Source organism: Agrobacterium sp. 10T429 (assembly GCF_056393925.1).
This window is the reverse complement of record NZ_JBFTGV010000001.1, coordinates 685,308-794,426: the sequence shown is the minus strand read 5'-3', so window position 1 is coordinate 794,426 and position 109,119 is coordinate 685,308. Positions and strand designations below refer to the sequence as shown.

Here is a 109,119-nt window from a genome sequence, read left to right as displayed (position 1 = left end):
CAATGGACAGCGGATGGTACACGATGGCGCGCCGGACTGCGGCCACACCATAAGCGATGCCGTAGATCGCCAGCGCCGAGACCGCGATCAACCCGCCGATGAAACCGCCGCCCGGCTCGTTATGGCCGCGCAGCAATACAAAGATGGAAAACAGCACCATGAGGCTGGTGACTACGGGGGCGACGGTGCGCAGGATAAGCGTGTTCAAGCCCGCGCTCCCTTCTTCTTCGCTATTTTTGCTGGGCCCTTGATGGCAGCAGCCGGGCGGATGCGGATGAGCGCGAGAATGGCCAGGCCTGTTATCATCACCACCGCAATCTCGCCCAGCGTATCCGTGCCGCGGAAATCGACGATGATGACGTTCACCACATTCGCCCCGTGGGCGATGACCTTGGAATAGGTGTTGTAGAAATCGGTTAGGCGATTATCGAACGACGCCTCCGTCGCCCGCATCAGGAACAGGGCAAAGCCGGTTCCGCAGGCAATGGCGATGGTGCTGTCCAGAAGCTTCTGGCCAGGGCCGCGATGGTCTGACGGCGACAGGCGAAGCCTTGTCATCACCAGCGTCAGAATGACCACGGAAAGGGTTTCGACCATGAATTGCGTAAACGACAGATCGGGCGCGCCGAACAGCAGGAAGATGACCGCCACCGCAAACCCCTGAATGCCGAGCGCGATGATGGCCGTAAGCCGGCTGGACGCCGTGAGGACAGCGACAAGGCCCGCAACCGCGATGCCAATGAAGGTCAGCTCATGGATTTTCATGTCGTGCGGCCACGCCGGCATGGACGGCAGTTCGCCATAGAGAAACAGCGGCGCAAGCAGCACGACGGCAATGACGGCGAAAGTGGCGGTGACGTAAAATTCCAGCCTGCCGGGCTGGATAAGCCTGACAACGTGGAACGAGATTTTGACCAGCGTTTCGATGAAAAAATCGAAGCCCCTGTCCGGCCCTGCACCCAGCGCCTTGAAGGTGCGCACCATCAGGCCGCGAACGGCGGAAAGCTGCATATAGAGGACGATGCCGAGCGCGATCGTCAGCAGCGACAGGCCGAGCGGCACGCCGATATGGGGAATGAGCGAGATTTCCACCGGGCGCGCCTCACCCGCGATCGCGCTTGCCATCGGCGTCGAAATGTAAAAATGCGAAAGGCCAGCGAAGAGAGCGATGGTCAGCCCCTTTATCGCCAGCAGCGCCGGGCCGAGCCACAGCAGCAGTGGTCCCTCATGCGCGTGTTTCGGGGTTTTCACGGGCTTGCCGAGGAAAGGTTTCAGCGCCACGGCAAAAGCGACGGCAAACATCAGCGCATTGCCGAGAATGGCGATGCCGGTGAACAGCACGGCACGCGGATTGCCATGCGCCAGCGCATAATAAATCTCTTCCTTGGCGAGAAAGCCGAAAAAGGGCGGCAGGCCGGCCATGGAGATGGCCGCGGCAAGTGCTGCCGCGAAGGTGATCGGCATGGCTTTTCGCAAGCCGCCGAGCTTCGTCACATCGCGGGTTCCGGTCTCGTGGTCGATGATGCCGGCGACCATGAACAGTGCGCCCTTGAAAAGCGAATGCGCCACCAGATAAAGCACAGCCGCCTCAATCGCGTGGTCCGAGCCGAAGCCGGTCAGCATCACCAGCAGACCGAGCGAGGACATGGTGGTATAGGCCAGCATCAGCTTCAGGTCGGTCTGGCGCACGGCCAGCAGCGCGCCGGTCAGCATGGTCAACCCGCCGAAGAACGGCAGCAGGATCTGCCAGGCAGCGGTATCGCCGAGAACGGGGTTGAGGCGCATCAGAAGATAGACGCCGGCCTTCACCATGGTTGCCGAGTGCAGATAGGCCGAAACCGGTGTCGGTGCCTCCATCGCGTTGGGAAGCCAGAAATGGAACGGGAACTGCGCCGATTTGGTGAACGCGCCGCCGAGAACCAGCAGCAGCGCAGCCAGATAGAACGGGCTGTCGCGTAATATATCGCCGCCACGCACCAGCATGGACAATTGCGTCATGCCGCTCATGTCCCAGATGAAGATCAACCCGGCGAGCAGCAGCAGACCGCCGCCGCCCGTTACCACCAGCGCCTGCAAGGCGGCACGGCGTGCGGCCGGGCGCGCATGGTCGAATCCGATCAGCAGGAACGAGGTTATCGAGGTCAGTTCCCAATAAACGAATAGCATCAACAGGCTGTCCGAAACCACGACGCCCAGCATCGCGCCCATGAACAGAAGCAGGAAAGACAGGAAGCGGCCCTGCTGCGGATGCCCCTTCATGTAACCGCCGGCATAAAGCACGATCAGCAGACCGATACCGGTGATCAGAAGTGCAAAGGTCAGCGACAGGCCGTCGATGAACCACGAAAAGCTGAGGTTGAAACTTGGAACCCAGACGTAACCGCCCGTGACCACGCCGCCAGCCGCCACCTGCGGCAGCATCAGTGCGAAGTGGACAAAAGCCAGCGCGGGCGCGATCGCCAATATCCAGACGGCATTGTGACCTAATCTTTTCACCAGCATCGGTGCGGCAAGCGCTGCCAGAAACGGCAAAAACAGCGACAGGAATGTCAGCTGCGTGACATCTGATGTCATTCACATCTCCCAGGGCTTCCCCTACCCCTGTACGCCCATGAATGGCGTTCTTTTCAAATCGTATTTTTCAGTTAAGGCATAGACACCGCCATCTCAACCCAAATCGACTCTCATACCTGCCCATAACGTACTCGTTATGACAGCTGCCCTCTTTCAATCTGCAGCGCCGATGCCTATTTCTGGCAGGAACAGAAAGGATCATTCCATGAGCGATCTGACATCCCCGAAAGTGAACAAGAGCGATGCCGACTGGCGCGAGCAGCTGACGCCGGAGCAATACCGCATCCTGCGTGAACACGGCACCGAGCGCCCATTTACCGGTCCCTACTGGGACACGTTCCAGAAAGGCCTCTATCGCTGCGCCGCCTGCGACGAGCCGCTGTTCCTCTCCGATACCAAATTCGATGCAGGTTGCGGCTGGCCGAGCTATTTCGAACCGGTGAAACCGGGTGCGGTGACGGAACATCGCGATGCGACGCTTGGCATGGTGCGCACCGAAATCCGCTGCGCCAATTGCGGCGGCCACCTCGGCCACGTCTTCCCGGACGGCCCACCGCCCACCGGCCTGCGTTATTGCATCAACGGCCATTCGATGGTGTTCGAACCCATCTGATGAGAGACAGGTAACGGCCGGTTGCCTTCCGGCCGTTCTTGCGAAGAAAATGACCGTCTCGACAGCCGGACCGGAGAGTGAGATTATCGCGATCTCACTCCTTCCGGATCACCATCATGGCGCTCGAAACCATCCTCATATTCATTCCCGCCTGCTTTGCCCTGAACATGGCGTTCGGGCCCAACAATCTCCTGTCGATGACGGTTGGTGCGCGATACGGCATGGCAACGGCAGTGATGGCCGCGAGCGGCCGGCTGGTTGCGTTTGCGGGCATGATCGCGATCGCCGCTTTGGGCCTCGGCGCACTTTTGATGGCTTCCGAAATGATGTTTTCGCTGATCAAATGGATCGGCGTTCTCTACCTGCTGTGGATCGGCTTCAAGCTCATCCGCTCAAGGGCGGATGTCACCGCTCCCGATATCTCCTCGGACAACGGAAATATTCTCAAGACCTATCTGCGGCAGGAGTTTTTTGTCGCCTCCGGCAATCCGAAGGCCATCCTGATCTTCACGGCCTTTTTCCCGCAATTCATCCAGCAGGACGCCTATTGGCAGAGCTTCGCCACGCTCGGGGCAATTTTCCTGCTGCTCGAGGTGGTGGCGATCACCGTTTATGCCTTTGTCGGTTCGCGACTGTCCGGTCTTATGCGCAATGCGCGCGCCCTGAAGCGCGTCAACCGGATCAGCGGATCGATGATGATGGCTTTCGGCGTCATGCTGGCCTTCGCCCGGCGCCCCGCCTGAGAGAAATCCCGGCCCGCGTACTAGTTCAATTTAAGCTCCATGCAGGTCAGGTCCAGCCAGCGGCCAAACTTGGTGCCCACTTCCGAAAACCGGCCGGCAACGGTGAAACCGAGGCTTTCGTGCAGGCGGATGGAGGCGGCGTTTTCCGATTCGATCGCGGCGATCAGCACATGCACATCGTTGCCGGAGGCGTGGTCGATGAGCGCCTGCATCAGCCGCTTGCCGATGCCGTGGCCGCGCGCGTCCTTGTGGACATAAACCGAATGTTCGCGGGTGTGGCGATAGCCGTCGAAGGCGCGCCAGTCGCCATAGGAAGCGTAGCCTGCAACCTTGCCGTCAAGAATCGCGACGATCACAGGAAAGCCGCGTGACTTGCGGGCGGAAAACCATTCCTTGCGGTTTTCCAGATCGACCAGCACTTCGTTCCAGATCGCCGTCGTGTTCAGGACCGCGTCGTTGTAAATCTCCATGATGCCGGAAAGATCTTCCACGGTGGCATCGCGCAGTTCCAAACTCATTATCGTTCGCCCTCATTACTTGTCTGCATTGCGCCCCCAACGTTCCGGGGCACGACCTTCAGGCGAGCATTAGGCGATGACGCAGATGGCTGTCCAGTGCTCTCTAGCTCAGGAAGACATGGGAACGAGGCTGAAGGAAGTGACCACGGCAAAATAGTGGACAACGGCGGCGGCAACGACGAAACCGTGCCAAATGGCGTTCTGGAATCGCAGCTTTTCCCAGACATGGAAGACCACGCCGAGCGAATAGATGACACCGCCAGCGACAATCAGCCAGAGCGTGACGGGGGCCAGATGCGTCGAGAGTGGCTGCACCACCATGATGCCGCTCCAGCCCATGGCGAGATAAAGGCCTATGGCGACCCGGTCGTAACGGCCGGGAAACAGGCATTTGAGCAATATGCCGCAGATGGCGGCAAGCCAGATCAGCCCCAGCATGGTGGCAATCAGCGGCTCGTGGATACCGCGCATCAGGAACGGCGTGTAGGTGGCGGCGATCAGGATGAAAATCGCCGAGTGGTCCAGCCGGCGCAGGAACCATTTTACGTTGGAATGCGGCCAGATATTATAGGTGAAGGACACGGAAAGGCAGGCGACAAGGCCGAGTCCGTAAATCCAGGCGGCCGCGATGGCGCTGAGGCTGCCCCAGACGGTCGCGTAGAAAATCAGCGCCGTGGCGCCGACCAGCGCAAAAACGATACCCACGCCGTGGACGATACCATCGGCGACAATCTCGTGAAAATCATACTGGCGACCAAACCGCCACACGTTACTCATAGTCCATTCCCGTTTGCCTGCTTGTGGCCAAGCATGACGGCAATATTAGACAGGAACAAGACAGCAGGCGGTTAACGGCGATCAAATTGCGTTCCGGGCTGTTGCGAAAGGAGAGGTTGAGTAGTGGCCTCGCCGTTTCCCTCATTCCTGCGCTTGTCACAGGAATGAGGAGGGAAAAAGGAGCGCCCTCACAAGGCCGCAGCGCATTCCTGGCAGAACGGCGTATAGGGCACGGCTTTCAGGCGGTCTTCCGAAATTTTCTTGCCGCATTTGACGCAGGTGCCGTAGGTACCGTTCGCGATGCGGTCGAGTGCGGCGTCGATGGCGCGCAACTCGTCCTGGCCCACCTGCCCTATTTCATCCAGCACCTCGTCATTGCTGCGTTCAGCGGCGCGGTCGTCATCATCGGGGTTGCGCGGTTCTTCGAAATCCGCCTCGATTTTGTGCAGGCGGCTGTAAAGCTCGCGCTGGCGGTCGCGCAGGATTTTCTCGTAACTTTCGACATTCATGGTCTTCTCCTCCAGCCGGTGCGGGCGAAAATCGCCCGCTACCCCAAGATTTCAACTCACTTTACCTGTCAATCAGCACCGAGCACTTGGCATGGCGCACCACGCGGTCGGCGGTGGCGCCGATGAAATAATTGGTAAAGTCAGGCATATGCGATGCGATGATGATGAGATCGGCCTTGTGCTCTTCGGCAGCGGCTATGATTTCACGCGCCGGCGCGCCGCTTCTGATTTCGTGCTTGCCCTTGAAGCCGGCCTTCGCCTGAATATCCGCAAGTTTCGTCTTGGCATCCTTGATGGCATTTTCGATGAGGTCTACCGGCAGGTCGATCGCCATATAGCCGGGCAGTTCCTCAACCACATTGATGAGGACGATCTCGCCATCGACATCCAGCAGCGCCTTGGCCTTGGCGAGAATCTTCTCTCCCTTGTCGATGGCGCTGAGGTCTACCGGTACGATGATTTTCTTGTACATGGCTATCTCCTTTGGCGTAATCTGCCGTTCACGTGTCGGGCTCATATTTCCCTGCCGATGCGCTCTTCGCCTTGATTGAAGTCAAAGCCGCGTCGGAGCAGCAACAGGGCCATTGTCAACGAATAGTGGACGGTCAATCGCCAGATGGCGATCTTTGCTGAACGACAAAACCCGCCCATATTCACCACAAATGAACGCCGCAAAGCGGCGTCGGCTGATGCAGACGCGCAAATCCGCGTCGTCAGCACGCCGGATTCAATATGGAGATTATGATGAGTGAAATCAAACAATTCGCCCTGACGCGGCCGGCTTATGTCGGTCAGGCTCATCTTGTCGTTCACGATCTGTCGCGCATTTCGGAATTCTACCAGAAAATCATCGGCCTGTCCGTCATCGAAAAAAGCCCGAGCGGCGAGGTTCTTGGTGTCAACGGCCAGCCGCTGCTGACACTTTCCACCTCCAGCACGGTTGAACGCGCGCCGCGCAATGCCGCAGGCCTGTTCCACACCGCCTTCCTGATGCCACGCCGCGAGGATCTGGCCCATTGGCTGGCCCATGCCGCGCACAACAATATCCAGCTTCAGGGCGCATCCGACCATCTGGTGAGTGAAGCGATCTATCTGGCCGACCCCGAAGGCAACGGCATCGAGGTCTATCGCGACCGGTCGCCGTCGGAATGGACCTACCAGCAGGACGGCACGGTGGAGATGGCCACGCTCCGCCTCGACCTACAGGCGCTGTATGACAGTGCGCCGAAAACGGCGTTCGAGGGCGCCGCCGATGGAACGGCCATCGGCCACATGCATCTGCAGGTCGGCAATATTCCGCAGGCGGATGAGTTTTATCAGGATGTCCTAGGGTTGAAGATCATGGCGCGTTATCCGGGTGCCAGCTTCTTCGGCTCGGGCGCTTATCATCACCATGTGGCCGCCAATATCTGGAACAGCCGCGGCGCCACGGCCCGCAAGGACAACATGACGGGCCTTTCGGGCTACTCGCTGAAGTTCAACGACAGTGCGGCGCTCGATACTGCAATGGCCGCTCTCGACCGGCTGGAAATAGCTACGGAACGGCAGAGCGACGGTATTGTTCTCAAAGATCCGTGGGGCATAGGCCTGAAGCTTTCCGCGTAAAGACCACGGGGCGGCAGAAATTTTTGCCGCTCCGGAACCGCCTCATTTTTCGAACGTTTGATGTCTTATTGGGGGACAGTTCGATGAATGAGAATGCCAGGCCGGAAAAAACCGGCATATTGGGCAATATCGGGCGGCGCGCCTCAAACGCTCCGTCGACGAGGGCCGACCCTTTCGAGGGTCTGGCGTCCGGGTCGCACCGTGACGACGCGCGCAGCCAGCAACCGCTCGGCCGAGAAGCGCTCGATGTGGCCGTTGCATGGTCGGTTATCGGCATTTTTCTCGTCGTCATGATGGCGGTCATTCATGAATTGTCTCTGATCCTCATACCGGTGGTGCTGGCGATTGTCGTGGGCATGATCCTCGGCATCGCGGCGGAAAAGCTCAGTTCCTATGGCATTCCCGGTGCCGGTGTGGCGGTCATTCTCTCCGGACTTGTCGCGGCCGTCATGTTTTTCGTGATCAATTCGCTGATCGACCCTTTGTCGCAGCTCGCCTCCGAAGGACCAGCGCTGATCGAACGCAGTATGGACCGCTTCCTGCCCTATCTTCAAAGCATCCGATGGCTGCACATTTCGGCAGCGACCTTCAGCATGGGGTCGATTTCAATGGAGTCGCTGATTTCGCGCAGCGGCGAGATCATTTCCCTCCTCGGTTCCAACGTCACCCCCGCCGTCGTTCAGGGCATGATCTTCCTCGCCGCGCTTTTGATGTTCCTCTACAGCCGCCTGCGGCTGCGCAAGGCGATCATCATGGCCTTTCCGGCCCGGCACCAGCGGCTGAGGGCCATTCGGATCATCGCTTCGGTGGAAGAAGTGCTCGGCACCTATTTTGCCACGGCAGCGCTGATCTATGCGGCGCTGGGCGTGACGATGGTGGCGATCGCCTATTTCGGCGGGCTGGCCATGCCGCTTCTGTGGGGGCTCTTCGCCTTCCTCTCCAGCTTCGTGCCGTTTCTCGGCATAACCGCCATGACGGTGTCGCTGGCGGTGGCAGGCATCATCACGCATGACAACATGGTGCTGGCATTACTGCCATCCGCGATCTTCTTCACCATTCACCTGTTGATGGAAAACCTGGCCTTTCCGGCAGTGGTGGGCCGCAATATGGAGATCAACCCCTTCCTCGTCTTCGTGATGATCATCTTCTGGACGTGGATGTGGGGTGCTGCGGGCGCCATGCTGGCACTGCCGCTGTCGCTGATCGCCATGACAGTAACGCGCGAGCTGTTTCCTTCACGCCGCATCGTTCCAAACCTGCCGGCCTGATGGCCGGTCAGGAGGCGAGAGGGATGCGGAGCTTATCGGCCATGCGCCGCTCGTGCTCGATCAACCATTTCTTCCGCCACAGACCACCGCCATACCCGGTCAGGCTGCCATCTGCGCCCAGCACCCGGTGGCAGGGAACGACGATGGCAATCTGGTTGGCGCCATTGGCGCGGGCGACGGCACGCACGGCGGATGGCCGTTGCATCGACGTCGCAAGCGAAGAATAGCTGACGATCTCTCCCGCCGGTATCTCCCGCAATGCGTGCCAGACATCGCGCTCGAAGGGTGTGCCGTATCCGGCAAGCCGGGTTTCGAAGTTAGCCGAGTGCCCGGCGAAATAGGCCGCGAGTTCTGCTGCGATCTGGCCGGTGACCGGCGTCCTGCCCAGCACCATATCCGCGCCGGTGCGGGCCTTCAGCCGCTTCAATTCGGCCGGAAGCGCTGGACGGTCGGCAAATTCTAGAAGATGCAGGGCGTGATCATCGGCAACCACCAGCATCGGACCGATCGGCGTGTCGATCCAGTCGCCCTTCAGGAACCCCTTGCCCTTCATGGCGGCGGGAGAGGTGCCGAAGAACTGGTTGATGGCCGAGCGGAAACCGCTGCCGGATTCATATCCGGCATCGATCTGCGCGCCGATCACGGCTTCTCCTGATGCAAGGCTTGTCGCCGCATCTCCCAGCCGCCGCAACCTTGCGATTTCCAGAAAACTCATGCCGAAACGGCGTTTGAAGGTGCGGCGCACGGTGGAAGGGTCATGGCCAATCGCCACCACATCCTCCTCACGCCAGCGCCGCGCCGGTTCGCTTTCCAGCGCCGTCAGAAGGGTGGTGACGGTCTCATCCGCCGTGCCATAGGAAAGCATCGGCTTGCAGCGCTTGCAGGGGCGGAAGCCAGCTTCCAGACATTCGGCGATGGTTTCGCGAAACCGGCAGTTTTCGATCTTCGGCTTTCGCGCCGTACAGGTAAAGCGACAGAAAATCTTCGTCGAGGTCACGCACACATAGGCCACGCCCTCATAGGCGGGGTCCTTGTTCACAAGGGCAGAATATAGGGTTTCGGTGTCGGGGCGTTTGAACAGCATGGGAGGATGCTAGCGCAAATTTGCGCGGTATGCCGCCGAAAAACGGGCGTGGATGTGGGATGCTCATTTCCCTCGTTCCCGTGCTTGTTACAGGAATGAGGAGAGAGCCGCCGCGCTCAATTACCCGGCGGCGTAAACGACGGGTCGTCCAGCCTTGTGAACACAACGCCGCGCGCCTTCAGCGCCAGAAGGCCCCTCACCACGCCCTCACCCGCTTCGTGGGTAGGCTGGTTGATGTGGGAGATGATGACGTCGCCGTCCTTGGCCGAAGCGATGTGCTTTGCCGTGGCGGCCGCGCCCAGAAGCGAGCCGCCATCGCCATTGACGGAATAACCCGCCACCCGCATGCCGAGCCTGTTGATGGTGGCCATGGACGAGGCGGTATATTTCGCCGTCGCACCGCGAAACCATTGCGGTTGAAAACCGGTCATGGCGACAATTGCCTGCCTGCCGCCCTCGACCTCCTGCTCGACTGCCGCTTCCGAACCGGCAGCGGCAATGCCGTAGATGGCAACGGGCTTGTCCACCGCTGGCACATGGTTTTCGCCGTGGTTTTCAATCTCGAACAAATCCGGATGCGCCATCATTACGGCAAGCGCTTCGCTATTGTGCTTCAGCCAGCGGGCAGTGACGAAGATCGTCGCCGGTATCTTTTCCTGCACCAGCGTATCGAGAATGCGATGGTCGGTCTTGCCCATGCAGGCGTCCAGAGTCATCGCCACCCGCACCCTGCCGTCATGCCTCGGCGTCATTTTCAGCGTCGGCTCGACGAGACCCGTCCCCGCGAAGGCGGCAGTGGAGAGCGACAGGAAGAGAGCGGCAAAGGGCAGGCTACGCAGCATTTTTCAGTTTCCGAAGGGTAAGATGTGGCAATCCGCCTGCAAAACGCCCGAATTATGGCGCGGCTTCCAGCGTTGACAGAGCGTTCAGCACCTCTTCCACCCGCTGGCGCTCTGCGCTGGTCAGCGACAGGATTGGCCGGGGCGGCTCACATGCCGTTACCGACAAAGCATTGGCGGCGGCGTAGATCACGCGGATACTGCCGAATTCCTTGAAGAGCGCCCAGAGCGGCTGGAAGGCCAGATCGAGCCTGCGCGTCTCCTCCGCATCCCCGGCCTGAGCGGCGCGCATCAACCGCAATGCCGGAACCGGCAGCAGGCCCGCAACGACGCTGTACCAGGCATCGCCACCGGCAAGCGTTGCTTCCGCACATCCCCAGTCGCCGCTGTAACCGATGGCGAAATCATCCGTCAGTTTCGGCCGCAGCCGCGCAAGCTCTCCCGCATAATCGAAATCGGCCGGCAGCGGCATCTTTATGGCGCGGATATTCGGGATATAGGCGAGCCTGACCAGAAGCTCATCGCTGAAGGAGAATCGCGTCGTCGTCGGGTTGTTGTAGATGGCGAGCGGCAAATCGGTTGCGCCGGCGACGGCGGCGAAATGGTGATAGGCCTCTTCCTGAGTCAGCGGCGTATAGGAAACGGGTGCCAGAAGCAGCGCATCGGCACCGGCAGCTTCGGCATCCTTCGCCAGCGCCACGGCCTCATCGGTACGCAACGCGCCGACGCCTGCCATCAGCGTGCGCCTGCCCTTGAGGACGGCATGGGCTGCCTCGACCGCGCGCCGCCTCTCGGCACGCGACAGATACATATAGGTTCCGGTGCTGCCGAGAATACCGATGGAATCGACCTCCGCCGCATCCAGCCGCTCGACGAGGGCGGAAAAGGCTTGGCTATCCACCTGCCCGGCCTCGTCAGCGGGCGTGATCGGAAAAGCCGAAAGTCCCTTGAATTGCTTCGCCATGTTCTCGCCCCTCAATTCGATCGAAGGACAGCGTTACAGACCCATTGGCAGGGCGGCAAGAAAAGCGGGGTTTAAACCGGCGACCGCGGACGAAGAATTCTCCGATCAGTCATAAAGATACAACTTCTTCCACTGCTCTTCGGGAATCTTGTCGCCGACACGGTAATCGAAGGACTGGATGGAGAGGCTGTCGCTTTTCAGCTGGCACTTGTATTTGAGCTTGTACCATTCACCGGCGCTTCTGAAGACTGCACCCGACGCCTTGATTGAATTCTTGCCAACCTCGGGATCACCGAAGGTATAGGCAATGACCTTATCCGGCTTCATGCCCTTCTGCTCGGTCGCGATCCGCTCCATCGCCTCTATGTCGCAACGCTGCTCCAGACGCTCCTCGGGGGCGAGCACGTTCAGCTGCCGCATGACGTTGGCGTCTATTGCAAAAGCGGGTGTAGATGCCTGCAAGGCAAGGAAAAACGCAGAAAGAGCAGCGGGAAGAAACTTTCGCATGGGATCCTGTCAGTTTTCGTTTGTTCTTATTGATGCACGGCAGGCCGGTGGCAGGCGCGTATCATCGCTGATTTGCCGGATATTGCCAAAATGTGATCGAAAACTGACGAAATTGTGCCCGAACGCCATCAAGCCTGTGGAGATTTGAAACTTGATCGGCTGGGAGAAGAATATATCGGTTGGGATTCTTTTGAAGTGACCGTCCTAAAAATCTTGCCATCCCCCAAAATTTAAAGAATAACTTGAGAAAAAAATTGATTTTTCGAATAACTAAATTCCTATATTAATTTAAATTTCGGTAAATTATGAAAAATACAATTATTAATTTCACGATTATTGCCGCTTTGCTTTCCGGCTGTACCCAGACAGATAAAGAGAACGCTAAATCTCGGCTTTTAAGGACCGTTGCCAACGTCACTCTCGGTGCAGACCTCGCCACGCAGGTGTCGGCGGCAGATACTGAATACAAAGCACTTAATCTCAACAAGGCCTATATAAAGGCGATCGCGACAAGCTACCCCATTTCTCATCGACCGGCCGACAAGACATTCGGAAAACTGGGCGATTATGTTGTGGAGTTGAAGAACATTGAGCAAAATCCAGATATTGGCGACATAAATCAGGTTGGACTGACCAAGCAAGTCAATATGTACCTCAATGCCAAGCGGCTTTGCCCGGATCTACACGTTTTTGTAAAGCTATTTGATGACCCTGTTCCGCTCTACGATCCTGTAACAAAGCGGGCCGGTATATTGATAAAATGCGTGCCTTCCGGGCCGGCCAAGCCGGAGCATTGGCTAATGCGCATCGAGGTTCGAAGTTCGGAATATGGACCCAGGGTGGGTATTGGTTACATTGCGAGAGGGAAAGACTAACACGGCCATTCGTGATGAGCAGAACCCGAGACACCACAAGTACCAATCTGAGGTGAGGCGGGGCGCAAAAAAATGTTAGGGTCGTCGCCGACGAATCTTTCCTAGCGCCGTTCATCATACGAAAGCGAGTTTCCCTTGCCGATTTTCAAGAACCTGCCCGCCGCCCCGACCGCCGAAAAACGGCCCGTCCAGGATACGCATCACGGCATCACCCGCACCGATGACTACGCATGGTTCCGGGCCGATAACTGGCAGGCCATGTTCAAGGACCCTACCCTGCTCGACCCAGCCATCCGCGCCCATCTGGAGGCCGAGAACGCCTATATGGAAGCCGCAATGGGCGACACCAAGGCGCTTCAGGAAAAGCTGTTCGAGGAGATGAAAGGCCGTATCAAGCAGGACGATTCCTCTGTTCCGGTCAATGATGGGCCCTATGCCTATGGCACGCTGTTCGTGACCGGCGGCGAGCAGCCGCATTATTTCCGCACCCCGCGTGATGGCGGCGAAAAGCACGTGCTGCTTGATGGCGACAGGGAAGCTGAAGGCAAGGATTATTTCCGTCTTGCCGGCCTCGACCAGTCTTCCGATCACAGTCACGGCATCTGGGGTTATGACGACAAGGGTTCGGAATATTTCACGCTGCGCATCCGTAATCTCGAAACCGGTGAAGACCTTGCCGATGTCGTGGAAAATACCGGCGGCGGCGGGGCATGGGCGCCTGACGGCAAGAGCTTCTTCTATACGCTACAGGACGAAAACCACCGCCCCTCGAAGGTCTTCCACCACATCATCGGCGAGCCGCAGTCGGCCGACCGGCTGGTCTATGAGGAAAAGGACCCCGGCTTCTTCATGGGCGTTGGCGCGTCCGTGCTCGACGACTTCATCTTCATCGACATTCACGACCATGAGACCAGCGAGTACCGCATTCTTTCTACCAAGGACCTGATGGCCGAGCCTGTCGTGGTTGCGAAGCGCGAGGAAGGTATCGAATATTCGATGTGCGAAGGCGGCGATGTCTTCTACATCCTCACCAATGACGGCGATGCCAAGGATTTCCGCATCATGGAAGCGCCGGTTACCGCGCCGGGCAAGGAAAACTGGAAGGAGGTCGTGCCGCATGAGCCGGGTCGCCTCATTCTCTCCGTCGATGCCTATGCCCGCCATCTGATCTGGCTGGAGCGCCGCGACGGCCTGCCGCGCATCGTTATCCGCGATCGCCGCACGGGCGAGGAACATTCCATCGCCTTTGCCGAGGAAGCCTATTCGCTTGGCCTGCATGGCGCTGCAGAATACGACACCGATGTCATCCGCTTCTCCTACTCCTCGATGACGACGCCGAGCCAGTTGTTCGACTACAATATGGTGACGCGCGACCGCACGCTGCTGAAAACGCAGGAAGTGCCTTCCGGCCATAATCCCGACGACTACATTACCCGCCGCATCATGGCGCCTGCCCATGACGGCGAGTTGGTGCCGGTCTCGCTGCTTTACCGCAAGGATGTAGCGCTCGACGGTTCGGCCCCCTGCCTGCTTTATGGCTACGGCGCCTATGGCATCACCATTCCCGCTTCCTTCTCCACCACAACGCTGTCTTTGGCAGACCGTGGCTTCATCTATGCCATCGCCCACATTCGCGGCGGCAAGGACAAGGGTTTCGAGTGGTATGAAACCGGCAAGATGAAAGACAAAGAGAACACGTTTAAGGATTTCATCGCGGCTGCCGATCATCTGGTCAAGGAAGGCTTTACCTCCTACGATCGCATCATCGCGGAAGGCGGTTCGGCAGGGGGAATGCTGATGGGCGCCGTCGCCAACATGGCCCCGGAAAAATTTGCCGGCATCATCGCTGCGGTTCCCTTCGTGGACGTGCTGACGACCATGCTTGATGACACGCTGCCGCTAACCCCGCCGGAATGGCCGGAATGGGGCAATCCGCTGGAATCGGAAGAGGAATATCAGTGGATCGCCGCCTACAGCCCCTATGACAATGTCGGGGAAAAGCCCTATCCGCCGCTGCTTGCGCTTTCCGGCCTCACCGACCCGCGCGTGACCTATTGGGAACCGACCAAATGGGTGGCGAAACTGCGCGAAAAGACGACGGGGGAAGCCCCGATCCTGCTCAAGACCAACATGGCGGCTGGCCATGGAGGCAAGTCGGGCCGTTTCCAGCGGCTGGAAGAAATTGCCTTCGAATATGCCTTCGCACTGAAGGTCGCGGGCAAGGACACCGTTTGACACGCTGAATGCAGAAACGGGCGGCGATCCAATCGTCGCCCGATCTTATTTTGGACGAAAATACCTGCAAAAATCTCGTTATTGAATATTTTTTCCACAAATTATCATACGCATCTTTTATTTAAATAACATCTTTATMGACATTGAATTTTTATTTCCGGTTGCTGCAACTCATAATATATCTTCCGCAAACGCAAATAATTCCCATGTATTACGCCACCGGAAAAAATGTTCCGGAAATCGAACGCATGGCTGCGTTGCGCCATTTCGCATTGCAATATCACTTTTCGGCCGTATTATCCGGGCCGTTGACATATTCATGCGCCTTTTCGCCGCCTTTCTCGCGGCAACCCTGCAGCACGTCTTGCGGATAATCTTATCGCCGGATTTTTTCGGCTTTTTCATGCGCCATGTCAGTTCGCCCTTGGCAATCCGGGCTTTGCAGTGCTCCCGCTTTGCCAATTGAAAACACTGCATCAGACTTGGAGGTCTCCCATGAAGAAACTCCTGGCCTCGACCATTCTCGTAACGGGCTTTACCATCGCTGCCGGTGCAGCAAATTCCGCCAACGCCGCAGAAACATGCGGCAGCGTCACCATCGCCGAAATGAACTGGGCATCCGCCGGTGTTGCGGCTTACGTCGACAAGTTCATCATGGAAAACGGCTATGATTGCACGGTCAACGTCATCAGCGGCGACACCACTCCCACATTCACCTCCATGAATGAAAAGGGCCAGCCGGATATGGCGCCCGAAATGTGGGTGAATACCCTTGGCGCCCCCTATGAGGACGCCGTCAAGAAGGGCAACCTGATCCAGGAAAGCAAAATCCTGAGTGAAGGTGGCGTTGAAGGCTGGTGGATTCCCAAATATCTCGCCGACGAACACCCCGATATCAAGACAGTTGAAGACGCACTCAAGCATCCCGAGCTTTTCCCGGCGCCGGAAGACGCCAGCAAGGGTGCCGTGTTTGGCTGCCCGCCGGGCTGGGGCTGCCAGCCAACGACCGCCAACCTGTTCAAGGCACGCAAGGCCGACGAGAAGGGCTTCGCCCTGATCGATACCGGCTCCGCCGCGGGCCTCGATGGCTCGATCTCCAATGCCTATGAGAAAAAGCAGGGCTGGCTCGGCTATTACTGGTCCCCGACGGCCATTCTTGGCAAGTACGACATGGTGAAACTGGACGATGGCGTGGCACTCGACCGCGAGGCCTACGACAATTGCATCGCCAAGCCTGATTGCGCCGATCCCAAGCCAAACGCCTATCCGGTGGCAGAGGTATTCACTGTTGTCACCAAGGACTTCGCCGAGAAGGCCGGCCCTTCCATCGACTATATCCGCAAGCGGCAGTGGGACAACGAGACCGTCGCCAAGGTTCTGGCCTGGATGGATGAAAACCAGGGCACCAACGAAGACGGCGCGGAATATTTCCTCGAGAACAACGAGGATATCTGGACGAAGTGGGTTTCGCCCGAGGTGGCGGAGAAGATCAAGGCTTCGATGTAACGCATCCGCAGGAGGGAAAAGCTTGGGTTTGTATCCGTAGCTTACCCCCCCTCTGCCCTGCCGGGCATCTCCCCCTCAAGGGGGGAGATCGACCTGCGGCAAGGCCTCGCTCCACTCCAACCTAGCGGATGAAGCGATGTGGCGCGTCTTGCCGATCTCCCCCCTTGAGGGGGAGATGTCCGGCAGGACAGAGGGGGGTGCCCGCACGCTCCAGCGACTCCATTCTTCCTCCCATTCATCCAAACCAAAGGGAAAACAACAATAATGGCCCTCTGTAACTATCTGCCGGATATGCTGTGCAAGTTTCCGGCCATCGATAACGGCACGATGCGTGTGGCACGCAAGACCATCGATGACGGTTTTCGCGATATCGTGCGCAATTACGGCGATGCGATCGATGTGATCGTGCATCCGCTGCAGCTCTTTCTCAACTCCTCGGAGCGGCTGTTCATCCAGACCCCGTGGATCGTCACCATGCTGGTCATTCTGGCGATCGTGCATCTGGCCGGGCGCAGCTTCAAGATCACCGGTGGCACGGCCATCTCCCTGCTCATGATCGGCGCAGTCGGCCTCTGGCGCGACGCCATGACGACGCTTTCCATCGTCGCCATCGCCACGCTGATCGCCATCGTCATCGGCCTGCCGCTCGGCATTTTGATGGGACGCTCCGAACGGTTGCAGCGTATCATCAATCCCGTGCTCGACGTGATGCAGACCCTGCCAAGCTTCGTTTATCTCATCCCCGTGGTGGTGATTTTCGGCATCGGCAAGGTACCGGGCCTGATCGCAGTGGTGATCTACGCCATTCCGCCCGTCATCCGCCTGACCAGCCTCGGCATCCGCCTGGTAGACCGGGAAGTGCTGGAAGCCGCCGATGCCTTCGGCTCCTCCAACGGCCAGAAGCTGTTCAATGTGCAGCTGCCGCTGGCGTTGCCCACCATCATGACCGGCATCAACCAGACCATCATGATGGCGCTCGCCATGGTCGTCGTCGCCTCCATGGTCGGCGTCGGCGGTCTCGGCAAGAATGTGCTGCAGGCCATCAACAACCAGTTTTTCACGGTGGGCTTCCTGAACGGTTTCGCTCTGGTCGCCATCGCCATCATGTTCGACCGGGCAAGCCAGGCTTTCGGCAAGCGCCTGCAGAAATACCGCGAGGTCTCCCATGGCTAAAAGCATCGAAATCAGGAATCTTTACAAGATCTTCGGCAAGCATCCCGAGAAGTACCTCGAAGCGGTGCGATCAGGCATGGACAAGGTCGAGCTGAACGACAAACACAACCATGTGCTCGGTCTCAACAACATCAACATCACCATGCCGGGCGGCAAGATTACCGTGGTCATGGGGCTTTCCGGTTCCGGCAAGTCGACGCTGATCCGCCACATCAACCGGCTGATCGACCCGACCGCAGGTGAGGTTCTCTACGACGGCGAGGACATTTGCGGCATGAGCACTTCGGCGCTGCGGAAATTCCGCCGTCACAAAACGGCGATGGTGTTCCAGAAATTCGGCCTCCTGCCGCATCGTACCGTGCTGGAAAACAGCGTCTACGGCCTCGATATTCAGGGCATGCCACGCAAGGACAGCGAAGAGAAAGGCCGTTACTGGCTGGAGCGTGTCGGTCTTGCCGGCTATGAGGATTATTATCCGAACCAGCTTTCCGGCGGCATGCAGCAGCGTGTCGGCCTTGCCCGCGCGCTTGCCAACGATGCCGATATTCTCCTGATGGACGAGGCCTATTCGGCTCTCGATCCGCTGATCCGTGTCGATATGCAGACGATGCTGCTCGACCTTCAGCAGGAGCTGAAAAAGACTGTGGTGTTCATCACTCACGATCTGGATGAGGCTTTGCGGCTCGGCGACCACATTGCCATTCTGAAAGACGGCGAAGTGGTGCAGCAGGGCGACGGCCAGAGCATCATCCTTTCCCCTGCGGATGGTTACGTCACCGACTTCGTGCGCGACGTCAACCGCAGCCGCGTGCTTCAGGCGACCACCGTGATGGAACCGCTGACGGCGAAACCCGAGGGCATGTCGGTGCCGGAAAACGCGACACTGGAAACCATCGCCCGCGATATGTCGGAGGCGAACGAAACCAGCGCCCATGTGGTGGATGAAGACGGCAAGCCAGTCGGCGCCATCGGCCTCGACACGCTGGTGGCGGCGATGGTCACGCCGGCACCTCAGGAGACGGAGGCCGGGGTGGCAGTCGTGGAGGAAGCGGTAAAAATCCCGGAACCGGCGGCGCCTGTGGAAAAGGAAACCGCGTAATCCGGCACCAACAGGATTTGCCTTTCTTTCAGAGGATCGAAACAGCCCCAGCCCCGCTGCGCAAAAGACATCGTAGTTGCCTGGCCGCGTCCAAACTCTTTCGTCATACCGGCCTAGAGCTGGCATGACGGGAGTTGGGGTGTTTGGCGCCAGAGTTTGAGCGGCACAACAGGGTCGCCATGGCGAGCACGACGCGAAGTGTGGGCAAGGCCGGCAATGCCCGCCTTTCCATCCAACCATGCAAAAACGAAGCACCCCTTTGCCACGTGTCAAGCCGGGAACGACATTGCAATGCAGCAAGCGCAAGCTTCGGGCAAGCCGCCGCCGTTAACCATTTGTTAACTTTTGAACGCGGAATCACTGGCATGCAGATCGAAAGCAATATTGGCGGATACAATTATCAGGCTCGTGTCCGCGACATCGAAAAACCCGGCAGCGCGCAGAGCGCGCCCGAGGAACAGGCCGTTAAACGCGGCCCCGGCAACCCAACCGTTTCCAGCACCGTTCTTTCCCGTTCGCTGGCCAACGTGCTGTGGGCCGTCGGCAATGGCAGCGCGCCGGCCCACACGCAGGCTGCGACCTCCGCCGAGGACAAGGCAGAAGCGCAGGCCGAATGGGTGCGCAGCGCCTATTCCGAATACGAATAGTTGATTCCGATCAGGCCCTTGCCGGGCTGACCTCCACCGTTACATGTGAGAGTTCATGTATGGCTGCAAGCTTCTGCTTGTAGAAAGCCGGCGCCTTCGGCACCTGCGAGTGGATGGCGACAATGGCGGCGTGATGCCCCGGCCCCACCTGCCAGACGTGCAGGTCGGTGATGCGATCTTCTTCCGTTTCCACGCTTTCACGGATTTCCTGCGGCAAGTCCTCCGTCAGCGGAACCGCATCCACCAGCGTCGTTGCCGTGGAGCGAATGAGTCCCCATGACCAGCGGGCAATCACCACACCGCCGACAATACCCATCAACGGATCGAGGAAGGACCAGCCGTTCCACTTGCCGAGCAGCAGCGCGACAATGGCGAGAACGGAAGTCAGCGCATCGGCGAGTACATGCAGATAGGCTGCGCGCAGATTATTGTCCCTGCCGCCCTTCGCACCGTGCTCGCCGTGATGCGCGTGCGAGCCGTGATCGTGATGGGCGTGGCTGCCATGGCCGTGATGGGCATGCGAACCATGGCCATGGCCATGGCCGTGATCGTGGTCATCCTTCAACAGCACGGCGCTGACGAGATTGACGATAAGACCGATGACGGCGACGAGGATCGCCTGATTGAAGTCGATCTGAACAGGATTGAAAAGCCGCATCGCACTTTCGACGGCGATGAGCAGCGCCACAACCGCCAGCACGATGGCGCTGGCAAAACCGGCGAGATCACCGAACTTGCCGGTGCCGAAGGTGAAGCGCGGATTGCGCGCCTCACGCCGGGCATAGAGATAGGCCAGCGCCGAGATGAGCATTGCGCCCGCATGGGTGGACATGTGCCAGCCATCCGCCGTCAGCGCCATGGAACCGAACCAGTGGCCGGCGACGATCTCCGCCACCATCATGACTGTGGTCAGCGCAATCACCATCCACACGCGCTTTTCATTGCGCTCATGGTTCCGGCCTAGGAAAACATGGTCGTGGCCGGACGCTGCGGAAAATTCGGATGTCGTCGTCATGTCGCTAATCCTGTTCGATCCTGGAATATTCTGTTTCACGCATGTCTTTTCCCAAAGCCGCGGACACTTTTGGGAGAGAGGTTAGCGGATGTAGGTCTTCAGCACCTGGGCCAGCTCTTCCGCCGCGCGCGCCCGCTCGTCTTCATTTTCGGCGTGCACGACGTGCTCATGCAGATGTTCCTGCATCACCTCCCCCGTCAGGCCGGAAAGCGCACCGCGCACCGAGGCCAGCAATTGCAGCACCTCGCCGCAGGGCTTGGAATCGTCCAGGGCACGCTCCACCGCCTCCATCTGCCCCTTGAGGCGACGGATGCGAGCGAGAAGCTTCTCCTTGTTGCGGATCGTATGGGACATGAGTACCTCATATACTATAGGGGGGTATACTATATTGCGATGTTTTTTGGTTCAAGCCCTGCGCGACGCAATCTTCGCGAATGTTTCGACCCCTAAAAATACCCCATGAAACTTAGGGGACTCAGTCATGACGACTATCGCAGCAACAACCAGCAGCTATTACGCAACTCCAGTCCGGACCCTTGAGCCGACAAAGACCAGGGAAACAAATGCAACCACCGAGGCCCTGCTGGAACTGACACGGGCGGCACACCGCGCGATTTCCAGCGCCGAGAGCGTTGCCGTTTCCGCCGCACCTGCCGCCGCCAGCGTTTCCGCCGGCCTTGCCGCAGCACTTTGGAACCTGGACAGCGGCGCACAGGCCAGAACCGAACCGGCGGTAGATATCGCCGCATCAGCGCAGCCTGACGCCGCCTCCAGCATCGAGACAGAAGTTCTCAAAGCCCTGGCGCAGGCACTCGGCGTGGAGGCCGCCGCCTGACACCCATTGAACGGCAGGCTGAAAAGCTATATCTCTAGACACTAGAGCATCCGGTTCGTTCTTGTCCCGGCTGCTCTTGAGGATATGGAGAAGGCAATGCTGTCCATCGGTGAATTGTCCAAACGTACCGGCGTGAAGGTTCCGACGATCCGCTATTATGAGCAGATGGGCCTCATCCGCGAGGCAGATCGCTCGGAAGGCAACCAGCGCCGTTACGAAAAATCCGATCTCGAAAGGCTGGCTTTCATCCGCCATGCCCGCGATATCGGGCTCAATATCGACGCCATCAGAGAATTGATCGCGCTCAGCCAGCACCGGCAAATGCCGTGCGAGGGTGCGGACCGCATTGCCGCCGAACACCTCGCCCATGTGCGCGAAAAAATCACCAGCCTCAAAAAGCTCGAGCATGAGCTGGAACGTATCGTCTCCCATTGCCATGGTCATTCGATCGAGGATTGTTACGTCATCCGCGCACTTTCCGACCATGGCATGTGCGAAGGCGAGCATTGAGGCTGAAGAGCAGGCTTGACAGATTTCAGATTCGAGCGCATTGCATGGGACATGATCAACGAACGCGCACCCATCTCCTGCTCGTACTTTTGGGCCTACCTGTAAAGGGCGGCTCGACAGATCATTTTGTCAACAAGCCGCCGTCAGGCGGCTTTGTTGTTTTTCAAACGTCCTGACGGCACCGATAATACCGAAGGACCAGAAAAATGACCGAAGATAGTTCCCTTACACTGGAAAGACCGCCCGTCGTCATCATTCGTGGCGCACGCAAGACCGATTTGCCTGAGCTCAATGAGATGATCACCCTGCTTGCCAACTTTCATGGGGATGCGGCGGCGATTACGCCGGCGAAACTGGAACGCGACCTGTTCGGCCCGCTTCCCTGGGTGCATGGGCTGGTGGCGGAAGCCGACGGCGCATTGATCGGTTACGCCCTGATGCTGCCGCTCTACAGGGCGCAGGAAGGCCGCCGCGGGCTTGAGCTACACCATCTTTTCGTGCGTGACGGTCACCGCGGACATGGCACCGGCCAGCACCTGGTTTCCCGCGCCCGCGATATCGCCAAGCGCCTCGGTTGCGACTATCTTTCCGTCAGCGCCACGACCGGCAATGTCGCCGCGCATCGTTTCTACGAAAGCATGGATTTCGCGCCGCGCCCGGTCACCGGCATGCGCTACATGCAGTCTATCGCCTGATTGCAACCTTCGGAGACGGTCATGACACGGATTGCCATTGCGCTTGCGCAGGATTTTGCGGACTGGGAACCGGCGCTGCTTGCCGCCGCCGCGCGCGGCTATCTCGGCGTCGAGATCGTTTACGCAACCCCGGACGGCCGGCCCGTGGTTTCAATGGGCGGGCTCAACGTTACGCCCGACACATCCTATGATGCGCTTGATTCTGCTAACATCGATGCGCTCGTCATTCCCGGCGGCCTCAGCTGGGAAAAGGGAACGGCTGTCGATCTTGGCGGGCTGGTACAGCGGTTTCGCGAGAAGGGCCGGCTGGTTGCAGGCATCTGCGCGGCTGCCAGCGCGCTTGCAGGCACGGGCGCCCTTGATGACGTCGCCCATACCGGCAATTCGCTCGCCTCTCACAAGGCCTATCCGTCCTATCGCGGCGAAGCGCTCTATCGCGACCAGCCGAAGGCGGTCAGCGATGGCGGAATCGTAACCGCAGCCGGCAGTGCACCCGTCAGTTTCGCAGTGGAAATTCTGAAACACCTCGGCCTCTTTGGTCCGGAAGCCGAGGCGGAACTTGGAATTTTTGCGGCGGAGCACCGGTGAGGCTCACCTTGGTGTCGGGAGTTTTGCGGATCCTCCCACCTCATTCCTGTGCTTGTCACAGGAATGAGGTGGTGGGGAAGTTAAGCCGCGAGACCATCACAAATCACCCCCGATCAAGCACCCGGCAGACACGGGGCGCGACATCCCCGCCCTCGCCCGCAATCGCACGGCGGATATCGCGGCTGTTGAGATGCAGACTGCGACCGGCCGGCAAAGCCGAGCGTTTTATCTTGGCAAGGGCTGCGACCGTAAAGGCAGTCTCATTCTCATGAAAATAGGCGAGCGCCGCTTCCCGTTCCGGGCTGACGCCAAGGACTGTCTTGAAAGCAAGGCGATGCACGGCGCAGAAAGCGCCGTGACCGGGAACGGCAAAACGCAGCGCATCGAGTTCCTCACTCCATTCCGCTGCGCCCTGCATGGTTTCAAGCCTGCTGGAAGCGCTTCAGGAAAAACGCGCTCAATGTTCCGAGCAAGGCCCAGAAGACAAAGCTGGTCACGGTGGCGGCGACGATGAACTGTCGTTCCAGCGGCAGCGGTGCCAGCGCATGTTCACCTTCCGGCGGCAGGGGCGCGCCCACCACATGTGGAGCAACGATCAACTCCAGTGCGAGCACGATTGCCCAGGGTTCGCGCCGGAATGCGATCAGCGCAATGCCGCCTGCGGTCGCCGCAACCGTCGAAAGCCACCAGATTTGACGCGCCTCAAGCGCGGCCGCCGGGCTGCCCGGCAGTTCCGGCGGCAGGCCGATCATCGGCGCAAGCATGACGGCGGCAAAACCGGCCACACCCCACAAAAGGCCTTCGCGCCAGCCGGCATCGGTGCCGCGCAGCGAGATGAGGCCGGTCAGCACCAGCGCATAACCGATGGCGGTCAGCACGTTGGCGGCGACCGTATAGGCGGTGCGCTCGAAGCCGTCGGCCGGAGACCAGGCTTCCTCATTATGCTCGTGCGCGGGAACGGCAGCGCCGGTCGTGGCCGGAGCATCATGGCTGTGGGGCGCTTCGCCACCGGCATTTTCATAGGTTTCCGCCTTCAGGATCAGCGGCGTGGTGCCGAAAGCCTGCATGGCCGAAACGGCGAAGCCGCCAACGATGCCGACGAGGACGGCGGTAAAAACGATATTGCGAAAGAACGACATGCTTTTTCCCCTCAATGGCAAGGGAAAGCATTGGCATGACGCGTGTCATGCGCGGCGTTGTGAACGGCTTCCACATGCGAAAAGCCGACAAAACCGATGACGAACAGACCAAGCACGATCGCCGTCAGCGATTGCGCGAAGCTGCCCGTTTTTGCTGAAACGGCGGCATTTGCCGTATTCTGGTTGATGGACATGGTGACCCCTCTTACGGCGCGACCCCGCGCCTTTAGACGCGGCGAAACGGCAAACGCCGTGCAGCCGCATGCGATACACTTCACCACGGGGATACGAGACTGACACAGGGCGGCACGTTCAAGCACCACCACCCTGAAATTCCGCTCTTCCGGACACCCCGCCGGCATGGACATTTCCGTGATGGCAGGTCTCCTGGCTTACGGGTCAAAACCTGAAACACCTTCCCGGCATTGCCCTCGCCCATATCCGGCGAGATGCTTACCAGTGGCATTTCGTTTCAGGCTCTCCGCTCACAGTTGCGGGGGCAGCCACGAATGAGGATGTCTCCCTATCGTGTTCCCTTTTCACCTTCCGGAACGCCCGGAAGGAACCATCACAGGATCGTTATCCGATGGGTGTGGGTGGGAGTCAATGGCAGGCCGGCGTGAGAATTGCGCGCCGTGGCTGGATGCCGGATCAAGTCAGGCATGACGGCAAAGGGCTACCGTGCCGGGATGGCCTTCAGATAGGCGGCGATCGCATTGCGGTCATCAGCCGTCAGATGCGCCATATTCTGCTGCACCTTGACCATGGAGCCGCCGACGCTGTCGAATTCCGGGGTGAAGCCGGTTTCCAGATAGTTGGCAATATCGGCCGCCTCCCAGCTTCCGACGCTCTGCGAGCCGGGGGTGATATCGGGAATGCGGCCCTCGCCTTCGGGATTGGGACCACCGGCCAGCCATTTGCCATCGAGAAAACCGCCAAGCGCATTGCGCGGCGTGTGACATTCGCCGCAATGGCCCGGGCCTTCCACCAGATATTGGCCGCGCAGCAATTCGGCATTGGCATCGGCAAGCTCGACGCGGGGTGGCGCGGATGTATCGAAATAGAGGAATTTCCAGCCGCCCAATGCCATGCGCATGTTGAAGGGGAACGGCAGTTCATGATCCGGCGCGTCATTCTGGCTGGCGGGCAGAACCCGCAAATAACCGAAGAGGTCGTTGATGTCCTTTTGCGTCATGCGGGCATAGGAGGCGTAAGGGAAGGACGGGTACAGATGTTCGCCGTTCTTGCCGACGCCACGCGTCATCGCATCGCCGAATTCCGAAAGCGTCCAGCCGCCAATGCCATGCTGCGGATCGGAGGAAATATTGGGCACATGGAAGGTGCCGAAGGGGCTTTTCAACGCTTGCCCGCCCGAAAGCGTCAAAAGCGCATCGCCCTTGGCATCTGGTGCCGCATGGCAACTTGCGCAGCCGCCCGCCCAGAACAGCGTTTCGCCATTGGCAAGGTCCGGCTCGCCAAGGCTCACCCAGTGGCTGGGTGCCTGACGCACAGGCGCGGTGACCCAGGCGAAAATACCGAAACCGGCAATGGCCGCCACCGCGATCCCGCCCGCGAGCTTCGTCCAAATGGAGGCCATGACCCCTCTCCCCATTATCACCTGATGAGATCAGGCATCATTCCCGCTGAAAAAAACGCCGCCGGGAAGCGGCGTTCTTAATAGGATCACTTCTTCAGACGGTAGGTCTGGTGGCACGCACCACAATCGGCACCGAGGGTCTGCATGGCGGCGGTGACGCCTGCCTGATCGGCGGGAAGGCTGGCGAGGACCTTGTCCGCATCGGCACCGAGCTTGGCGGCCTTGGACTTGAAGTCATCGAAATTTTCCCAGATCGCGGGTGCCGCAGCACTGCCGGTCTCGCTGCCCGGGGGAAACTGGTCGGGGAAAGCCTTGGCGTTGGTGCTGATGGTCGTCACGGCAGCCTTTACGGCTTCGGCGTCATAAGGCTTCTGGCCCTTGGAGATGGCAGCAAGCGCCCCCATGGAGCCGCCGATCTGCTTCATCATGCCTTCACGTTTTTCGACTTCGCCGGCAGCGTAGACCGCTCCGGCGCAAAGACAGCCGAAAAGCATGGCCGCCGCGATGGTTTTCAGTTTCATACACTCTCTCCTTGATTCCGGCAGATGCCTAACGCGCGATAACGGCGCGAGGATGCCCTTTCCGCATGGCGAAAAGAAGTCACATTGCAGTGAATTTCCCCAAGAAAACAGAAGTCTAGGAGAGTGCTTCCCAAAGCGTAACCAGGGCTGCGGCAATCAGCATGAAACCGGCGGCGCGGCCGATGAAAATCGTCGCGGCAGGCGAGGAAACGAGCCATGCCCGGCTTTTATCCGCCGTCAGCGCCAGAGCGCCATAGACCGTGAACTGCGTGATGGCCACCATCGCGCCCATTACCAGCCCCTGCATCCAGATTGGACCATAGTCGGGTTTGAGGAATTGCGGATAGATCGCCATCATGAAGAGATAGGCTTTCGGATTGGAAAGGCAGGTGAGCACGGCCCGCCAGAACGCCTTTCTGACAGAGGCGCTCGCCTGCGCCTCATCGCCATTGACGGTGATAGCGCTGCGCATCAGGCCGATGCCGATCCAGACCATGTAAGCGGCGCCGGCGACCAGCAGCGGCAGGAAAAGCGACGGCATCCAGGCGGCGAGCATGCCGACGCCCAATGCACCGTAAAGTGAATGCACCATGCCGCCGGCGCTCATGCCACTTGCGGCGGAAAGCCCGGTTCTTTTGCCACCCGTCAACGCACTTGCCAGCACGAACAGCATATCCATTCCCGGCAGGATGATGATGCCGAACAGGACCAGAAAGAAAAGCCAGAGATTTTCGGCGTAACTCATGTCAGTATCTCCCAAAACAGTTTTCGACACATTCGGGAAAACTCATGTTTCTCAATGTGTTTTGCTGCTTATAGGAAAAGCCAACTGACAGCGTTGTGTCAGTTGCGTTGGGAAACCACCGGGAAAAACGGCAATGCGCAAGGCATCGAGACTGTTCGAGATCATCCAGATTCTGCGGGTGGCGCGCGGGCCGATCACCGCGCAGACCATTGCCGAGGCACTGGAGGTCACGGTGCGCTCGGTCTATCGCGATATTTCGGCCCTTCAGACCATGCGCGTGCCGATCGAAGGCGAACGCGGCGTCGGTTACATCCTGCGTCCCGGCTTCAACCTGCCGCCGCTGATGTTTTCCATCGAGGAGACGGAGGCGATCGTGCTTGCGCTCGCCATGGTCGCGCGCACGGGCGATACCGAATTGCGGCAGGCGGCCAAAAAGGTCAGCGACAAGATTGCGGCATCCCTGCCCGAACCCCTGTCGAAAACCCTGTCGGCCAATGCCCTGCACGCCTGGGGCAGCATCGCGCCCTCACCCGCCGGCGTCGATCTTGCCATGGTCAGGCGGGCGGTGCGCGACGAGGAGCGGTTGGACATAACCTATGGCGATGAAACCGGCGTGGAGACCCGGCGACAGATCCGGCCCATCGCCATGATCTATTATTCGGAGACGACCAATATCGTCGCCTGGTGCGAGCTCAGGCAAGCGATCCGCAATTTCCGCTCCGACCGCGTTCTGACCTGCAAGACAACCGGCAGCTTTTTCAAGATGGAAGGCGAAAGGTTGCGGCAATTGTGGATGAGCGGCTGGCAGAGCAATCAGCTGGGGACTTCGGAACGAACGACGAATCAAGCCGGCGCGTAAAAGCACCTGATTTAGCGCGTCTTTCAATCTTCGTTGTGTGTCGGTGCCCCCGTCTCAACCGCCATTCCTGTGACAGTAATGACGGTTGAGAGGGTGGTGCTGACTTCAAAGCAAGGCAGCGTTATGCCGCAAATGCTCCAGCACCCTATCGTCCTCGCGCCCGAAACCGCGGATGACGATTCGGTCGGCAAACACATCGGCAATGGCGAAGGTGTTCTGGTCGGGCGTATCCACCATGCCCTTGAAGTTGACGAAGTGAGTGTTGCCCAGCACCCCGTAATTGCCCTCATGATTATGGCCGCTGAACCATGCGACGACCGAAGGGTGTACATCCAGAAGATCAACGATGCGGGGCGCGTCCCACATATTATGGGCGTTGTTCGGATAGACCGGATAGTGGCAGAGAATGACCACTTGTTCACCCGCCGCATCCGCATTTTGCAGAACGGTCCGCAGCCATTCGAACTGTTCGTCGCTGAGCGACGCATTCCAGTCCTGCGCATTGATCGCACCCACCTCTTGCAGGTGCTTCAGACGCTCTTGCGCCAGCGTGCGGCGTGGATCGCCGGGCGGCGGGGCAAACAGGCTGACCTCGTTGCCGTCAAGCACCACGAAACGTATCTCACCGATGGTGAAATCGTGCCAGGGCGACGCCATGCCGAGGCGGGAATGGATGGCGGACAGGTGTTCGGCGGCAACGGCGAAATCGTGATTTCCCGGCAGCATCACCGAAGGGTGGCGAAGCTGCTCGTAGACGCCAAGGATCGCATCGAAATTTTCAAAACCGCGATCGATGATATCGCCCAGCGTTACCACGAAGGCCAGTTCCTCGCGATTGAAGGCGTCGATCGCTTCGCCAAGCTTTTTCGGGCTTTCGGCATAATACCTGCCCATGTCCGGGCGGGGTTCGGCATCGGCATATTGGGGATCGGCAACAATGCCGAATGAGAAGAGCGGTGTGGTTTTTTCAGTCATGATGCGCCGCGATAAACCGGGCGGATGACAGGCTTGTGACAAATGGAAGCGACACGCTGGATTGTCGATCTCAAAAGCAGAACACCCGGCCTTTGGGGGGCCGGGTGCTCAAAAAATTACAATCCGCAAAACTTACTTGGAAGCGGCTTCGTAACGCTCCAGGACGTAGTCCCAGTTGATGAGGTTGTCGACGAAGGCTTCGAGGTACTTCGGACGCAGGTTGCGGTAGTCGATGTAGTAGGAGTGTTCCCATACGTCGACGCCGAGGATCGGTTCTGCGCCATGAACCAGCGGGTTTTCGCCGTTCGGGGTCTTGGAGATTTCGAGCTTGCCGTTCTTGACGGAAACCCATGCCCAGCCGGAGCCGAACTGCGTGGTGCCGGCAGCGATGAAATCAGCCTTGAACTTGTCGTAACCGCCGAGATCGGAGGCGAATGCCTGTTCCAGCTTGCCCGGCAGCTTGTTGCCGCCGCCGTCCTTCTTCAGCCACTTCCAGAAATGGACGTGGTTGTAATGCTGGGCAGCATTGTTGAAGAGACCAGCATTGGTGCCAAAGGACTTCTTCACGACTTCCTCAAGCGAAAGGTCGGAAAGACCGGCTTCCGCCGCCAGCTTGTTGCCGTTGTCGACATATGCCTTGTGGTGCTTGTCGTGATGGAACTCGAGCGTCTCGCGCGACATGTATGGTGCAAGCGCGTCGTAGTCGTAGGGGAGTTCAGGAAGTTCGAAGGCCATGGTTTTTACTCCTTTTTGCAGCGGGTTACCGCTCCTAGAAACCGTGTGAGCGGACCATAGGAGCGAACCTCTGTTTGGGCAACCTGTGAAATATCAAAATGTTCCGACAAAAGAGAAAATTCCTCTCAAGCCAGCCGCCACCACATTTGTTTCACAACCTTGGCGTACTGTTTTCCACCCTATCGGTTCGCTTTTGATGAAATTGCAGGAAGGAAATTCCATGACCCGCTCCATGATCCATCGCGCGCTGCTTCTCGCCGCCTTCTCCTCGCTGGCGCTTCCGGCCGTCGCATCGTCTGACGATGCCTGGAAGGAATTCGTGGCGGATGTGCAGACGGCGTGCCTTGGCGCCGGCAAAGACATGATCGAGGACGCCAAGGTGGTGGTCGATCCGGTGGGCAGCGAGAATTATGGCCTCGCCGTCCTCACCGGCAAGGCCAAGGGCGCGGATGCGACGATCAGCCATATCTGCGTTTACGACAAGAAGACCAAGGCCGTCGAACTCGGCAGCGAGCTTGCCGGCGATACGCTGAAGGTTGAAATCCCTGGTTCCACCAAGCCCTGAGGTTTCAGAAACGGGGCGTGGTGTCGCCATCGCCCAGCGCGCGCTGCATCAGCACCGTGTCCAGCCACTGGCCGTGTTTCCAGCCGATGGACTTGAATGTGCCGACATGCTCGAAACCGGCGGCGCGGTGCACACCGATGGACGCGGCGTTGGCGCTATCGCCGATGACCGCAATCATCTGCCGGAAGCCGCGCGAAGTCGCATCCTCGATCAGCGCATCGAGCAGCTTGCGGCCAATTCCCATGCCCTTCTTGGCCGGATCGATATAAACGGAATTCTCCACAACAGCACCATAGGCCGGGCGCGGACGATAGGCGCCGGCATAGGCATATCCGGCTACCTTTCCGTCGATTTCGGCGACGAGATAGGAGTAGTTGCCTTCCACCAGCAGTCGGCGGCGCTCAAGCATCATATCCACGCTTGGCGGATCGATCTCGAAGCTGGCGCGGCCATGCAGCACGGCATCCCGGTAGATTTCGGTAATGGCTGGAATATCCGCCTCCTTGCAGGGGCGGATGGTAAGGCTGGAAATTGTGGGAAGGGTCATTCTCGTGTCCTGTGGTCATTCACGGCATTATTGTGCATTGCGGCTCAGTCAAAATAAAGATTATCTATCTTATACAAACGATAAGGTTTTCTTTGATGATGGACCTCGATCTGCGGCAGGTGCGCAGCTTCATGGATGTCGCCGATCTCGGCAGCTTTTCCGCCGCAGCCGATAAGGCGGGGCTGACGCAGCCGGCCATCAGCCTGCACATCCGGCTGCTGGAAAAGCAGCTCGGTGTGCGGCTGATCGAACGGGTCGGCAGGCGCGCGCAGCCGACGGCGGCGGGCCGGGACTTTCTCATCCACGCAAGACGGATTGCGGAAGAAGTGGCGCATGCCATCGATACCGTAGCCCCTCATCGCAGCGGCTTGACGGGACGCCTGCGCATCGGCACGGGCGCCACCGCCTGCATCTATCTTCTGCCGCCAGTGCTGGGCAAAATCCGCCAGGTGATGCCGGGGATAGACATCGTCGTGCAGACCGGCAATACCCACGATATACTGAGGCTTCTCGAAGCCAATACGATCGATGCGGCGGTGGTGGCCCTGCCGGCCAGCGGCCGCAGCCTCGATATCAGCGACATCCATCTCGATGAACTGGTCGCGGTTTTCCCGCTTGGAACCATCAGCGACGCAACAATCCTGAATGCCGAGACGCTTTCGACACAGCCATTGCTGCTTTACGAGGGCGGCAATACGCGCAAGCTCGTGGATCAATGGTTTTCGGCAAGCGGCCGCACCGTTCAACCCGCCATGGAACTGGGCAGCGTCGAGGCCATCAAGAAACTGGCGGGTGCGGGCCTTGGCCTTGCCATCGTGCCACGCATGGCGATGGAGCATGAAGGTGCTGCATCGGGGCTTGAATGGCGCTCGCTCGAGCCGCCGCTCGAACGGCGGATCGCCCTTGCCCTCAGACGCGACAAGCACATGACCGCGCCACTAAGGGCGCTCGCTGCTGCATTGCCAAACCTGCAGAAACGATGAAGCCCGCGTCGGTTTCGGACGCGGGCTTCGATCTGTTGATGCTTGCGACTTTTTTATATCGTCATGCCGGACTGGATCCGGCATCCAGCCACGGCGCGTCTGCGCCGTGAGAAGAGTCGTACGGGATCAGAGACTTGACCGCGCTGGACCCCGAAGCCAAAGGCAATCTCGTCCTCAGAACTCGGTCCAGTCATCACCCTTCACGGCCAGCGCGGCATTGCCACGCGAAGCAGTGACCGGGCGGGATCTGGACGGCTGGGAGACGGGTGCACGTGCGGGGCTTGCCTCTCGCATGTGCCTTGCCGTCTCGCGCAATGCGGAGGTCTGCTGGCCGAGCTGGAACTGCGCCAACAAAGCCTGGAGATTGGCACATTCCTGCGCAAGACCCGCACCGGCCGCATTCATTTCCTCAACCATCGCGGCGTTCTGCTGCGTAGCCTGATCCATGTGGTTGACGGCGGTGTTGACCTCGGAGAGACCGGCGGACTGTTCCTGCGCCGCGGTGGCGATGGCGTCCATATGGGTGTTGACGGACAGTACGAGCTGCTCGATCTCGGAAAGCCCGACGCCAGTATCGGCGACAAGCTTCACGCCTTCACCCACCGCAACGGCTGACGTGTTGATGAGCTGCTTGATTTCCTTGGCGGCCTTGGCGGAACGCTGGGCCAGTTCGCGCACTTCCTGTGCAACGACTGCAAAACCCTTGCCCGCATCGCCCGCCCGCGCCGCCTCGACGCCCGCATTCAGCGCCAGAAGGTTGGTCTGGAAGGCGATTTCGTCAATAACACCGATGATCTGGCCGATCTGGCGCGAGGAATGCTCGATGCGTTCCATGGCGGAAACGGCATCGCGCACCACCTTGCCGGAAAGATCGGCCTTTGCCCTTGCCTCACGCACCGTGTCACGCGCATCGCCTGCCCGCTTGGAGGTGGCCGAAACATTGGCGGTGATCTCTTCCAGCGCGGCAGCGGTCTCTTCCAGAGAGGCAGCCTGCTGCTCCGTGCGGCGTGAAAGATCGTCGGATGCCGACGAAACCTCGTGAGCGCCGCCATTTACCGTCTGCACGGACTGGCCGACACTTGTCAGCGCTTCGCGCAGTTGAACGACGGAGCTGTTGAAATCGTGCCGCAGCGCCTCGAATTGCGGTGCGAACGGCGTGGCGATCTCGCAGACCATGTCGCCGGAAGCGAGACGACGAAGACCGCCCGCCAGCGAACCCGTGGCCTGATTGAGCCGTTCTTCGGCCTCGGCCTCGGCGCGCTGCTGCAACTCGATACGGTCCCGCTCGGCCCGCTCGCGGTTGACCAGGGCTTCGGATTCCAGCTGCCTGTTGCGGATTGCCGCCTCGCGGAAGATTTCCACCGCGCGGGCCATCTCGCCGATCTCGTCGCCGCGTTTTGCGCCGGCGACATCGATCGAAAGATTGCCGCCCGAAAGCTCCATCATCGCGTTGGTCAGGCGGCTGATCGGCCGGGTGACGCGGCCGACGATGACGGCAAGCGAGAGGATACAGAGCGCCAGCGTCGCGATGAAGACGACGAGATAGATCATCGCATCGATGAAGGCGTCCTGTTTGGCCTGTGCGGCATTTGCGTCCAGAACATCCATGGCGGCAGAAGCGATTTTCGCAATCGTGCCGAGGTTTTCGGTGACGGTGGTGCGCCAGCTGTCCATGGTGAAGGCAGGCGTGCGACCATTCATGAGATCGTCGATGAGCTTGGCGCGCTGCGTGCTGAAATCGCCCTTGAAGTAAGTCTTGTCCGCCGTGGCGTAGATATCCTTGAGCGATTGTGGCGTCGATTCATGCGTAACCAGATCGCCGGTCGCTTTCCAGGCGAAAGCCGCACCCGCATCGAATGCGCCGAGCTGCTGCATCTCCTGCGCCGTCAGTGGACGGTTCTGGGCAACGGCAGCGTTGAGAATGACGGTGGCGCTGCCGCCAAGGGCACGGGCAGACCAGCCGTAAGACCGCAACTGGATCAAACCGGTCTGACCCTGATCGAGAGAGCGAACGGTGCCTTCAAGCGCCGTCGAGCCCGCCTCGAGCGAGGCGAGGAAATCGCCGCCGAGCGCCATGACCGTCTTGTCGAGACCGCCTTCGCGCCGGTCAAGCGGCAGCGAAACGTTGGCGTCAACCTTCTTTCGCAATTCGACGAACTGCGCGTAGACATCTTTCACGCGCTTCAGCGGTGCCTGAAGCTGCGTGTCTTCAAGCGACGAAGACTGCGTGAGGAATGCCGTCATGGCAGCATCCACCTTCTGGCGTGCGGCCTGCACGCTGGCGACGCTGCCCGTCGATTTCGACGGATCGAGCGTCAGTGCCGTGGCGCTGTCGCCGCGTTCACTGCGGAAATTCAAAAGAGCGTTGAAAAGAAGCTTGTCGAGCGAGACGAGTTGCGCAACCTCTGAAAAGGTGCCGGCGCGATTGGCCGACCGCCACAACTCGTTTCCGACCAAACCGGCCAGCGCGAGGCTGATGGTAAGAAAAAATCCTACAAGTACATTACGAATGCTGAAAGACATCTGGCGGCCCTCGTTAGCCGGAAGGGAAGATGCTGCAAACTACGTGTGGTTTGTCTAAAATTGGATTAAATTCCCCTCAGTTTTCGCGGGAAAATACTGCACTGCAAAAAACAAAAGGCCACGGCAAACGGAACGCCTGCCGTGGCCCTGATCGAAATACGTGTCAGCTTTGCCCACCAGACAGAAAATCACATTCGATTTTCGTCCGTAACGATGCGCAGATCAAAGAGAGTCAGAGCGTCCGGCGGGACTCACGGCGCTCTAGACGTCTGCGCCGAGACGTGCCCAATCCATGTAAAGATCGAGCGCCTTGCGGGCGACCGGGCCTGCCTGCAATGCGCGGTCATCCAGTTTCACAACAGGGGAAACCTTKGAATAATTGCCCGAGCAGAAGATTTCATCGGCCCCGCGGAAATCCTCGACCGACAGGGTCGCTTCGCGCACTTCGAAACCGGCCTGGCGCAGAAGGCCCATCACCCGCGAACGGGTGATGCCGGCAAGGAAGGTGCGGTTCGGAACCGGGGTGAAGACGACGCCGTCCTTGACCATGAAGACGTTGGACGATGCCGATTCAGCGACATTGCCGTTCATGTCGCACATCAGGGCGTTGTCGAAACCGCGTGCACGGGCTTCCAGAATGGCGCGGCCGCTATTGGGGTAAAGGCTACCGGCCTTGGCATCCGTCATCGCGGTTTCCGGTGAAGGACGGCGCAGCGGCGAGACGGTGAGTGTCAGCGATGCGCCGGCATTCATCGGCGCTTCGAAAAGGCACAGCGCAAAACGGGTGGAATTGGCATCGGGCGCGACGACGCTGCCCGGCGAACCGTGTTCTGCCCAATACATCGGCTTGATGTAGATTTCGGTCTTGCCGTCGAATTTATTGACGCCTTCCAGCGCCAATGCCTCGATCTCTTCCGCCGTCATGGTCGGCTTCATGCCCATGTTAATGGCCGAGCGGTTGACGCGCTGGCAATGCAGATCGAGATCGGGAGCCACGCCATCGAACCAGCGCGCGCCGTCAAACACCGTGGAGGCCAGCCACATGGCATGCGAAGTCGGGCCGATGAGCGGCGGATTGCCGGGCAGCCATTGACCATCAACATAGGTCCAGGTGGTTGATCGGGGTGCGGTATCGACGGTCATGACTGTCTCCTGTCTTGAGCATCTCCGCCTTTCTGCAAAAAGCGAAAGAGCTCCATCTTTTTCGTCCTGCCACATTGCCGCACGCAAAACCGCTTCGCACTTTTGCTGGCAATGCTCTGAAATCGGCGGGAGTGAATGCCTCTGACCGGGTGAGGTCAAGTTTTAATTGCCGCCATGTCTTATTTTGACGGAAAATAACAAATGCATGCCCTGACAAAGACGTTTTGTGAGGCGAAACAAAAGGTTGATGAATAGATCCATCACAATAATTCATGCATTGGATGATGGCGGGGGGATTTCGCCCATGCGATGCTGGCAGTCTGACGGCGCTTGCAACGCCCCTTACCATTCTTGTTCGCCGATCCGAATGCAACACGTCAGCAGGAGAAAATCATGGCATGGTCCGCCCAGCAATATCTGAAATTTGAAGACGAGCGGACACGCCCGGCAAGGGATCTTCTGGCGCAGGTGCCGCTGGAGCGCGTGCTGAACGGTTACGATCTGGGCTGCGGCCCGGGCAATTCCACCGAGCTTTTGACCGATCGTTACGGCGTCAACGTCATCACCGGCATCGACAGCGACGACGACATGCTGGAAAAGGCGGCGGACCGGCTGCCCAACACCCGTTTCGGCAAGGCCGATCTCGGCAACTGGCGGCCCAGCCAGAAGGCGGACCTGCTTTATGCCAATGCAGTGTTCCAATGGGTGCCGGATCATCTTGCCGTTCTTTCGCAGCTGATGGACCAGCTGGAAAGCGGCGGCGTGCTTGCCGTGCAGATGCCTGACAATCTGCAGGAGCCGACACATCGCGCCATGGAGGAAACGGGAGCAGACGGCCCCTGGAAGGACAAGTTTGCGGATGGCAGATTACGCCGCAAACCCCTGCCCGCGCCATCAGCCTATTTCGATGCGCTGACACCGAAATCCGCGCGGGTGGATGTGTGGCACACCATCTACAACCACCCCATGAAGGATGCGGAAAGCATTGTGGAATGGGTGAAGGGCACGGGTCTGCGCCCCTATCTTGCCGCCGCCGGCGAGGAACACCGCGAGGCCTTCCTCAACGACTATACCAGGCGCATCGCAGCCGCCTATCCGCCCATGGCGGACGGCCGGCTGCTGTTGCGTTTTCCGCGCCTGTTCGTGGTGGCGGTGAAGAAGTAGCGTAGTTTTCGCCTCCCCTCATTCCTGTGCCTGTCACAGGGATGAGGAGAGCTTAGAGTACGACATGGCTACGACACTATTTAGCCAATCGGCCTCAACGCATTATCTCTAACCCGCGAAGGCGTAGACCCTCAGACGATGGCCGTCGGGGTCGGCCGCAGTGAATGTGTAGCCGAAGTCCATCGTGCCGGGCTGCTGCAAAATGGCGATGCCCTTTGTCTTCCAGTCGGCGAAGGCTTCATCCACCTGCGCATCACTTCCGACGCGGAAGGCAAGCTCGCCGCCACCGCCCGTTAACGATGCCTTCGGCTCCACCGTATGCCTCGACCAGAGGCCGAGCTTCATGCCGTTTTGAAGCACGAAAAGGGAGAATGTCGGAGAGGCTTCGACCGGCTCTGCGCCGAGCAGGGCTTTATAAAATTCCGTGCTGGCCGGCGGGTTGTCGACGTAGAGAATGGTGAAATCGGGGTGGGTCATGGCTGTTCTCCTTGAGTTGCGGATGAACAGGTTCTAGACCCCCGTGCTGTCAGTTTTTGTCAGCATGATTTTGTTGCCGTCGCTGTTTTTCCCGCTCGCGCCACTCCTTCAGCAGGGACTGGCGGCGGCGGGGATAACGCTTGTCCAGAGGGTTGAAGCTCTCGATGCGGTCGGCCCGGAAACTGCGGAAATCCTGCCGCGTCTCGCACCATGCCAGCACCACTCGCACCAGATCGAAAAAAGCGAGCGCGAAGGGCCAGATCACCCGCTCCGTCAATTCTCCCTTTTCGTCGCGATAGGTCATCACGACCTTGCTCTCCTTGCGAATAATATCGCGAATGGCGGCGAGATCGACGTGGATGGTGGCCATGGCCTGCCCGGGGCCGACAAGCAGGGTGGAATTATCGAGCTCCTCACGCAGGGCATCGGGCAAAACGGCGGCGATCTTGACGAGTGCGGCGCGGGCGGCCTGCGCCAACCCCTCATCGGCACGGCCCGCGACCCATCGCGACCCGAGCACAAGCGCCTCGATCTCCTGCTGCGAAAACATCAGCGGCGGCAGCAAAAAACCGGGACGCAGCACATAACCCACACCCGCCTCGCCCTCGATGTCAGCACCCTGCGCCTGAAGCGTTGCTATATCGCGGTAAAGCGTGCGCAGGCTGACGCCGGTTTGCGCGGCCAGCGCCGTACCGCTGACCGGCATGCGGTGGGCGCGCAGGATCTGCAACAGATCAAGAAGCCGTTGTGAGCGCGACACGCGTGGTTCCTCCACATTCCGATCATGCCATCTACGACGTTTCACCATCGACTGGTAGCCTCGCGCACAGCGCCTCGCAATGGCGAGACGCTTGAAACCAATGGCGCGGACACCAGTTAATGAAAGACCGCTTCCCCATCCGGCAGTCCTTGCCGGCCATGTTTGCAATAGACAGGAGAGACATGCATGTATGACGTCAACGCGAATGGCGCGAACATTCCCGCCCTCGGTTTCGGCACCTTCCGCATTCCGGAAGAGGATATCAGGCGCATTTTGCCGGAGGCGCTGAAACTCGGTTTCCGCCATGTCGATACGGCCCAGATCTACAAGAATGAAGGTGCGGTTGGCGAAGTGATCGCAAAGTCCGGCATTTCCCGGCACGATATTTTCCTGACCACCAAGGTCTGGGTGGACCGCTACCGCCACGCTGATTTTCTCGCCTCCGTCGATGAAAGCCTGCAAAAGCTGAAGACGGATTATGTCGATCTACTGCTGCTGCACTGGCCGAAAAGCGATGTGCCGCTGGCGGAAAGGATCGGCGCGCTGAACGACGTGCGCAAGGCCGGAAAGGTGCGCAATATCGGCATTTCCAACTTCAACGTGGCGCTGACGGAAGAGGCGGTCAAACTCTCCGACACGCCGCTTACCACCAACCAGATCGAATACCACCCCTATCTGGACCAGACGAAGGTGATTGCGGCCGCGCGCAAACACGGGCTTTCGGTCACTGCCTATTATCTGATGGCGGATGGCAAGGTGCCTGATGATTCGGTTCTGAAGGATATTGGTGCAAGGCATGGCAAGACGGCCGCACAGGTGGCGCTGCGCTGGGCGGTGCAGCAGCCGGATGTCGTGGCGCTTTCCAAGACCGCAACCGAAAGCCGCCTCAAGGAGAATTTCGACATTTTCGATTTTGCGCTCTCGGAAGAGGAAATGCAGGCGATCCACGCGCTTGCCAAACCTGATGGCCGCATCGTCAACCCCGGTCACCTCGCACCCGACTGGGACGATTGACTGCGTTGAACCCGGTCCGGTCTCACCGCTGCGTCAACGCCAGTTTCGCCCCGAGCGCCACAAACGCGGCGGCGAAACTGCGTCTCAGCCAGGTGAGCACGGCCGGGCGCGCCGCAACCTGCCGCCTGACCGAGGCGGCAAAACAGCCGTAAAGCGCAAAGACCAGAAACGTCATGGCCATGAAGATCAGCCCGAGATCGACCATGCGCCACGTCGGAGAAACCTCCTCCGGCGCGATGAATTGCGGCAGGAAAGCAAAAAAGAAGATCGACAGTTTCGGGTTCAGGAGATTGATGAGGATAGCCTCACCGATGACCCGCCCTGCCTTGCGGTGCTCCTGCTTGTCGTCGATCTTCAGCGCCCCATCTTCCCGAAGCGTGTTCCACGCCATGTAGAGCAGGTAGGCGACACCCAGATATTTGATCACGCCGAAGGCAAGGGCGCTCGCGTGCAGAATGGCCGCAAGTCCGGTGATGGCGGCCAGCAGATGCGGCACGATGCCGAGCGTGCAGCCGAAAGCCGCGACGACGCTCGCCTTCGACCCTTGGGACAGGCCGGCGGCCAGCGTGTAAACCACACCTGTTCCGGGCGAAGCGGCGATGATCAGGGATGTGATGAGGAATTCGGGCGTCATGGTTTCTGCAAGTCCTGTTGAATGGAGGACAGGAGCGTGACTGTGTCCGACGCGGGGGTCTTGGATGAAATTGCAGCGTTGACGCTTGGAGGCTCGCGTCCGTAGCCCTATTACCCCAACCTGCCCTACGAAACCGCTGCCCTATACGCCGCAGGCGTCACCCCGAACTGCCGCACGAAAAACCTGTTCAAATGGCTCTGGTCGGAGAAACCGGCGAAAAACGCCACATCGGCGGGTGGAGCACCCTTGGCCAGCGCGCCCCGTGCCAGATGCAGGCGTCGCTGCAAAAGGTAGCTGTGTGGCGTCAGCCCCGTGGCCCTGGCAAAAGAGCGCAGGAAGCGAAACTGACTGATGCCGGCCTCCTGGGCCAGATCGGCAAGACGGAACGGCCGGGCAGGATCGTCATCGATCCTGCTTTTCGCCCGTCTTATGCTATCGGGCGCTGCCGTCTCGCGTGGTGTTGCCACTGTTTCCATTGCACCCACGAGCAGCATAAGGAGGGTCTCGTCGCAGCGAAGGGTGTCACCCGGGCGATCAGTTGCCGTCACGGCTGAAAAAAGCGCGCGGAACCGGTCCGCCAGAGGCCTTGTATCGACGGGATAGGCGAATTCGAAAAAGCCGTGATCCTTTTCGATGATATCGGCAATGGCGGCCTGCACGATATCGATGTCGAGATAGATCATCCGCCAGGCGCGCCCGCCCTCTCCCAGCGGAATGCCGTCATGAACCTCACCCGGATTGACGGTGATGACATGGCCGGCTTCAGCCTCCACCATGCCGCGCCCGCTCAGCGATTTCTGCGCGCCGCGCTCCACAAGGCCGATGCCGAACTGGTCGTGCATGTGACGTGGAAAAGAGCGGTCGCTATCCGCAACCACGGCAGCAATACCGGGCATGGCGGTTTTCGGCATCAGGAATTGACGGCTGCCCATGAAAAGCTGGCGCTCCCTTTAAAGAGCGCCACGCTATCACAGGCGATGCCTCCGAGACAGGGCCGGGCCTTTACGGATGCATGCCGTTGACCATCGAAAACACCTGATCGAAATTGCCGTTCTGCGCGGCGAAACGCAGCGGCTTGCAGCGTTCCACAACCACTTCCTTCTCATCCGGGCGACCGCCGAGAATGTCCATCACTTCCGAAATGAAGGCCTCGAGCGGCATGGCTCTTTCGTCGCTTGCCTGGCCTTCCCCCATCAGCGTCGTCTGCACATAGGGCGGCACGATTTCGATAACCTCAACCGAGGTTTCTTTCAGCTGTTCGCGAAGTGCGACCGAGTAGGCATGGATGGCCGATTTGGTGGCGCTGTAGGTTGGGGTGACCACCATGGGCACGAAGGCCAAGCCGGAGGATACGGTCAGCACTGTCGCTTCAGGCTGCTTGAGGAAATGCGGCAGCAACGCCGCCGTCAGGCGAATGGGCGCCAGAAGGTTGGTGGCGATGGTTTCCTCCGCCGTATCCAGATAGTCCGGGGCCGAGGAGATGTCCTCCGGCCGCATGATGCCGGCATTGTTGATGACGGCGTTGAGCGTCGGATGTGTCTTGATGAGATTGTCGGCGAAAGAGCGGATGCCTTCGGCGTCGGTCGCGTCCATGACCATCGCGGCCATGCCGGGATTGGCGGCCGTTACCTCATCCAGCACATTCTGGCGGCGGCCGGAAATGACGACCTTGTTGCCCAGCCGGTGAAACGCTTCCGCCAGCGCCCGGCCGATGCCGGAGCCGCCACCGGTGATGAGAATGGTGTTGCCTGTCGTTTTCATCGAAAAATCCTTTGCCTGTTGGATGACGGGAAATTAGCGGCTATACTCTCCATTCGTAAGTAGGCACCCAAAAGAATTATACTTATCCAAAGGAGAGTGTGAGATGAAACGGTATGCCGCCGATCCCATGATCGAGAACAGGCGCAAGTCTCCGCCGCCCACGGAAACCGATCCGGTTATCGAGGCGCTGGTTGAGGATATCATCGCGAAAGTGGCGGACAAATGGACGATGCTGATCCTTGAGGTGCTGGAAGAGCATGGCACGCTTCGCTTTACGCAGATCGGCAGGCTGGTCGGCACCATCAGCCAGAAGATGCTGACGAAAACGCTGAGGCAGATGGAAAGCGACGGACTGGTGCGCCGCACCGTGCACCCCGTCATTCCACCGCATGTGGATTATGGCCTCACGTCTCTCGGGGAGACCCTTGGCAGCGCCTTTTGCGGCGTGTGGATATGGGCGGAAACCCACCATGCGGAAATAGAAGAGGCGCGGCGCAGGTTCAATGAACAGCCGCCGCGCCCCGCTATCGAATAAAATGTCGCCTTACGCGAACTGGCTGAGGCCCGGAACCGAAGCGATCACCTGATCGACAGTCTCATCGCCCGCGTGCTGGCGAGCAACGGCGATGGTTTCCTTGGCGAGCGTGGTGATTTCGCTCATGCCGATGCCCTGGCTCATCAGCTGCTGGCCGAGACCCATGATGCCGCCGCCGCCGATCGCGCTCATCAATCCGCCCAGCAGACCGCCGCCACCAGCGCCCTCGCCATTATACTGTGCCACGAGATCGCTGGCACCCGGAATGGCTTCGATCATGCGGGCGATCGGACCATCTGCCGCCTCGCGCTGGAGAAAACCCAGAATCATGCCAACAGCCTTTTCGGCCAGCGCAGGGTCTATGCCCGCCTTTGCGGCGATCTGGTCAACGACTTCGTTCATTCTTGCCTCCTGTTGAAAAACGACGCCAACACCGAATAACTGACGTTAACGTCAACGTAAAACAATCTCATGCCGCATTCAAGCGGGCGGCGGGCGGGTGCGACAACTTTCATGAAGCGGTTTTTCTTCATCGCCATCAAGCAGTTGTTGCGCCTTGAAACTGTCCTTATAAGATCATCACAACCATACTATGAAAAGGCCGCTTTGGCAGTAGCGGCCAGAGGGTGCCGTAAAAGTTCAATTCGGACATGACCATCTTCAAATCGATCGCGATTTAAGGGGCATGCATCAGTCGCAGGAGAAAATGGTCGATGTTGCAGGACGGACAGATCTATATCGGGACCAGCCGCAATCCGGACGACAGCCTGAACAAGGGTGAATATCTGGAGCTGAAATTCGGCAACCGCCACGGCCTGATCACCGGCGCAACGGGCACGGGCAAGACCGTGACCCTGCAGGTTCTTGCCGAAGGTTTCTCGCAAGCCGGCGTTCCCGTTTTCTGCGCCGATATCAAGGGCGACCTTTCCGGCATCGCCGCGCAGGGCGAAGCCAAGGACTGGGTGCTGAAACGTGCCGAACAGATCGGTTTCACGGATTTTTCCTATGGCAAATCGCCGGTGATCTTCTGGGATCTCTACGGTGAAAAAGGCCATCGCGTGCGCGCCACCATTGCCGAAATGGGCCCGCTGCTGCTGGCGCGACTGATGGATGCTTCGGAAGCCCAGGAAGGCGTGCTCAACATCGCCTTCAAGATCGCCGATCAGGGCGGGTTGCCGCTGCTCGATCTCAAAGACCTGCAATCGCTGCTGAACTACATGGGCGAGAATGCTAGTGCGCTGTCCAGCCAGTTCGGCCTGATTTCCAAGACCTCTGTCGGTTCGCTGCAACGCGGGCTGCTGGTTCTCGAACAGCAGGGTGCCGCAAACTTCTTCGGCGAGCCGGCGCTGAATATTGCCGACATCATGCGCGTCGGCACGGACGGGCGTGGCACGGTTTCGGTTCTCGCCGCCGACAAGCTGATGATGAACCCGCGCCTTTATGCCACCTTCCTGTTGTGGATGCTCTCGGAGCTCTTCGAGGAACTGCCGGAAGTGGGCGACCCGGAAAAGCCGCGTCTAGTGTTCTTTTTCGATGAGGCACATCTGCTGTTTAACGATGCGCCAAGGGTGCTCGTCGAGCGCGTGGAGCAGGTGGTGCGGCTTATCCGCTCCAAGGGTGTGGGCGTCTACTTCGTGACGCAGAACCCGCTGGACGTGCCGGAAACCGTTCTTGCCCAGCTGGGCAACCGCGTGCAGCATGCGCTTCGCGCCTATACGCCGCGCGAGCAGAAAGCTGTGCGCACCGCAGCCGATACGTTCCGCCAGAACCCCGCCTTCAACACAGCCGACATCATCACCACGCTCGGTACGGGCGAGGCTCTGATTTCGACCCTGCATGACAAGGGCGCGCCCTCCATCGTCGAGCGCACCCTTGTGCGGCCGCCCTCGGGCCGCGTCGGGCCGCTCACCGATGCCGAGCGCAAATTGCTGATGGATACCGGCCCGCTTGCCGGTCAATACGACAGGGATGTGGACCGGGAATCGGCCTTTGAAATCCTCAACGCACGCGCCCAGAAGGCTGCGGAAGCCGAAGCCGCCAAGCGCGCGGAAGAGGAAAATGCCTCCAGCCAGTCCGACAGTGCCTCGGGACGCTGGCGCCTGCCCGGTTTCGGCGACGAGGAACCCACAAAGGCCTCCACCACCGGCGCCCGCAAGACGAGCGGTTATCAGCGCGAAACCGTGATCGAGGCGGCAATGAAAAGTGCCGCCCGCTCGGTTGCCACATCCGTGGGCCGCGCCATCGTGCGCGGAATACTGGGAAGCCTGAAGCGTTAAAACAGATAATCCGCCCGGCCTCGATCAGCCGGGCGGATTTTTTCCTGTTAGCGTGACGGTTCACGGCTCGCGATAGAAAATCATGCCGCCGTGGTAGAGCACATCGTCGATGAACTCGCCATCGGCGGTAAAGCCGGTGTCATCCCAATAGTCGATATGGTTGCCCCTCACCTCATAACGCCCCTGATAGGCGCTTTTGCGTTGGCCGCGCGCCTCATCATAGCGGCCATCAGGCAAAAGTTCCTGACGGATATGGCCGTCGCCGGTGACCCACATGCCGATATAGGTGTGGCTTTCGGTCTGGGCCATCTTGTCCATATTCCCTTTCACGGCACGATCCTCCTGATGGTGGCCGGTATCGGCGGCGGCCGTTGCGAGTACAAGGGCAAGCGATGTCGAAACAATCTTCATTGTCCCGATCCTCCCTATGCGGCGGTCGGGCGGACGACGATTTCATTGACGTCCACGTCGTCGGGTTGTTCGATGGCATAGCGGACTGCGCGGCCAATGGCGTCCGGCTTCAATGCTATGGCCCGGTAGCTTTGCATCAGCTCCGCAGCGGCCGGATCGGTGATGGTGTGGGCGAGTTCGCTTTCCACCACGCCGGGGTGAATGCAGGTAACCCGCAGGTCGCGGTTTTCCTGTCGCAGCCCGTCCGAAATCGCCCGCACCGCAAATTTCGTCGCGCAATAAACGGCAGCCGTGGGCGAAACGGCCAGTGCGCCGATGGAAGCGATGTTGACGATGTGGCCGGATGCGCGGGCGGTCATCTCAGGCAGAACGGCGGCGACGCCATAAAGCACGCCCTTGATGTTGACGTCGATCATGCGGTCCCATTCATCGACCTTGAGGGACGACATCAACGATAGCGGCATGATGCCGGCATTGTTGACGATGACGTCGATCCGTCCGAACGCCTTGCGTCCCGCCTCGGCAAAATCCTCGGCACTCTGCCTTTCCGTGACATTAAGGGGATGGACGACAACCTCAGCGCCCGTTTGGCGCAGTTCGTCGGCCAAAGCCTGCAAACGGTCCATGCGGCGCGCACCCAGAACCAGTTTCGCGCCTGCAGCGGCAAGTTCTCTGGCGATACCCTCACCTATCCCGCTCGACGCACCTGTTATGAGAATAACTTTGTTCAATGTCATGGCTTTCTCCTTGGCTTTACGGCCCGCTTTTTCGAGAGGAGGCCGTTGCAGGAAAGATAAAGCTTTGCCATTGTCGTGATAATTACCTCAATGATAACCTCCATGGATAGATTTGCTAACCAATGAATGTTGATCTCAACGCGCTTTCCACCTTCTGCATGGTTGCCGAGGAACGCAATTTTCGGGCTACGGCGGACAGGCTCGGCGTGACACGGTCAGCCGTCAGCCAGACCATCCGCAGGCTTGAAGAAACGATGGGGATAGCGCTCGTTCAGCGCACAACGCGCAGCGTCAGCCTGACGGAAGCGGGGCAACAGCTTTACGCCGATGTTTCGCCATCCATCGGCAACCTCATGCAAGCGACACAGGCCGCCTCTTCCCTGAGTGGAATGCCTCGGGGGCAATTGCGGCTTGCCGTTTCCTCGATAGCGGAGCGCTTCTTGTCCGGGCCATTGCTGGCGCGCTTTGCTGAAATCCATCCGGAAGTGCAACTCGATATTGTCGTGACGGACGAGGAATTCGATATCGTCGCCGAACACTACGATGCCGGCGTGCGGCTGGGGGAGCTGATCGCGCAGGATATGATTGCCGTTCCGGTTTCCGGGCCGCAGCGGCAGCTCGCCGTCTGTTCCCCGCAATATCGAGATCGCGTCACCTTACCGACGCAGCCGCGCGAACTGATCCATCACAGATGTATCGGCTGGCGGCCTCGTCCGGACGTTGCGCCATATCGGTGGGAATTTGCCGAAAATGGCCGGGAATTCGCGGTCGCGGTGCAGCCGGACTTCACCACCAACGACATGCAGTTGATGATAAAGCTGGCCTGTGCCGGCGTCGGCATCACATTCGGCATGGAAGAGACCTTCCGTCCCTACCTGGAGAGCGGCCAGCTTGTTTCCATGCTGGAGGACCATTCTCCGACTTTTGCGGGATTTTATCTCTATTATCCCAATCGACGTCATCTTGCGCCGAAGCTCCGCGCCTTTATCGATCACGTTCGGCTACTGAGAAACCGGTAATCTGCCGGAGTAGCCTCCGGCAGATCGGTATATCAGCCCAAGAAGGGTTACTTCTTCTGCGACAGCAGCGAGAAGAAAGCGCCCTGCGGGTCCTGGCAATTGACGATCCAGCTCTCGCCGGGAACCTCCATCGGGCCGTTGACGACCTTGCCGCCACCGGTGCTGACCCGGGTGATGGCGTCATCGATGCCGTCGACGTTGAAATAATAACCCCAATAACAGGTGGGCGCACCCGCCATGCATTTCATCATGCCGCCGACGACCTTGCCGTTATGGGCGAAGATGCGATACGGGCCCATTTCTGCGCCCATGTCAAAATCATGGTCCTTGGTCCAGCCAAAGACCTCACCGTAAAAGGCTATGGCGTCGTCGACATTGTTGGTGGCAAGTTCGTACCAGCCGACGTGACCCGGCAGGTTCTGCGTCTCCTGCGGAAAACCGCCGGTTTCCATCGGCAGCGGCGTCATGATGCACAGAACCGCACCGGAAGGATCAGCCACCACGGCGAAACGGCCGATCTCCGGGATATCCTGCGGCGGACGCCTGACCGAACCGCCCTTTTCCGCGAAAAGTTTTGCCGTAGCGTCCACATCGTCAACGCCGACATAACCGGTCCAGTTGGGAGGAATGCCCTGGCCCTTGTGTTCTTCGGTCAGTTCCATGATGCCGCCCATGCCTTTGCCATCGGCTTCCAGCACCAGATAGGGCATTTCCGGTGAACCGAAATCCTTGGTCTGCCAGCCGGCGACATGACCATAGAAGCGGGCACCCTGCTCCATGTCAGGCGTCATCAGTTCAACCCATATGAATTTTCCGTGTGTATCGGACATTGAATCTCTCCGGGGTTATGGCGTCATTTTTCTGGCGATCGGCCGCCGCAGGACGCGGCAGCGCATTATTCGGCGTGATCGGGCAAATTCCGGCGGGGCGTCATGCCTTGCGCTGGAACTCCGATGTCATGAAGGTCTTGAAACTGCCATCCGGCTGCCGGACGCTGCCGGAAAAGCTACGGTTATTGTCGTCGTGCAGCACCAGCACGTCGCGATAGGTATCGATGCGGCCGGAACCGTCAAAGGCCGGTCCTTCCGCTTCGAGTGTCAGGGTCTTGCCGTCGTCTTCCAGCCAGCCCTTGTAGACCCAGAGATTGGTCATCATCGACCCCACCCAGGTCCCGACGAAATGGCCCTTGGCAGGGTCGAAACCCACGGTGATGACAGCCGTCATCTCCGTCCCGTCAGGCATCTTTCCGGTGCCGTGCCCGATGATCCACAGCCCGCCGATGGAGCTGACGGTTTCGGTGAACCGCTGGGCGGGATCATCGGGATCGTATCCCTCATGCCCGGAACTGGCGGTCATGACCCAGTCGCCGACGATCCTGCCCAGGAACGCGTGTTCATTCTGCGGCTTGGCATTTTCCATTGTCGTCTCCTCCTCCTCGTCCTATTTCAGTGGCAGCAAGACGCGGCCTTGGGCTCGTCCTCGTACTGGTCGTGCCGGCGCACCCAATCCATTACACCCTCTTCATTACGGCCTTTTGGCACCAGATCGAGCAGCATCAATGTACCGAGCGTCTCTTCCATGCCGCGGGCATAGGCGGAATAGCTATGGTAAATCCTGCCGTCCTCGCCCTTGGCGAAAATGCTGACGCCGTGCAGGTCCTTCAGGTCGCCCATCGGCTCGATCTCACGGTAATTGTAGGTGATCGCCCCGCTCTCGATATCCTCATCACGGAAGGAGGCCTGATAATCATAGTTGAAGTCGCTGCCGTTGGCCGAGACCCAAGGGAATTTCCAGCCCATGCGTTTTTTATAGGCCTCGATCTTTTCGAGCGGTGCGCGCGAGACCGCAACGAAACCCGCATCGCCGTGCTTCAGGTGAACCATCGCACCATCGACATGGTCGGCGAAAAAGGAACAGCCGGTGCAGCCCTCCTCCCAGTCGGGCGCCAGCATGAAGTGGTATACGATGAGCTGGCTGCAATTGCCGAAGAGTTCCTTCAGCGATTTCGGGCCGGAAGGCGCGTCGAAAATATAATCTTTCGTCACCTCTTCCCAGGGCAATGCGCGGCGCGCCTCGTTCAGCCTGTCGCGCGCGCGGGTCAATTCCTTTTCCTTCACCAGCAGATCGCGGCGGGCCGCAAGCCACTCCTCATTCGAAACGACGGGATGAGACATGATCTTTCCTCCTTGGATCCGTCTTTCACCACGGCACCGCTCCGCTTCCATGGTGGGCGCCGCCTGTGTCTGCATTGAAAGCCAGGAAAACCGTCAGCAAGGCGACAGGTTCCGCTTGACTAATTACGTTGATATCAACATATATAGTCCATGTCAAACGCCAGCGTGATTCCTTTTTCGGCAACTCTTTTAGTGCGGGACTCCTGTCTTTGCCTGCATGCGCAACGTGCAGCGCGGGCGCTGGCGCGGCTGTTCGATAACGCATTGAAGCCCGTGGGCATCAACAACGGCCAATTTTCCCTGCTGATGTCGCTCAACCGGCCGGAGCCGCCGCCGATGGGGCCGGTCGCCAATCTTCTGGCAATGGACCGCACGACGCTGACGGCAGCGCTGAAGCCACTGGAGCGGCGTGGGCTGGTCAGTATCGAGCAGGACCCGAAGGACAAGCGCGGCAAGCGGCTGCGGCTGACGGTGGAAGGCATGGCCGTACTCACCGCCGCCTTCCCCATCTGGCAACAGACCCACGCCGAAATCGAGGCCCGCATCGGCAGCGGCGACCCCGACCGGCTGCGCCGCGACCTCATTGATCTCGGCTGACGGGAAAGCGGCATATTTCCACGTTTACCCGTGAAAATGTCATCTACCCGTCGTGCCGGACGGCGAAACTAACGAGGAAGACGCAACAAGGGAGGAAACCATGCGTGTTATCGTTTTTGTAAAGGCCACCCGCAGCAGCGAGGATGGCATAATGCCGACCACCGAACTGATGGAAGCCATGGGCAAGTTCAACGAGGAACTGGTCAATGCCGGCATCATGCTTTCCGGTGATGGCCTCCACCCTTCCTCCAAAGGCAAGAGAGTTGTTTTCGACGGTGACAGCCGTAGCGTGATCGACGGCCCCTTCCCGCACACCAACGAGCTGGTTGCCGGCTTTTGGCTCTGGAAGGTGAAGGACATGGATGAGGCCGTGGAGTGGGTGAAGCGTTGCCCCAACCCGATGCTGGAGCGCAGCGAAATCGAAATCCGCCCGATGTTCGAAATGGAGGATTTCGGCGACGCGGTGACACCTGAAATCGCCGAACATGTGGAAAAACTGCGCGAGCGCGTGGCAAAACAGTAAGGGCGCCGCGCTTGAGGGCTGGAGAATGCGGGTCGCCGTATTCTCCGGCACCACCCTCCTCTTCAAAAGCCATTGCCTCGAACCCCTGCCGCTGTTAATTGTTGGACGGTTGAAACCGTATCAAGAAAGGAGGCTTCGCATGGATATTTCCTGCTTCTGGCGCAACCGCCAGATCTGCCACCTTTTTGCCCTGCAGACGCGTTTGCAGGGCTGACCGGAACACCAAAACTCTGGTTTGCCCAAAAGGCCGCGCAGAATGCAGCTTGTCTGCCGTTGCGCATGTTTTCACGACGGATCACCTCGAACCGATATTCCGTACTGCATTGTCGCAGACCACGGTTCGTCACAGATCCGTTTTGCCAGAGACAATTTCATGACCCTTATCACGCTTCGAAACCTCGGAATCATTCTGGGAACGCCGCTTTTTTCCAATCTTGGCCTCACCGTGAATGCCGGAGACCGCATCGGCATCGTCGCTGCGAATGGCCACGGCAAATCCACCCTGCTGAATTGCCTTGCCGGTGAACTGGACGCTACCAGCGGTGATATCACCCGGCTGCGCGGGCTGACGCAGTCCATCGTCCACCAGCACCTGCCCTCCCCGCTTTTGGAAAAGACGATGCGGGACACCGTACTTTCCGCCCTGCCGGCGGATGAGATCGACAATGAGAGCTGGCGCGCCGACATTATTCTTGATGCCATGCTGGTGCCGGAACCCTATCGTCATCGCCATTTGAAAGAGCTGAGCGGTGGCTGGCAGCGACTTGCCATGCTGGCGCGGGCGTGGATCACCGAGCCTGACGTTCTCCTGCTCGATGAGCCGACCAACCATCTCGACCTCGAAAAAATCAACGTGCTGGAAAGCTGGCTCGGTCAATTGCCGCGCGACACGGCGGTCGTCATCGTCAGCCATGACCGCGCCTTTCTCGACAATGTCACGAAGACCACGCTGTTCCTGCGGCCGGAAAATTCGGCACTGTTCCGGCTGCCTTACGGCCATGCGCGCACGGCACTCGAAGAGGAGGATGCCGCCGATGAGCGGCGTTTCCAGCGCGACATGAAAACCGCGCAGCAATTGCGCCGGCAGGCCGCCAAGCTAAACAATATCGGCATCAATTCGGGCAGCGATCTTCTGACTGTCAAAACCAAGCAATTGCGCCAGCGTGCCGAGAAACTGGAGGAGAATGCGCGCCCAGCACATAGCGAGCGCTCCGCCGGCAAGATCCAGCTCGCCAATCGCGGTACGCACGCCAAGGTTCTGGTCACTCTGGAGGATGTGCCGGTCTCGACGCCGGACGGGACATTGCTGTTTCGCACCGGCCGGCAATTTGTCCACCAGGGCGACCGCATCGTCATTCTCGGCCGCAACGGCGTCGGCAAGACGCGGCTGATCTCGCTTCTGAAAGCGGCGGTGATGGATGAAGGCCAAATACAGGACGGCATAAAGGCCACGCGTTCGCTGGTGGCCGGATATGTCGACCAGTCGCTTGCCGAAATCGACGACGACAGCACGCCATTTGCGCTCATGACCCGCCGATTCGACATTGGCGACCAGCGCATACACGGCCTGCTTGCGGGTGCCGGTATCGACATGGAAATGCAGAAACGTCGGATCGCAACGCTTTCCGGCGGCCAGAAGGCGCGGCTCGCCATGCTGGCGCTGCGGTTGGCGGAACCGAATTTCTACCTGCTGGACGAGCCCACCAACCATCTTGATATAGATGGGCAGGAAGCGCTTGAGGCGGAAATCATCAACCGTTCGGCCAGTTGCGTCTTCGTCTCGCATGACAGGAGTTTCGTGCGGGCGGTCGGAACACGTTTCTGGCTGATCGACAAGCGCAGGCTGGTGGAAGTCGACGATCCCGAAGCGTTTTTCGCGTCGGCGTGAGGCCCGTCAAACGGGCTGAGAGTAAAACAAGCGAAACGCCCGTCAGCCCAACAGGCTGGCGAGGCGTGGATCACCGGAAAAATCCGCGACCGCAAACCCTGTTCTGCGCATCGGAAATTCGCACAGTGCCTGCACCCCGGTCTTCGACAGGCGGATGCGCCAGCTCATCCGTTCCACCGGCATTTTTTCGGCAAAGGCTTTCGGCGACAGCACCGCGATATTGAGGCCGCCTGCGGGATCGCGCACCGAGCGGTAGAGGATCGCCTCGATCTTCGCCAGACGCGCCTGCTCGGCCAGCGCCTGGCATGGCTCGTAATTCTGCAGGTTGGTCCACAGCGCCTCGTCCCGGTTCAATTCCGGTTGCGTCAGGTCCAGCGCCGCATCGGTGGCGATACGGGCGGCAAAGGCGGAATAGTCGGCGGGATTGGCAGGCAGCGGTGTGCCGGGAGATTCCGCATAAAACAGCAGCCGGTAGAAGGCCATTTCGGCAAGCGCGGTTTCCACCTTGGCTGCGGCGTAATAAACGCCTTCGGTAAAGCCAGCCCGGCGGAAACGCGAGCCATGTGGATAGGCCGCACCATACCGGAAGGGCGTGGCAAGAAGATAATCGAGCCCGGCGCATTCCGGCGGAAAGGGCCGCTTGCTCGCCTCCAGAATATCTTCCAGCAGCGATTGCTCCTCCACCGTATCCACCAGCTTCATGGTGGAAACCTGATGCTGCGCTTCCACCAGCCGCCAGTATTTTCCCGATGCGGCGCGCTTTTCAGACAGGAGCGCGTCGGGCGTCCAGATAGGAGAGGACATCGATCAATCCGGTAATGGTGGTGAGCCTCTCGGCAGGCACGGCGTTAAGCGCCGTATTGTGATTGCGCAGCCAGTTTTTGGCTACCGCCTCGTCGCCGCCGGCGATTGCATCCAGCGAACGGAAAACCCGGATCAGCAGCACCGCAAGCTCGAAAGACTTGGCGCCCGGCTCCAGCAGGAAATCGAGCCGCTTCATACGCGACACCGTCGGGGCGGAAACACCGAGAATATCCGCGGTGCGGGCGGCATTAAGGCCCAGCCGCTCGGCAGCGGTCATAACGGCCTTGGTGACGACCCTGCCGTGCGAAGCAGGATCCATGGCGGTCTTGGCGTGAATATTCATGGCATATATCCTTTCCCTAGAAAGAATATAGCACTTTTATTTCCATAAACAAGAAGGCCGGGGATTAACCCGGCCTTGCTGCTGGAACTTGCTGGATCAGGCCACAGAGACCGGCACTTCCGTGGAGGTGCGCATGGCGTGGCTGTAAGGGCACACGATGTGGGCGGCGGCTACCAGTTCTTCTGCCTTTTCGCGCTCAAGACCGGGAATGTTGACCTTCAGCGACACTTCGATGCCGAAGCCGGTGCCATCTTCGCGCGGACCGATGCCAACGGTTGCCGTCACAGTCGTGTCTTCAGGAATCTTTACCTTCTGCTTGCCGGCGACAGCCTTCAAGGCGCCGAGGAAGCAGGCGGAATAACCGGCTGCGAAAAGCTGCTCCGGATTGGTGCCGCGGGCGCCATCGCCGCCGAGTTCCTTCGGAACGGTCAGCGTTACGTCGAGCACGCCGTCTTCCGACTTGGCGTTGCCGGCGCGGCCACCGGTGGCGGATGCTTTGGTCGTGTAGAGAATAGGCATGGCATTTACTCCCGTTGGGTTGGTGTTGGGTTTCTTATAATGCGCAATTCAATTGTGCGCAATATAATTTTGCACATTGAATAAAAAATTGTTTTTTGCGATAATTTCACGAAATTTCGCCGCGCATCCATGTGGCAGGAACCGAAAGGCAGGGCTGATTGTTCCCTTCCCGGTTGATTTTTGGAGCAGAACAATGGGCGCAGAGAGCGACGACACCAATTTGGAAAGCCTGTTGAGGCTGGACCAGCAGATATGCTTTGCCCTTTACGGCGCGGCGCACGCTTTCACCCGCGCCTATAAGCCGCTGCTGGACCCGATCGGCCTGACCTATCCGCAATATCTGGTCATGATGGCTCTGTGGGAAAAGGAAACCTCCACCGTGAAGGCACTCGGTGAAATGCTGGGCCTCGATTCGGGCACGCTTTCGCCGTTGCTGAAAAGGCTGGAACATGCCGGGCTGATCACCCGCAAACGCGGAACTGTTGACGAGCGGCAGGTGCTGGTGGCCGTAACGCCCAAGGGCGCCGATCTCAAAAAGGAGGGCGTGAAGATCATGGCGGCAATCGGCGACGCCACGGGCTGCGGGCTGGAGGAACTGGTGCAGCTGCGGGACCAGGTGAATGCGCTTAAAGATGGGCTTGCGAGGAGCTAACCCCTGAAAAACCAGGGGTCATAAAGCATCTGTTAACCACTTCCCGATAAAGTTGCATTTATATTTTATGCAGCTAAAATGACTTATGGCTGCGTTCCAGCCCCAGAAGCCGATGAAGGCATTTTGCGGCAGATTTCAAAAGGCATGGCGATGGCTTTTATCTCTGCAAATTCAATGGCGCTGACCATTCTCAATCAAACTTTTTCAGTGACAAAAATATCGAGCAAAGATGCCGCAAGCTCGATACTCGCGATGGTATCCGGAGGCCAGCAAAGAACTGCACAGGCCATTGAGACGATTTCGACGCTCGCTTCGCAGGCTACCAAAGCAAAGCTGGAAACCGTCGCAAAAAAAGAAACCGTCTCCGCCGCCATTCCGCAGGCGACGATGAGCGCCATGAACGCCGCCGCCACGAATATGATGTCGTCCTATTACGTCAATCCGATTGAGCGCACGGCGGAAAATGCGGAGTTCATCGTAACGAACCTGATCATCCAAGCATCAAGAGCCAGTCCACGCTATGATCCCGAAATCATATTACCGCCGCGTGAAGAATATAATGCTCAGTATGCTGAATGGGGTGCAAAACGCATCGCGAATGGCGAAGATGAAACTGTTGTTAAAAAGCAGGTCGAGCATTTCACCAGTGATCGCGCCTATGAGGCTCGCGTCGAATTGGCAGCACTCAGAAAAGCAAACAATGGCTATTACTGCGCAGTATCACGCCAAGATATGTATTATAGCGAAAGAGCTTTGAAGGAATTTTTCGGTTCCGCTATGGCTCTTAAACTTGGAGAAAACGGCCAAGTATCCGTGACACCAGGCGTTATATACTATGATAATGGACGGAAAATGATTGAATACAAAGAAAACGGTGAGTTGGAAATATTTGATTCAAATGGAAATGTCACAAAGAAATATAAAAAGTCAGAGCTTCAATCCTAATAAATTTAATAAGGCTCCGCCGCTTGTCCCGGCGGAGCCGTTCGCATCATGCATACACGCCAAACTCAAACATAGAACTATTTAAAGAGGCTGATGACACCCCGTTCAAAATAACTTCAACATCGCCCACAGTTATACTTGCGTACCCGGTTGAATTATCGATGATCGTTAAATCGCTGAATTCATCGGCAATGGCGTTATGAAAACGTAGCTTATCAACGCCGATTTGAAAGTCTTCAACCAAACTCGAAGCGCCAATTGTTACGAACTGGAAAGTATCCGCACCCGCGTCACCCCAGAGAATGTCCCTACCAGAACCGCCATCAAGCAGATCATCGTTATCTCCACCATGTAGCTCATCATTTCCCGCACCGCCGCGCAACTGGTCATTTCCGGTTCCGCCAAAAAGCTTATCGGCGCCGTCTCCACCGCTAAGCTGGTCGCTTCCGGGTCCGCCGTAAAGAGTGTCATCGCCAGCATCGCCGGACAGATTGTCGTTACCACCCTGACCATCAAGATAGTCATTTCCGGCGCCACCGAACAACCAGTCATTGCCAGCGGCATTCAATTGCGCCGGCCAGGGATTTACCGCGGTCGTATCACCGTACAACGTGTCGTCTCCGGCGTTGCCAAAGAGCAGATCGTCACCGCCGTCGCCTTCGACCCTTTCCCCAAGCTGACTACCGACGAATATATTGCTGTTCTCGCGGCCATAGATCGTCACGCCGGGCGACATGTATGTGACGCTCGAAAAATCTGCCATTCCAGCGAAATAGACTGGTTTTACCGGCCAGGAGGTGGCGCTGTTAAACTCGATACGTTCCACGCTGTCCAAGCCATTGTGGTCGATCATCACGGCAGTCCAGGAGTAATAATACTTGGGAGCGACGTAAATCGTGTCTACACCCGCGCCGCCATAAAATTTTTCCCATCCGTTTCGAACACCACCCAGAGTGCCGGTCTCGCTGCCGCCCAGCTGAAATACGTCGTTTCTCGCCACACCATAGCGATCACCGTAAAAGATTTCGTAGGGGCTAGTACCGACCTGCCAACTATTTGAGAGATAAAGAGTCATGCCATTCACTCCTCGATGAACGACAGCGATATTAGAATGATTGCAATGCAGGAAATTCATTTCGAAAATACTTATGAATACCGAAACATATTATAGTATAAAATCAAAAAAAGTCACGGAATTTCTAAATATACTACAGAATTGATTATTAACATTAAAAACAATATCGATATATTAGAAATAAATAATGGCCACAACATGCTTCATGTTGCAGCCATTATTCGCCAGTTCATTTAGCGGATGCCTATCAGAGCTTCCAGTCAGACCTACTGCCAAACAACCACACGCGCCTTCTGCGGCACGCGGTCATAGAGGTCGATGACGTCCTGGTTCATCAGGCGTACGCAGCCGGAAGAGACGGCCTTGCCGATGGAGTTCCATTCCGGCGATCCATGGAGGCGGTAAAGCGTGTCCTTGCCGTTCTGGAAGATATAGAGCGCGCGGGCACCGAGCGGGTTTTTCAGGCCCGGTGGCATGCCGCCGTTCTTGGAAGAATATTTGACCAGTTCCGGCTGGCGGGCGACCATTTCGTCCGGCGGGGTCCATTTCGGCCATTTCTGGCGCCACTGGATGACGCCTTCGCCGGACCAGGCGAAACCATCGCGGCCGATGCCGACGCCGTAACGCATGGCGCTGCCGCCCTGCTCCACGACATAGAGGAAACGCGAGCGCGTATCCACGACGACGGTGCCGGGGCGTTCGCCGGTCGGATCGACTACGCGCTGACGATAATAACGCCGGTCGATCTTCTGGTAGGGAACCGCGGGAATGACGTAACCGCCATCCTCGACCGAACCGTACATGACGGCCAGTTCCGCATCGCTAACGCCCGACGAGAACATCTGGCGGAAATCGCTGCCGATGCTGCTCGCCTGCTGGCGAATGGCTTCACCCGTGCCGGAAGAAGCGCAGCCCGCCAGCAACGAAGCGGAGGAAATACCCAGAAGGGAAAGGAAAGTGCGTCTGGAAAGATCTGTGTCGGTGCTTGTCATAAGGCCGGATTGTCCCACATTTCGAACGGCTATATCGCCGTTGTACATCGTTTGTTCCACGTACACAGGCGTATTGCGAAAATAGTTAACCGACCGCTAAAAGCCAGCCAGAAGGCGCTGGGGGAACCCCACGATGCAGCGCTTTCTTTTAGAAAGTGGTCAGATAACCACAATCTGTGCGCCCTTCGGTACGCGCTCGTAGAGGTCGATCACATCCTGATTGAGCATGCGCACGCAGCCGGACGAAGTTGCCTTGCCGACGGACTGCCAGTCGGGCGTTCCGTGCACGCGGTAAAGCGTGTCCTTGCCGTCCTTGAAAATGTAAAGGGCACGCGCGCCGAGCGGGTTGTTGAGACCCGGCGTCATGCCGCCATTGGCGGCGGAAATGGAGGTGAGTTCCGGCTGGCGCCTGACCATTTCGTCGGGCGGCGTCCAGCGCGGCCATTTCGCCTTCCACTGGATCTTGCCGCGACCCGACCAGGCGTAACCGTCGCGCCCGAGGCCAACGCCATACCGGATAGCCTTGCCGCCCGGCTGCACCAGATAGAGAAAATGCTGCTTTGTATCCACGACGATTGTACCCGGCGCTTCCGCCGTCTGGTAGCTCACCTCCTGCCGGAGATAACGCGGATCGATGCGACCATAGGGAATGGCCGGCAGGGACCGGTCGTCATCGCGGATCGGGCCATACATGACCCGGTGCAGCGGATTGGAGACCGGAAGCCCATAGGCCATCGCCTGACCCTGCGCCTGCGGCACATTCAATCCCTGCACCTGCGGCGCGCTCAGGCCCTGCCCGCGCACCGGCGGACCGTATTCCTGATGGAAGCGGGTTCTGAACAGATCCGGCGGGCGCGTGGAAAGCTGACCCGGCTGTGGTGGCAGTTCCGGCTGGCGATTGGAGCTTACGGAATTGAAATTGAACACCGGCGCCGTTTCCTGAACGAAGACGTCCGGGTTCATCCGGCTCGTATCCGTCACGAAAAGGCAGCCGCTCAGGAAAGGCAGCAGCGCAATGACCGCCAGCGAGGCCGCCCGGCGGCAGTTTTTCAATAGGAGTGCTGTCATCTGAACCGCTTCATGAAACCAAGTTTGAAGGCATGATGCATTGCGCGGCTGGCGCGAGGCTGGTGTGTGCCTTTCAAAAAAAATCGGAAAAGCGCATTTTTGCCCTTGAACCTCTAGTTGCTAGAGGTGCCAGATTGGCTGTCGAGTGGAATTCAGGAGCTAGAACCATGAATATTTCGACACGCGGCAGTTTGAACGGGGAATCAGGAGACCTGACCTTCACGGTCGGCGGCATGGATTGCGGCAGCTGTGCGGCGAAGATCGAAACGGCGCTCTCCCGCCTGCCCGGCGTTGCCGACGTCAAGGTCTCCGTTGCGCGCGAAAGGCTGAACCTTTCGCTGGCGGAAGACAAAACGTCGGTCGCAAAAATCGAGGATACGCTGCGCAAACTTGGCTTCAAGCCCGCTTTGCTGCCGCAGGACAAGGCTCCGCGCGAAAAGATTGCGGCGGAACATCACGATCATGGGCATGATCATGACCATTCATCGTGCGGTGGTCATCACCATGCGGAAGCAGCACCGAGCATCGAGCAGAAAAATGCCCTGACCTTCTCTGTCGGCGGCATGGATTGCGCCAGCTGCGCGGCCAAGATCGAAACCGCGCTCTCGCGTCTGCCCGGTGTTGCCGACGTCAAGGTATCCGTTGCGCGCGAAAGGCTGAACCTTTCTCTGGCAGACAACAAAACCCCGGTCGACAAGATCGAGGACACGCTGCGCAAGCTCGGCTTCAAGCCTGCCTTGCTGCCGCAGGAAAAAACCGCACTCGGCAAGGTCGAAGAACATAATCACGATCATGCGGACGACCACGACCATGGATCATGCGGCGGTCATCACGGCCATGATCACGATCACAAACATGATCATTCAGGCCACGACCATTCGGGCCACGACCATTCGAGCCATGACCACGCCGACCACGACCACTCAAGCTGCGGCGGCCACCATCATGACGATGCGAAGCACGCGCATAGCCACGGGAGCGTTGAAAACGTCGCGCAGAGCGCCGACATAGGCCACGCCCATGGCGCGGATGAAAAAGGCGTGTGGTGGCGCACGGCCAAGGCGCGCAACACCTTCACCGGCACCATTCTCGTGGCCGTTGCCTATGCGGCGGAGCTCGGCTTCCCGGCATGGGGCAGTTACGCCTTCATCGTCGCAACGCTGGTCACGCTGTTTCCCATTGCGCGCAACGCCTTCAACGCCGCGCGTTTCGGGGCGATCTTCACCATCGAGATGCTGATGACGATTGCCGCCATCGGCGCCATCATCATTGGCGAGGCGGAAGAAGCGGCGATCGTCGTGCTGCTGTTCTCCGTTGGCGAGTTGCTGGAAGGCTTTGCCGCCGCACGTGCCCGCTCGGGCATCAAGGCTCTCGGTTCCCTGCTGCCAAAAACGGCACTGGTGGAAGAAAACGGTACGCTTCGGCAGGTGGCCGCCGATAAGGTTCGCATCGGACAGGTGGTCGTGGCGCGTCCGGGCGACCGCATTGCCGCCGATGGCGTGGTGATGGAAGGCGAATCCAGCGTCGACGAATCGCCGATGACCGGCGAGAGCATTCCGGTCGCCAAGGAAAAAGGCGCACGCGTCTTTGCGGGTTCGATCAACCATGACGGTTCGCTGCGCATTCGGGTCGACCGCGCGCCGGAAGACAACACCATTGCCCGCATCATCACGCTCGTTGAAGAAGCACAGGACGCCCGCGCCCCGACCGAGCGCTTTATCCAGAACTTCTCGCGTTACTACATGCCGCTGATCGTCGCGATTTCCGCACTTACCATCGTCGTGCCGCCGCTTGTGGGCCTTGGCGATTGGGACACCTGGATTTATCGCGGTCTCGCCCTGCTTCTGATCGGTTGCCCCTGCGCACTCGTCATTTCCGTTCCCGCTGCCATCGCCTCCAGCCTTTCGGCTGCGGCACGGCACGGTATGTTGGTGAAGGGCGGTGCGGTTATCGAGATGCTGGCACGCACCGAAACCGTGGCCTTCGACAAGACCGGCACGCTGACGCTCGGCGAACCTGTCGTGACGGATGTGGTGGCTCTTGACGGCAACGAGGCCGGGCTGATCGCGCAAGCCGCGACCATCGAGAACGAGTCCAGCCATCCGCTTGCCAGAGCCATCGTCAACCATGCCAACAAGGCAGGCGTAACTCCCCTGCCCGGCTCGGAGATCAAGGCGATTTCCGGTCGTGGCATGCAGGGCACCGTCGGCGGCAAGCGCCTGTTCATCGGCGCGCCGCGTTTTGCAACCGAAGTCGGGACCGTATCGACGGAACTTGCAGAGCGCATTTCCGCACTGGAAAGCGAAGGCAAGACCGTGGCCGTCGTCATGGCCGAGGGTGCGGCAAGCGGTCTCTTCGCCATGCGCGACGAGCCGCGCAAGGATGCGGCAGAAGGCATCAAGGCATTGAAGGAGATGGGTATTTCCTCGCTTATGCTGTCTGGCGACAATGCCCGCACGGCAAAGGCAATCGGCAACAAGCTGGGACTTGAAGCGCGCGGCGAACTCCTGCCGCAGAACAAGGTCGAGGAAATCCGCAAGCTTGCCCAGAAGAAAACCGTGGTGATGGTGGGCGACGGCATCAACGATGCGCCCGCCCTCGCGGCTGCAAGCGTCGGTGTCGCCATCGGCTCGGGCACGGATGTGGCGATGGAAGCGGCGGATGCAGCGCTGATGCGCAACAATGTCGGCGATGCTGCCCGCCTGATCGGCCTATCGCGCGCCACCATGCGCAATATCCACCAGAACGTAACGATCGCGCTCGGCCTGAAGGCGGTATTCCTGGTAACAACGGTTACCGGCCTCTCCGGCCTGTGGCTCGCTGTCTTCGCCGACACCGGCGCTACGGTTCTCGTCACCGCCAATGCCATGCGGCTGCTCGGCTACTTCAAGAAGAGCGCCTGACTTTACGAGAGGGCCGAAAGCTGCAAAGCGGTTTTCGGCCCTTTTTTATGCAAATTCGTTGAAAAAGCGGATGCTTTCCGTCACGGCGCCCGGCACCACCCCGTTGTGTGTGCCGGGCAGCAGTTTTTTGTCGACCTTGAATCCCGAATACACGGCGCGGTCGACGAAAAGCTGGTGATCGGCGTCGAACGGGCGCTCCTCCGTGCCGCGCAGCAACAGCGCCGGGCATTTGAGGCTGGGGCCGAAACAGACCGAAGAGCGCATGATGAATTCCCGCTCGTCGGTTTCGTCGAAACAGAGTTCGTCCGAATAGCGGTTGAAGTAACGCCATGAATTGACGCCCGCCGAAATCGGCGCGGCGGCACGGAATTTGCGGCTCATGGCGGCCAAAAGCGTCAGCGTGCCGCCATTGGAATGGCCCGCAATGAAGAAGCGTTTCCTGTCGATACCGGGTAGGCTTTCCAGATAGGTCGCCGCCGCCAGCGCATCCGCTGTTTCGTCGTAGAAACCGGAATAATTGCCGTTCTGGCCGTTTTCGCCCCGGAAGGACGGCAAAAGCACCACGAAACCCGCCTCCCAATAGGGCTTCATCATCGCCCAATGGCCGTCACCGGTGGCGTTGCCGCCGTGCAGGAAAAGCACCGCGGGTTTGAGTACCGTCGAGGGCTGATAATGGGAAAGCCAGGCCACAAGCTCGATCGAACCATCCGGCCCTCCACGATAGGTGACCCTTTCCGCGCCCGGCGGTGTGCCGAGCGGCGATGATTTTTCCGGAGCGGACATTTTGCGCAGCAAATGGGTATGGAACCGTTTACGCGCCTCGCCGTAATCCTGCTTTTCCAGCGGCAGCACCTCGGGCGTGGGAATGCCCGCTTTCGCACCTGCGGGCAGAAGTGCCGCTGCTGACAGGCCCATGGCACCCACAAGCAGATTGCGCCGCGTCAGGCTCCTTAAGGTCGCGCCGCTTTCTTCCTGTCCGAATGCTGAGGAGAGAAAGCGTTTATCTGGCATATGCGCACCTGAGTGATCAAAACATTAGAAGCAGTTCAGCACTGCGGCGAGAGGCTGTCCAATCACGGATTCGCGAATGACAACAATGTATTCGCAGCCATCATGGCATTTTCTGGACAAAACATTCCCTTACTCCTGGGCTTGTCACAGGAATCCAGTCGACGCGCATCGGCTCGGCGGGAAGAGTCCCATCAGCCCAAGAACTTGGGCTGGCTGGATCCCTGTGACGAGCACAGGGATGAGGGAGGTAGCGGGGACCCCTACCCATCAACGCCATCGATCATAGCCACAAGCGTCGCCAGGCGATCCGCCTCCGCCGGGAGTTTGTCGGCGCGAAGCCTCGCAATGCGTGGAAACCGCATGGCAACGCCGGATTTGTGGCGGTTGGAACGGTTGATGCCCTCGAAAGCCACCTCGAGCACGAAACCGAAATCCGGCGTGGCGCGCACCGCGCGCACGGGCCCGAAACGCTCGACGGTATTGTCGCGCACGAACTTGTCGAGCACTTCCAGCTCCGCATCGGTAAAACCGAAATAGGCCTTGCCAACCGGCACCAGCTGTTCACCATCCTCCCCTTCCGCCCATACGCCGAAGGTGAAATCGGAATAATAACTCGAGCGTTTGCCATGGCCGCGCTGCGCATACATCATGACAGCATCGATATTGTAGGGATCGCGTTTCCACTTGAACCACGGTCCCTTGGCCCGGCCGGCCTGGTAGGCGCTGTCGCGGCGCTTGATCATGACGCCTTCGATCACCGGATCGGGCGGCGCGGCGCGCAGCGTATTCAGCTCGTCCCATGTTGAAAAACCGATGAGCGGAGACAGGTCGAAGCGGTCATGCGGGGCATGTTCGATGATATCCGACAGGCGGCCACGGCGTTCTAGATAGGTCTGCGCGCGAATGTCGCTCTCACCATCGAACAGCAGGTCGTAGGCGCGGATGAAGGCCGGATAGTCATCCTGCATCTTGGCCGTCACCGTCTTGCGGTTCAGCCGTTGTTGAAGGTCGGAAAAGGTGCGCGTGAGATTGTTGGAGCGCGCCGTGCCGCCAATCAGCAATTCACCATCCATCACGCCTTCAAAATCGATGGCATCGAGCACGTCGGGAAATGCGCCGGAAATATCGTCGCCGGAACGGGAGTAGAGTTTGCGCGTCTCGCCTGCGCGGGAAAGCTGCACACGGATGCCGTCCCATTTCCACTCGGCAGCATAATCGGCAGGGTCCAGACCATCGAGATCGCCGTCTGCAACCGGGGTGGCCAGCATTACCGAGTGAAAGATGGCGGGCGTCGCCAGAACCGGCCGCTCGGACTTGCCCTCGAGCCAGGCGAAAAGCGTCGTGTAAGGCGGCGTCAGACCGTGCCAGAGGGTTTCGATTTCGATGATGTCCTTATCCGCGAAATCCGCCAGTGCCTGCCGCGCCAGCCGCGCCGAAACGCCGATGCGAAGGCTGCCGGTTGCGAGTTTCAGGAAGGCGAAACGCGAGGAGGTATCGAGCCGGTCGAGCAGATCGCGCACCGCTCCGCGCACTTCGGTGCGGCCGAGCGAATTCATCAGCGTCACGACTTCGCCAAGACGGGGATCCTGCGCCTCGGAATCATCCAGACCGCCGATATTGCCCCAGACGAGCGAGATGGTCTCGGCCAGGTCGCCGACATAATCGTATGAATAGCGGAACAGCACCTCGTCCATGCGCTCCAGCACCAGCTCGCGCAGCATTGCGGGCTTGACGCTTTTGAGGTCCAGCGTGCCGGCAATCGCCGCCAGACCGTACCCCCGGTCTGGGTCAGGCGTATCACGGAAATAATCGGTCAAAAGCTTCAGCTTGCCGTTGCGCGATGGGGTGAGGACAAGTCGGTCGAGAAGGGTGGCGAAGGCTTTCATCTCAATCCCCCTCGTCTTCGTAACCGACAAGATGCAGCGGTTTGGCAGCAATGCCCTGCAATTCGCACCAGCGCACCAGCGCCTCCTCGCGACCATGCGTGACCCAGACGGCCTGCGGGCCAATTTCCTTGATGGTTTCCAGCAGTTCCGGCCAGTCGCAGTGGTCGGAGATGACCAAAGGCAGCTCCACGCCGCCCTGTTTCGCCCGCTGTCGGACCATCATCCAGCCGGACGCGAATGCGATCAGCGGCTCGTTGAAACGGCGCGCCCAGCGCTCCTGAAATGCAGAGGGCGGGCCGACGACGATCGCGCCCTTGAAGATGGCGGGATCGCTTTTTTCAAGCGTCGCGGGGCGTAGATCACCTAGATCGATGCCCTGCGACACGTAATAATCGCAAAGCCGCGCCAGCGCGCCGTGGATATAGATGGGATCGGCATAACCATTGTCGCGCAGGAGCCTGATAACGCGCTGCGCTTTGCCGAGTGAATAAGCGCCGACCAGATGGGTGCGCTCGGGAAACTGCTTGATGGAGGTGAGCAGCTTGCCGATTTCCACCCGCGGCAGCGGGTGGTGAAACACCGGCAACCCGAAGGTGGCCTCGGTGATGAAGACATCACACGGCACCGTTTCGAAGGGTGTACAAGTGGGATCGATACCGCGCTTGTAATCGCCGGAGGCAACGATGCGCATGCCGTTCATTTCCACGGAGATCTGCGCCGAACCCAGCACATGGCCCGCCGGGTGGAAACCGACGGTCACGCCGTTTACCTCCACCGCCTCCCCGAATGCGACCGCCTGCTCGCTGCCGCAGAAGTCCTCGCCGTAACGGATGCGCATGATATCGAGCGTCTGGCGTGTAGCCAGCACCGCCCCGTGGCCGGCGCGGGCATGATCGGAATGGCCGTGGGTTATCAACGCGCGCGCCACCGGCCGCACCGGGTCGATATAAAAATCGCCCGGCGGGCAATAAAGACCCTTGGGCGTGGAGTTCAGGAGCTGTTCCGGCTTCATATTCATTGAGATAGGGCCGCCCGCGCGAATTTAAAGTGCTGCGAGCATAACGCGGAACGGGCGTTAAATTTCCAGGGGTGCGGTTTTGTTTTCGCGCTCAGAGGTCGCGGGTATATTGGAAAGGCCCGGAACCATCCCTCATCCTTGTGCTTCTCACAGGGATGAGGGAAGAGCTAGTTGCCGGAGGAAGGCACAGCTCGAGTTCACCGCGCCTTATAGGGACAGCCGCCCCTACTCCCCCGCACTTTCCGCCGGCTTGGCCGCCTGTGCTGCGGCTGGCAACCGGACCGGTTTCAGCATCAGTGCTGCGGCAAGGCCGATGGCGGCGGTTGCGGCGGCTGCGAAGAACAGCGGCGTGAAGGCATCCGAATAGAGCGAGGCAACGGCGGCCTGGGATGCCGCGGGCAGTTCGGAGAGCATCTTCGGCGTCAATTCCTCAATCCGTCCAACACCCGGAATGGTCACGTCAACGCCCTTGAGGCTGGAGGTGACGATCGCGCCATAGACCGAGATGGCTATTGCTGCGCCGCCCATGCGGGTGAGCGTCACCGCGCCGCTTGCGGCACCGATATCGGCCTTCGGCGCGGAATTCTGCACGCCGATAATGGGTGCCTGCTGGCCGAGGCCGACAGCGAAACCCTGCGCCAGCATGAGAATCGCAATCAGCCAAAGCGGCGTTCCCGCATGCATCTGCGTGAAGAGCAGCATGGCGATGACATTGATAGTGAGCCCGGCCACCGAAAACGGCTTGTAGACGCCGGTGATCGAGATCAACCGCCCGGCCGACAGGGAACCCATGACGATGCCGCCGGTGACGGCGATGAAGAACAGGCCGGCATGGGATGGGGAAAGCCCGGTCGTGGTCTGCAGGAACAGCGCGTAATAATTGACCATGCCGATGCCAATGCCGCCGCTGGTCAATGAAACGATCATCAACAGCGGAAAGGTGCTGTCCTTGAAGAGCCTGAGCGGCACCACGGGTTCCGGCGCGCGACGTTCCACTTGCACCCAGAGGAATGCGGCGATGACGGCGAAAGCGATAATACCGAGGCTGGGACCTGCAATAAGCGAACCGAACAATTCGCTGCTGTCGGCCCAGAAGACGACGCTTGCGATCGTCGCTGCCAGCAAGACGGCGCCGAGATAGTCGATCTTCGGCTGACGCGCGGGACGGCGGTAGGGCAGCAGGAAAATCAGGCCGGTGATGACGATAAGCCCGAGTGGCAGGTTGATGAGGAAGATCGACCGCCAGCCGAACAGATCGCTCATCGTGCCGCCGAGAATGGGCCCGACGCTGCCCGACGCCATGATGGTGAGGCTGGAATAGCTCTGGTAACGGGCTCTTTCACGCGGTTCGAACAGATCGGCATTGACGGAGAAGATCGAAACCATGATGCCGCCGCCGCCAAGGCCCTGAAGCACGCGGGCCGCGATCAGGCTATCCATCGACCAGGCCAGCCCGCAAGCGAGCGAGCCGAGCGTGAAGATGATAACCGCCGCGATCATCACGTATTTTCGCCCGAACAGGTCTCCGAGCTTGCCATAAACAGGCATGACGGCGCTGGTGGCCAGAAGATAGGCCGAACCGATCCAGCCGAAACGCTCCAGCGCGCCGAACTCGCCGACGATGGTGGGCAGCGCTGTCGAGACGATCTGGTTGTCGAGGGTAGCCATGAACATGGCCAGCATCAGAAACAGAAAAACGATGAGCCTACGCCGGTGATCCGACACAAGCGGCGCCACGGGGGCAACGGACATATCCATGAAAAATCTCGTTGAGTTTCGGCAATTTTGCTGCGACAATTTGTGTGCTATTAGCATATATATGTCAATGGCAAGTTTTTGACATCCATGATATTGGCGCTAAATGTGATCGCAAATCGGGATTGAAAGGAACGGCTGAGCGTGTCGACTGAGGAAGACTGGAACGAGGATCTGCCCGAAGACATCAAGCGCATCGGCAATACGATGACGCGTATGCGCATCATGATCGGACGGCGCATCATCGGGCGCATGGCGCTTGCCAAGGTGGCTCCGGGTCTGGAACTCTCCCATATCGACGTTCTCGATATATTGCGCCGCGCGGACGGTGATGTCACCGTTGGTGCGATTGCCGAGGGCATGCGCATCGACCCCTCGCGCGGCAGCCGGGTGGTGGCGGATATGGTCGGGCGCGGCCTGTTGAAACGCGGCGTCTCGCAGGAGGATGCCCGCCGCAGCATCGTTGAGATCACACCACTTGGCACCAGTCTGCTGCAGGAAATGCGCCGGACCAAGATGAGCGTCATCCAGGATGTGATGGATGGATGGCCGGAGGAGGATGTCGAGACATTCGCGCGGCTTTTCGATCGGTTCATCGACCGTTTCGAGGCCCGGCTGTCACCGGATACAGACCTCCTGACGGATCAGAAAAAATCATAGTTGACCCTGACATCCACAACTTCACTTTAAAAGGACGAGACCTTAACGTGCCGCCATCGAAAAGGTAAAAGGGTGACTTCGATGTTGACGATCTATGGTGTCTACCGTTCCCGCGCCACGCGCACGCTCTGGCTTGCCGGGGAACTGGGCATGGAATTCAAGCACGTGCCTGTCGTGCAGGCCCGCCGCGTTGCCGATCCCCTGGCCGCAGACGCGCCGCTCAACACGCTGTCCCCCGCGTTTCTGGCCATCAATCCGATGGGCACCATCCCCTGCATCGAAGATGACGGCATGGTGCTTTATGAATCCATGGCCATCAACCTTTATCTCGTCCGCAAATATGGCGGACCGCTCGCACCGGTCGACCTGAAGGAAGATGCGGCGATGCTGCAATGGTCGTTCTTTGCAGCGACCGAAATCGAGACCAATTCGCTGAAGATTTCCTCCGCCATCGCCGAAGGGCTTTCGGAAAGCGATGCCGGCAAAGCGGTGATCGATGTCGCCGCGCGCCTTTTGAGGCGGCCCTTCCGGGTGCTGGAGCAACATCTTGCCAGCCACGATTATCTGGTAGGCGACCGTTTCACCGTCGCCGATCTCAACGTGGCGGAGATCGTCCGTTACGCGCAGGGCCACCAGCCGCTGTTTGACGCCCATCCGGCGCTGAAAGCCTGGCTGGAGCGCTGCCAGGCCCGCACGGCATTCAAGTCCATGTGGGACAGCCGGGCCGCCGAGGCGGCGTGAACGAAGGCACTAGCTAGGGGATGGTTGGCAGACCTCTCTTCGCACTCGACGTCATCCTCGGGACAAGCCCGAGGATGACGAAGCAAGCTTTTTAGCACATCACCCCTTCTCACCCGCCAGCGCCCGCTGCACGGCCGGGCGCTCGTTCATGCGCCTGAAGTGATCATGCACCTTCGGGAAGCGGGCGATATCCACGCCGTCGCTTTCCAGCCAGCCGGACATGACGAATAGATAGGGATCGGCGACCGAATAGGCGGTGCCCAAGACCCACGGGCCGTGCAGCATGCCGTGCTCGATCAGTTCGAAACAATCGGTCATGGTCTGCGGCACCTTCGCTTTCATATCCGCCAGGGAACTATCCTCGCTCGCCCAGCGGCTGCCGCGCCGGCCATGCGCATGGGCGACATGCACCGTGGAGGAAATGAAGGCGTTGAAGGCTTGCATCAGGGCGAATTCGAAGGGATCGTCGAGTGGGGCGAGTTTCTTCTCCGGAGCCATCTGCGCAATGAAGGCGAGGATGGCAGGCGTTTCCGTCAGCACCCCGCTTGCCGTTGCCAGCGCTGGCACGCGGCCTTTCGGGTTGATCTTCAGGAATGCCTCGGAGCGCTGCTCGCCCTCGGCGAAGTTGACGCGATGGGCCGTGTAAGGCAGGCCGGATTCCTCAAGCACGATATGGCTGGCGCGGGAGCAGGAACCGGGGGAGAAAAACAGTGTGAACATGGATATGCAACCTCCAGGGCAATGAGGGGCGCCCACCTCCTCGCGTGGAGACGCCAGCCCCTGCGGCGGCGATCTGGCAGACCATCAGATGTAAGGGCAATCCATCATCCTGCCGGCAGCGGGCCGCGTCAAAGGTTATTTCTGAAGCGTGTCGCGTTTAACCGAAGGCATACCGCGCGCCTTATTTTTTGTCTTAAGCCGCTGCGCAGTTTTACAGGAGATGCCTCTAGAGGCCGACAACCCGGATATCGCCGACGTGGATGCCGTTCCAGTTGCGCATCTGCCGGTTTGCCATGGCAAGCAGCGCCTCGTTCTCGGCGCCATCGAAATATTTCGCCAGCATTGCGGCAATCATCGCTTCCGCCGCACGCGTCGTGCCGTCTTCGCATTTCACCGCCATGGCGATGCCCTTTTCCGGCAGTGCGGCCACGAACACGCCTTCTGCGCCGGTCTTGGCGAAAATCCTGCCCGGCGCGATCTGCATCAGCCTGGTGCAGGTGCGGCCGGTGCCCGCCACGTAAAAGGGTTCCGCCATGCAGGCGTCAAAGAGCCGGCGGGAGGCTTGCGCGCGCCCGGCCTCCAGCCCCCTGCCCGTCGCCATCTTGGCAAAACCATGCGCCAGACCCTTGAGCGGCACGGCATAAGTGGGGATCGAGCAACCGTCCACGCCGCAATTGTCATGGCCAAGCGTCGCACCCGTCAGGCTTTCCATAGTCGCGCGGATTTCCCGCTGCAGGGGGTGGTCGTAACCGACATAGCCCTTGGGGTCGGTGCCTGTGTGACAGCAGGCGCAGATGAAGCCGGAGTGCTTGCCGGAGCAGTTATTGTGAAGCGCCGTCGGCTTTTCCAGCGTGCGGGCCTGATGGATGATGGTCTTCTGGTCGGAAGACCAGTGCGCGCCGCATTCCAGCGTATCCACATCCCTGCCTGCCCTTGCGAGCATGGAGGCGGCGAGCGCCGCGTGTTCGTCCTCGCCGGAATGGGAAGAGCAGGCAAGCGCCAGTTCGCGATTGCCGAAGCCATAGGCATCCGCCGCGCCGCTTTCCACCAGCGGCAGCGCCTGCATGGCCTTGCAGGCAGAACGCGGGAAGACGCCACGCTCGACATCACCAGCTGAAAACACGACGCCACCATCGCCATCCACCACCACTGCAAGACCCTGGTGGCGGCTTTCGACCAGACTGCCCCTGAGGACTTCGACGGTAACGGAATTGTTCATTTTTGCGGCCTCAAAAAGTTCTGATTTTATGTCGTTGATAGCGCAATTGATTTTTCGATGCACGAGGCTATCAGTGAAATTTGCAAAACGTCTGCTGCTGGCGATTGCCATCATCTATCTGCTGCCAGCTCTGGCATCGGCGGGGTTGTGGGCCATGAGGGATCACCCGCAGGGCTGGCGTGACGCGCGCTGGTCTTCTTCCGGCACCCTGCCGCAAGCAGGTGCCGACCGGCAGGCGGCGGTTTACGTTTTTTCCGCCATGACCGGTGGCTTTAAAGGCTCCGTCGCCAGCCATGCCTGGATCGTGCTGAAAAAGCCGGGCGCGACGGCCTACGATCGCTACGACAAGGTGGGCTGGGGAATGCCGATACGCCACAATGGCTATCCGGCGGATGCCTATTGGTATTCCAACACGCCGCGTCAGGTGGTGGCCATTCATGGGGCGGCAGCGGAAAAACTGATCCCGAAGATCGAACAGGCGATTGCCGACTATCCCTATGGCAAACCGGGCGGCTATCGTATCTATCCCGGTCCCAACTCCAACACTTTCGTTGCCCATGTGCTGCGCAGCGTGCCGGAGCTCGGTGTGGTTCTGCCATCAGACGCGGTGGGCCGCGACTATCTGCCCAACGGCGCGTTTTACCACGTCGCCGACGACTGGAAGGATGCTAGCCTCTCGCTTGGCGGGTTGTTCGGTATTTCGGCGGGCGCACGCAGTGGCTTCGAGGTCAATTTCCTCGGCCTGGTCGCGGGCTTCGATTTCAGCCGGCCCGGCGTGAAGATACCGGGACTTGGCTATTTCGGAGTGGCGGGTATCCGCGCGTAAAGTCGGGTCAGGTCTCAGCGGCCTGTGCTGCGCGTTTGGCGCGGATGCTCTGGGCAATAAAAACACGCGACAGGCCGTGATAGAGCGGCTCCCGGGAGAAAAGCCGGGAGGTTAGATATCCCAGCATCGATGCCACCATGATGGGGATGACGCCGTCATGATTGCCGGTCATTTCGAGGATGATCACGAAAGCCGTCATGGGGGCCTGCACCACGCCCGCGAAATATCCCGCCATGCCGACAATGGCGCCAAGGCCGATGCTCGTACCCAGCAAAGTCGCCATCGTACTGCCAAAGCCCGCGCCCACGGACAGCGACGGCGCGAATATACCGCCCGGAATGCCCGACATCATCGCCAGAAACGTGGCCGCCAGCTTTTCGATGAAGAAGAATGCCGGTGCGGCCTGGCCCTCGATTGCGGCGCGCGCCTGTTCGTAACCCGTTCCGAAGGTCGCGCCATCAGTTGCAATACCGATGACGGCGGAGGCAAGGCCGCAGGCGGCGGCAACCGCCAGCATGCGCCTTGGCGGCATGGCCTGGGCGAAGCGCCGGATGCGCGCGGACAGGCGCAGCGCCCCCGCGCTGAACAGCGCGCCGAACGCACCGCCGCCAATGCCGCAGACCAGCACGAGCAGCCAGTCCATCATGGTTTTCGCCATGACGGAACTGGTGCCAAAGTAAGTATAGCTGCCGACCAGCGCCAGCGAGGCAAGGCCGGACAGGATGACGGCGGTAAGGACGAGGCCGTTTGCCCGGGATTCGTAGGTCTTGCTCATTTCCTCGATGGCAAACACGATGCCGGCCAGCGGTGTGTTGAACGCTGCCGCAATACCCGCCGCTGATCCGGCAAGAATAAGACCTTTTGCCTGTGCCATGCCGCCCCAGCGCGCCGCCTGAAGCATGATCGAGGCCCCGACTTGCACGGTTGGTCCCTCTCTCCCGATCGACGCACCGGACAAAAGCCCGACGACCGTCAGCAAGACCTTGCCGAAAGCGAGTTTCAGCGACAGGAGCCGCGAACGATCCGCATCGTCACGTAGGTGCCGCGCGGCGATGGCCTGGGGAATGCCGCTGCCGCCAGCATTGGGAAAAACCGTCAGCGCCAGCCAGGCGCACAGCGTGAAACCGAGCGGCGTCACGACAAGCGGCAGCAGAAACGCCCATTCGCCGGAAGATGTTGCCGAGAAGAAAAGATGCTGGGCGCGATCCGCCGCCCAGGCAAACCCGACGCTGATGATGCCGACTGCAAGCGCGCCGATCCAGAAAACCGCCCTCGGCTTCCACACCCGCCATGAACCCCACACAACACGGGAACGGCGGAGCATCTTCAGCTTTTTGTAGTCGACGGGCATGGGGATCCAGATCGGTGATTTCAGTTATTGTCGGGCGGGAGGCCCTTTTATCGGCCTGCCAGCCGGCGATTGCAAGTTTTGCATTTGACTCGTTGCGACAGATGGCAGAAGCTGCGCATCGCAAATGCAACGCATGGAGAGAAAAGATGAAAACCGCAACTTTGCCTTCGCTGCGTGTAACGGCGGATTTCCGCGAGGCGGCAGAAAGCGTTCTGAAAGACGGCGAGACGCTATCGTCATTTGTCGAGGATTCGGTCCGCAGGCAGGTGGAAATCCGCAAATCGCAGGCGGAATTCATTGCGCGCGGGCTGGCGTCGCTCGAACAAGCGGAGCGCACCGGTGTCTATTATAGCACCGACGATGTTCTTTCGATGATGCAAAGAAAACTCGATGCTGCGAAAGCCGCGAAACGGAAATGACATATCAGCTTCGTTATACCGAAGAAGCACTGGCGGATTTCGATCGCATCTATGATTTTCTGATCGCATACGACATCAATGTGGCCGAGAAGGCCATTCACGCCATAAGAGCAGGATTAGACATTCTCAGCGATTTTCCCTTCAGTTGCCGTAAGGCATCTTCTGAAAACGGGCTGATACGTGAACTCCTCGTGCCGTTCGGGTCATCCGGCTATATCGTGCTGTTCCGCATCGACGGCCCGGAAACAGTCACCATTGCCGCCGTTCGCCACCAGCGCGAGGACGATTACCATTGATCCTCACCGGTCGCTGACGGCCGCGCGCGGGTTTACCCACGGCTCCTGATTGGAGCGCGGCAGCGGGGTTTTGCCAAGGATGTGGTCCGCCGCCTTTTCGCCCGTCATGATCGACGGGCCGTTCAGATTACCATAGGTCACATGCGGGAAGATCGAGCTGTCGGCGACCCGCAGCCCCTCCACGCCGATCACCCGGCATTCGGGATCAACGACCGCCATGGGGTCGTTCCTGTCGCCCATCCGGCAGGTGCCGCAGGGGTGATAGGCGCTTTCCAGATGTTCGCGCAGGAAGGCGTCGATCTGCTCGTCCGTCTCCACCTTTTCGCCCGGCTGGATTTCCGGCCCGCGAAAATCGTCGAAGGCTTTCTGGCCGAAAATCTCTCGCGTGAGGCGCACGCAATGGCGGAATTTTTCCCAGTCTTCCGGGTGGCTCATATAGTTGAAACGGATGACCGGGTCGTCATGCGGATCGGCGGAACGCAGCGTGACATTGCCGCGCGACTTCGACAGGTTGTAGCCGACATGTGCCTGAAAACCATGGCTTTTCGCAGCAGCCTTGCCATCATAGGAGATGGCGACGGGCAGGAAATGGTACTGGATGTCAGGCTGTTTCAGGCCAGGCGCTGAACGCAGGAAGGCGCAGGCCTCGAACTGGTTGGAGGCCCCTAGCCCGCCTTTCGACAGCAGCCATTGCGCGCCCGCGACCCCCTGCCAGAACCAGGGCAGCCAGGAGTAAAGCGACACCGGCTTGGTGGAGACTTGCTGGAAATAAAACTCCATATGGTCCTGAAGGTTTGCACCCACACCCGGCCGATCCGCCTTAACCTCTATGCCCATGTCCTTCAGATGAGCCGCAGGCCCGATGCCCGAAAGCATCAGCAATTTCGGCGAATTGAAAGACGATGCCGAGACGATGACCTCACGATCGGCCCTGATGGTTTCCACCCCGCCCCTGCGCTCGATTTCGACGCCGACGGCACGGCCGTTCTCGATGACGACCTTGCGGGCGAAGCCATTGACCAGCGTGACATTACCGCGCTTCAGCGCCGGCTTCAGATAGGCATTGGCAGCGGACCAGCGGCGGCCATTATGGATGGTCTGCTCCATCAGGCCGAAACCTTCCTGTTTGGAGCCGTTATAGTCGTCTGTCAGCTCGAAGCCTGCCTGCGCGCCAGCCTGAATGAAGGCGTGGAACAGCGGATTGCTGACCGGCCCGCGCTGAACATGCAGCGGCCCATCCGTGCCGCGCCATCCCTCTTCGCCGCCATGGCTGTGTTCCATGCGCTTGAAGTAAGGCAGCACATCCGCATAGGCCCAGCCATGCGCGCCCAGTTCCTCCCAGCGGTTGAAATCCTCGGCATGGCCGCGCACGTAAACAAGGCCGTTAATGGAGGACGAACCGCCGATGACCTTGCCGCGTGGGGCGGTGATGCGGCGATTGTCGAGGTTCGGTTCGGGTTCGGAGAGATAGCCCCAATTGTAGCGCTTCATGCTCATCGGCCAGGCGAGTGCGGCCGGCATCTGGATGAAAGGCCCGAAATCCGAGCCGCCAGCCTCGATGACAATCACCGAATAACGGCCGTCTTCCGACAGGCGATAGGCGATGGCGGAGCCTGCGGAACCGGAACCGACGATGACGTAATCTGCGTGCATGATTTGCTCTCTCTTCAATGAGCGTTGGTTCCGATTGACGGGCTGAGGGTGGGGTCCCCCCACCAAATCTCAATAAGGCGCGTCCACCTTCCCCGTGCTCACATAAACCGTCTTCAGCTCGCTATAATGATCCAGCGCCGCCGCCGAATTCTCGCGCCCGAAACCGGACTGCTTGGAGCCGCCGAATGGGATTTCCACCGGGCAGAGATTGTAGGTGTTGATCCACAGCGTGCCCGCCTCCAGCTGGTCGACCACGCGATGAGCGCGGGCCAGATCGGCGGTGAAGACGCCGCCGGCAAGGCCGAATTCGGTGGCGTTGGCGCGGGCGAGAACCTCATCCTCATCATCGAAATCCAGCACGCACATGACCGGGCCGAAGATTTCCTCGCGCGCGATAGTCATGTCATCGGTCACATCTGCAAACACGGTCGGCTGCACATAGGCGCCCTCGCCTGCAACATTGTTGGGAATGCCGCCGCCGGTTACCAGCGTCGCACCCTCCGCCTTGCCCTTTTCGATATAGCCAAGCACCTTTTCCTGCTGGGCTTTGGAGACCAGCGGGCCGAGATGGGTGGCGTAATCCAGKGGGTCTCCGAGGATCATCGCCTCGGTGCGGCGCTTCAGGTTTTCGAGGAAGCGGTCCTTTGCCTTTTTCTGCACGAAAACGCGGGTACCGTTGGAGCAGACCTGACCGGAAGAATAGAAATTGCCGAGCATCGCGCCGCCGACAGCGCTTTCGATATCGGCATCGTCAAACACGATCAGCGGCGATTTGCCACCGAGTTCCATCGTCACATGCTTGAGATGCCCAGCGGCGGCGGCGGCCACCTTGCGGCCGGTGGGCACCGAGCCGGTGAGCGAGACCTTGGCGACATCCGGGTGGTTGACCAGAAGCGGGCCGGTATCGCGATCACCCTGAATGACGTTGAACAGGCCCTTGGGCAGCCCTGCCTCGATCAGGATTTCCGCGATCTTCAAAGCGCCGAGCGGGGTGTTTTCCGATGGCTTGAAGACCATGGCGTTGCCGGCAACGAGCGCCGGGGCCGCCTTCCAGCAGGCGATCTGCTGTGGATAGTTCCATGCGCCGATGCCGACACAGACGCCGAGCGGCACGCGCTTGGTATAGGCGAAATCGCCGCCGAGCGGGATGTAGTTGCCGTTCAGCGCGGAAGGCGCGATACCGCCGAAAAATTCGAAGGCATCGGCACCCGAGGTCGGATCGGCGACGATGGTTTCCTGGATCGGCTTGCCGGTATCCAGCGTTTCGAGCGTGGAGAGCGCCTCGTTGCGTTCACGCATGATATCGGCGGCGCGTTTCAATATACGCCCGCGCGCCATGGGGCTCATTGCCGCCCATTCCTTCTGGGCGCGTTTGGCCGATGCAATGGCGCGCTCGACAATCGCGGGCGTTGCCGCATGCAGCCTTGCAATGACTTCGCCGGTGGCCGGAAAGACGCTTTCAAAAAGCGTGCCGGCATTGTCTTCGACATAGTCGCCATCAATGAAATGCGAGGCTTTGGGCTGCGCCCTGAGAGACGTCGCGATAGTCATGTCGAATACTCCTAGAGAATGCGGACGGACGGCTTCGGGCGCTGTCCATCAGGATATGGTTTGAGCTGCAAGTCGAAATAGTCTTCGACAAGGGCCGGCGCTGAGGCGAGCCCAAGCGGGGCCGAACGCAGGCTGTGCCTGATATACAGCCCGTCGATAAGGGCTGCTGCACCTTCCGCAATGCGCGCCGCGTCATCGGGCGGGCATAGCCGGTTTAGGCTTGCCATGAGGTTCGAGCGCAGGCGACGGGAATAGAGCACCAGCAGGCGGCGGGTTTCTTCCGAGCGCTGCGCCTCGACATAAAAGGCAAGCCATGCCGCCACCGTCTCGGGCGTGAACTGGTCGCTCTGGAAAGAGACGTGAACGATGGCGCTCAGCCGTTCGCGCGGGCCATTGGCGCGGGTCAGCGCCGCCACCGCATCGCGCCTCAGATCCCGCAGCAGGCTGCGGATGGTTTCCAGAAGAAGCTGCTGCTTGCTGCCGAAATAATGATGCGCAAGCGCCGGCGATACGCCCGCTTCCCGGGCAATATCCGACATTGTCACATTCAGCGAACCATGGTGGCCTATGGTGCGTAACGCCGCATCCACAAGCGCCTTGCGGCGCAAAGGCTCCATTCCGATCTTGGGCATAAGGGTCTCCTTGATGGCGAGCAAAATATTCTTGATTGATCAATCAATCAATAAAAAACGCGCCATTTCATGTCGCTGATTTGCCATGGATCAAAGAAAACCGGGCAAGGCCGGATAAGACTAGCCGCTCCCATGCTGAGGAGCCGCTCACAGGGGAAAAACTAAACCGTGATATACTGCAAATTGGGAATGGAACACGTTTCGTGCTAATATGCAGAGTGATACAAATTTCGCTGGAAGCGGCGCCAGACGAAAACTGAAAAAACGCCCGCAAGACCGCGATCCCCATGAGGTCCCGACACGGACCGGAGATGCCTTCGCAACGGTTGAACAAGGGAGTGATATCATGCCAATGGTGACAGTATCGATTTCCCCGGAACAGGCAGCAAGAATGCGCGAGGCCGTGAATAGCGGCGCCTACGCATCCGGCAGCGAGGTCGTAAGGGCCGCGCTGAGACTATGGGCGGCCTCTGCTGCCGCAACCGGCGCAGATACAGAGGCTGCAGCACCTGTCGAGGCGGATCGTGAACGCCTGAATGTCGCGGAACTTTACGCCGCTCACACCGGCCATGTGCGCCGGGCCTGAGGGCCTGCTGGATACCCCTGGCTATTGAGGGGCCCGTGATAAAACCTTCATTAAAGCTTCACAGTCGTGAAAGCTTTTGTTGACCTGTAATCTGCGATTGTCTGCTGAAAAGAGACAAGTTCCCGTGTGTGCATTTGACTTGTCATGCCACCAACGGGGAACTGGCAATAGCGGAGAACAGAAATGCCGGCCGTAACGCTGGAGAACGATGTCATAAGGCGGTTTGCCTCCGGGCACATGTTTCCCATGGCGAAGCTTGTGCTTGAAACCGCATTTCAGCCGATCGTCGAGGCGACGACGGGCACGATTTTCGGATATGAATCACTGATGCGCGGCCATGACCGGCTTGGGTTTTCCAATCCGCTCGCGCTTCTCGACCAGGCTGCCGAGGATGGCGAGCTGAAGGCCTTCGAGCAGATGCTGGCGAGCCGGGCGCTCGCTAAATTCTCCACCCTGGCGGATTTTTCCACCACCACCCTCTTTCTCAATCTCGATGTAAGGCTTATCCCGCACGGGGACGCCATTCTCGACAAGCTCGTTGGCCATCTGGCGCGGGCGGGCATTCCGGCCTCCTCCATATGCTTTGAACTTTCCGAACGTTTCGACAATACCAGCGTGCCGGAGTTCAAGGCGCTGATCGCCCGCATGCGCAAGGAAGGTTTCAAGCTGGCGATCGACGATTTCGGCGCCGGTCACGGCGAGATGAAGCTTTTATGCGACTATCCGCTTGATTACCTGAAGATCGACCGGCATTTCATCAGCGGTGTCGATCATCTTCCGCGCAAGCAGCATCTCGTGCGCAACATCGTCAACATCGCTCATGTTCTCGGCGTCCGGGTCATTGCGGAAGGCATCGAGACCGAAGCGGAATTTCTCACCTGCCGCGAATATGGCGTCGATCTGGTGCAGGGCTGGCTGATCGCCAGGCCGACGGTTTTCACCAGCGAACTTCCCGAGAGCTTTCCGCACCTCAACCGMGTGGGCGTGGCGCGGCGCAACAGCCAGTCGCTGGACGAAATCCTCATCCGTCGCGAAATAGAGCGTCTTCCCACCGTCTATGAGCATGACAGCGTCGACAGCGTCTTCGAATTGTTCCGCAGAAACCCGCAGCAGGCGTTTTTCCCGGTGCTCAACGCCAATGGCGAACCGCGCGGCGTCATCAACGAATATCACCTCAAGGAATACATCTACCGGCCTTTCGGGCGCGATCTCCTCAAGAACAAGATCTACGAGCGCACCATTTCCCACTTCGTCGATCCTGCGCCGATCGTGGGTCTCGACGCCGATGCCGATCAACTGATGAACATGTTCGCCAGCATGGGCGGCAGCGCCTGCATCATCCTGACCGAAAACATGCGTTACGCCGGCATCGTCTCAGCCGCATCGCTCATCAAGGTCATCAATGAAAAACAGCTCAAGATGGCGCAGGACCAGAACCCGCTGACGGCGCTGCCGGGCAACCGCGCCATCGGCGGCTTCATCGCCGACAGCTGCGGCGATGGCGATGAGACCCGTTTCTTCTGCTATTGCGATTTCGACAATTTCAAACCCTTCAACGATAAATACGGCTTCAATGCCGGCGACCACGCCATCACTCTGTTTTCCGCACTGATGCGTCGCTACTTTTTCGCCGGCGACTGCTTTCTCGGCCATATCGGCGGCGACGACTTCTTCGTCGGCGTGCGTGACTGGGCGGTGGAGGAACTGACGGAAATCCTCGAGCGGCTGCTCAGCGATTTTCACGGTGAAGTGGCCGAACTCTATTCGCCAGAGGACCGTCAGGCTGGTCGCATGGTCGGGCTGGACCGTCGCGGCAATGAGCGGGATTTTGCCCTGCTGCGTTGCTCCATCGGCGTTCTCACATTGCCAAAAGGTTTGATCATCGCCAATCCCGAGCGCATCGGCAGCGAGATCGCCGGCATCAAGACAGCCGCGAAAGAAAACGAAGGCGGCCTCGTCATCCGGGTGTTCGGGGAGACAAAATGACATCAGCGACAAAGGGCCTCCTTCCCTAAGCGGTACATCTGTCCTAAATCTTCAGGTAACGCCGACAAATGAGGAATTGCCCCTGGCCATGCCCGAAAATGTGACCCTGCCCAAAAAAATGCGCTTCATCGACCTTCCCTCCCATGGTGGACCGGAGGTGATGCAGCTTTCGCAAGCACCTTTGCCAACCCCCGCCAGAGGCGAAATCCTGGTGAGGGTCGAGGCGGCCGGCGTCAACCGCCCCGATGTCGCGCAGAGACAGGGCGCCTATCCGCCGCCGAAGGACGCAAGCCCGATCCTCGGCCTCGAAATTGCCGGAGAAGTGGTGGCGCTCGGCGAAGGCGTCAGCGAATTCAAACCTGGCGACAAGGTCTGCGCGCTCGCCAATGGCGGCGGTTATGCGCAATACTGCACCGTGCCGGCCGGTCAGGCCCTGCCCTTCCCCAAGGGGTACGACGCCGTCAAGGCCGCCGCGCTGCCGGAAACCTTCTTCACCGTCTGGGCCAACCTCTTCCAGATGGCGGGCCTGACCGAAGGCGAAAGCGTGCTCATCCACGGCGGCACCAGCGGTATCGGCACAACCGCCATCCAGCTCGCCAAAGCCTTCGGCGCTGATGTCTATGCGACGGCGGGTTCTGCGGAAAAATGCGAGGCCTGCGTCAAGCTTGGTGCCAAACGGGCCATCAATTACCGCGACGAGGATTTCACCGCCGTCATCAAGGCCGAGACCGATGGCAAGGGTGTCGATGTGGTTCTCGACATGATCGGTGCCGCCTATTTCGAAAAGAACATTGCCGCACTCGCCAAGGATGGCTGTCTGTCCATCATCGCCTTTCTGGGCGGCGCCGTGGCTGAAAAGGTTGATCTGCGGCCAATCATGGTCAAACGCCTGACCGTCACGGGCTCCACCATGCGGCCACGTACCGCTGACGAGAAACGCGCCATCCGTGATGAGCTTATCGAACAGGTCTGGCCACTCATCGAAAGCGGCAAGGTTACGCCTGTCATCAACAAGGTCTTCACGCTGGACGAAGTTGTGGAGGCCCACCGGCTGATGGAGACCAGCAATCATATCGGCAAGATCGTGATGCGGGTGTCCTGATCAGACCTCTTGCATTAATGACGAATCGTACTACCTTCTAGTTATGTTCAACGTATCGGAAGGAGGTGATCCAATGTCTAATGAGATTTCGGTCTCTGGTGCAGGCAATGGAAAGGGTGGGTTTTCGACGGGGCAGCCCTCGGCGTAAAAACCTCTTGCCTTCGGAACGTTGAGAAACAGTCCCGGGTCTGTAAACAGGACCAAGCTCATGGAAGGGTCGCCTCTGGCGACCCTTTTCCGTTTCTGGGGTGATCGGCGCGTTTACCCGGTTCCCTCATCTCTGTGCTTGTCACAGAGATCCAGCCAGACCAAGTCTTTGGGCTGAATGGAGTTTCACCGCCGCGCAGACGCGCGCCGGCTGGCAACCTGTGACGATCACAGGAATGACGGTGTGTACGCTAGCGTTGCAGACATCTTATACATCCGTCGGACGCGCGTCTGCGCGGCGGAAAGGTTCTTTTCAACCTACGGAGTTGGGTTGGCTGGATACCGGCTCAAGGCCAGTATGACCGGGAACCGCCAGCTGCCAATCGCAGCCGCATCTCCCCTACTTCTTGCCAAACACCTTCCACCGGGTCGGGCGAAACCGCAGTTCGGCACCTACCGCCACGGCGGCGTTGAGGGGCACCTCGATTTCTAGGTGATAGGGGTCATGGCCGTTATTGGCGATGTCGATTTCGGCGATACGGGTGCCGGCGAGGCGGCGACAGGTGGTAACCTTGCCGTAAAGCGCGTTTTTCTCGTCGGTCAGCACCACATCTTCCGGACGGAAGAACAGCTCGCCCTCACCTGCGCCATTTTCGGCGACGCCGATGCTCTCGCCCTGAAACACCACCTGGCCGTCGCGGATCGTCACAGGCAGGCTGGAGGATTCGCCGATGAAGGAGAAGACGAACGGGGAATTGGGCGTGTCGTAGACGTCATCCGCCGTGCCGACCTGTTCGATCTTGCCCTGGCTCATGACAACGACGCGGTCGGCCAGTTCCAGTGCTTCTTCCTGATCGTGGGTAACGAAGACGGTGGTGTGGCCCGTGCGGTCGTGGAACTCGCGCAGCCAGCGGCGCAGTTCCTTGCGCACCTTGGCATCGAGTGCGCCGAAGGGTTCATCGAGCAGCAGCACCTTCGGCTCGATGGCAACTGCGCGGGCAAGTGCCACGCGCTGACGCTGGCCGCCGGAAAGCTGGGTGGGGTAACGCTTTTCGAGGCCGGTCAGATGCACCATGTCCAGAAGCTCCGAAACTCGCCTGCGGATTTCCGCTTTCGGCGGGCGGGAGGCGGAAGGGCGCACCTTCAGGCCGAAGGCGATGTTGTCGGCAACCGTCATATGGCGGAACAGGGCGTAGTGCTGAAACACAAAACCGACATTGCGCTCCTGCACCGAGCGGTGCGAGGCATCCTCATCACCGAAGAAGATGCGGCCTTGGGTCGGCTGCTCCAGGCCGGCGATGAGGCGCAGCAGCGTCGTCTTGCCGGAACCGGAGGGACCGAGCAGCGCGATCAGCTCGCCGGAACGAATGTCGAGCGACACGTCGTTCAGCGCCGGAAAGCGATCAAACTGCTTGGTGATGCCGGAAACTTTCACTTCCATGAATATGCCTTTCAATGCTTGCCGGCTGCGTTGCCCGCGCCAAAGCGTATTTCGAGAATGGTTTTGAGAACGAGCGTCACGAGCGCCAGACCAGCCAGCAGCGTCGCCACCGCGAAGGCCGCGCCGATATTGTACTCATTATAGAGTATCTCGACATGCAGCGGCATGGTGTTGGTCTCGCCGCGAATATGGCCTGATACGACAGAGACGGCGCCGAACTCGCCCATGGCGCGGGCGTTGCAGAGCAGCACCCCGTACAGCAGTCCCCATTTGATATTCGGCAGCGTGACATACCAGAAGGTCTGCCAGCCGGTTGCGCCAAGCGAGATCGCCGCCTCCTCATCGCCATTGCCCTGCTCCTGCATCAGCGGGATCAGTTCACGCGCGACGAAGGGAAAGGTGACGAAGATGGTGGCTAGCACGATGCCCGGAACAGCAAAGAGGATTTCGATGCCATAACTCTTCAGCCATGGCCCGAGCACGCTGTGCGAAGAGAACAAGATGACATAGACCAGACCCGATATGACCGGCGAGATCGAGAACGGCAGGTCGATCAGCGTTATCAGGAATGCCTTGCCCTTGAACTCGAATTTCGCAATCGCCCAGGCGGCGGCGACACCGAAGATAAGGTTGAGCGGCACCGAAATGGCGGCGACAAGCAGTGTCAGACGGATGGCGGAGAGTGCATCCGGCTCGACGATCGCTTCCCAGAAGGCATCGGCGCCTTTGCGAAATGCCTCGAAGAACACCGATACCAGCGGCAGCACGAGGAAAGCCGCAAGGAACAGGAAGGCAATCGCAATCAGCACCAGCCGGGCAGGCAGGCTCTCGCTGGCGGGATCGCGGAACGGTCGGGACGAGGTGCGGGAAGCATCAGACATAACCGTACCTCTTGCGGCTCCAGGCCTGGATGAGATTGATGAGGAACAGCATGGCGAAGGAAATGATCAGCATGATGGTAGCGATGGCCGTCGCGCCCGCATAATTGAACTCCTCCAGCCGGATGACGATGAGGAGCGGTGCGATTTCCGAGACGTAGGGAATATTGCCGGCGATGAAGATGACCGAGCCGTACTCTCCGATACCGCGCGCGAAGGCGAGTGCGAAGCCCGTCAGGATGGCGGGCGTGAGGCTTGGCAGCAGCACCCGGCTGATGGTCTGGAAACGGTTAGCGCCGAGCGTTGCCGCCACCTCCTCCACCTGCCGGTCTATTTCTTCCATGACCGGCTGCACGGTGCGGACCACGAATGGCAGGCCGATGAAGATCAGCGCGATGACGATACCGGTCGGCGTAAACGCGATCTTGATGCCGAAGGGTTCGAACAGCGAGCCGACCCAGCCGCGATTGGCATAAAGCGTGGTGAGCGCGATGCCGGCAACCGCCGTCGGCAGGGCAAAGGGCAGATCCACGATGGCATCAACGAAACGCCGGCCGGGAAAACGATACCGCGTGAGAACCCAGGCGACGATGACGCCAAAAACAGCGTTCACCAGTGCGGCGATGAAGGCGGTGCCGAAACTGACGCGCAGTGCATTCAGTGTACGGCTATCGACAGCGATCGCAATAAAATCTGCAAAACCAAGTTTCGCCGTGGACCAGACGAGGCCGCCGAGCGGAATAAGAATGATGAGAAACAGATAGACGACCGTGTAACCGAACGTCAGGCCGAAGCCGGGTATCACGCTCGATTGACGCCACTTCCACCTGTTTCCGGATGTATTATTGCTCATCAACGCTCCGGATAATCTTTAGTTTGGCACATTTCCGGACAGAAAACCGGGGTCCACTTTTCCTGGAAATGCTCTCTGGGAGCCGGTGTTCCCCGGCCTTGTTATAAAGGATCGACCGGCACGGTGTCCGGTCGATCGATTTGTCGTTTTTCAAGTTCCCTTAAGCGGGGTGGGCGGATTTGTCTTCAGCCCATCATCCGCTTACTTGGCGGGCTTGTAAATCTGGTCGAAGATGCCGCCGTCACCGAAATGTTCAGGCTGCGCCTTGGCCCAACCGCCAAACTGCGGATCGTCGATGGTGACGAGCTTGATGTCGGGCAGCTGCTTCAGCAGATCCTTGGAGACAACCGCGGGGTTCGAAGGACGATAGAAGTGCTTCGCCGCAATGTTCTGACCTTCGTCGGAATAGAGATATTGCAGATAGGCTTCCGCCGCCTTGCGGGTGCCCTTGGCGTCGACGTTCGCGTCAACCACGGCGACCGGCGGCTCGGCGAGGATCGAGATCGGCGGCACGATGATGTCGAAGGCATCCGCGCCGAATTCCTGACCGGCCAGATAGGCTTCGTTTTCCCAGGCCAGCAGCACGTCGCCGATCTGGCGCTGCGCAAATGTGACCGTGGAGCCGCGGGCACCGGTATCGAGCACCGGAGCGCGCTTGTAGAGTTCGCCGACATAGGCCTTGATCTTGTCCTGATCGCCCTTGAACTCTTCATTCGCCCACGCCCAGGCGGCAAGGTAATTCCAGCGTGCGCCACCAGAGGTCTTGGGGTTCGGGGTAACGATCTGCACGTCGCCCTTTACCAGATCGCCCCAGTTATGGATTCCCTTCGGGTTGCCCTTGCGGACGAGGAACACGATGGTGGAGGTGTAGGGCGAGGAATTATGCGGCAGGCGGCCGCGCCAGTCCTTGTTGATCTTGCCGGAATTCTGGACGATGGCATCGATATCGCTCTGCAGCGCCAGCGTCACCACATCGGCTTCCAGACCGTCGATGACCGAACGAGCCTGCTTGCCGGAGCCGCCATGCGACTGCTGGATCGTGACATCCTCACCGGTATCGGCCTTCCACTTCTTGGCGAAGGCTTCGTTGAAATCCTTGTAGAGTTCGCGGGTCGGATCATAGGACACGTTAAGCAGCTTGGTCTGCGCGGCAGCCGAGCCGACACCTCCCAGAGCCAGCGATAGACCGAGAGCGAAAACGCTCAAACCGGACAGAAGCTTGGACATCGGTATTCCCTCCTGATGAAGATGGCTTAACTCTACTGGACCGGTAGAGTTGGTCAATGAGGCCGAATACGATCGAAAAAGTGTTTCCCGAGAGCGTTTCCACGGGCAACAAATACAGCGCAGCATAGGCGAAAGGCGCAACAAGCGTCGTGTAAAACTTTGCTGAATGCAAAACCGTTTCACATTTTTGACGATTTTTTGGCGTTACGGCGAAAAATATTCAGGTGTTTTAGACGATTTTTTCGTCAGGCCGTCAAAAGTTCGGGCACTTCCACGCCTGCAACGGCATCCGCAACGGTGGTGTTGAAAAGGATATTGCGGGTGGCATCGGCCACGCGGGCGAAGACGTGGCGTATTTCGCACTGCTTTTCGCCATCGCAATCCTCGCACCGGCGATAGGCGGTCTGCGACAGGCAGGGCAACGGAGCGAGCGGCCCGTCGATGAGGCGCAGCACCTCGCCGAAGGTGATATCGGCAGCCGGGCGCGCCAGCAAATAACCGCCCTGCTTGCCGCGCCTGCTTTCGACGATGCGTTCCTTCTTCATTTCGAGAAGGATCTGTTCAAGGAATTTTTTCGGAATGGCCTGTTCGCGGGCAATATCGGAAATTTGCACAGGACAGCCGCCGTCGGCCTTTGCCAGCGAAAGAAGCGCCCTCAGCGCATATTTTGCCTTCTGCGAAATCATCGTGAAACCAGTAGAACACAAGCCCGGATACCCGGCAATTCCGGCTTAGCGCAGAAGTTGTCACAATTCAAATCCAAGCTGCAAAGAAGGTGAACGGGCATCTTTTGCTCATAGATCGTGCGGGTGAGGCATTTTTGCTCTGAAGTGCAGCGCACAAAGACTGTCATTTCTGTTCCAGAGGCCCGATTTCAACAATAATCGGCCATGGAAATCCCGGACGTGACAATGACGATCAATTCAGCAAATGCCTCTGCCGATACCGCTTCCCTCGACGCCACGCTTGCCGGGCTCGATCTTGCGGGACGACTTTCCTTTATCGCCGGTCTTGGCGGCCGTGCGGTCTTCACCACCAGCCTCGGCATCGAGGACCAGGTCATCACGGCGGCCATCGGCACCCACCGGTTGCCGATCGACGTCGTGACGCTGGAAACCGGCCGGCTCTTCAAGGAAACCGTCGATCTCATCGAGGAAACCGAGGAACGCTTCGGCATCGACATCCGTCGCTTTCGGCCCGAACAGGACGATCTCGACGCCTATGCCGAAAAATACGGCCTCAACGGTTTTTACGAAAGCATCGAGGCCCGTCACGCCTGCTGTCATGTCAGAAAGCTGATCCCGCTCGGCAAGGCGCTGGAAGGTGCCACCTTCTGGATCACCGGGCTCCGCCGCGGCCAGTCGGGCAATCGTGCGACCACACCTTTTGCCGAGTTCGACGCCGAGCGTAATCTGATCAAGGTCAATGCCTTGGCGGACTGGGACATCGACCAGATCAAGGCCTATGTCGCTTCTGAAAACATTCCCGTCAATCCGTTGCATGCGCGTGGTTACCCCTCCATCGGCTGCGAGCCGTGTACACGCGCTATCAAGCCCGGCGAGCCTGAGCGCGCCGGCCGATGGTGGTGGGAAAACGACGAGAAGCGCGAATGCGGTCTTCACGTCGCCGGTGCGGACCAGACGTCCGCCATTTCCGCCATCCCACAACGATAATCATTCAGACCAGTTCCGGAGTTTAAAATGTCCAACGCAGTCCACGAGACGGACAGCAAGAATACTGTCGCATCCAAGCCGCCGCTCGATCCGCATCTGAAGGCGCTTGAAAACGAAGCCATTCATATCTTCCGCGAAGTCGCCGCCGAATTCGACAATCCCGTGATGCTCTATTCCATCGGCAAGGATTCGTCCGTGCTGCTGCATTTGGCGCGCAAGGCATTCTTCCCAGGCCGCGTGCCCTTCCCGCTGCTGCACGTCAATACGGGCTGGAAATTCAAGGAAATGATCGAATTCCGCGACAAGATCGTCAAGGAATATGACCTCGATCTCATCTCCTACACAAACCCGCGCGGCGCGAGCGAAAACGTGACGCCCTTCACCCACGGTTCGGCGCTCTACACCGACATCATGAAGACGGAAGCGCTGCGCCAGGCGCTGGACGCCGGTCAGTTCGATGCCGCCTTCGGCGGTGCACGCCGCGACGAGGAAGCAAGCCGCGCCAAGGAGCGCATCTATTCCTTCCGCACGCCGGACCACAAGTGGGACCCGCGCAACCAGCGCCCTGAGCTGTGGAACATCTATAACGGCATGGTCCGCAAGGGTGAAAGCGTGCGCGCCTTCCCGCTCTCCAACTGGACCGAAGTCGATATCTGGCGGTACATCGAGGCGGAAAACATTCCGCTGGTGCCGCTCTATTACGCTGCCGAGCGCCCCTATATCGAGCGGGACGGCATGATGATCCTCGCCGAAGACGAGCGGCTGGAGCTGCTGCCCGGCGAAGAGATCCAGCACGGCTCGATCCGCTTCCGCACGCTCGGCTGCTTCCCGCTGACCGGCGCGATCCACTCCGAGGCGGCGACGCTTCAGGAGGTCATCGCAGAGCTGGAAATCGCCACCGTTTCCGAGCGGCAGGGCCGCGCCATCGATCGAGACCAGTCCGGCTCGATGGAGAAGAAGAAGCGCGAGGGCTATTTCTGATGACCGCCGCTGCTACCAACACCGCCTCCACGGCCACCATTCTGCCCTTTGCCGAACATTCGAAGGCGACGCGTGATACGCGCCCGCTTCGTCTCATCACCTGCGGCAGCGTCGATGATGGCAAATCGACCCTGATCGGCCGTCTTCTGTGGGACACAAAGGCCGTCAAGGAAGATCAGGCCGCCACCCTGCACCGCGATAGCGGCAAGCAGAACGATCTCGGCCTGCCCGATTTCGCGCTGCTGCTCGACGGGTTGCAGGCAGAGCGCGAACAGGGCATCACCATCGATGTCGCTTATCGCTATTTCTCGACCGACCGGCGCGCCTTCATCGTGGCCGACACGCCCGGCCATGAGCAATATACCCGCAACATGGCGACCGGCGCTTCCACGGCCGATCTCGCCGTACTTTTGGTCGATGCGCGCACCGGCATTCTGGAACAGACACGCCGACACGCCACCATCGCGGCGCTGATGGGCATCCGGCAATTCGTGCTGGCCATCAACAAGATCGACCTGACGAATTACGACAAGGCCGGTTTTGAGCTGATCGCCCACGAATTCCGCGATTTCGCCTCCGACCTCGGCATCAAGCAGATCACAGCCATTCCAATGTCGGCGCTGAAGGGCGAAAACGTCGTGCTATCAGGCAAGGCCTCCATGCCCTGGTATGAAGGCCCGACGCTGGTCGAAACGCTGGAGCTTGCCACGGTGCGCTCGGCGCAATCGGGTGGTTTCCGCTTCCCTGTACAGCGCGTGTCGCGCCCCGGCGAAAGTTTCCGCGGTTATCAGGGCACGGTTGCCGGCGGCTCGGTCAAGCCGGGCGACAGCGTTGTCGTGCTGCCGTCGGGCATGGTCGCGAATGTCAAGCAGATCGTCACTTTCGATCTGGTGCGTAACGCCGCCGTTGCTGGTGACGCGGTCACGCTCGTTCTCGACCGTCAGGTGGACGTCTCGCGCGGCGACATGATCGTGTCCATCGAGGCACAACCGCAGACAGGGCTTGCCTTCGACGCGCAGATCGTGGCGTTGCAGCCGGGTGGCATCGAGGCCGGCAAACGTTACTGGCTGAAAAGCGGCAGCCGCCGCCAGCGCGTCAGCGTGCAGCCGGTCAGCCAGCTCAACCTGAAAGAAGGCGAATGGCAGGCGCACGAGACATCGCTGCCGATGAACGCCATCGGCAAGGTGCGGCTCTCCTTCGACGAGACGGCGATCTTCGATGCCTATGAGCAGAACCGGGCAACGGGCTCTTTCATCCTGATCGACCCCGACACCAACAACACGGTGGCGGGTGGCATGATTGCCGGCAAACGCAGCGTTGGCGCGACGGAAGAACAGGGTGACCGCGTCATTCTCTCCCTGCCCGCCCATCTTGCCGAGAAGCTTCTGGCAAGCGAACTGCTGGCCAAGCACCGCGACGAGATCGACATCCGCCGCACGGATGGCGCGACAGCCTCACGGCTGATCAGCGATCTGGACTGACAGACACGCGCGCACAACAAAAAGGCGACCGTCCAAGCGGTCGCCTTTTTTGTTTGAAAGCCTTTGGATCAGGCCTCGTTTAAAACACGAACATGTAAAGCAGGATGATCACAAAAATCGGAACACCCATTGCCCACAGTGCAATACCTTTTAGCATGTTATCCTCCATCGTTGTTGTGGTGGGATAACGGTTGAGGCGCGGTTGCGTTCCCTGCGACTGCGCTGACGACGGCTTCATCGCAGTCGATAACGTCAAACGCATCAAGTTTTCGACGCTTGGCAGAGCCTAGAAGATGGCCAGCGTCATGGCGCTGTGTTCAGGCCCGGTTAATGACCGACACCTCACTCTCTGAGCAATGGAACTGCGTGGTTCAGCGCACGTTAGTGTCCGTCATTTGGAGATGAAGATTATGAAAATTCTGACTGCAGCGATCTGCCTGGTTTCGGTGGGCATCCTAAGCGGCTGTGTCGATGATCGGGGCTACCGTAGCGGCGGATATTATACGACAGGCGTGTACTACCGCACCTATGAACGCGATCGCCACTACCGTGACTATGACCGTCGCGACTGGCGCGACCGGAGGGATTGGCGCGATCGTCGCGACTGGCGCGGTGATTACCGCTACCGATGATCGACTGGACCTACATTCAAGACCATTGGGATTGGGCGGGGCACATTCTAGAAGCCGTCATCATGGCGGCGATTGTCGCCGTTCTGTTTCGCCTGCTCGTTAGCTGGAGAGTGGCGTGGATAATCGGTCTGGCCTTCGCCGCCGGTCATTTTCATGGCCGGGAAAAGCGGGACTACGAGGTGTCCGTAGAAATGCCTCCTCCCCATCTGGAGGGTTATTACTTCTGGAATTGGTCCTGGGATGGTTTAACCGACTTCTGGCCGACGGCTGTTGTTTGCGTTTTGCTCATTCTCCCGTTGGCGAGGAGGAGAAATTGACCTTCCGTGCAATCACCGAAGTCGTGACTTGCAGCCGCGGACGCCGAATGCGTTTACCCGTCGGGTTTTAAACCGTCAGGTCTCGGTACGATGCCTTGATCCAAGGATCTTGAGAAAGTGTTGGGATCATTTGAAAGCCCCGGGAAATATTGGGCTTAAGCTGGTCGGAGTGAGAGGATTCGAACCTCCGACCCCGTCGTCCCGAACGACGTGCGCTACCAGACTGCGCTACACTCCGTGACCAGCGGCGCTTCTATAGACCAGCCTCTAGCATTCGACAAGCGGCATATTGCATTTTTTGTGACAAGTTTTCAACGCGCTGCGAAGGGCGGTCGCCAAGTGCCTGCCGCACCGGGCGGCGTGTGTGAAAACGTTACAAAAAAGCAATTGTGGCAGGAAATTTTCGTCAAGCGGCACAGCTCCCCTGCCCGTCGCCGCCAAATCTGCTAGGGGAACGTAATGACCGGCGGGAAGCCGGACACGGCACAAAGGACATTTCACCATGCTATTTCGCAGCGTAACGCTCGCAGGGCTCGCCATTGCGCTCTCCGCCTGTACGACATCGACGGGCTCTGCCCCTTCCTTCACCCAGAAGAGCCCCGTTGAAACGCGGTGGGTCGGTCAGTCCGCAGGTATTTTCTTTGCAAAATTCGGCCCGCCGCTGAGCGACACGGAAACCGGCAGCTCGACCATCTATAACTGGCGCGGCGGTTACAAGAAGGCCACCATTCCGGCCAAGTTCGAAGAAGGCAAGGACGGCAAGAAGGGTCGCCAGATTTCGCCCGCCCGCACCGCCTCGCTCTCCTGCACGGTTCAGCTCACCGTCTCCAGCGACTACACGATCACTTCGGTACGCACGGTTTCCGACCGCCCCGGCGTCAACGGCCCGAGCTATTGCGCGGAATTCCTCGCCGCAAACTGAGTTTTCGTCCAGCTGACGAAACGAGCCAAGGCCTGCCCTAACCGGCGGGCCTTTTCACTTTTTTGCGATTATTGTCATTTTTCCTGAATTTTTTTCACACGGACCAGCGCAACCTGATCCGCTAAGCGCGGCGAACGCCGAATTGACGGCGTTTTCGCGATATTCGCGCTTGAGACACTTTCAACCGTTTGAAAGCACCGTCTAATCCTCGCAACCACAAAAATGACAATCCGCAAAATGGCAAAAACTGCCAATGCGACCTTATGTCCCGGCAAAATCCACGCAAAAGCGCTTGAACTGGAGTGAATAAGTCAGGGTTGTGCCTGTTTCGGCTTTGCTGTAACGGGGCGGCTGGGAGGAGTGTTTTTAACACAAAACAAGAATCAGGTATGGCCGTGACTCCCATCGATCAAGACAAATCCCAGCTCACTGATCTTTCCTCAGACGCGCTTCCCTCCCATGCGCTTCCAATGAACCGCAGACAGGTTCTCGGCACTGCGCTCGCAGGGCTTGCAGCAACAGCGCTGCCGACATCCTCGCTTCTCGCCAATACGGCTACCAAGAAGGTCGACGTGCTTCTGATCGGTGGCGGCATCATGAGCGCGACGCTCGGCGTGTGGCTGCGTGAACTGGAGCCAACCTGGTCGATGCAGATGCTCGAGCGGCTGGACGGCGTGGCGCTTGAAAGCTCCAACGGCTGGAACAATGCCGGCACCGGCCATTCCGCGCTTGCCGAGCTGAACTACACGCCGGAAGACGACAACGGCAACATCAAGATCAGCCAAGCCGTCAACATCAACGAATCCTTCCAGATTTCCCGGCAGTTCTGGGCATGGCAGGTGCGTAACGGCGTTTTGAAGAACCCGCGCTCCTTCATCAACCACACGCCGCATATGAGCTTCGTCTGGGGCGATGAGAACATCGCCTATCTCGAAAAGCGCTACGAAGCGCTGAAGGCAAGCCCGCTTTTTGCCGGCATGGAATATTCCAGCGACCCCGAGCAGCTTAAGAAATGGGTGCCGCTGATGATGGAAGGGCGCGATCCTTCCCAGAAGATCGGCGCGACCTGGTCGCCGCTCGGCACCGACATGGAATTCGGCGAGATCACCCGCCAGTTCGTTTCGCATCTGCAAAGCGACCGGAATTTCGACCTGCAGGTCAACAGCGAGGTTTCCGATATCCAGCGCAATGCCGATGGCAGCTGGCGCGTGACCTATAGCAACCTGAAGACCGATGCTGAGCAGACCGTGGATGCGAAATTCGTGTTCATCGGCGCCGGCGGCGGTGCGCTGCATCTGTTGCAAATGTCCGGTATTCCGGAAGGCGACAATTACGCCGGTTTCCCGGTCGGTGGCTCGTTCCTGATCAACGACAATCCTGACGTGACGATGCAGCATCTGGCCAAGGCCTACGGCAAGGCCTCGGTCGGCTCGCCGCCCATGTCGGTTCCACACCTCGATACCCGCGTGCTTGGTGGCAAGCGCGTCATCCTGTTTGGACCTTTCGCCACCTTCTCCACCAAGTTCCTGAAGGAAGGCTCCTATTTCGATCTCGTCTCCTCCGTCACGACAAGCAATGCCTGGCCGATGGTGCGCGTTGGCATCGATGAATATCCGCTGGTGGAATATCTCGCCGGCCAGTTGATGATGTCGGACGACGACCGCTTTGCCGCGTTGAAGGAGTATTTCCCGAACGCGAAACAGGGCGAATGGCGTCTGTGGCAGGCGGGCCAGCGCGTGCAGATCATCAAGCGCGACGAGGAAAAGGGCGGTGTACTCAGGCTCGGCACGGAAATCGTCGCCGCGCAGGATGGCAGCATCGCCGGTCTGCTCGGCGCCTCCCCTGGCGCCTCCACGGCCGCACCGATCATGCTGAGCGTTCTGGAAAAGGTCTTCAAGGACAAGGTGGCAACACCGGAATGGCAGGCCAAGATCCGCCAGATCGTTCCGAGCTACGGCACCAAGCTCAATGACGACCCGGAAAAAGTGCAGCAGGAATGGGCCTATACGGCCGAGCACCTGCAATTGCCGACCCCGCCGCAGATCGATCTTGGCGCGCTGAAGGGCGCGGGAGCGGCACCTGCTGGCGCGCCGGTGAAGAAGGTTCCCGATATCGCGCTTTAAGGCGAAACTTCCAGCCTTGAAAAATAAAAACGTCGCGCCTTGTTGAAGACGCGGCGTTTTTTGTTGGGAACAAACTTGGCCAGTCATTCCTCCTTCATCCTCCGGCTTGTCCCGAGGATCTACAACAGGTTGATTTTGTTGACGTGCTTAAACACAGCTTTACCTTTGAGTTGCGGGAATGGATCGATGTAACTATTCTTTATCATCTCTCCAATGGTCATATTCATGGGAGGTTTGTTCCCGTATGTAACGTTGGAGACCACCGCGTGCTTCACGTTTTCTATGTCAGTGACATAAGCTATGCTTCGCTCTGGTTCCATACTAGCGCAGTTTATGCCGATCACGAAGCCTGACCGGTCGAACACCGGGCCGCCGCTAGCGCCGGGGTGCATGTGGAAGTCTACGTGATACAACGGCCAAGAAAGCAGATATTTGTCGCGCCCTTCCGGATAATACTCAACGACCTCGCCGCGATAGAATGCAGGATTCGTCACAAGCACATGCTTCCCATCGCGATCAACGATTTCTGTGTTGGGAAACGCGAAAGTAAAAACCGTTTCTCCTACTTCGGCTTTCGATATTCTGAGGGGAGCGCATTTTTCACATCTTGAACCCGCGTCAACTTGGCATACGGCTACGTCACACCCATCGACGGTGCTCACAATGTGAATTCGCCGCTCTTCAAACGCAGAGCTATTGGAACGTCGCACCATCGTCATCAACGCAGATTTTTGCCTTACAAGCCCGTCTGGTGCAGTTCGATCCAGAACCTCATCGACAACGTGCTTTGCTGTAGCAATCAACCGTGGGGCTATGAAAAAGCCGGTTCCAAGCATCCTCACTGGATCGCCGGGCTTTGTTGGATACGAAAACAGCGGCACGACCATTCGCGTCGCATCATCCAAGACGTTTCCGCTATCATCTGTAATTTGATAAAAGGCGTTGTCATCCGTCCCTTCGAGAGGCGGCAACACTACCGGCGGTGACTCCGCTCTTTTTCTTTTAAATATCTCTAACCACGGCAATTTCAAAACTCGACCTCAAAAAGCGGATTGAGATGCTCAGAACCCGCGCTATGGCGGCTAGCAATAGAGAAAAAGAGCAATCCCGAGCGCCTAATTAACGCTCAGGCGGGACGACTTTTCGGGTTTCACGATGACCGCAAGCCTCATTTTGGCACGTAAGGGTATGCTGCTTGTGTCCAAATATTCCAAAAGTTGGATCATTTACGACCGAAGTTACCTTTAGTTGTCCGCTTTGGCAAAGGGGACAGGTTTCACCAGATTTTAGAGACTTTATCTCTGCCTGAAGCTTTTTAATTTCCGCATCTTTTTCGTGGAGGTCTTCTTTTGCATCGCTCAAAGCCATTTTTATGTCTGCAAGATTTCCATAAAGCTCGGCCATCTGAGCTTTGAAACCCGCCGAGTCCAAGTCCCTTTCGATGTCTCGTAAGTCTCTTGCGATTTTAATTGTCTGGCTGGCTAAACCCAGTGCGCCCATGATGTCCACTTCAATTGCCCCCGACTCGCAAATTTCAGTCACAATCTAACGTGTCTTTGGGCGACTCAAAAGGCCATATGGACTGGCCACGAGGCCATAACACTTAGCTTATCCTAATATTCACTAAGTAACTTATTTTATTGATAAATAAGATGATGGCTGGGGCGCCAGGATTCGAACCTGGGAATGCCGGTACCAAAAACCGGTGCCTTACCGCTTGGCGACGCCCCAACAGGGCAGCTTGGGCGAAACGCCGCTGCCTGAACCGGGCCTGATTAGCAAAGCCTGCCCGACGCGGCAATGACCTGACGGCTTATTTTTTCACAAAATCCAAGCTTTTTGGATGCCGTGCCTGACATGGCATGTTAGGGCTTGGCGATTGCGCGGCTGAGGCTGCGGCTCTGCGTGGCATGGCATATTTCAGGAGGTCTTGATGGCGGACCCGGCATTCGATCTCGATTTCAGGCCGGCCTATGGCGAGGCGGTTCCCGTTGCCCCGCTCATCCAGCGCATCACCGTCAACAATCCTTCCGCGTTTACCTTCCATGGCACCAACTCCTATATCGTCGGCGACCGGTCCGTTGCCGTCATCGATCCCGGCCCGGAGGATGAGGCGCATTTTCAGGCGCTGATGGCGGCGCTTGATGGACGCGAGGTCACCCATATCTTCGTCAGCCACACACATCGCGACCACTCGCCGCTTGCGCAGCGGCTGCGGCAGGCGACCGGCGCTATCACGGTTGCGGAAGGCCCGCACCGCGCCGCCCGGCCACTGCATGTGGGTGAGACCAATCCCTTTGCCGAAAGTTCCGATACGGCTTTCGTGCCGGATGTGGCACTTGGCGACGGGCAGAGCCTTTCCGGCGACGGCTGGGCGCTGACGGCGCTGCACACGCCGGGGCACACCGCCAACCACGCCGCTTTCGCAGTGGAAGGCAGCGGCATCGTCTTTTCCGCCGATCACGTCATGGCCTGGGCCACCACCATCGTCGCACCGCCTGATGGGTCGATGAGCGATTACATGGCCTCGCTGGAGCGCCTGCTCGCCCGCGACGACCGGCTGTTCCTGCCCGGCCATGGCGGCCCGGTCAACGATCCCGCAGCCTTCATGCGCGGGCTTCGCGCCCACCGCCGCATGCGGGAACGGGCGGTTCTGAAGCGCATCCGGGAAGGCGACCGGCGGATCGCCGATATGGTGAAGGTGATCTATGCCAGCACCGACAAACGCCTGCACGGGGCTGCGGCACTTTCCGTACTGGCCCATATCGAAGACCTGATCGAAAAGGGCGAGGTGCGGACCGAGGGTGCGCCTTCGTTGCTGGGGGAATATTTTCCGGCGTGAGGCTAGCGTGTGGGCGTAACGCTCAGATCGGCGTCATCATATCCGGTTCAAACATTTCAACCACCGTCGCATTTTCCCGTCGTTCCGGCATTGAGCCGGAATGACGAAGAAGGAAACTAAGCCTCAATTGTCGTTCAGGCCCTGCATTTCCGCATCCAGCGCATCGAGATAGGCTTCTGCGATTGCTGCTCCCATGCCAAGATCGTGCGGGCCGTACCGGGAGGCAACGCGCACATCGACGATCGTGGTTTCCGCCTCTTCTTTCAGGCGGATGAGGATGTCGAAACGCAGGCCCCATATGCGCGTGCGCTTTTCGCCCTGCATCAGCACCACGCCGCTGCCGTTAAAGAAGGTGGGCTGCGGTGCCTCGACCGGCCGTGCCATGGGAACCGGCACGATGGAGGGCAGGTCCTCTACCGGCGCTTCCTCGGTCGGCTGAGACTTGTCCTGTTCGGGAACGCCGACGGAGGGCGGCTCCACCGTGCCGATGACGCCTTTGGTATGGGTGATGCGGATGCTCTGGGCGGCGGCCATTTTTTTGGCGGCGGTGTAGATGCGGTCTATCGCACCTTCATAACGGCGTCCGGCAAGGCTCGCATAGGCCACCGCCTGCGCGTCCCGGTCCGCTTTTGCAACAGTGGCCGGTCTTGCCAGCCATTGCTGATTGGCAACGGGCGGCACCAGCCATTCCGGCGCATCGGCAAGATCGGTGGAGATGTCGTAAATCTTTGGCTGCTGCCAGTAAAGAAATGCGCCGTAACCGACGACGCCGAGCGGCAGCGCCGACAACAGCAGCGCGGCAAGCGCAGAAAGGCCGCCGCGCGCACCCGTGGTCCATAGCCGTTCAAGACCAACCAACGCCAGAAGCATCGCCACCAGAGCGATTCCAGCGGCTATCATCAGCAGGCCGACGAGATCGGGCGTCGTCAACGGTCCGAAACGGTGGATGCCAGCGGCGACAAGAAAAAGCGCCAGCGCCGCCATACCGAGATAGCGGGAAAGATAGGCTGCAACTGAAAAAGGCCGGACAAAACGCACAGTCATGGAAGCGGATATCCGTTAGATCGCATTGGCGTAAAAGCGTTGCACCCGAAATCTGGCAAGGGAATCACCTGCATATGATGTCATAGACCGGATTTGCGGTTAGGAAAACAAGGACGGGTCTGATCTGCGGGTAAAGTGCGTAAACCCACCTTTGTCACGCCGGGCTTGATCCGGCATCGAGGCACGGCGCGTCTGCATGATGAAAGAAGCCTGCCGCGATCAAGGACTTGATCGCAATGGACCCCGGATCTGGTCCGGGGTGACGGAGTGGGAATGCAACGGCGTCAGCAAACGCAAACGCTCTTCAAGCCTCCGACATCGTTTTGAGCGCGTGAAAGGCCACGTCCACGATAGAGCGGAATATTTTTCCGCATTACCTCCCCTTAAGAGAATAATGCATCGGCAGTGCAACAAATACGCAAGCTCATCCCTTATTTGCTGAGGAAATCGGCGTATTCTTCGTCCCTTCCTTCGAGAATGCGTGTAAAAAGTGCATTATCCTCGTTTTCTTGCATAAAAAAGAGACAAGCCATGTCACAGGCAACGACGCCAGCCCCCTCATCCGGGCCAAAACCCTTTTATCGCAACTTCGGCTTTCAGGTTCTGATCGCCATGGTCATCGGCCTGCTGCTCGGGCTCGTTGCGCGCAATATCGGTCCTGATGCCGCCGGCAGCCCGAACTGGCTTTCCGTGACGTTGCAGACCATCGGCAGCATTTTCGTGCAGCTGTTGCGCGCGCTGGTGCCGCCGCTGATTTTCACGGCCATCGTCGCCTCCATTGCCAATCTCAAGAACCTCTCCAATGCGGCAAAGCTCGTCTGGCAGACGCTTCTGTGGTTCGCCATCACGGCGCTGATCGCCGTGGTCATCGGCATCGTACTTGGCCTCGTCATTCAGCCGGGCGTGAACACCGCGATTGCCAATACGGCAGCGGCAGCACCCTCCTCCACCGGTTCCTGGCTCGACTTCCTGAAGGGTCTCGTCCCGGCCAATGTGTTCGGCCTCGAGGCCTCGACCAAGGTCAATAACGGTTCCGCCAGCACCTCGCTGAACTTCAACGTGTTGCAGTTGCTCGTGGTGTCGATTGCCTTTGGTGTCGCGGCGCTGAAAGCGGGCAAGGCGGCGGAGCCGTTCCTTGCCTTCAACCAGTCGCTGCTTGCCATCGTGCGCAAGATCCTGTGGTGGGTCATCCGCCTCACGCCCATTGGCACCATCGGCCTGCTCGGTCGCGCCGTTGACCAATATGGCTGGACGACGCTTTCGCAGCTTGGCTGGTATGCGGCGGCCGTTTATATCGGTCTGGCGCTGGTTCTCTTCGTGGTCTATCCGGCGCTGCTTCTCGCCCATGGCCTGAAGCCATCGCGCTTCTTTGCGGGCGCATGGCCGGCAATCCAGCTCGCCTTCGTGTCGCGCTCCTCCATCGGCACCCTGCCCGTCACCGAAACCGTGACGGAAAAGAGCCTCGGCGTGCCGCGCGAATATGCCGCCTTCGCCGTGCCGCTCGGCGCCACCACCAAGATGGACGGCTGCGCCGCCATCTATCCGGCGATTTCGGCGATCTTCATCGCCCAGTTCTTCCAGGTGCCGCTCGGCATTCAGGACTATGCGCTGATCGTGTTCGTCTCGGTGCTTGGCTCGGCCGCAACGGCGGGTCTCACGGGTGCCGTGGTGATGCTGACGCTGACGCTCTCCACGCTCGGTCTCCCGCTCGAAGGTGTTGGCCTGCTGCTCGCCATCGACCCGATCCTCGACATGGGGCGCACGGCCGTCAACGTCGCCGGTCAGGCGCTGGTGCCCACCATCGTCGCCAAACGTGAAGGCATTCTGGACGAGGCAGTCTACAACAACGCCAAGGACATCGAGGCACTCGATGACCGCGACGCGGTTCCTGCCTGAACAAAGAACGACTGAAAGTGGTGCCGCCGGGGTGGTACCTTCATATCTCCATGATGGGCGTCGCTATCACTTTAGCGACGCCCACATTGACAATAATCCCAAAAATATTGAAGTATAAATTTGCGAATCATCAATTTTAACTGCAATTATCCTAATATAATTATGGGAAACAAAATTGCACCGAGAAAAAATATGAAAAAATCTTCTATAATTCTCCTGAGTATTTTCTCTTTCATTGCATTCCCTAATTTGACCGCAGCAGCGGGAACAACTGTTGATTCCGTGTCCTATTCGTGCGCCAACAACGAAGTCCTACGTGTAGTGTACGTCAACGGCGCCGATGGAAAAAGCTTCGCGATCCTGCAGCAGATGGAAGAAATGATAACTATGGCGGAAACAATATCGGCGTCCGGAGCGATTTATAACGCAATGGACCCGAACTATAGTTACACTTTACGCACGAAAGGCAGCAACGCCTCGCTTGAAGATAGCAGGGGCACGATACTGGACGGCTGCTCAGAGTAATAATGCAAAACAAGAACGGGTGGCGGCCGCGGCCATCCCTGGCGTGAAAAGAAGATTGCGGCATCAGGCAATAATGGACGATGCAACTTTCCAGTCTTCACCCGCTTTTCCCGATCATGAATCAGGCGTATCAATCGCGGCGATAAAAGTGCCGCCCGGCTGTCATGTTCTAGGGAGAAACAAAATGCGCGTTTCCATCGTCTTAGGTTCGCTCGCCGCTCTGCTGGCGCTCACCGCCTGCCAGACGCTGACTCCGGAAGAGCGCCGGGCGCGGGATGAGGCGACATGCCGGGGTTATGGTTTCCGCCCCGGCACCGACCCCATGGCGGGTTGCCTTCTCGATTTGGAAATGGATCGTCGCGCCGACAACCGCGCCTGGCAGGCGCAGATGAACCGCGACATGTTCTATCGTCCGGTGGTGGTGGAGCGGCGGATCATCGTCCAACCAAACCCCTGACCGGAATGAAGGCGACATTGCTGGCGTTTTCACCCTGCCTTGCCCTTGCGGCAAGTGTCGCCTGCGCGGCGGCAAGACGCGCGATGGGCACGCGGAAGGGCGAGCAAGACACGTAGTCGAGATCCGCATCCTCGCAGAAATGGATCGAGGCCGGGTCGCCGCCATGTTCGCCGCAGATGCCGAGTTTCAGCTCCGGACGCGTCTGGCGGCCGCGCTCGGCGGCAATGCGGATCAGCTCTCCCACACCGTCGAAATCGAGCGAGATGAACGGGTCGCGTTCAATAATGCCCTTGCGCTGATAGGTGTTGATGAAACGTGCCGCGTCGTCACGGGAAATGCCGAAGGTCGTCTGCGTCAGATCGTTGGTGCCGAAGGAGAAGAACTCCGCAGCTTCCGCAATCACATGCGCGCGCAGCGCCGCACGCGGCAACTCGATCATGGTGCCGGTCAGATATTCGAGCGTCATGCCGGTCTCTTCCGCCACCTCGGCGGCCACAGTGTCGATGACGGCCTTAACGTAATCGAGTTCGGACCGGAGGCCGACCAGCGGCACCATGATCTCAGGCACGACAGGCGCACCGGTGATGCGCGCCGCCGCAACCGCAGCCTCAAAAATGGCGCGCGCCTGCATTTCGGCAATTTCGGGATAGGAAATGGCAAGCCGGCAGCCGCGATGGCCGAGCATGGGGTTGAATTCGTGCAGCGCATCCAGCCGCTGGCGGAATACGGTCTGCGGCATGCCCATGGCGGCGGCGACCTCTACGATCTCGCCATCGCTCTTCGGCAGGAATTCGTGCAGCGGCGGATCAAGCAGGCGGATCGTCACCGGCAGGCCGTGCATGATCTGGAAAAGCTCGGTGAAATCCGAACGCTGCATCGGCAAAAGCCGGTCAAGCGCTGCCCGCCTGCCCTTTTCGCTTTCGGCGAGAATCATCTCGCGCATCACATGAATGCGGTCGCCTTCGAAGAACATATGCTCGGTGCGGCAAAGACCTATACCTTCTGCACCGAAAGCACGGGCGGCGCGGGCATCGGCCGGTGTATCGGCGTTGGTGCGCACTGTCATACGGCGCAGATTATCGGCCCATTGCATCAGCTTGCCGAAGTCGCCTGACAGTTCAGGCTGCGTCATCGGCACTTCACCTTTCATCACCCGGCCAGAAGAGCCGTCGATGGTGATGACATCGCCGCGTTTCAGCATGCAGCCAACGCCGATCAGCACCTTGTTGCGCATATCGACGCGCATCGAACCCGCACCGGTAACGCAGGGAATGCCCATGCCGCGCGCTACCACGGCGGCGTGGCTGGTCATACCGCCGCGCGTCGTCAAAATGCCTTCGGCGGCATGCATGCCGTGAATATCTTCCGGACTGGTTTCGATGCGGACCAGAATGACGCTTCGGCCTTCAGCTTCCGCAGCGACCGCTTCTTCCGAGGTAAAGACGATCTCGCCGGTTGCCGCACCCGGGGAGGCAGGCAGGCCGGAGCCGATGATGGGCCGGGATATACCGGGATCGATGGTGGGGTGCAGCAATTGGTCGAGCGATGACGGCTCGATGCGGCAGACGGCTTCTTCCTGCGAAATCAACCCATCCTCGACCATATCGACGGCGATCTTCATGGCGGCGCGTGTGGTGCGCTTGCCGGAACGGGTCTGGAGCATCCAGAGCTTGCCGCGCTCGATGGTAAATTCCAGATCCTGCATGTCGCGATAGTGGGTCTCCAGCCGCTTGCAGATCACCATGAACTCGGCGAAAGCCTCCGGCATCAGCTTTTCCATGGATGGTTTGTCGGAACCCGACGCCAGCCTCGCGGCCTCGGTGATGGATTGCGGCGTGCGGATGCCCGCCACCACATCTTCACCCTGGGCATTGACGAGGAACTCGCCGTAAAGCTCCGCCTCTCCGGTGGAGGGATTGCGGGTGAAGGCAACGCCGGTTGCCGATGACGAGCCGAGATTGCCAAAGACCATGGCCTGGACGTTGACCGCCGTGCCCCAGTCGCCGGGAATATTGTGCAGGTGTCGATAGGTCACGGCGCGATGGTTCGTCCAGCTGGCAAAGACTGCACCGATCGCGCCCCAGAGCTGAACATGGCAATCCTGCGGGAAAGCCTCTCCCAACTCGTCCTCGATCAGTTGCTTGTAAAGCGCAACGACATGCTGCCACTCGACCGCCGACATATCGGTATCGTATTCATGGCCGAGCCGGCCCTTCTCATCTTCGAGAATTTCCTCGAACAGCTCATGGTCGAGACCCATGACGACATCGGCATACATCTGGATGAATCGGCGATAGCTGTCCCAGGCGAAACGGGCGTCGCCCGCATCGTGGCCCAGCGCCTGCACCGTGCGGTCGTTGAGGCCGAGATTAAGCACCGTGTCCATCATACCCGGCATTGAGGCACGCGCGCCTGATCGGACCGACAACAGCAGCGGCGTCTGGCTGCCGCCGAATGTCTTGCCGGTCACGGCTTCCATGCCGTGAAGGCCGGCCATGACCTGCAGCTTCAGCTCTTCGGGGAGATCGCGGCCGTTCTTGTGATAAAGGGCGCAGGCATCGGTTATGATGGTGAGGCCGGGGGGAACGGGAAGGCCGAGACTTGCCATTTCGGCAAGGTTTGCACCCTTGCCGCCCAATATAGCAACGTCACCTGCCCGGCCTTCGGCAGCACCGTTGCCGAAGGTATAAACCCACTTTTTCATTCCACGCTCTCCACCCAGAAGCGTTGTCATTTTTCTATCATCTACAGCATTGGCAGCATGTTGGAAACGCCACAACGTCCAGTTTACATCGCAGTGCAGCATAATTGCGGCGAATTGCGCGCCAGAATTGCCGCAAAAGCAAAATAACAGCGTTACTGACGCATTCGTGTAGTGCGCAGAAACGGAGTGTTCCCTAAGCCATTCACATCGCCCAAAAAGAGATTATTCATGCAATTTACTCGCCGCCACACGTTGAAATTTGCCGGAATTTCTTGCGCCGCCACCGCCCTTGCCGGTGCTCTTAGAGCAGAAGGCGCCCCACCCGCAGCAAGTGCAAGCACCGCCCTTCCCTTTGCGCTGACCACGCCGATGCATGTCAGTCAGGCGGCGCTTCGGGTGCGCGATCTCGATCCGATGATCGATTATTACCGTTCCGTGCTCGGGTTGAATGAGGTTGCGCGCAACGCACGGGGCGTGACGCTCGGCGCCGGCACCGTTCCCCTGCTTGATCTCGTTCACAAGCCAACGGCGGATTATGAAAGCCCCACCTCAGCCGGCCTGTTCCACATCGCCTATCTGATGCCCACCCGCAAGGATCTGGCGCGGTGGCTGGTACATGCGGCGTTAAGGCAGGTGCCGCTCACAGGCTTTGCCGACCATAATGTCAGTGAAGCGGTCTATCTCAACGATCCCGAAGGCAACGGCATAGAGGTTTACAGCGACCGGCCGAAGGACACATGGGTCTGGAGCGGCAGCGTGGTTAAGATGGGGACCGAACCGCTCGACGTCGATGATCTCGTAACGCTGACCGACACCAAAAAGAGCGATTACGAGGCCGCACCTTCCGGCATGCGCATCGGGCATATTCACCTGCGGGTCGGCGAGATTGCTACCGCACGCGCCTTTTACGAGGAAGCCGTTGGTCTCAAACCGACGCAGGATGCCCGTTCGGATGCCTCCTTCCTGTCATCGGGCGGATATCACCACCATCTGGCCGTCAACACATGGAACAGCCGGGGCGCGAAAGAGCGCAACGCCACTGAAACCGGCCTCGACTGGTTCTCTCTTGCCATCAAAAATCCCACGGACCTTGAAGCGCAGAAAACGCGGCTGCGGGCGGCCGGTTATGTGCTGGTGGAGATGGAAAACAAGGTTGTGGAAGCGATTGATCCGTGGGGCACGCGGCTGCGGTTGGTGCCGGTATAAGAGGGCGGCGAGCCGGCTGGTTTCCTGTGACTGGTACAGGAACGAGGGACGCGAGGCACAACACCAAAAAAAAGCCTTGCGAGGCCACGGCAGCGACCTCGCAAGGCTTTCCATCCGGTACAGGAAACCGGATGGGGGGTCTGGAAAGAGCCCAAATTCCTTTCAAAAAGACATAGCAAAATGCCGCGCATTGTCGCCCACCCGAATGGGTGATGCGGCCAGATAAATTCGCGATGGAAAAGGCTTAAGGGGTAGACCCGGAACGGGAAACTCAGACGGCTTCGCGCAGTTGCTCGGCAGTCTGCAAATCCACGGAAACCAGTTGCGACACGCCCTGTTCGGCCATGGTGACGCCGAAGAGACGGTTCATGCGCGCCATGGTGATGGGATTGTGGGTGATGATGACGAAACGCGTTTCGGTGGAGGCAACCATTTCGTCCATCAGGTTGCAGTAACGCTCGACATTATGGTCGTCGAGCGGCGCGTCCACCTCGTCCAGCACGCAGATTGGTGCGGGATTGGTGAGGAAGACCGCAAAGATCAGCGCCATGGCCGTCAGCGCCTGTTCACCGCCGGAAAGCAGCGTCATGGTCTGCGGCTTCTTGCCCGGAGGACGGGCGAGAATTTCCAGGCCGGCTTCCAGCGGATCGTCGGATTCGATCAGCTGCAATTCCGCCGTGCCACCACCAAACAAATGGGTGAAAAGCCGCTGGAACTGCGAATTGACCACATCGAAGGCCGCAATCAACCGTTCACGGCCTTCGCGGTTGAGGTTCTGGATACCGGCGCGCAGCTTGCGCACCGCGTCGATGATATCGTCGCGTTCCTTGATGAGGGCCGCGAGCTTGGCGGAAAGCTCCGCCTGCTCTTCCTCGGCACGCAGGTTGACGGCGCCCAGCCTCTCACGCTCTATCTTCAGCCGGTCGAGATCGCGCTCGACATCGCGAATATCTGGTTTCGGCTGGTCGGGACCAAGGCCGGTCAGGCGCAGCGCCATATGCGGCTCGGTATTTAGCGTTTCGCGGATGCGATGTTCGGTTTCCTGCCGCTTCTCGCGGGCAGAAACAAGCCGCTCTTCGGCGCGGCCGCGCTTCTCCCGGGCTTCTGCCAGTTCGGAAAGGGCGGTGGTGGCAACGCGGTCGGCGGCGCGTTGCAGGTTTTCCGCCTCGGCCAGCCGGTCCGCGGCCAAGCGGCGGGCGTCTTCGGTTTTCTGAAGCTCGGTCAGGAGGTTGCGGCGTTTCTCGTCGAACTCTTCCGGCGCAATGTCCAGTTCGGCGATTTCCTCGCGCGCCTCTTCCTCACGCTCACGCAGGGTGGCGATGTGATCGGCGGCACTGGCGGCCCGCGATGCCCAGGTGGAGCGCTCCTGCGCGATTGCCTGAAGCCGGCGCTGGCGGCTTTCCGCCTCGCGGCTCACCCCCTCGTGGCGGGCGCGCGCTTCTGCCAGCAGGCCACGGTCTGTGGCGACTTCCAGCTGGCTTTCACGCAGGCGCAGATCAAGGGCGGAAAGATCCGGTGCATCTTCCATTTCGATGCGGGCGATTTCTTCCTGAACGACGATCTCGTCGATCTGCGCGCCGATCTGGTTCAGCGCTTCCGAGACGATATCCCGGCGGCGCAGAAGATCGCCCGAGGCGCGTTCGGCTGATGTCAGCGCCTCTCGTGCCTCGGCAAGATGACGCGTCACCAGCCGGCTTCTGTCGCGCACTTCCGAAAGCCGCAACTCGGCGCTTCTGATGTCGTCGGTCCTGATGGAGAGCTGTTCTTCGGCCTCCTCCAGACTGAAACGGGCCTCTTCCAGTTCCGTCTCGATTTCGGCAAGCCGGTTCTTTTGTGCCAGACGAAGGGCGGCGGCTCCCGGCGCATCAGCGCTGGCGATGTGGCCATCCCAGCGAAACAGCGCGCCCTCGCGCGTCACCAGCCGCTGACCGGCCTTCAGCGACGGCATCAGGCGCAAGGCTTCCGCAGTGTCGGCTGCAACGCCGATCTGGGCGAGACCGCGCCTTAATGCGTCCGGCGCCTGCGCATAGTTCAAAAGCGGCTTGACGCCCTGCGGCAAAGCAGGATCGCCCGCACCATCACCATTGCCGGCCCAATAGGCGGGAGCAGCGGGATCAAGGGCACTTTCGAGGTCGTCGCCAAGGGCTGCACCAATCGCTGCCTCAAAACCACGTTCCACCGTCATTTCTTCCGCCACCGGCGTGAAGCTGCCATTGGCGGCAGCACTGGCCGCCAGGATTTTGGTGATGGTGCGCGCTTCCGTATCCAGAGCGTTCAGCCGGTTTCTCGCCGTTTCCAGCGGGCCGCGCGCCAGCGCTTCGGCGGAACGCGCCTCGGCAACGGCGGCTTCGGCTTCCTCCGCCACGATCAGAGCGTCTTCCACCGCGATCTCGGCTGCCTCGACCGCCTCGCGGCGCTCCGAAGGATCGGGAAGGCCGGAGAGTTTTTCATCGACGGCATCGATCTCGGAGGATGCCTCCTGCGACTGGCGTTCCAGCCGGAGTTTACGATCGGAAAGCTCGCGGATCGCCCGTTCCAGCTGCTGGCGCCCGGCGGCGGCCTCGGCGCGCTCGGCGGTGATGGCAGTGAAAACGGTTTCGCTTTCAGTCAGTTTAGCGGCAGCTGCCTCAAAGGCTTCGCGCATCTCTTCGGCATGACGACCGGAATCGGCGAGAATTTCGAGAAGGTCTGCCTCTTCCTCATCGAGCCGTGCAAGGATCTGGGCGTTATCAGAGACAAGCCGTTCTTCGCGAACGATGTCTTCGCCAAGCTGCGATAGACGGCGCGCCAGCTCATCACGGCGGCGAAGCAGGCGGTTCGCCTCGTCATCCAGCTGGGTGCGGGCAATCTGCAGACGTTGCAGGGCGGCAGCGACCCGCGCTTCATCCTCGCGCAGTTCCGGCAGCTTCAGGCTGGCAATGCCCTGCTGTTTGGCCGCCTCCATCTGCGCCTGCGCCTTTTCGGCAACGATGTTCGTGGCCTGATTAAGCGCGCTTTCCGCTTCGCCTTCGGCTTCCTTGGCTTCTACCCAGCGGATATGCAGCAGGGTCGCCTCGCGGGCGCGGATATCCGCCGACAGCATCTTGAAACGGTTGGCCTGCCGCGCCTGGCGTTTCAGGCTTTCGATCTGGCTTTCAAGCTGGGCGGTCACATCCTCCAGCCGCTCCAGATTGGTTTCGGCAGCGCGCAGGCGAAGCTCCGCTTCATGGCGACGGGAATGCAGGCCGGAAATGCCGGCCGCCTCTTCCAGAAGCTGGCGGCGGGCCTGCGGCTTGGCATTGATGAGTTCACCGATACGCCCCTGCCCCACCATCGAGGGCGAACGCGCGCCGGTGGAGGCATCGGCAAACAGAAGCTGCACATCCTTGGCGCGCGCTTCCTTGCCGTTGATGCGATAGACCGAGCCGTTTTCGCGCTCGATGCGGCGCGTCACCTGAATTTCATCGGCATCGTTGAAGGCGGCGGGCGCGGTGCGATCGGAATTGTCGAGATAAAGGCCGACCTCGGCGGTGTTGCGGGCCGGGCGATTGCCGGAACCGGAGAAGATGACGTCATCCATGCCGGATGCGCGCATGTTCTTGTAGGAGTTTTCGCCCATCACCCAGCGAAGCGCTTCGACCAGATTGGACTTGCCGCAACCATTGGGACCGACGACACCGGTCAGACCCGGCTCGATGATGAATTCCGAGGGTTCAACGAAGGATTTGAAACCGACGACGCGGAGCTTGTTGAACTTCATGCCGCTCCGCTCCGCCTGAAATAACGGCAATAAAAAACGGGCGAACGGAAATAGCCGCCGCCCGTTCCTTTAAGGGTTCGGCGATCAGAGCAGCTTGTCGATGACAGCCGACATGGTTTCAACCGACATGTCTCCCGCGTATTTCTTGCCGTTGATGATGAAAGTCGGCGTGGAGTTGACGCCGAATTCCGTCGCACCGCGTTGCATCGTTGCGTTCACATCATCCAGAAGCTTCTGGTTCGTCAAGCAGGCCTCGAAAGACTCCTGTGAGAAACCGGCCATTTTCGACAATTGCAGCAGCGCCGCACGGGCATCCTGGGCTGTTGCCCAGCTCTGCTGCTGCTTGAACAGCATGGAAACGAACGGGAAATACTGTCCTTCCGGTGCGCAGCGCGCCAGCATGAAGGCAGCGGCGGCACGCGGATCGAACGGGAATTCGCGGATGACGAAATAGGCCTTGCCGGTATCGATGTATTTCTTCTTGATCTCGTCAAAGGTCTTGTTGTGGAAATTGGCGCAATGCGGGCAGGTCATCGACATATATTCGACGATCTTGACGGGAGCGTTCGCATCGCCGAGCGCCGCTTCCGGCAGCGGACCGGGCTTCAACACCGCAGCCATATCCACGTCACCGGTGGATTCAGGCAATTCCTGCGCCTGGGCAACGCCCGGCGTGAAGGCAAACGGCAGGGCCGTGGCAAGGGCAGCAAGTGCAACGCCGCCGAGAAGGCTGCGACGGGAAATGGTCAGTTCGGAAAAATGCATGAAAGCACCTGTTGGTAATAGACTCTATTGTCTGTTGATTCCGATATAGCGACGGCCTGTTCATCACAAGCGGGGTTTTGAACTCTTCTTGTCAAAGAATTGTGACCAGTCAAGGACGGTGCGCGACATCAAATCGTCCCGCCCCGCGGCTTCTTCTTCTGCATCACCGCCGTGCCGAGCCTTTCCACTGCCTTGCGCAGCGCTTCGCTCTCGATGCCGTCCATCATATCGTCGAGACGTTTTGCCGCATCACCGCGCAGCGGCGGCGGCTTTCGCCGGCGGGGAACGGGCTGCGATACCGGCTTCTGCACGATCCTGATCTGGCGTACCGCCGGAAAGCCAAAAAAGCCGTTGATGCGGGCGATGAGCTCGCCCTGTGCATGGGTGAGGAACAGAGCGCGCGCGCCTTCGCAGGCAATCGTCAGCACGCCCGGCTGGTAGCCGCCGCGATCCGGCCCTTCGTCGCGACGCGGCCAGGTAATCTTTTCCGGCCGCGTGCAATCGGCGAAGTCATCGCCGGCGATCTCGTCCCACGAGCCGAGCAGCGCCGTGTTGATGCCCGCCCGTTTCGACAGGAGGGGATCCATGATGCCATTGGCTATTTCGGCAATCTGGATGACGCCTTTGCGTGGATATCGCATTTTTCACTCGGGTTTCAGGACCGCACAGTCCGGAGCTTCTTGATAGGTCGGCATGAATGGCCCAACTATAGGCCGAATCGAAGAGAAACGGCAAACCATGCTTCAAAAAACCGCCCCGTCATCGCACGCGCAGATGCTGCTCGCATGGTACGACCGCCACCATCGCGAGTTGCCTTGGCGCACCTCGCCGGCCATGGCGGCACAAGGAAAACGTGCCGATCCCTATCATGTCTGGCTTTCCGAAGTGATGTTGCAGCAGACGACGGTGCAGGCGGTGAAACCCTATTTTCTGAAGTTCCTCGCAACGTGGCCTCATGTCAGCGATCTGGCGGCGGCACCGGTTGAGGATGTGATGGCTGCATGGGCGGGACTCGGTTATTACGCCCGCGCCCGCAACCTGAAAAAATGTGCGGAAGCCGTGGCGAAAGAGC

General features: G+C 59.4%; 113 protein-coding genes, 2 tRNA genes and 1 riboswitch (2 of these 116 running past the window's edge). Of the genes, 50 read left to right on the top strand and 65 right to left on the bottom strand.

The window, feature by feature from the left end; all coding sequences use genetic code 11:
- Both AC1DCP_RS03895 and AC1DCP_RS03890 read right to left on the bottom strand, forming a co-directional pair.
- Positions 1 to 208, bottom strand: partial view of a Na(+)/H(+) antiporter subunit B gene (locus tag AC1DCP_RS03895; protein WP_003512013.1) — the start only. The gene continues 212 nt to the left of window position 1, outside the view; only the first 208 of its 420 coding nucleotides appear in the window; the start codon lies at positions 206 to 208; its stop codon lies off the left edge, out of view.
- Positions 205 to 2,574 (bottom strand): putative monovalent cation/H+ antiporter subunit A, encoded by a 2,370-nt coding sequence (locus AC1DCP_RS03890; protein WP_065688116.1) that lies wholly within the window; start codon positions 2,572 to 2,574, stop codon positions 205 to 207. The genes AC1DCP_RS03895 and AC1DCP_RS03890 overlap by 4 nt, the downstream gene beginning before the upstream one ends.
- Positions 2,575 to 2,779: 205 nt before the next feature.
- On the opposite strand from AC1DCP_RS03890, the gene msrB reads away from it, so the two are divergent.
- On the top strand, positions 2,780 to 3,187 hold the full coding sequence (msrB, locus tag AC1DCP_RS03885; protein WP_003512009.1) for a peptide-methionine (R)-S-oxide reductase MsrB: 408 nt from the start codon (positions 2,780 to 2,782) through the stop codon (positions 3,185 to 3,187).
- 116 nt (positions 3,188 to 3,303) lie between these two features.
- Entirely contained in the window at positions 3,304 to 3,930 is a 627-nt protein-coding gene (locus AC1DCP_RS03880) for a LysE family translocator (protein ID WP_065688115.1), read from the top strand.
- Positions 3,931 to 3,950: 20 nt separating this feature from the next.
- On the opposite strand, the gene AC1DCP_RS03875 is transcribed toward AC1DCP_RS03880, so the two are convergent.
- The 5 genes from AC1DCP_RS03875 to AC1DCP_RS03855 all read right to left on the bottom strand — a co-directional run bounded on the left by AC1DCP_RS03875 (position 3,951) and on the right by AC1DCP_RS03855 (position 6,496).
- On the bottom strand, positions 3,951 to 4,448 hold the full coding sequence (locus AC1DCP_RS03875) for a GNAT family N-acetyltransferase (RefSeq protein WP_065688114.1): 498 nt from the start codon (positions 4,446 to 4,448) through the stop codon (positions 3,951 to 3,953).
- A gap of 108 nt (positions 4,449 to 4,556) precedes the next feature.
- Positions 4,557 to 5,225 carry a PAQR family membrane homeostasis protein TrhA gene (gene trhA / locus AC1DCP_RS03870; protein ID WP_003512005.1) on the bottom strand — a complete coding sequence of 223 codons (669 nt, stop codon included), beginning with the start codon at positions 5,223 to 5,225 and terminating at the stop codon, positions 4,557 to 4,559.
- Between the two features lie 188 nt (positions 5,226 to 5,413).
- On the bottom strand, positions 5,414 to 5,734 hold the full coding sequence (locus tag AC1DCP_RS03865; RefSeq protein ID WP_003512004.1) for a TraR/DksA family transcriptional regulator: 321 nt from the start codon (positions 5,732 to 5,734) through the stop codon (positions 5,414 to 5,416).
- 61 nt (positions 5,735 to 5,795) lie between these two features.
- On the bottom strand, positions 5,796 to 6,206 hold the full coding sequence (locus AC1DCP_RS03860; RefSeq protein ID WP_025592781.1) for a universal stress protein: 411 nt from the start codon (positions 6,204 to 6,206) through the stop codon (positions 5,796 to 5,798).
- Between the two features lie 41 nt (positions 6,207 to 6,247).
- Complete coding sequence (locus tag AC1DCP_RS03855) at positions 6,248 to 6,496, bottom strand: hypothetical protein (RefSeq protein ID WP_139104359.1); 249 nt, start codon at positions 6,494 to 6,496, stop codon at positions 6,248 to 6,250.
- On the opposite strand from AC1DCP_RS03855, the gene AC1DCP_RS03850 reads away from it, so the two are divergent.
- Both AC1DCP_RS03850 and AC1DCP_RS03845 read left to right on the top strand, forming a co-directional pair.
- The gene (locus AC1DCP_RS03850; protein ID WP_112152821.1) at positions 6,479 to 7,339 is read left to right on the top strand and encodes a VOC family protein; all 861 of its coding nucleotides are present in this window, start codon (positions 6,479 to 6,481) and stop codon (positions 7,337 to 7,339) included. The two genes, AC1DCP_RS03855 and AC1DCP_RS03850, sit on opposite strands and share 18 nt — an antisense overlap.
- A gap of 83 nt (positions 7,340 to 7,422) precedes the next feature.
- Complete coding sequence (locus AC1DCP_RS03845) at positions 7,423 to 8,607, top strand: AI-2E family transporter (protein WP_112152820.1); 1,185 nt, start codon at positions 7,423 to 7,425, stop codon at positions 8,605 to 8,607.
- 7 nt (positions 8,608 to 8,614) lie between these two features.
- Here the strand turns inward: AC1DCP_RS03845 and AC1DCP_RS03840 are convergent, their stop codons facing one another.
- From AC1DCP_RS03840 to AC1DCP_RS03825, 4 genes are all read right to left on the bottom strand, one after another.
- Positions 8,615 to 9,691, bottom strand: a complete 1,077-nt coding sequence (locus AC1DCP_RS03840) for a bifunctional transcriptional activator/DNA repair enzyme AdaA (RefSeq protein ID WP_112152819.1) — start codon at positions 9,689 to 9,691, stop codon at positions 8,615 to 8,617.
- A gap of 116 nt (positions 9,692 to 9,807) precedes the next feature.
- Positions 9,808 to 10,533 (bottom strand): polysaccharide deacetylase family protein, encoded by a 726-nt coding sequence (locus tag AC1DCP_RS03835; protein WP_112152818.1) that lies wholly within the window; start codon positions 10,531 to 10,533, stop codon positions 9,808 to 9,810.
- A 52-nt stretch (positions 10,534 to 10,585) separates the two neighbouring features.
- A complete protein-coding gene (locus AC1DCP_RS03830) occupies positions 10,586 to 11,494 on the bottom strand; it encodes a dihydrodipicolinate synthase family protein (protein ID WP_112152817.1) in 909 nt (302 codons plus the stop codon).
- 105 nt (positions 11,495 to 11,599) lie between these two features.
- The gene (locus AC1DCP_RS03825) at positions 11,600 to 12,001 is read right to left on the bottom strand and encodes a DUF930 domain-containing protein (protein ID WP_003511997.1); all 402 of its coding nucleotides are present in this window, start codon (positions 11,999 to 12,001) and stop codon (positions 11,600 to 11,602) included.
- Between the two features lie 305 nt (positions 12,002 to 12,306).
- Here AC1DCP_RS03825 and AC1DCP_RS03820 point away from each other — a divergent pair, with 305 nt between their 5' ends.
- From AC1DCP_RS03820 to AC1DCP_RS03795, 6 genes are all read left to right on the top strand, one after another.
- Positions 12,307 to 12,876 (top strand): hypothetical protein, encoded by a 570-nt coding sequence (locus AC1DCP_RS03820; protein ID WP_139104358.1) that lies wholly within the window; start codon positions 12,307 to 12,309, stop codon positions 12,874 to 12,876.
- A gap of 135 nt (positions 12,877 to 13,011) precedes the next feature.
- A complete protein-coding gene (locus tag AC1DCP_RS03815; protein WP_112152816.1) occupies positions 13,012 to 15,111 on the top strand; it encodes a S9 family peptidase in 2,100 nt (699 codons plus the stop codon).
- A gap of 495 nt (positions 15,112 to 15,606) precedes the next feature.
- Positions 15,607 to 16,617: an ABC transporter substrate-binding protein gene (locus AC1DCP_RS03810; RefSeq protein ID WP_019564115.1), complete on the top strand. Its 1,011-nt coding sequence runs from the start codon at positions 15,607 to 15,609 to the stop codon at positions 16,615 to 16,617.
- A gap of 264 nt (positions 16,618 to 16,881) precedes the next feature.
- Entirely contained in the window at positions 16,882 to 17,790 is a 909-nt protein-coding gene (locus tag AC1DCP_RS03805; protein ID WP_003511991.1) for an ABC transporter permease, read from the top strand.
- Positions 17,783 to 18,889 (top strand): quaternary amine ABC transporter ATP-binding protein, encoded by a 1,107-nt coding sequence (locus AC1DCP_RS03800; protein WP_065688107.1) that lies wholly within the window; start codon positions 17,783 to 17,785, stop codon positions 18,887 to 18,889. Before AC1DCP_RS03805 ends, AC1DCP_RS03800 begins: the two co-directional genes overlap by 8 nt.
- Positions 18,890 to 19,068: 179 nt before the next feature.
- Positions 19,069 to 19,536: a hypothetical protein gene (locus AC1DCP_RS03795; protein WP_236736228.1), complete on the top strand. Its 468-nt coding sequence runs from the start codon at positions 19,069 to 19,071 to the stop codon at positions 19,534 to 19,536.
- Positions 19,537 to 19,546: 10 nt separating this feature from the next.
- Here AC1DCP_RS03795 and dmeF read toward each other — a convergent pair whose 3' ends face one another.
- Both dmeF and dmeR read right to left on the bottom strand, forming a co-directional pair.
- Positions 19,547 to 20,551 (bottom strand): CDF family Co(II)/Ni(II) efflux transporter DmeF, encoded by a 1,005-nt coding sequence (gene dmeF / locus AC1DCP_RS03790; RefSeq protein WP_065688106.1) that lies wholly within the window; start codon positions 20,549 to 20,551, stop codon positions 19,547 to 19,549.
- An 81-nt stretch (positions 20,552 to 20,632) separates the two neighbouring features.
- Entirely contained in the window at positions 20,633 to 20,905 is a 273-nt protein-coding gene (dmeR, locus tag AC1DCP_RS03785; RefSeq protein ID WP_003494395.1) for a Ni(II)/Co(II)-sensing transcriptional repressor DmeR, read from the bottom strand.
- A gap of 127 nt (positions 20,906 to 21,032) precedes the next feature.
- On the opposite strand from dmeR, the gene AC1DCP_RS03780 reads away from it, so the two are divergent.
- The 4 genes from AC1DCP_RS03780 to AC1DCP_RS03765 all read left to right on the top strand — a co-directional run bounded on the left by AC1DCP_RS03780 (position 21,033) and on the right by AC1DCP_RS03765 (position 23,179).
- Positions 21,033 to 21,386: a hypothetical protein gene (locus tag AC1DCP_RS03780; RefSeq protein WP_025592769.1), complete on the top strand. Its 354-nt coding sequence runs from the start codon at positions 21,033 to 21,035 to the stop codon at positions 21,384 to 21,386.
- A gap of 96 nt (positions 21,387 to 21,482) precedes the next feature.
- Positions 21,483 to 21,896 carry a MerR family transcriptional regulator gene (locus AC1DCP_RS03775; protein WP_003511977.1) on the top strand — a complete coding sequence of 138 codons (414 nt, stop codon included), beginning with the start codon at positions 21,483 to 21,485 and terminating at the stop codon, positions 21,894 to 21,896.
- Positions 21,897 to 22,102: 206 nt separating this feature from the next.
- Positions 22,103 to 22,591: a GNAT family N-acetyltransferase gene (locus AC1DCP_RS03770; RefSeq protein ID WP_065661247.1), complete on the top strand. Its 489-nt coding sequence runs from the start codon at positions 22,103 to 22,105 to the stop codon at positions 22,589 to 22,591.
- Between the two features lie 21 nt (positions 22,592 to 22,612).
- Positions 22,613 to 23,179, top strand: a complete 567-nt coding sequence (locus AC1DCP_RS03765) for a type 1 glutamine amidotransferase family protein (protein WP_065688105.1) — start codon at positions 22,613 to 22,615, stop codon at positions 23,177 to 23,179.
- Between the two features lie 103 nt (positions 23,180 to 23,282).
- Here the strand turns inward: AC1DCP_RS03765 and AC1DCP_RS03760 are convergent, their stop codons facing one another.
- The 6 genes from AC1DCP_RS03760 to AC1DCP_RS03735 all read right to left on the bottom strand — a co-directional run bounded on the left by AC1DCP_RS03760 (position 23,283) and on the right by AC1DCP_RS03735 (position 27,181).
- On the bottom strand, positions 23,283 to 23,597 hold the full coding sequence (locus AC1DCP_RS03760; protein ID WP_065688104.1) for a hypothetical protein: 315 nt from the start codon (positions 23,595 to 23,597) through the stop codon (positions 23,283 to 23,285).
- A 4-nt stretch (positions 23,598 to 23,601) separates the two neighbouring features.
- Positions 23,602 to 24,318: a CbtA family protein gene (locus tag AC1DCP_RS03755; protein ID WP_065688103.1), complete on the bottom strand. Its 717-nt coding sequence runs from the start codon at positions 24,316 to 24,318 to the stop codon at positions 23,602 to 23,604.
- An 11-nt stretch (positions 24,319 to 24,329) separates the two neighbouring features.
- Entirely contained in the window at positions 24,330 to 24,512 is a 183-nt protein-coding gene (locus AC1DCP_RS03750; protein ID WP_065688102.1) for a CbtB domain-containing protein, read from the bottom strand.
- 166 nt (positions 24,513 to 24,678) lie between these two features.
- A riboswitch (cobalamin riboswitch) is annotated at positions 24,679 to 24,903 on the bottom strand.
- A 91-nt stretch (positions 24,904 to 24,994) separates the two neighbouring features.
- Positions 24,995 to 25,915, bottom strand: coding sequence for a c-type cytochrome (locus AC1DCP_RS03745; RefSeq protein ID WP_038490255.1), 921 nt, complete (start codon positions 25,913 to 25,915; stop codon positions 24,995 to 24,997).
- Positions 25,916 to 26,001: 86 nt separating this feature from the next.
- On the bottom strand, positions 26,002 to 26,436 hold the full coding sequence (locus tag AC1DCP_RS03740) for a c-type cytochrome (protein ID WP_025592760.1): 435 nt from the start codon (positions 26,434 to 26,436) through the stop codon (positions 26,002 to 26,004).
- Positions 26,437 to 26,551: 115 nt separating this feature from the next.
- Complete coding sequence (locus tag AC1DCP_RS03735) at positions 26,552 to 27,181, bottom strand: LysE family translocator (RefSeq protein WP_065661251.1); 630 nt, start codon at positions 27,179 to 27,181, stop codon at positions 26,552 to 26,554.
- A gap of 133 nt (positions 27,182 to 27,314) precedes the next feature.
- On the opposite strand from AC1DCP_RS03735, the gene AC1DCP_RS03730 reads away from it, so the two are divergent.
- Positions 27,315 to 28,040 (top strand): helix-turn-helix transcriptional regulator, encoded by a 726-nt coding sequence (locus tag AC1DCP_RS03730; RefSeq protein ID WP_065688100.1) that lies wholly within the window; start codon positions 27,315 to 27,317, stop codon positions 28,038 to 28,040.
- Between the two features lie 105 nt (positions 28,041 to 28,145).
- Here the strand turns inward: AC1DCP_RS03730 and AC1DCP_RS03725 are convergent, their stop codons facing one another.
- A complete protein-coding gene (locus tag AC1DCP_RS03725; protein WP_065688099.1) occupies positions 28,146 to 29,015 on the bottom strand; it encodes a metallophosphoesterase in 870 nt (289 codons plus the stop codon).
- A 132-nt stretch (positions 29,016 to 29,147) separates the two neighbouring features.
- Complete coding sequence (locus AC1DCP_RS03720; protein WP_003511955.1) at positions 29,148 to 29,750, bottom strand: superoxide dismutase; 603 nt, start codon at positions 29,748 to 29,750, stop codon at positions 29,148 to 29,150.
- Positions 29,751 to 29,970: 220 nt separating this feature from the next.
- Between AC1DCP_RS03720 and AC1DCP_RS03715 the strand changes: the two genes are divergently transcribed.
- Complete coding sequence (locus AC1DCP_RS03715; protein ID WP_205756756.1) at positions 29,971 to 30,315, top strand: hypothetical protein; 345 nt, start codon at positions 29,971 to 29,973, stop codon at positions 30,313 to 30,315.
- Positions 30,316 to 30,319: 4 nt separating this feature from the next.
- Here AC1DCP_RS03715 and AC1DCP_RS03710 read toward each other — a convergent pair whose 3' ends face one another.
- Positions 30,320 to 30,862 (bottom strand): GNAT family N-acetyltransferase, encoded by a 543-nt coding sequence (locus AC1DCP_RS03710; protein ID WP_038490243.1) that lies wholly within the window; start codon positions 30,860 to 30,862, stop codon positions 30,320 to 30,322.
- A gap of 95 nt (positions 30,863 to 30,957) precedes the next feature.
- On the opposite strand from AC1DCP_RS03710, the gene AC1DCP_RS03705 reads away from it, so the two are divergent.
- The gene (locus AC1DCP_RS03705) at positions 30,958 to 31,845 is read left to right on the top strand and encodes a LysR family transcriptional regulator (RefSeq protein WP_065688098.1); all 888 of its coding nucleotides are present in this window, start codon (positions 30,958 to 30,960) and stop codon (positions 31,843 to 31,845) included.
- 174 nt (positions 31,846 to 32,019) lie between these two features.
- Here the strand turns inward: AC1DCP_RS03705 and AC1DCP_RS03700 are convergent, their stop codons facing one another.
- Both AC1DCP_RS03700 and AC1DCP_RS03695 read right to left on the bottom strand, forming a co-directional pair.
- Complete coding sequence (locus tag AC1DCP_RS03700) at positions 32,020 to 34,368, bottom strand: methyl-accepting chemotaxis protein (protein WP_013635673.1); 2,349 nt, start codon at positions 34,366 to 34,368, stop codon at positions 32,020 to 32,022.
- A 261-nt stretch (positions 34,369 to 34,629) separates the two neighbouring features.
- Complete coding sequence (locus tag AC1DCP_RS03695) at positions 34,630 to 35,511, bottom strand: branched-chain amino acid aminotransferase (RefSeq protein WP_065688097.1); 882 nt, start codon at positions 35,509 to 35,511, stop codon at positions 34,630 to 34,632.
- 393 nt (positions 35,512 to 35,904) lie between these two features.
- On the opposite strand from AC1DCP_RS03695, the gene tam reads away from it, so the two are divergent.
- Complete coding sequence (gene tam / locus AC1DCP_RS03690; protein WP_003511945.1) at positions 35,905 to 36,675, top strand: trans-aconitate 2-methyltransferase; 771 nt, start codon at positions 35,905 to 35,907, stop codon at positions 36,673 to 36,675.
- Between the two features lie 108 nt (positions 36,676 to 36,783).
- Here the strand turns inward: tam and AC1DCP_RS03685 are convergent, their stop codons facing one another.
- Positions 36,784 to 37,152: a VOC family protein gene (locus AC1DCP_RS03685; protein WP_003511943.1), complete on the bottom strand. Its 369-nt coding sequence runs from the start codon at positions 37,150 to 37,152 to the stop codon at positions 36,784 to 36,786.
- A 49-nt stretch (positions 37,153 to 37,201) separates the two neighbouring features.
- Positions 37,202 to 37,912, bottom strand: coding sequence for a helix-turn-helix transcriptional regulator (locus AC1DCP_RS03680; RefSeq protein ID WP_019564133.1), 711 nt, complete (start codon positions 37,910 to 37,912; stop codon positions 37,202 to 37,204).
- A gap of 186 nt (positions 37,913 to 38,098) precedes the next feature.
- Here AC1DCP_RS03680 and AC1DCP_RS03675 point away from each other — a divergent pair, with 186 nt between their 5' ends.
- Complete coding sequence (locus tag AC1DCP_RS03675) at positions 38,099 to 38,926, top strand: aldo/keto reductase (RefSeq protein WP_065688096.1); 828 nt, start codon at positions 38,099 to 38,101, stop codon at positions 38,924 to 38,926.
- A 22-nt stretch (positions 38,927 to 38,948) separates the two neighbouring features.
- Here AC1DCP_RS03675 and AC1DCP_RS03670 read toward each other — a convergent pair whose 3' ends face one another.
- The 3 genes from AC1DCP_RS03670 to AC1DCP_RS03660 form a co-directional block, all read right to left on the bottom strand.
- Positions 38,949 to 39,560: a LysE family translocator gene (locus AC1DCP_RS03670; protein ID WP_112152812.1), complete on the bottom strand. Its 612-nt coding sequence runs from the start codon at positions 39,558 to 39,560 to the stop codon at positions 38,949 to 38,951.
- Positions 39,561 to 39,685: 125 nt separating this feature from the next.
- Positions 39,686 to 40,492 (bottom strand): AraC family transcriptional regulator, encoded by an 807-nt coding sequence (locus AC1DCP_RS03665; RefSeq protein WP_065688095.1) that lies wholly within the window; start codon positions 40,490 to 40,492, stop codon positions 39,686 to 39,688.
- A 70-nt stretch (positions 40,493 to 40,562) separates the two neighbouring features.
- Positions 40,563 to 41,321, bottom strand: coding sequence for an SDR family oxidoreductase (locus tag AC1DCP_RS03660; protein WP_038490216.1), 759 nt, complete (start codon positions 41,319 to 41,321; stop codon positions 40,563 to 40,565).
- A gap of 103 nt (positions 41,322 to 41,424) precedes the next feature.
- Here AC1DCP_RS03660 and AC1DCP_RS03655 point away from each other — a divergent pair, with 103 nt between their 5' ends.
- Positions 41,425 to 41,856 carry a winged helix-turn-helix transcriptional regulator gene (locus AC1DCP_RS03655; RefSeq protein WP_013635666.1) on the top strand — a complete coding sequence of 144 codons (432 nt, stop codon included), beginning with the start codon at positions 41,425 to 41,427 and terminating at the stop codon, positions 41,854 to 41,856.
- 9 nt (positions 41,857 to 41,865) lie between these two features.
- Here AC1DCP_RS03655 and AC1DCP_RS03650 read toward each other — a convergent pair whose 3' ends face one another.
- The gene (locus tag AC1DCP_RS03650) at positions 41,866 to 42,258 is read right to left on the bottom strand and encodes a hypothetical protein (RefSeq protein ID WP_003511926.1); all 393 of its coding nucleotides are present in this window, start codon (positions 42,256 to 42,258) and stop codon (positions 41,866 to 41,868) included.
- 311 nt (positions 42,259 to 42,569) lie between these two features.
- Here AC1DCP_RS03650 and AC1DCP_RS03645 point away from each other — a divergent pair, with 311 nt between their 5' ends.
- On the top strand, positions 42,570 to 44,132 hold the full coding sequence (locus AC1DCP_RS03645; RefSeq protein ID WP_065688094.1) for a helicase HerA-like C-terminal domain-containing protein: 1,563 nt from the start codon (positions 42,570 to 42,572) through the stop codon (positions 44,130 to 44,132).
- A 60-nt stretch (positions 44,133 to 44,192) separates the two neighbouring features.
- On the opposite strand, the gene AC1DCP_RS03640 is transcribed toward AC1DCP_RS03645, so the two are convergent.
- Positions 44,193 to 44,543: an Atu4866 domain-containing protein gene (locus tag AC1DCP_RS03640; RefSeq protein WP_065688093.1), complete on the bottom strand. Its 351-nt coding sequence runs from the start codon at positions 44,541 to 44,543 to the stop codon at positions 44,193 to 44,195.
- 14 nt (positions 44,544 to 44,557) lie between these two features.
- Entirely contained in the window at positions 44,558 to 45,280 is a 723-nt protein-coding gene (locus AC1DCP_RS03635) for an SDR family oxidoreductase (protein ID WP_065688092.1), read from the bottom strand.
- Positions 45,281 to 45,402: 122 nt separating this feature from the next.
- Here AC1DCP_RS03635 and AC1DCP_RS03630 point away from each other — a divergent pair, with 122 nt between their 5' ends.
- Positions 45,403 to 46,299: a LysR family transcriptional regulator gene (locus tag AC1DCP_RS03630; protein ID WP_065688091.1), complete on the top strand. Its 897-nt coding sequence runs from the start codon at positions 45,403 to 45,405 to the stop codon at positions 46,297 to 46,299.
- A 47-nt stretch (positions 46,300 to 46,346) separates the two neighbouring features.
- Here AC1DCP_RS03630 and AC1DCP_RS03625 read toward each other — a convergent pair whose 3' ends face one another.
- The 3 genes from AC1DCP_RS03625 to AC1DCP_RS03615 form a co-directional block, all read right to left on the bottom strand.
- Entirely contained in the window at positions 46,347 to 47,129 is a 783-nt protein-coding gene (locus tag AC1DCP_RS03625; protein WP_025592729.1) for a VOC family protein, read from the bottom strand.
- A 100-nt stretch (positions 47,130 to 47,229) separates the two neighbouring features.
- Complete coding sequence (locus AC1DCP_RS03620) at positions 47,230 to 47,718, bottom strand: DUF1579 domain-containing protein (protein ID WP_065688090.1); 489 nt, start codon at positions 47,716 to 47,718, stop codon at positions 47,230 to 47,232.
- Between the two features lie 26 nt (positions 47,719 to 47,744).
- Complete coding sequence (locus AC1DCP_RS03615; RefSeq protein ID WP_003511917.1) at positions 47,745 to 48,473, bottom strand: DUF899 domain-containing protein; 729 nt, start codon at positions 48,471 to 48,473, stop codon at positions 47,745 to 47,747.
- A 150-nt stretch (positions 48,474 to 48,623) separates the two neighbouring features.
- On the opposite strand from AC1DCP_RS03615, the gene AC1DCP_RS03610 reads away from it, so the two are divergent.
- The 4 genes from AC1DCP_RS03610 (at position 48,624) to AC1DCP_RS03595 (ending at position 51,481) form a co-directional block, all read left to right on the top strand.
- Positions 48,624 to 49,070, top strand: coding sequence for a MarR family winged helix-turn-helix transcriptional regulator (locus tag AC1DCP_RS03610; RefSeq protein ID WP_013635660.1), 447 nt, complete (start codon positions 48,624 to 48,626; stop codon positions 49,068 to 49,070).
- A gap of 100 nt (positions 49,071 to 49,170) precedes the next feature.
- On the top strand, positions 49,171 to 49,593 hold the full coding sequence (locus tag AC1DCP_RS03605) for a YciI family protein (protein ID WP_038490203.1): 423 nt from the start codon (positions 49,171 to 49,173) through the stop codon (positions 49,591 to 49,593).
- Positions 49,594 to 49,618: 25 nt separating this feature from the next.
- Positions 49,619 to 49,807, top strand: a complete 189-nt coding sequence (locus AC1DCP_RS03600) for a hypothetical protein (protein WP_065688089.1) — start codon at positions 49,619 to 49,621, stop codon at positions 49,805 to 49,807.
- A 159-nt stretch (positions 49,808 to 49,966) separates the two neighbouring features.
- Entirely contained in the window at positions 49,967 to 51,481 is a 1,515-nt protein-coding gene (locus AC1DCP_RS03595; protein ID WP_065688088.1) for an ABC-F family ATP-binding cassette domain-containing protein, read from the top strand.
- Positions 51,482 to 51,523: 42 nt separating this feature from the next.
- Here the strand turns inward: AC1DCP_RS03595 and AC1DCP_RS03590 are convergent, their stop codons facing one another.
- The 3 genes from AC1DCP_RS03590 to AC1DCP_RS03580 form a co-directional block, all read right to left on the bottom strand.
- Positions 51,524 to 52,285, bottom strand: a complete 762-nt coding sequence (locus AC1DCP_RS03590; protein WP_065688087.1) for an RES family NAD+ phosphorylase — start codon at positions 52,283 to 52,285, stop codon at positions 51,524 to 51,526.
- On the bottom strand, positions 52,245 to 52,628 hold the full coding sequence (locus AC1DCP_RS03585; protein WP_065688086.1) for an MbcA/ParS/Xre antitoxin family protein: 384 nt from the start codon (positions 52,626 to 52,628) through the stop codon (positions 52,245 to 52,247). Before AC1DCP_RS03585 ends, AC1DCP_RS03590 begins: the two co-directional genes overlap by 41 nt.
- 96 nt (positions 52,629 to 52,724) lie before the next feature.
- Positions 52,725 to 53,147, bottom strand: a complete 423-nt coding sequence (locus AC1DCP_RS03580; protein ID WP_003511906.1) for an organic hydroperoxide resistance protein — start codon at positions 53,145 to 53,147, stop codon at positions 52,725 to 52,727.
- Positions 53,148 to 53,340: 193 nt separating this feature from the next.
- On the opposite strand from AC1DCP_RS03580, the gene AC1DCP_RS03575 reads away from it, so the two are divergent.
- Together AC1DCP_RS03575 and AC1DCP_RS03570 are read left to right on the top strand one after the other, a co-directional pair.
- Complete coding sequence (locus AC1DCP_RS03575; protein ID WP_038490190.1) at positions 53,341 to 53,799, top strand: MarR family winged helix-turn-helix transcriptional regulator; 459 nt, start codon at positions 53,341 to 53,343, stop codon at positions 53,797 to 53,799.
- Between the two features lie 78 nt (positions 53,800 to 53,877).
- Positions 53,878 to 54,744, top strand: coding sequence for a hypothetical protein (locus tag AC1DCP_RS03570; protein ID WP_065688085.1), 867 nt, complete (start codon positions 53,878 to 53,880; stop codon positions 54,742 to 54,744).
- A gap of 46 nt (positions 54,745 to 54,790) precedes the next feature.
- Here AC1DCP_RS03570 and AC1DCP_RS03565 read toward each other — a convergent pair whose 3' ends face one another.
- From AC1DCP_RS03565 to AC1DCP_RS03555, 3 genes are all read right to left on the bottom strand, one after another.
- Positions 54,791 to 55,819 carry a calcium-binding protein gene (locus tag AC1DCP_RS03565; protein WP_198927933.1) on the bottom strand — a complete coding sequence of 343 codons (1,029 nt, stop codon included), beginning with the start codon at positions 55,817 to 55,819 and terminating at the stop codon, positions 54,791 to 54,793.
- A gap of 266 nt (positions 55,820 to 56,085) precedes the next feature.
- Positions 56,086 to 56,811, bottom strand: coding sequence for a L,D-transpeptidase (locus AC1DCP_RS03560; protein WP_013635657.1), 726 nt, complete (start codon positions 56,809 to 56,811; stop codon positions 56,086 to 56,088).
- A gap of 159 nt (positions 56,812 to 56,970) precedes the next feature.
- Entirely contained in the window at positions 56,971 to 57,879 is a 909-nt protein-coding gene (locus AC1DCP_RS03555) for a L,D-transpeptidase (RefSeq protein WP_019564146.1), read from the bottom strand.
- Between the two features lie 167 nt (positions 57,880 to 58,046).
- Between AC1DCP_RS03555 and AC1DCP_RS03550 the strand changes: the two genes are divergently transcribed.
- The gene (locus AC1DCP_RS03550; RefSeq protein ID WP_025592723.1) at positions 58,047 to 60,782 is read left to right on the top strand and encodes a heavy metal translocating P-type ATPase; all 2,736 of its coding nucleotides are present in this window, start codon (positions 58,047 to 58,049) and stop codon (positions 60,780 to 60,782) included.
- A 45-nt stretch (positions 60,783 to 60,827) separates the two neighbouring features.
- Here AC1DCP_RS03550 and AC1DCP_RS03545 read toward each other — a convergent pair whose 3' ends face one another.
- The 4 genes from AC1DCP_RS03545 to AC1DCP_RS03530 all read right to left on the bottom strand — a co-directional run bounded on the left by AC1DCP_RS03545 (position 60,828) and on the right by AC1DCP_RS03530 (position 66,455).
- Positions 60,828 to 61,793: an alpha/beta hydrolase family protein gene (locus tag AC1DCP_RS03545; protein ID WP_003511897.1), complete on the bottom strand. Its 966-nt coding sequence runs from the start codon at positions 61,791 to 61,793 to the stop codon at positions 60,828 to 60,830.
- Between the two features lie 260 nt (positions 61,794 to 62,053).
- A complete protein-coding gene (locus AC1DCP_RS03540) occupies positions 62,054 to 63,679 on the bottom strand; it encodes a cisplatin damage response ATP-dependent DNA ligase (RefSeq protein WP_003511896.1) in 1,626 nt (541 codons plus the stop codon).
- 1 nt (position 63,680) lies between these two features.
- The gene (locus tag AC1DCP_RS03535; protein WP_065688082.1) at positions 63,681 to 64,697 is read right to left on the bottom strand and encodes a ligase-associated DNA damage response exonuclease; all 1,017 of its coding nucleotides are present in this window, start codon (positions 64,695 to 64,697) and stop codon (positions 63,681 to 63,683) included.
- 225 nt (positions 64,698 to 64,922) lie between these two features.
- Positions 64,923 to 66,455, bottom strand: a complete 1,533-nt coding sequence (locus tag AC1DCP_RS03530; RefSeq protein WP_065688081.1) for an MDR family MFS transporter — start codon at positions 66,453 to 66,455, stop codon at positions 64,923 to 64,925.
- A gap of 141 nt (positions 66,456 to 66,596) precedes the next feature.
- Between AC1DCP_RS03530 and AC1DCP_RS03525 the strand changes: the two genes are divergently transcribed.
- Together AC1DCP_RS03525 and AC1DCP_RS03520 are read left to right on the top strand one after the other, a co-directional pair.
- Complete coding sequence (locus tag AC1DCP_RS03525) at positions 66,597 to 67,112, top strand: MarR family winged helix-turn-helix transcriptional regulator (RefSeq protein WP_003511890.1); 516 nt, start codon at positions 66,597 to 66,599, stop codon at positions 67,110 to 67,112.
- Positions 67,113 to 67,193: 81 nt separating this feature from the next.
- Positions 67,194 to 67,853, top strand: coding sequence for a glutathione S-transferase family protein (locus AC1DCP_RS03520; protein ID WP_003511889.1), 660 nt, complete (start codon positions 67,194 to 67,196; stop codon positions 67,851 to 67,853).
- 99 nt (positions 67,854 to 67,952) lie between these two features.
- On the opposite strand, the gene AC1DCP_RS03515 is transcribed toward AC1DCP_RS03520, so the two are convergent.
- On the bottom strand, positions 67,953 to 68,573 hold the full coding sequence (locus AC1DCP_RS03515) for a glutathione S-transferase family protein (protein ID WP_013635651.1): 621 nt from the start codon (positions 68,571 to 68,573) through the stop codon (positions 67,953 to 67,955).
- A 226-nt stretch (positions 68,574 to 68,799) separates the two neighbouring features.
- Positions 68,800 to 69,792: an asparaginase gene (locus AC1DCP_RS03510; RefSeq protein ID WP_013635650.1), complete on the bottom strand. Its 993-nt coding sequence runs from the start codon at positions 69,790 to 69,792 to the stop codon at positions 68,800 to 68,802.
- A 73-nt stretch (positions 69,793 to 69,865) separates the two neighbouring features.
- Here AC1DCP_RS03510 and AC1DCP_RS03505 point away from each other — a divergent pair, with 73 nt between their 5' ends.
- Positions 69,866 to 70,618 carry a DUF3750 domain-containing protein gene (locus AC1DCP_RS03505; protein ID WP_003511884.1) on the top strand — a complete coding sequence of 251 codons (753 nt, stop codon included), beginning with the start codon at positions 69,866 to 69,868 and terminating at the stop codon, positions 70,616 to 70,618.
- A gap of 7 nt (positions 70,619 to 70,625) precedes the next feature.
- On the opposite strand, the gene AC1DCP_RS03500 is transcribed toward AC1DCP_RS03505, so the two are convergent.
- Entirely contained in the window at positions 70,626 to 71,969 is a 1,344-nt protein-coding gene (locus AC1DCP_RS03500) for a chloride channel protein (protein ID WP_065688080.1), read from the bottom strand.
- A gap of 146 nt (positions 71,970 to 72,115) precedes the next feature.
- On the opposite strand from AC1DCP_RS03500, the gene AC1DCP_RS03495 reads away from it, so the two are divergent.
- Both AC1DCP_RS03495 and AC1DCP_RS03490 read left to right on the top strand, forming a co-directional pair.
- A complete protein-coding gene (locus AC1DCP_RS03495) occupies positions 72,116 to 72,388 on the top strand; it encodes a YlcI/YnfO family protein (RefSeq protein ID WP_003511882.1) in 273 nt (90 codons plus the stop codon).
- The gene (locus AC1DCP_RS03490) at positions 72,385 to 72,684 is read left to right on the top strand and encodes a type II toxin-antitoxin system RelE/ParE family toxin (RefSeq protein WP_003511881.1); all 300 of its coding nucleotides are present in this window, start codon (positions 72,385 to 72,387) and stop codon (positions 72,682 to 72,684) included. The genes AC1DCP_RS03495 and AC1DCP_RS03490 overlap by 4 nt, the downstream gene beginning before the upstream one ends.
- Before the next feature lie 3 nt (positions 72,685 to 72,687).
- Here AC1DCP_RS03490 and betA read toward each other — a convergent pair whose 3' ends face one another.
- The 3 genes from betA to betI all read right to left on the bottom strand — a co-directional run bounded on the left by betA (position 72,688) and on the right by betI (position 76,520).
- The gene (gene betA, locus AC1DCP_RS03485; protein ID WP_065658185.1) at positions 72,688 to 74,337 is read right to left on the bottom strand and encodes a choline dehydrogenase; all 1,650 of its coding nucleotides are present in this window, start codon (positions 74,335 to 74,337) and stop codon (positions 72,688 to 72,690) included.
- Between the two features lie 69 nt (positions 74,338 to 74,406).
- Entirely contained in the window at positions 74,407 to 75,888 is a 1,482-nt protein-coding gene (betB, locus tag AC1DCP_RS03480; protein ID WP_065688079.1) for a betaine-aldehyde dehydrogenase, read from the bottom strand.
- An 11-nt stretch (positions 75,889 to 75,899) separates the two neighbouring features.
- A complete protein-coding gene (betI, locus tag AC1DCP_RS03475; RefSeq protein WP_003511878.1) occupies positions 75,900 to 76,520 on the bottom strand; it encodes a transcriptional regulator BetI in 621 nt (206 codons plus the stop codon).
- 346 nt (positions 76,521 to 76,866) lie between these two features.
- On the opposite strand from betI, the gene AC1DCP_RS03470 reads away from it, so the two are divergent.
- The 3 genes from AC1DCP_RS03470 (at position 76,867) to AC1DCP_RS03460 (ending at position 80,194) form a co-directional block, all read left to right on the top strand.
- Entirely contained in the window at positions 76,867 to 77,106 is a 240-nt protein-coding gene (locus AC1DCP_RS03470) for a ribbon-helix-helix domain-containing protein (RefSeq protein ID WP_025592709.1), read from the top strand.
- A gap of 183 nt (positions 77,107 to 77,289) precedes the next feature.
- Positions 77,290 to 79,092: a GGDEF domain-containing protein gene (locus AC1DCP_RS03465; RefSeq protein WP_013635646.1), complete on the top strand. Its 1,803-nt coding sequence runs from the start codon at positions 77,290 to 77,292 to the stop codon at positions 79,090 to 79,092.
- 88 nt (positions 79,093 to 79,180) lie between these two features.
- Positions 79,181 to 80,194: an NAD(P)H-quinone oxidoreductase gene (locus AC1DCP_RS03460; protein ID WP_065688078.1), complete on the top strand. Its 1,014-nt coding sequence runs from the start codon at positions 79,181 to 79,183 to the stop codon at positions 80,192 to 80,194.
- A gap of 547 nt (positions 80,195 to 80,741) precedes the next feature.
- On the opposite strand, the gene AC1DCP_RS03455 is transcribed toward AC1DCP_RS03460, so the two are convergent.
- The 5 genes from AC1DCP_RS03455 to AC1DCP_RS03435 form a co-directional block, all read right to left on the bottom strand.
- The gene (locus tag AC1DCP_RS03455) at positions 80,742 to 81,782 is read right to left on the bottom strand and encodes a sulfate/molybdate ABC transporter ATP-binding protein (RefSeq protein ID WP_003511873.1); all 1,041 of its coding nucleotides are present in this window, start codon (positions 81,780 to 81,782) and stop codon (positions 80,742 to 80,744) included.
- Between the two features lie 11 nt (positions 81,783 to 81,793).
- The gene (gene cysW, locus AC1DCP_RS03450) at positions 81,794 to 82,663 is read right to left on the bottom strand and encodes a sulfate ABC transporter permease subunit CysW (protein WP_003511871.1); all 870 of its coding nucleotides are present in this window, start codon (positions 82,661 to 82,663) and stop codon (positions 81,794 to 81,796) included.
- Entirely contained in the window at positions 82,656 to 83,513 is an 858-nt protein-coding gene (cysT, locus tag AC1DCP_RS03445) for a sulfate ABC transporter permease subunit CysT (RefSeq protein ID WP_038490139.1), read from the bottom strand. The genes cysW and cysT overlap by 8 nt, the downstream gene beginning before the upstream one ends.
- Positions 83,514 to 83,714: 201 nt before the next feature.
- A complete protein-coding gene (locus AC1DCP_RS03440; RefSeq protein ID WP_003511869.1) occupies positions 83,715 to 84,740 on the bottom strand; it encodes a sulfate ABC transporter substrate-binding protein in 1,026 nt (341 codons plus the stop codon).
- Between the two features lie 245 nt (positions 84,741 to 84,985).
- Positions 84,986 to 85,426 carry an RrF2 family transcriptional regulator gene (locus tag AC1DCP_RS03435; protein ID WP_025592702.1) on the bottom strand — a complete coding sequence of 147 codons (441 nt, stop codon included), beginning with the start codon at positions 85,424 to 85,426 and terminating at the stop codon, positions 84,986 to 84,988.
- A gap of 204 nt (positions 85,427 to 85,630) precedes the next feature.
- On the opposite strand from AC1DCP_RS03435, the gene AC1DCP_RS03430 reads away from it, so the two are divergent.
- The 5 genes from AC1DCP_RS03430 (at position 85,631) to AC1DCP_RS03410 (ending at position 89,824) form a co-directional block, all read left to right on the top strand.
- Positions 85,631 to 86,413 carry a phosphoadenylyl-sulfate reductase gene (locus tag AC1DCP_RS03430; protein ID WP_161986904.1) on the top strand — a complete coding sequence of 261 codons (783 nt, stop codon included), beginning with the start codon at positions 85,631 to 85,633 and terminating at the stop codon, positions 86,411 to 86,413.
- A 27-nt stretch (positions 86,414 to 86,440) separates the two neighbouring features.
- The gene (cysD, locus tag AC1DCP_RS03425) at positions 86,441 to 87,394 is read left to right on the top strand and encodes a sulfate adenylyltransferase subunit CysD (RefSeq protein ID WP_003511863.1); all 954 of its coding nucleotides are present in this window, start codon (positions 86,441 to 86,443) and stop codon (positions 87,392 to 87,394) included.
- On the top strand, positions 87,394 to 88,875 hold the full coding sequence (gene cysN, locus AC1DCP_RS03420) for a sulfate adenylyltransferase subunit CysN (protein ID WP_003511861.1): 1,482 nt from the start codon (positions 87,394 to 87,396) through the stop codon (positions 88,873 to 88,875). The genes cysD and cysN overlap by 1 nt, the downstream gene beginning before the upstream one ends.
- A 410-nt stretch (positions 88,876 to 89,285) precedes the next feature.
- Positions 89,286 to 89,507: a hypothetical protein gene (locus AC1DCP_RS03415; protein ID WP_003511857.1), complete on the top strand. Its 222-nt coding sequence runs from the start codon at positions 89,286 to 89,288 to the stop codon at positions 89,505 to 89,507.
- A complete protein-coding gene (locus AC1DCP_RS03410) occupies positions 89,504 to 89,824 on the top strand; it encodes a hypothetical protein (RefSeq protein WP_065688077.1) in 321 nt (106 codons plus the stop codon). Before AC1DCP_RS03415 ends, AC1DCP_RS03410 begins: the two co-directional genes overlap by 4 nt.
- Before the next feature lie 161 nt (positions 89,825 to 89,985).
- On the opposite strand, the gene AC1DCP_RS03405 is transcribed toward AC1DCP_RS03410, so the two are convergent.
- Positions 89,986 to 90,062 (bottom strand) — tRNA-Pro (locus tag AC1DCP_RS03405).
- A 264-nt stretch (positions 90,063 to 90,326) separates the two neighbouring features.
- On the opposite strand from AC1DCP_RS03405, the gene AC1DCP_RS03400 reads away from it, so the two are divergent.
- Positions 90,327 to 90,746, top strand: coding sequence for a hypothetical protein (locus AC1DCP_RS03400; protein ID WP_003511854.1), 420 nt, complete (start codon positions 90,327 to 90,329; stop codon positions 90,744 to 90,746).
- A 389-nt stretch (positions 90,747 to 91,135) separates the two neighbouring features.
- Positions 91,136 to 92,869: a malate dehydrogenase (quinone) gene (gene mqo / locus AC1DCP_RS03395; RefSeq protein ID WP_025592695.1), complete on the top strand. Its 1,734-nt coding sequence runs from the start codon at positions 91,136 to 91,138 to the stop codon at positions 92,867 to 92,869.
- Between the two features lie 119 nt (positions 92,870 to 92,988).
- Here mqo and AC1DCP_RS03390 read toward each other — a convergent pair whose 3' ends face one another.
- From AC1DCP_RS03390 to AC1DCP_RS03380, 3 genes are all read right to left on the bottom strand, one after another.
- Positions 92,989 to 93,900: a S1 family peptidase gene (locus tag AC1DCP_RS03390; protein ID WP_065661282.1), complete on the bottom strand. Its 912-nt coding sequence runs from the start codon at positions 93,898 to 93,900 to the stop codon at positions 92,989 to 92,991.
- An 88-nt stretch (positions 93,901 to 93,988) separates the two neighbouring features.
- The gene (locus tag AC1DCP_RS03385) at positions 93,989 to 94,369 is read right to left on the bottom strand and encodes a hypothetical protein (RefSeq protein WP_065661283.1); all 381 of its coding nucleotides are present in this window, start codon (positions 94,367 to 94,369) and stop codon (positions 93,989 to 93,991) included.
- A 156-nt stretch (positions 94,370 to 94,525) separates the two neighbouring features.
- Positions 94,526 to 94,600, bottom strand: a tRNA-Gln gene (locus AC1DCP_RS03380).
- Between the two features lie 202 nt (positions 94,601 to 94,802).
- Between AC1DCP_RS03380 and AC1DCP_RS03375 the strand changes: the two genes are divergently transcribed.
- Complete coding sequence (locus AC1DCP_RS03375) at positions 94,803 to 95,711, top strand: MBL fold metallo-hydrolase (protein ID WP_065661284.1); 909 nt, start codon at positions 94,803 to 94,805, stop codon at positions 95,709 to 95,711.
- A 123-nt stretch (positions 95,712 to 95,834) separates the two neighbouring features.
- Here AC1DCP_RS03375 and AC1DCP_RS03370 read toward each other — a convergent pair whose 3' ends face one another.
- Complete coding sequence (locus AC1DCP_RS03370; RefSeq protein WP_013635638.1) at positions 95,835 to 96,755, bottom strand: DUF1499 domain-containing protein; 921 nt, start codon at positions 96,753 to 96,755, stop codon at positions 95,835 to 95,837.
- Positions 96,756 to 97,286: 531 nt separating this feature from the next.
- Here AC1DCP_RS03370 and AC1DCP_RS03365 point away from each other — a divergent pair.
- The 3 genes from AC1DCP_RS03365 (at position 97,287) to AC1DCP_RS03355 (ending at position 99,633) form a co-directional block, all read left to right on the top strand.
- Positions 97,287 to 98,651 carry a dicarboxylate/amino acid:cation symporter gene (locus tag AC1DCP_RS03365; RefSeq protein WP_065688076.1) on the top strand — a complete coding sequence of 455 codons (1,365 nt, stop codon included), beginning with the start codon at positions 97,287 to 97,289 and terminating at the stop codon, positions 98,649 to 98,651.
- 192 nt (positions 98,652 to 98,843) lie between these two features.
- On the top strand, positions 98,844 to 99,176 hold the full coding sequence (locus AC1DCP_RS03360; protein WP_162696038.1) for an MliC family protein: 333 nt from the start codon (positions 98,844 to 98,846) through the stop codon (positions 99,174 to 99,176).
- Positions 99,177 to 99,360: 184 nt separating this feature from the next.
- The gene (locus tag AC1DCP_RS03355; RefSeq protein ID WP_003511845.1) at positions 99,361 to 99,633 is read left to right on the top strand and encodes a hypothetical protein; all 273 of its coding nucleotides are present in this window, start codon (positions 99,361 to 99,363) and stop codon (positions 99,631 to 99,633) included.
- Here the strand turns inward: AC1DCP_RS03355 and ppdK are convergent.
- Positions 99,611 to 102,337: a pyruvate, phosphate dikinase gene (gene ppdK / locus AC1DCP_RS03350; protein ID WP_065688074.1), complete on the bottom strand. Its 2,727-nt coding sequence runs from the start codon at positions 102,335 to 102,337 to the stop codon at positions 99,611 to 99,613. The two genes, AC1DCP_RS03355 and ppdK, sit on opposite strands and share 23 nt — an antisense overlap.
- A gap of 228 nt (positions 102,338 to 102,565) precedes the next feature.
- Here ppdK and AC1DCP_RS03345 point away from each other — a divergent pair, with 228 nt between their 5' ends.
- Complete coding sequence (locus tag AC1DCP_RS03345; protein ID WP_065688073.1) at positions 102,566 to 103,543, top strand: VOC family protein; 978 nt, start codon at positions 102,566 to 102,568, stop codon at positions 103,541 to 103,543.
- A 271-nt stretch (positions 103,544 to 103,814) separates the two neighbouring features.
- Here the strand turns inward: AC1DCP_RS03345 and AC1DCP_RS03340 are convergent, their stop codons facing one another.
- The 3 genes from AC1DCP_RS03340 to AC1DCP_RS03330 form a co-directional block, all read right to left on the bottom strand.
- Complete coding sequence (locus AC1DCP_RS03340) at positions 103,815 to 107,282, bottom strand: chromosome segregation SMC family protein (RefSeq protein ID WP_065688072.1); 3,468 nt, start codon at positions 107,280 to 107,282, stop codon at positions 103,815 to 103,817.
- A gap of 84 nt (positions 107,283 to 107,366) precedes the next feature.
- The gene (locus tag AC1DCP_RS03335) at positions 107,367 to 108,047 is read right to left on the bottom strand and encodes a DsbA family protein (protein ID WP_003511833.1); all 681 of its coding nucleotides are present in this window, start codon (positions 108,045 to 108,047) and stop codon (positions 107,367 to 107,369) included.
- 128 nt (positions 108,048 to 108,175) lie between these two features.
- Positions 108,176 to 108,688 (bottom strand): DUF721 domain-containing protein, encoded by a 513-nt coding sequence (locus tag AC1DCP_RS03330; RefSeq protein WP_003511832.1) that lies wholly within the window; start codon positions 108,686 to 108,688, stop codon positions 108,176 to 108,178.
- 97 nt (positions 108,689 to 108,785) lie between these two features.
- On the opposite strand from AC1DCP_RS03330, the gene mutY reads away from it, so the two are divergent.
- Positions 108,786 to 109,119, top strand: partial view of an A/G-specific adenine glycosylase gene (gene mutY / locus AC1DCP_RS03325; RefSeq protein ID WP_065688071.1) — the 5' portion only. The gene runs 770 nt beyond the window's last position; only the first 334 of its 1,104 coding nucleotides appear in the window; its start codon is at positions 108,786 to 108,788; the stop codon falls past the right edge of the window.

What these genes read in the sequence shown, in the direction of transcription:
- AC1DCP_RS03330 (WP_003511832.1), bottom strand. Translation starts at nt 108,688, where the DNA reads ATGCGATATCCACGCAAAGGCGTCATCCAGATTGCCGAAATAGCCAAT.
- AC1DCP_RS03845 (WP_112152820.1), top strand. Translation starts at nt 7,423, where the DNA reads ATGAATGAGAATGCCAGGCCGGAAAAAACCGGCATATTGGGCAATATC.
- AC1DCP_RS03615 (WP_003511917.1), bottom strand. Translation starts at nt 48,473, where the DNA reads ATGTCTCATCCCGTCGTTTCGAATGAGGAGTGGCTTGCGGCCCGCCGC.
- AC1DCP_RS03665 (WP_065688095.1), bottom strand. Translation starts at nt 40,492, where the DNA reads ATGGGCAGCCGTCAATTCCTGATGCCGAAAACCGCCATGCCCGGTATT.
- AC1DCP_RS03700 (WP_013635673.1), bottom strand. Translation starts at nt 34,368, where the DNA reads ATGTCTTTCAGCATTCGTAATGTACTTGTAGGATTTTTTCTTACCATC.
- AC1DCP_RS03585 (WP_065688086.1), bottom strand. Translation starts at nt 52,628, where the DNA reads ATGAATATTCACGCCAAGACCGCCATGGATCCTGCTTCGCACGGCAGG.
- AC1DCP_RS03340 (WP_065688072.1), bottom strand. Translation starts at nt 107,282, where the DNA reads ATGAAGTTCAACAAGCTCCGCGTCGTCGGTTTCAAATCCTTCGTTGAA.
- AC1DCP_RS03535 (WP_065688082.1), bottom strand. Translation starts at nt 64,697, where the DNA reads ATGAATATGAAGCCGGAACAGCTCCTGAACTCCACGCCCAAGGGTCTT.
- AC1DCP_RS03510 (WP_013635650.1), bottom strand. Translation starts at nt 69,792, where the DNA reads ATGAACAATTCCGTTACCGTCGAAGTCCTCAGGGGCAGTCTGGTCGAA.
- AC1DCP_RS03400 (WP_003511854.1), top strand. Translation starts at nt 90,327, where the DNA reads ATGCTATTTCGCAGCGTAACGCTCGCAGGGCTCGCCATTGCGCTCTCC.
- AC1DCP_RS03675 (WP_065688096.1), top strand. Translation starts at nt 38,099, where the DNA reads ATGTATGACGTCAACGCGAATGGCGCGAACATTCCCGCCCTCGGTTTC.
- AC1DCP_RS03365 (WP_065688076.1), top strand. Translation starts at nt 97,287, where the DNA reads ATGTCACAGGCAACGACGCCAGCCCCCTCATCCGGGCCAAAACCCTTT.
- AC1DCP_RS03740 (WP_025592760.1), bottom strand. Translation starts at nt 26,436, where the DNA reads ATGAAACTGAAAACCATCGCGGCGGCCATGCTTTTCGGCTGTCTTTGC.
- AC1DCP_RS03625 (WP_025592729.1), bottom strand. Translation starts at nt 47,129, where the DNA reads ATGTCCGATACACACGGAAAATTCATATGGGTTGAACTGATGACGCCT.
- AC1DCP_RS03645 (WP_065688094.1), top strand. Translation starts at nt 42,570, where the DNA reads ATGTTGCAGGACGGACAGATCTATATCGGGACCAGCCGCAATCCGGAC.
- AC1DCP_RS03850 (WP_112152821.1), top strand. Translation starts at nt 6,479, where the DNA reads ATGAGTGAAATCAAACAATTCGCCCTGACGCGGCCGGCTTATGTCGGT.
- AC1DCP_RS03835 (WP_112152818.1), bottom strand. Translation starts at nt 10,533, where the DNA reads ATGCTGCGTAGCCTGCCCTTTGCCGCTCTCTTCCTGTCGCTCTCCACT.
- AC1DCP_RS03705 (WP_065688098.1), top strand. Translation starts at nt 30,958, where the DNA reads ATGATGGACCTCGATCTGCGGCAGGTGCGCAGCTTCATGGATGTCGCC.
- AC1DCP_RS03410 (WP_065688077.1), top strand. Translation starts at nt 89,504, where the DNA reads ATGATCGACTGGACCTACATTCAAGACCATTGGGATTGGGCGGGGCAC.
- AC1DCP_RS03715 (WP_205756756.1), top strand. Translation starts at nt 29,971, where the DNA reads ATGACCCGCTCCATGATCCATCGCGCGCTGCTTCTCGCCGCCTTCTCC.
- AC1DCP_RS03355 (WP_003511845.1), top strand. Translation starts at nt 99,361, where the DNA reads ATGCGCGTTTCCATCGTCTTAGGTTCGCTCGCCGCTCTGCTGGCGCTC.
- betA (WP_065658185.1), bottom strand. Translation starts at nt 74,337, where the DNA reads ATGCACGCAGATTACGTCATCGTCGGTTCCGGTTCCGCAGGCTCCGCC.
- cysD (WP_003511863.1), top strand. Translation starts at nt 86,441, where the DNA reads ATGTCCAACGCAGTCCACGAGACGGACAGCAAGAATACTGTCGCATCC.
- AC1DCP_RS03820 (WP_139104358.1), top strand. Translation starts at nt 12,307, where the DNA reads ATGAAAAATACAATTATTAATTTCACGATTATTGCCGCTTTGCTTTCC.
- AC1DCP_RS03430 (WP_161986904.1), top strand. Translation starts at nt 85,631, where the DNA reads ATGGAAATCCCGGACGTGACAATGACGATCAATTCAGCAAATGCCTCT.
- AC1DCP_RS03335 (WP_003511833.1), bottom strand. Translation starts at nt 108,047, where the DNA reads ATGCATTTTTCCGAACTGACCATTTCCCGTCGCAGCCTTCTCGGCGGC.
- AC1DCP_RS03650 (WP_003511926.1), bottom strand. Translation starts at nt 42,258, where the DNA reads ATGAACGAAGTCGTTGACCAGATCGCCGCAAAGGCGGGCATAGACCCT.
- AC1DCP_RS03880 (WP_065688115.1), top strand. Translation starts at nt 3,304, where the DNA reads ATGGCGCTCGAAACCATCCTCATATTCATTCCCGCCTGCTTTGCCCTG.
- AC1DCP_RS03765 (WP_065688105.1), top strand. Translation starts at nt 22,613, where the DNA reads ATGACACGGATTGCCATTGCGCTTGCGCAGGATTTTGCGGACTGGGAA.
- AC1DCP_RS03370 (WP_013635638.1), bottom strand. Translation starts at nt 96,755, where the DNA reads ATGACTGTGCGTTTTGTCCGGCCTTTTTCAGTTGCAGCCTATCTTTCC.
- AC1DCP_RS03770 (WP_065661247.1), top strand. Translation starts at nt 22,103, where the DNA reads ATGACCGAAGATAGTTCCCTTACACTGGAAAGACCGCCCGTCGTCATC.
- msrB (WP_003512009.1), top strand. Translation starts at nt 2,780, where the DNA reads ATGAGCGATCTGACATCCCCGAAAGTGAACAAGAGCGATGCCGACTGG.
- AC1DCP_RS03550 (WP_025592723.1), top strand. Translation starts at nt 58,047, where the DNA reads ATGAATATTTCGACACGCGGCAGTTTGAACGGGGAATCAGGAGACCTG.
- AC1DCP_RS03660 (WP_038490216.1), bottom strand. Translation starts at nt 41,321, where the DNA reads ATGAAAACGACAGGCAACACCATTCTCATCACCGGTGGCGGCTCCGGC.
- AC1DCP_RS03440 (WP_003511869.1), bottom strand. Translation starts at nt 84,740, where the DNA reads ATGTCCAAGCTTCTGTCCGGTTTGAGCGTTTTCGCTCTCGGTCTATCG.
- AC1DCP_RS03565 (WP_198927933.1), bottom strand. Translation starts at nt 55,819, where the DNA reads ATGACTCTTTATCTCTCAAATAGTTGGCAGGTCGGTACTAGCCCCTAC.
- AC1DCP_RS03605 (WP_038490203.1), top strand. Translation starts at nt 49,171, where the DNA reads ATGCGTGTTATCGTTTTTGTAAAGGCCACCCGCAGCAGCGAGGATGGC.
- AC1DCP_RS03640 (WP_065688093.1), bottom strand. Translation starts at nt 44,543, where the DNA reads ATGAAGATTGTTTCGACATCGCTTGCCCTTGTACTCGCAACGGCCGCC.
- AC1DCP_RS03345 (WP_065688073.1), top strand. Translation starts at nt 102,566, where the DNA reads ATGCAATTTACTCGCCGCCACACGTTGAAATTTGCCGGAATTTCTTGC.
- AC1DCP_RS03655 (WP_013635666.1), top strand. Translation starts at nt 41,425, where the DNA reads ATGAAACGGTATGCCGCCGATCCCATGATCGAGAACAGGCGCAAGTCT.
- cysN (WP_003511861.1), top strand. Translation starts at nt 87,394, where the DNA reads ATGACCGCCGCTGCTACCAACACCGCCTCCACGGCCACCATTCTGCCC.
- AC1DCP_RS03810 (WP_019564115.1), top strand. Translation starts at nt 15,607, where the DNA reads ATGAAGAAACTCCTGGCCTCGACCATTCTCGTAACGGGCTTTACCATC.
- AC1DCP_RS03800 (WP_065688107.1), top strand. Translation starts at nt 17,783, where the DNA reads ATGGCTAAAAGCATCGAAATCAGGAATCTTTACAAGATCTTCGGCAAG.
- AC1DCP_RS03385 (WP_065661283.1), bottom strand. Translation starts at nt 94,369, where the DNA reads ATGGGCGCACTGGGTTTAGCCAGCCAGACAATTAAAATCGCAAGAGAC.
- AC1DCP_RS03755 (WP_065688103.1), bottom strand. Translation starts at nt 24,318, where the DNA reads ATGTCGTTCTTTCGCAATATCGTTTTTACCGCCGTCCTCGTCGGCATC.
- AC1DCP_RS03860 (WP_025592781.1), bottom strand. Translation starts at nt 6,206, where the DNA reads ATGTACAAGAAAATCATCGTACCGGTAGACCTCAGCGCCATCGACAAG.
- AC1DCP_RS03780 (WP_025592769.1), top strand. Translation starts at nt 21,033, where the DNA reads ATGACGACTATCGCAGCAACAACCAGCAGCTATTACGCAACTCCAGTC.
- AC1DCP_RS03610 (WP_013635660.1), top strand. Translation starts at nt 48,624, where the DNA reads ATGTCAAACGCCAGCGTGATTCCTTTTTCGGCAACTCTTTTAGTGCGG.
- AC1DCP_RS03600 (WP_065688089.1), top strand. Translation starts at nt 49,619, where the DNA reads ATGCGGGTCGCCGTATTCTCCGGCACCACCCTCCTCTTCAAAAGCCAT.
- tam (WP_003511945.1), top strand. Translation starts at nt 35,905, where the DNA reads ATGGCATGGTCCGCCCAGCAATATCTGAAATTTGAAGACGAGCGGACA.
- AC1DCP_RS03570 (WP_065688085.1), top strand. Translation starts at nt 53,878, where the DNA reads ATGACTTATGGCTGCGTTCCAGCCCCAGAAGCCGATGAAGGCATTTTG.
- AC1DCP_RS03670 (WP_112152812.1), bottom strand. Translation starts at nt 39,560, where the DNA reads ATGACGCCCGAATTCCTCATCACATCCCTGATCATCGCCGCTTCGCCC.
- mqo (WP_025592695.1), top strand. Translation starts at nt 91,136, where the DNA reads ATGGCCGTGACTCCCATCGATCAAGACAAATCCCAGCTCACTGATCTT.
- AC1DCP_RS03745 (WP_038490255.1), bottom strand. Translation starts at nt 25,915, where the DNA reads ATGGCCTCCATTTGGACGAAGCTCGCGGGCGGGATCGCGGTGGCGGCC.
- AC1DCP_RS03470 (WP_025592709.1), top strand. Translation starts at nt 76,867, where the DNA reads ATGCCAATGGTGACAGTATCGATTTCCCCGGAACAGGCAGCAAGAATG.
- AC1DCP_RS03875 (WP_065688114.1), bottom strand. Translation starts at nt 4,448, where the DNA reads ATGAGTTTGGAACTGCGCGATGCCACCGTGGAAGATCTTTCCGGCATC.
- AC1DCP_RS03720 (WP_003511955.1), bottom strand. Translation starts at nt 29,750, where the DNA reads ATGGCCTTCGAACTTCCTGAACTCCCCTACGACTACGACGCGCTTGCA.
- AC1DCP_RS03750 (WP_065688102.1), bottom strand. Translation starts at nt 24,512, where the DNA reads ATGTCCATCAACCAGAATACGGCAAATGCCGCCGTTTCAGCAAAAACG.
- AC1DCP_RS03490 (WP_003511881.1), top strand. Translation starts at nt 72,385, where the DNA reads ATGACATATCAGCTTCGTTATACCGAAGAAGCACTGGCGGATTTCGAT.
- AC1DCP_RS03595 (WP_065688088.1), top strand. Translation starts at nt 49,967, where the DNA reads ATGACCCTTATCACGCTTCGAAACCTCGGAATCATTCTGGGAACGCCG.
- AC1DCP_RS03710 (WP_038490243.1), bottom strand. Translation starts at nt 30,862, where the DNA reads ATGACCCTTCCCACAATTTCCAGCCTTACCATCCGCCCCTGCAAGGAG.
- AC1DCP_RS03685 (WP_003511943.1), bottom strand. Translation starts at nt 37,152, where the DNA reads ATGACCCACCCCGATTTCACCATTCTCTACGTCGACAACCCGCCGGCC.
- cysT (WP_038490139.1), bottom strand. Translation starts at nt 83,513, where the DNA reads ATGAGCAATAATACATCCGGAAACAGGTGGAAGTGGCGTCAATCGAGC.
- AC1DCP_RS03830 (WP_112152817.1), bottom strand. Translation starts at nt 11,494, where the DNA reads ATGGCGAAGCAATTCAAGGGACTTTCGGCTTTTCCGATCACGCCCGCT.
- AC1DCP_RS03575 (WP_038490190.1), top strand. Translation starts at nt 53,341, where the DNA reads ATGGGCGCAGAGAGCGACGACACCAATTTGGAAAGCCTGTTGAGGCTG.
- AC1DCP_RS03635 (WP_065688092.1), bottom strand. Translation starts at nt 45,280, where the DNA reads ATGACATTGAACAAAGTTATTCTCATAACAGGTGCGTCGAGCGGGATA.
- AC1DCP_RS03455 (WP_003511873.1), bottom strand. Translation starts at nt 81,782, where the DNA reads ATGGAAGTGAAAGTTTCCGGCATCACCAAGCAGTTTGATCGCTTTCCG.
- AC1DCP_RS03630 (WP_065688091.1), top strand. Translation starts at nt 45,403, where the DNA reads ATGAATGTTGATCTCAACGCGCTTTCCACCTTCTGCATGGTTGCCGAG.
- dmeF (WP_065688106.1), bottom strand. Translation starts at nt 20,551, where the DNA reads ATGACGACGACATCCGAATTTTCCGCAGCGTCCGGCCACGACCATGTT.
- AC1DCP_RS03555 (WP_019564146.1), bottom strand. Translation starts at nt 57,879, where the DNA reads ATGACAGCACTCCTATTGAAAAACTGCCGCCGGGCGGCCTCGCTGGCG.
- AC1DCP_RS03865 (WP_003512004.1), bottom strand. Translation starts at nt 5,734, where the DNA reads ATGAATGTCGAAAGTTACGAGAAAATCCTGCGCGACCGCCAGCGCGAG.
- dmeR (WP_003494395.1), bottom strand. Translation starts at nt 20,905, where the DNA reads ATGTCCCATACGATCCGCAACAAGGAGAAGCTTCTCGCTCGCATCCGT.
- AC1DCP_RS03530 (WP_065688081.1), bottom strand. Translation starts at nt 66,455, where the DNA reads ATGGATATGTCCGTTGCCCCCGTGGCGCCGCTTGTGTCGGATCACCGG.
- cysW (WP_003511871.1), bottom strand. Translation starts at nt 82,663, where the DNA reads ATGTCTGATGCTTCCCGCACCTCGTCCCGACCGTTCCGCGATCCCGCC.
- AC1DCP_RS03435 (WP_025592702.1), bottom strand. Translation starts at nt 85,426, where the DNA reads ATGATTTCGCAGAAGGCAAAATATGCGCTGAGGGCGCTTCTTTCGCTG.
- AC1DCP_RS03560 (WP_013635657.1), bottom strand. Translation starts at nt 56,811, where the DNA reads ATGACAAGCACCGACACAGATCTTTCCAGACGCACTTTCCTTTCCCTT.
- betI (WP_003511878.1), bottom strand. Translation starts at nt 76,520, where the DNA reads ATGCCCAAGATCGGAATGGAGCCTTTGCGCCGCAAGGCGCTTGTGGAT.
- AC1DCP_RS03620 (WP_065688090.1), bottom strand. Translation starts at nt 47,718, where the DNA reads ATGGAAAATGCCAAGCCGCAGAATGAACACGCGTTCCTGGGCAGGATC.
- trhA (WP_003512005.1), bottom strand. Translation starts at nt 5,225, where the DNA reads ATGAGTAACGTGTGGCGGTTTGGTCGCCAGTATGATTTTCACGAGATT.
- AC1DCP_RS03460 (WP_065688078.1), top strand. Translation starts at nt 79,181, where the DNA reads ATGCCCGAAAATGTGACCCTGCCCAAAAAAATGCGCTTCATCGACCTT.
- AC1DCP_RS03515 (WP_013635651.1), bottom strand. Translation starts at nt 68,573, where the DNA reads ATGTTCACACTGTTTTTCTCCCCCGGTTCCTGCTCCCGCGCCAGCCAT.
- AC1DCP_RS03840 (WP_112152819.1), bottom strand. Translation starts at nt 9,691, where the DNA reads ATGCTGTTCAAACGCCCCGACACCGAAACCCTATATTCTGCCCTTGTG.
- AC1DCP_RS03500 (WP_065688080.1), bottom strand. Translation starts at nt 71,969, where the DNA reads ATGCCCGTCGACTACAAAAAGCTGAAGATGCTCCGCCGTTCCCGTGTT.
- AC1DCP_RS03520 (WP_003511889.1), top strand. Translation starts at nt 67,194, where the DNA reads ATGTTGACGATCTATGGTGTCTACCGTTCCCGCGCCACGCGCACGCTC.
- AC1DCP_RS03545 (WP_003511897.1), bottom strand. Translation starts at nt 61,793, where the DNA reads ATGCCAGATAAACGCTTTCTCTCCTCAGCATTCGGACAGGAAGAAAGC.
- ppdK (WP_065688074.1), bottom strand. Translation starts at nt 102,337, where the DNA reads ATGAAAAAGTGGGTTTATACCTTCGGCAACGGTGCTGCCGAAGGCCGG.
- AC1DCP_RS03775 (WP_003511977.1), top strand. Translation starts at nt 21,483, where the DNA reads ATGCTGTCCATCGGTGAATTGTCCAAACGTACCGGCGTGAAGGTTCCG.
- AC1DCP_RS03540 (WP_003511896.1), bottom strand. Translation starts at nt 63,679, where the DNA reads ATGAAAGCCTTCGCCACCCTTCTCGACCGACTTGTCCTCACCCCATCG.
- AC1DCP_RS03495 (WP_003511882.1), top strand. Translation starts at nt 72,116, where the DNA reads ATGAAAACCGCAACTTTGCCTTCGCTGCGTGTAACGGCGGATTTCCGC.
- AC1DCP_RS03795 (WP_236736228.1), top strand. Translation starts at nt 19,069, where the DNA reads ATGGCGAGCACGACGCGAAGTGTGGGCAAGGCCGGCAATGCCCGCCTT.
- AC1DCP_RS03805 (WP_003511991.1), top strand. Translation starts at nt 16,882, where the DNA reads ATGGCCCTCTGTAACTATCTGCCGGATATGCTGTGCAAGTTTCCGGCC.
- AC1DCP_RS03760 (WP_065688104.1), bottom strand. Translation starts at nt 23,597, where the DNA reads ATGCAGGGCGCAGCGGAATGGAGTGAGGAACTCGATGCGCTGCGTTTT.
- AC1DCP_RS03415 (WP_003511857.1), top strand. Translation starts at nt 89,286, where the DNA reads ATGAAAATTCTGACTGCAGCGATCTGCCTGGTTTCGGTGGGCATCCTA.
- AC1DCP_RS03590 (WP_065688087.1), bottom strand. Translation starts at nt 52,285, where the DNA reads ATGTCCTCTCCTATCTGGACGCCCGACGCGCTCCTGTCTGAAAAGCGC.
- AC1DCP_RS03375 (WP_065661284.1), top strand. Translation starts at nt 94,803, where the DNA reads ATGGCGGACCCGGCATTCGATCTCGATTTCAGGCCGGCCTATGGCGAG.
- AC1DCP_RS03735 (WP_065661251.1), bottom strand. Translation starts at nt 27,181, where the DNA reads ATGAGTTACGCCGAAAATCTCTGGCTTTTCTTTCTGGTCCTGTTCGGC.
- AC1DCP_RS03730 (WP_065688100.1), top strand. Translation starts at nt 27,315, where the DNA reads ATGCGCAAGGCATCGAGACTGTTCGAGATCATCCAGATTCTGCGGGTG.
- AC1DCP_RS03580 (WP_003511906.1), bottom strand. Translation starts at nt 53,147, where the DNA reads ATGCCTATTCTCTACACGACCAAAGCATCCGCCACCGGTGGCCGCGCC.
- AC1DCP_RS03890 (WP_065688116.1), bottom strand. Translation starts at nt 2,574, where the DNA reads ATGACATCAGATGTCACGCAGCTGACATTCCTGTCGCTGTTTTTGCCG.
- AC1DCP_RS03360 (WP_162696038.1), top strand. Translation starts at nt 98,844, where the DNA reads ATGAAAAAATCTTCTATAATTCTCCTGAGTATTTTCTCTTTCATTGCA.
- AC1DCP_RS03725 (WP_065688099.1), bottom strand. Translation starts at nt 29,015, where the DNA reads ATGACTGAAAAAACCACACCGCTCTTCTCATTCGGCATTGTTGCCGAT.
- AC1DCP_RS03825 (WP_003511997.1), bottom strand. Translation starts at nt 12,001, where the DNA reads ATGCGAAAGTTTCTTCCCGCTGCTCTTTCTGCGTTTTTCCTTGCCTTG.